The following is a 113,629-nucleotide window of genomic DNA, read 5'->3' as shown; positions in this document are numbered from 1 at the left end:
ATCGCCAGCACCAGCCCCATCACGAAACTGGGCACGGTAAAGCCCACCACCGACACGGTCATGATCGCGCGGTCGATCCATGTGTTACGGTTCAGCGCGGCGAACACCCCGGCCCCCAGCCCCAGGATCAGGTTGAACACCAGCGCGGGCAGGGTAAGTGCCAGTGTCATCGGCACGCGGTCCATCACCACATCCAACGCGGGGCGGCCATCGCGCATCGACCGGCCCAGATCACCCTCGGCAATGGCACCGAAATACTTGAAATACTGCACGATCAGTGGCTGATCAAGGCCCCAGTTGCGGCGGAACGCCTCGTAGGCCTGCTCGGGCGCGTCGGGTCCAAGGATGATGATCGACGGATCGCCGGTCATCCGCAGAATGATGAAGGCCAGCGTGACGATCAGCACCACGGTAACTAAAGCACGGGCCAGACGGGACAGGGTATAGAGCAGCATCAGGCGACCTTTGCTTTGAGCGCACGCGGGGCAGGAGACAGATCACCTCCGGCGGATTGGGCGAGATGGCAGGCGACGGCGCGGCCTGCGTCGCGAACCAGGCTGGGCACTTCGGACCGGCAGCGGGCAACAGCGGCGGGGCAGCGCGGGTGAAACGGACAGCCGGACGGCACATCGACAGGATTGGGCGGATCGCCAGGCAAAACGATGCGGTTGCGCGCGCGGCGGTGCGGGGTGGGCGCGGCCGATACCAGCGCCTGCGTATAGGGGTGCAGTGGCGCGTGAAACACCTGATCGGGCAGCCCCTCCTCGACGATGCGGCCCAGGTACATCACCACCACCCGGTCGGCCATCTGGCGCACCACTTTCAAGTCATGACTGATGAACAGCGCAGCAAAGCCGGTGCGGTCGCGCAGATCCGACATCAGGTTCAGCACCTGCGCCTGAATAGACACGTCCAGCGCAGACACAGGCTCGTCACAAACCAGCAATTCGGGGTCTAGCGCCAGTGCCCGAGCGATCACCACGCGCTGCCGCTGCCCGCCAGACAACTCGTGCGGATAGCTGCCCGCCTGATCGGGGCGCAGCCCCACTGAGGCCATCAGTGCCGCTGCGCGCTCGCGCCGCTCGGGGCGGGGCATGTCAGGGCAGTGGATGTCGAAGGGCTCGCCGATCTGTGCAACGATGGGCAAGCGGCGGTCCAGCGCGCCCAGCGGATCCTGATAGATCATCTGCATGCGCCGCCGCAGCCGCCGCCAGTCGGCGCGCCTGTCGGTGGGCACTGGCGCTCCGTCAAACCGCACCTCACCCGAACTCGGGGGCACATGGCCCAGCACCAGTTTAGCGGTGGTGGATTTGCCGCAGCCGGATTCACCAACCAGCCCCAGAACCTCGCCCCGCGCCAGATCGAAATCGACGCCGTCCACGGCCTTGAGCGTGGCCGGACGGCCCAGCAAACCACCGGGCAGGCGCACCGGGTAATGCCGCGCCAACGCGCGGGCCGAGAGCAGAACATCGCTCATGCGTTTGCCCTTTCGCGTGTCTGTGGGGCGGCTGCGACACTATTTTGGCCACACCACAGCGCATCCATGCGCGCACAGGCAACGTGCCGGGCGGGTGCGTCCGGTAAGACGCGCAGGGTCGGCGGGGCTGTCTCGCACACCCCGTCAACATGGGCGCAGCGCCGGGCAAAGGCGCAACCGGGCGGCAGCCCGTTGGGGGCAGGAACTGAACCTGGGATGGCGGCCAATCGCGCACGCGGGCCGTCCAGATCAGGCAGGGCAGCGAGCAAACCGCGCGTGTATGGATGGCCGGGCGTAGCGAACAGATCGGCAGCGGGGGCCTCTTCGATCACCCGTCCCGCGTACATCACCGCCACCCGGTCGGCCATGTCGGCGATCACCCCCAGATCATGGGAGATCAGCGCCAGCGCCATGCCGGTTTCACGTTGCAGATTGCCCAGCAGGTCCAGGATCTGCGCCTGAATCGTGGCATCCAACGCGGTTGTGGGCTCATCCGCGATCAGCAGGTCAGGCTCGCCCGCCAGCGCCATGGCGATCATTACCCGCTGGTTCATGCCCCCCGACAGCTCGTGCGGGTATTCATTCAGCCGCTGGGCTGCGTTGGACATGCCCACACGGTCCAGCAGGCGGCGCGCCTCGGTTCGGGCGGCATCCCCGCGCAGGCCGCGATGGAGCGCCAGTGCTTCACCGATCTGGCGGCCCACGCGCTGCACCGGGTTCAACGCGCTGGCAGGGTCTTGAAAAATCAGCGCCACGCGCCCGCCGCGCACCTTTGACAGGGCGCGCGGACCCATCCCCAGCAGGTCATCGCCGTCAAACAACACCTGCCCTGAAACGCGTGCGCCGCCCAGAAGGCCAAGGGCTGCCAGCCATGTGATCGACTTGCCGCACCCGGATTCCCCCACCACGCCCAGTGTCTCGCCACGGCGGATCTCCATGTCGATCCCGTGCAACGCGCGCACGAAGCGCGGGCCGGTGTCGAAATCCACGGTCAAGCCGCGCAACTGCATCAGGGGGGTGGTCATGGGTGGCTCCGTTTGGGGGGAAATCAAAAGCAAATGGCCCGGACCGCATGATGGCGGCCCGGACCGGCTGGGGGCGGTTACTGCATACCCTTGATGCGGAAATTCTCGGTGCGGAAGTCCATCGACTGCAGGCCCGACCATTCCCATTCGATATCCTGGCGTTTGCCGTAGAAGATCGCGTTCTGGTGCAGCACGGTATAACCGGGATCTTCGCGCTCGATGATCTCCAGCATCCGGGCAAAGGCAGCCTTGCGCGCGTCCTGATCCATCGAGCGTTCCAGGATCAGGCAGTTCTCGTTGAACTCCTCATTGGTCCATTCGCCGGTCTGCTGCTGACCGCCGTTCTGGCAATGCTGGTTCACGATCGAGGCCACCGGATCGGGGAAGGGGGCCGAGTTCGACCAGTCGCGGATCGCGCGCTTGCCATCGCTGGGGTCGGTGATCTGCTGCCAGTTTTCCTTCATCTGGAAGTCGATGTTCAGACCGATCTGGCGCAGGCTTTCGGCACTGATCTGCGCCGTCGAGACCTGGTTGGTGTAGTAGTTGTTCAGCACGCGCATCTGGATCGGCTCGCCATCATACCCGGCCTCGGCCAGCAGGTCCTTGGCCAGTTCGGGGTTGTACTCGGGCACTTCCCAGCCGTCGATGAACATATCGCCATAGTATTCCCACTGCAGACCGGCAGGCACGCGGGTGCGGCCGCCCCAAAGGGCATCGACGATCGCCTCGCGCGGGATGGCATGGGTGATGGCGCGGCGCACCAGCGGATCCTGCATGGCACCGTTGTTCTTGTCGAACACCATCAGGCGGTGGTTGGTGATCGGGCCGCCAACGACATGAAACCCGGCTTCGCGTTCGATCAGGTCAATCTGATCCGGGGGCACATCGGTAATGAAGTCATATTCACCCGACAGCAGACCGTTCACGCGGCTGGCCACCTCGGGCACCACCAGGAATGTCAGCTTCTTGATCGGGGGCGTGCCGCCCCAGTACTCGTCATGGGCCTCAAGCTCCAGAATGGTGTCATCTTCGAAACGCACCACCTTGTAGGGGCCAGTGCCGATGGGCTTTTGCGCGTGCGCAAGCCAGCTTTCGGCGGCGGCATAGCCCTGCTGCGAATAGATTTCCGAGCCATAACGCGAGATGCGACCGATCAGCGTGGGGTCTGGCTGCGTGGTGACGAAGCGCACGGTCATGTCATCGACCTTTTCCACGCGCTCCAGCAGCGGCCATGAACGCTTGTAGATCGCGGCGACCTCGGGCGGAGGCACTTTGCCCTGCACGCCGGACACGTTCGAGGTGAACAGCTGCTTGCCGTCTTCCTGGGCGGCCATCTGCTCGGGCAGCATCCCGAAACGCTCGGGCGAGAAGGTAAACACTACGTCATCAGCATCCAGCGTGTCGCCGTTGTGGAACACGACGCCCTCGCGCAGAGTCAGTTCCACCGTCAGGTCGTCAACCTGCCGCCACTCTGTCGCCAGCATGGGTTTTTGCGGCAGGTCCAGTTCCTGGCGTTCGAAATCGATCAGCGATTCAAAGATTGAGAAGAACACGCGCGCGCCCACGTTCGAGCGTTCGCGCATCACATCCAGCGCGCCGGAGGTGACGATATCCTGCACCGCCACGGTAATCTCGGGGCGATCGTCCGCAAGGGCGGGCAACGGCAGAGACAGGGCGGCGATGAAGATCGCGGCACCCGGAGCCTTTGTCAGGGTCTTGAGCAAGGTCATGAAGTCCTCATTGGGATGAACGAAAGATATCGCCATCGTAGGGTAGAGCGCATGACGGCGCGGCAACGCGAGCGTGACATTTTTTCTAATACTTGATGTCGCTTGGGTATCACCTGGATGACAGCGCCCGCAGCCCCTTCTTACGCCCGCCATGAAAGCGTCACCCACCCGTTATATGCCTGTTACCGCACGGACCTAAAGTTGGGGCATTGTCAATCTGAAAGGATAAATGACATGACCTCAGATCTTCCTGTGATCGGGGCCTGCCTGCCAGTCGACGCGCTGGCCGACTACCGAGATTGGCTGCTCGAGGCCGACCGCGACATCGAGGTGCAAAGCTTCTTCTTCGCCGAAACGCTGGACAATGACTGGCAGCCGCTGGCCGAAGAGACCCGCCGCCAGTTGGACGGTCACAAGGGCCGCATCGGCATCCACGGCCCGTTCTGGGGATTCACCATTCATTCGATGGACCCGGCGATCCGCCGCGTGGTCGAGATGCGGATGATGCAGGGGCTGGATGTCTGCAAGGCCATCGGCGCAGATCAGATGGTGATCCATTCGCCCTACACGACCTGGGATCACAACAACCTTGATAACATCCCCGGATCACGCGCCAAAGTGATCGAGTTCACCCATGACACGCTGGATGCGGTGGTCAAACGCGCCGAGGATCAGGGCGTAACCCTGGTGATCGAGAACATCATGGACATCAACCCCGCCGAACGTCGCGCGCTGGCCGACAGCTTCAATTCCGACCGGGTGAAACTGTCGGTGGACACTGGGCACGCGCATTACGCTCATGGCTCGACCGGTGCGCCGCCGGTGGATTACTTTATTCAGGATGCTGGTGCGCAGCTTGAGCATGTGCACCTGCAGGATGCCGACGGCTATGCCGACCGGCACTGGAGCCTCGGCGAAGGCACGATTCTGTGGGACGCGGTGTTCCGCGCCATTGCAGAGCTGGACCACGGCCCGCGGCTGGTTCTAGAACTGCGCGACAAGACTCGCATCCCGCGCTCGATGGCCTATCTGACCGAGCGCGGTTTGGCACGCTGATACGGCAGAAAACAGTTCTCTGATCGCGGTATTGTCAAGGGTATTCGGTTCGTTGTCCGCTGGGGTCTTGGTTCTTTCCGAAGTCAGGCGATGCTGCTTCATGATGGCGTCCGGGACTGATCGTCTGGAATGTCATTCACGAGGTTGATGCTGGTTGCGCCATCTCGACCGCCTTACGCGAGATCGATCTGCCTCCGTCCCGGAGGACACCGGACCGGGAGTGGGCAAATCGTGGTGGTCAAGTGGCCACCATTGTGATGGTCAGCCTGTCGGTTGCAGTCGGGGCAGATCCTGCTCGTTTCCGATATTTCCTCGATCTGATCCCGAAGGACAGCTTCCTGCATTTCCCGAAGCAAGCTTCGGACGTCCCTCATCATGAGCTCTAAGTTCTCCGATCCGGCTTGCCGAAGTGGGCGGCAGATGCTGTCTAGGCGATGAGATTGTTTGGTCCCATTTTCAAAAGTCGCTTCGACAATAGTCCCGTACATCCATGGTGATCCGCCTGTTTGAACAACCACTACATCATAGCAAGCCATCCACAGATTTTGCCCACTCCCGTCCCCGGTACACAGACCTTCAGACCCCGGTCATACGTTCCAGCACGTCCCGAAACCTGTACCAACCAGTAACCGCAGGCAGGAACCACGGCGTCTCGCGATAGAATGGCATGGTCGGGAAATCAAGATTCCAGAAGGCGGATCGTTCCTTTCCCGCCATTGCACGGCCTGCCATGTGCCCAAGATAGCTTTGCATCGCGACACCCGATCCGTTGCACCCAAGGGCATACACGATCCCACCATGTTCCCCAAAATGTGGAAGCAGATCAAAGGTAAAGGCTATCCGACCGGACCACGCATTTCGAATCGCGATCCCTTTGGTCTGCGGGAAAACCTCGTGCAGGCGACCGGCAAGCTCTTGCGCCACGCGACCCGCGTCCTGCATCCGCAAGCTGGCCCGCCCCCCAAACAGAATCCGGCGCCGGTCCGGCGTCGGGCGGAAATAGCTGAGCAACCGCCTGCTGTCGACCGCGGTGCGCCCGTTCGGCAACAGCTCCTCGATCATGCCTTCGGGCAGGACATCGGTGACGACGATATAGCTGGCTGCCGGTATGATCCGTCGCCGGACCCAAGGATAAAGACCGTCAGAGTAGCCATTTGTCGCGATCAGGACCTGATCGCAATCAACGCTTGCCTGCCGAGTCTTTACCCTGAACCCCCCGTGACGTCGTTCGATAGCGGTAACGCTACAGTTGCTACAAAGCTGCGCACCTTCGTCCATCGCCAGATCCACCAGCGCCTGAACGTATTTTCCAGGGTGAAGCTGCCCTGCCCGGTCGATGGTCATCACGCCATGATAGATGTCTGACCCGATTACGCGTCGTTGCTCCGCCCTCTCGAACAGGTGAACTCCGTCGCGAGTCATCTTGGCCGACTTGGCCCGCAGCGCGTCGAAATGCGAAGGCAGCGACGCACAGACGACGCGCCCTGACCGTCGGTATTCGACATTTCGCCCCAGTTCGCCAACACGGGCCTCAAGAAAATCGAACGAGGCAGCCGCTTCATTCTTCAATTGCTCTAATAACGCCGCCAGCAGTCGGCGCTCCATAGGCGAGCGAACCTTGGATGACGCAGCCGATTTACCCAAATTCACGCCGCTAGAAACGTGACCGGCGTTGCGACTGCTGGCCCCGAAGCCGAAATCTTCCGCCTCGACAACTGTGACTGCAATGCCCGATTGGCGTAGCGCAATGGCGGCATTCAATCCGGTATAGCCCCCCCCGACCACAACCACGTCCGTCCGCGCCGGGGGCGCATTCGGAACACTGCGCGGCGGCGCTTCTTCCCACCAATAGGGTGTCTGGATCAGATCGGCCATCAATCGCGCTCAACAAAGAACTGGATTCCGATTACCCGATCCAGAACGAATACCATCGCGGACGTGAACAATACCAAGGTTGCAGATACCGCCGCAATCACGGGACTGGCGCTTTCCAGGACCTCGGAGAAAACCTGCACCGGCAGTGTCATCACGAATGGGCCGACAAGGAACATCGTCACCGTCACCTCGTCAAACGAGATGATGAAGCTGAACAGAAGAGAGGTGACAAGGCCCGGTCGGACGGCGGGCAAGGACACCTGCCAAAAGGTGCGCCATGGACGTGACCCAAGGCTGGCCGCCGCCTCTTCCAGCGCCGGGTCCGCCTTGCGAAGAGCCGCAGCGACAGGGCGATAGGCATAGGGAATGGTCAGAATGCAATGCACCAACACCAGCCCGGTGAATGTGCCCAACCACCCCAAGCTGGAAAGCGTGACAATCATGATCACGCCAATTGCCGCATGAGGAAAGATCAGCGGCGTCAGAAGGATGGTTTCATAAACCGTGCCGAAACGGATGCGATGCCGAACCACCGCCCATGCTGCGCCAAGGGATGCCGCAGTGCTGACGGTCGCCCCGATCAACGCCAAAAGAGCCGACGTTCCCATCACGCGAAGCCAGTCTGCAGACCCAAGGAATTCCGCATACCAGCGCAAGGACACTCCCTTTATCGGAAAAGAAAGATAGCCTGCCGAGGTGAAGGACGACAGAACGACGATGACGATCGGCAGCGGAAGAAACAACAGGACCGCCACGGCTATGATGCGAGAGGTCATTGGCCGGCCCCATCTGAAAGTCGCCGAACCAGCCAGCGTTCGAATATCTGTATAGGAAGCACAACGCCAAGCGCTGTGATCAACAGAACCGTCGCCAATGCTGCTGCCTTCGGATAGTCGAAGAAGTGCATCACTTCCTGAAATATCTCGGTGCCAAGCATCGTGTCCCCCAGCCCCCCAAGCAACAGGGGCGTCACGATTGCGCCTGTTGCCATGAGGTAGACCAAGGTGATTCCGGTCAAGATGCCGGGCAACGCCAGCGGCAGAACCACTGTCCGAAAGCTGTGGGCGGGTCGACCGCCCAAGCTCATCGAGGCTTCCTCCATCGAGCGTGGAATCTGCAACATGACCGACAGGATTGCGATAATCATGAACGGCAGCAGGACGTGCACCAGCCCAAGGATCACCCCGAAATCATTGTACATCAGCTTCATAGGCCGATCGGCCAGCCCGACCCAGCTGGCAAATCCGTTGATCAGACCCCTCGGCCCCAGGATCACAACCCAGCCATAGCTGCGCACCACGATGGACACCAACCATGGAAAGATGATCAGCAGCAGCAGAAAGTTTCGGTTGCCGCGATAGCGCGCCACATAATAAGCGGTCGGAAATCCGAGCAGGACAGAGAAGAACGTGGTCAACGCCGCAATCCTGAGAGTCCGTCCAAGCATCTCGACATAGTCCGGTCGATTCAGGATCGCTGTGTAGTGCCCAAGATCAAGCTGACCATCTATCGACAAGGATGACGTGATCAGCCCGATCAAACCGATCAGGAAAACGCCCATGAGCAGGGCGGATGGCGCAAGGAGAAGGACGGAACGGGAGAACTTGGGCACAGCAGCAGCCTCCGGCTTGTGCGGCATCGGCCCGGCGCGTACCGGGCCGACACTTTCAGAGATTGGCGAGCATCTGGTCGATGGTTGCGACCGTGTCTTTCTGATGCTCGGCGATATGGCCCCAGTCGGGCTGATAGAGTTTTGCCCGCAAATCGGAATAGCTCATGCCAAGTTTCGCCGTAATCTCGTCAGTCGCCTCGGCCTTGGAATTCGCCGGGATGTATCCCGAGATCGCCATGCCACGCTCTTGCGGAGCAGCGCCCGCGATATAATTGAGCCAGTTTGCCACCATCTCGCGATCCGCGACACCTTTGGGGGCAACCACCACATAGGGCAGAAGAAGGGCGCCCTCCTCGGGGATGACTATTCGCACATAATCCACCCCGGCCTCGTTCAACGACCAGACCCGGACAGAATAGAATGGCATCGCTGCAACCTCTCCGCGTTCAAGCATGGTGTTCTGCTGCGCCAGCGAGTTGGACACATTGAGTACGTTCCGGGCCATCCCTTCAAGAAGGTCCAGCCCTCCTTCGGTATTGAACTCGTCACCGCCCGCGGCCTTGGAGAGGATGGTCAGATCGTAGGTCGACAGATAGATCGGACGTGTCATGCCAAGGCGCCCTGCCCATTTTTCATCGGCAAGATTCTTCCACGACTTGAACTCGCCGACTGACGCCTCGTTGGTGTTCACAGCGATGCCATAATAGGCAAAATAGGGTGTGATCCCGGCAAGGCGTCCGTCCTTGGTCTTGAGCCAATATTTCTCGTCGATTTCCTTCATCGCGGGCAATTCGTCGATGCTGAAGGTTTCCAGCATATCGTCCCGCATCATGTTCACACCCTGGACAAAAGTGCCGATGCCGGTGTGGTACTGCGGGTTGCCGGCTTGCGCACGAAACTGGGCTTCAGGGTTGGGGACCTCGACGATGCGGACCGCGGTTCCGGTTTCCTCGGCATAAGGCTTCGCAAACGCCTCGGTCCAGGTATCGCCAACACCGCCGCCCCACGAGGCATGCAGGAGTTGGCCGGATTGGGCCATCAATCGTGACGGCTGCGAAAGCGCCGTGGCGGTTCCCATGGCACCGAGAATGGATTGGCGTCGTGTCAGTTTCATATCAAGTCCTCCTTGTCGAATTGAATGCCCCGGTTAGGCCGGGATCAGTGTGATTGCGTCGTTTGGCCAGCCGGCCGATACGGTTTCGCCAGGCAAAAGCGGATGCCCCCGCCCCGGCTGAAACGGAACCTGTGCCAAGAGTGGGCCGGCGGCACTGTCCAGCGCATAGGTAATCGTCGCACCTGAAAAGCTGTGCGATACCACCCGGGCCGGAACGGAATACTCGCCCCTTGCCCCCAGCAGGACATGCTCGGGTCGGATGGAAACCGACATGCGCTCGCCCTGTCGCCTGGCGGCCGAAGTGGTCGCGACACTGAGCCGGATATCCGTGCCATCCAGATCGAGTTCGGTTTGCTCTGACGTAACCGAGCAAACCGATCCGCTGAGAAAATTCGTTTCGCCAACGAACCGGGCCACGAACTCCGTCTGCGGCTTGTGATATATGTCCACCGCCGAGCCGTACTGGTCGACCTTCCCTGCGGTCATCACCGCTATCCGATCGGACATCGACAATGCCTCTTCCTGATCATGGGTCACGAAAATGAATGTGATGCCAGTTTCGCGTTGTATCCGCTTCAGCTCGACCTGCAGTTGCCGCCGCAACTTCAGGTCCAGCGCCGAGAGAGGTTCGTCGAGAAGCAGGACATCGGGCGCGGTGACAAGTGATCGCGCCAAGGCGACGCGTTGCCGCTGGCCACCCGAGATCTGGCCGGTCCTGCGGCTTTCAAACCCTTCGAGCCCGACCATTGAAATCATCTCGCGGACACGACGGTCCAGATCGTCCGTGCGTTTGCGGGCCCGCAATCCGAACGCCACGTTATCGTAGACATTCATGTGGGGAAACAGCGCCAGATTCTGGAAAACCATTCCGATTTCGCGCTGATACGCCGGGTCTCGCGACATATCCTTTCCCCGCATCAGGATGCGCCCGGACGAAGGGACTTCGAACCCGGCGATCATCCGTAACAGCGTGGACTTGCCGCAACCGGACGGCCCCAGCAACGTGACGAATTCGCCTTCGTTCACGTCGAGATCAACCCGATCAACCGCACGCGCTCCGTCAAACACCTTCGAAACGTCGTCGATCTTGAGAATGACAGCTTCAGAATCCGTGTCTTGCAAATTCAGGCTCCGTTCGTCGCGGTTGTTCGGGCGCACCCGTTGTGATGTGCCGCTAGTCTGCCGACGAATGACCCCCTTTAGTCAAATATCAAGTCAAACGAATTTCATTCCGTTTTGGAATGACCCTGAAAACGAGAGGAGCCAATCCCAACTGTATGATTTGATGTATTTATTCCTCACCCCCTAGTCATACCTTCAGGTTATGTTTTTGGCTCAATTCGAAATTTGATAACGCTTTGCCCAGCAGTCTAACTGGTTGCAACAAGATCAATTGCGGTGTCCGCGACGACAAGCACAGGAACTGAAAAGCACGATGACGGCTGTCCCCCTTACCTTTCCAGACCAGACCCCGACCCAGCGCCGGGCGGCCATCGAAGCGGCGGATTTTGCCGCGTCGATCACTGATCTCCTTGATGGCGCGGCCACCGAATGCCCGGATGCCACGCTATGGGAATTCTTCGATGAAGGGATCAGCGCCACCTACGCGGAGGTTCGACAGGAAAGCCTGAAATACGGTGCCCTTCTGGCCGCGCTGGATGTCCGGAAAGGCGATCGCGTGGCCGTCATGCTGCCGAACGTGCCGGAGATGCCGCTGACATGGTTTGGGCTGGGCTGGATCGGGGCTGTCATGGTGCCGGTCAACATTCGGTATTCGGCACGGGAGCTGGCCTACCTGGTCAAGAACTCGGGCGCACGGTTGCTCATGATCCACGTGGATCTGATCGGTGTGCTCGACGAGCTGGAGCTCGATGTCGAGGTCGCTATCGTTGGCGGGCAGGACTGGCAGGAAAATCTGGGCAACGCCGACGCCGCGGATTGTCCATGCGCGCATGTCGACCGCGACGATCTGATGAATATCCAGTATACATCGGGCACGACCGGCCTCCCCAAGGGGTGTCTTCTGACCCATAGGTATTGGCTGACGACGGGCATGGTGAACGCCTGGCGCGATGGCCGACGTTTTCGCCGCATCCTTGCGACCACGCCATTCAGCTACATGGACCCTCAATGGCTGTTGTTGATGGCGATCTACCAGCGGGGAACCATTGTCGTTGGTAAACGGCAAAGCGCCTCGAAATTTTCGGGCTGGCTGTGCGAGCACCGGATCGAGTTCTGTCTTTTTCCCGAGGCTGCCAGCAAACAACCCCCAGCACCGCATGACGCGGACAATCCCGTCATCCGCGCCAATATCTACGGTGTCAGGGCATCGGCCCATGCCGAAATCGAGACACGGTATGGCCTGACCGCACGCGAAGCATTTGGCATGACCGAAATCGGTTCGGGCCTCTACATGCCGATGGAAGCGACGGACATGGTTGGATCGGGAAGCTGCGGCATCCCATCACCCTTCCGCGAAACCCGGATTGTGGACGAGTCGGGCACCGAGGTTCCCGTGGGCGAAATCGGAGAGCTTATCATCAGGGGGCCCGGAATGTTCCTCGGCTACCATGAAAACCCCGAAGCGACCGACCAGGCGCTGAAGGATGGCTGGTTCTATACCGGCGACCTGTTTCGCCGTGACGCGCGGGGCTTCCACTTCATCGTTGGGCGCAAAAAGGACATGATCCGACGCTCTGGCGAGAACATCGCCTGCCGCGAAGTCGAAGGCGTTCTGCGGGATATGGATGAGATCGAGGAAGTCGCGCTGATACCCGTTCCCGACGACATCCGGGGAGAGGAAGTCAAAGCATATCTTACGCTTCAGAACGGATACGCCCCCGACACCGATCTGATCGACCAGATTGTCGCCTATGCCGGTGGGCGTCTCGCCCCGTTCAAGGTGCCGAGGTACTTCGAATTCATCGACACCATGCCACGCACAACCTCGTTCAAGGTGGCAAAGGCAGAACTGATAAAGGCCCGCGACGATCACCGGGTCGGGGCTTTCGACCGTGTGAACAACATCTGGCGCTAGGGGCAAGACATGATCATCGACTACGGCGCGACACCACCCATCCCCGGCCTGTCCCTTGGCGACGGCAGCCATCTTGCGAACTACCGGCGTGTCTATGCCACGTCGGAGAAGGCCGCCGCCCGCGGCCAGGTCGAACTGGGCCAGTGGTTTCAGAACCGCGACGACGCCGGCATCGGCCTTACGGTCATCAAGGCGCGCGACGTGGAAACCACTTTCGGCGGGCGCGTCACCAACGAGGCCGTCGCAAAAACCGTTGCGGCCTATCCCGACCAGTTCATCGGATTTGCGGGGGTCGATCCCAACAAGGGGATGATTGCGGTTCGGGAATTGGAACATGCGATCAGGGATCTGGGCCTGAAAGGGCTGAACCTGCAATGCTTCGAAAACAGGCTCGCCGTCGACGACAGGCGCATGTATCCATTATACGCAAAGTGCATCGAGCTCGACATCCCGGTGAACATCCATGTCGGCATCAACTTCTCCTTGCAGTCATCGCCCGATTTCGGCCGCCCGGAAATGCTGGACCGGGTTATGTGCGACTTTCCCGAACTACGGGTCTGTGCCGCCCCGCCGGGATGGCCTTGGGTGCAGGAACTTCTGGCTGTTGCATGGCGTCATCCGAATCTGTGGATCGGGCTGGTCGCGATGCGTCCCAAGCTCCTGAATGTCGAAAACTCAGGCTACGGGCCGCTGCTTCAATACGGGCGGACAATTCTGAAGGATCGCATGATGGTCGGCACGGCATGGCCGATGCAGCCGATGAAACGGGTGATCGAAGAGGTGCGCGCGCTTCCGGTCGAAACGGACATTGCGGACGCCTGGCTTGGTGGAAACGCAAGAAGATTCCTTGGGCTGCGATCCCCTGACATCGAAACATCTCGCGGCTAAGGTCAACGCTACCTGGGAGGATTATCAAAGATGAACGATGACGACCTTTGTCGCATGACGGCCACCGCGTTACTTCCGAAACTGAAATCCGGCGCGATCAAGTCCGCAACGCTGATGCGCGCGGTGCTGGACCGTATCGAGAAGCTTGACGTTCAAACCAACGGAATCGCGCATCTCGATCCCGACGCGGCAATGGCCCAGGCCGAGGCACTGGACTCTGCGCTGGCCAAAGGCGAAGCTCCGGGCGTGCTTCATGGTATCCCGGTGACGGCAAAGGACCTGCTCAAGGTAAAGGGGCTTCCCGTCGAGATGGGCTCCCATGCTTTCAAGGGCATGGTGGCGGATGACGATGCCGAAGCCATCGCACGCCTGCGCCGCAAGGGCGCCATCCCGTTCGCCAAGACCTCCACGCCGGAATTCGGTCACAAGGTGCTGACGGATTGCCCGACAAATGGCATCAGCCGGAACCCCTGGAACCTCGAACGAAGCTGCGGGGGATCGTCGGGCGGTGCGGGCATTGCCACCGCGATGGGCTTTGGTCCCCTGCATGTCTCGTCTGATGGTGCGGGGTCCGGGCGGATACCGGCCTCGGCTTGCGGTGTGACCGGCATCAAGCCGACCTGGGGCGCGATCCCGCACGAAACCACCACCGATGTCTTCGGCTCGTTCACCTGCATCGGTGTCATGGCGCGCTCGGTCGCCGATCTCGTCCTCGGTCTTAACGAAATGAAGGGGCCTGACCGGCGCGACCCCTGGTCATTCGGCGGCCACAGTGATCCCGTCACCATGGCGGGTGACCCAATAGCGGCGCTCAAGGGATTGAAACTGCGGGTGATCATGCGAACGGTAAACGAATGGGTCGATCCGGAAGTCGAGAGTGCCGTTCACAATGCGGTTGCCGCCCTTGGCGATGCCGGCGCAACGGATGTCGGGGTGATCGAAGATCCGGTTTACGACAACGCAAACGCGCTTGTTTACATGCGCGCGTACCAATACGCCCGCTTCGGACATCTTCTCGAGGAATTCGGCGACCGCATGGATCGGACGGCACGAATGTCCCTGACCCCGGGTCCACAGCACACATACGATATTCTGGCCAAGGCGATGAAGGCCCGAACCGATATCTTTCACGAAGTCGAACGCCAGTTTGACGGGGCAGATGTCTACATTACACCGACCATCGCAACACCATCTCTGCCGATTGGCCAGCAACAGGACGATCCGCTTGTCGTCGATGGCGTCGAACACGGCCCGCTGCGCGAGGCATGGTATCCCTACACGGTTCCGCAGAACGCAAGCGGCCATCCGGCCATGTCCGTACCTGTCGGGATGTCGTCCGGCGGGATTCCGATCGGGATGCAGATCGTGGGGCCCTGGCACAGCGAAGCACGGCTTCTGGCCATCGCCGCCGCCGTCGAAGCTCTTATGCCCTGGGCCGACCGCTGGCCACCAACAGCGGCGTGAACCGTACCGGCACGGGATCGCGCAGCACGGTTCGCCAGCAAGAGAATATTTTTGTAACTCCGCGCTCTGCCGTTACAGTCCGGGTAACGGAGAGCTTTTACCATGCGCATTACCCACAGACAGCTTGAGGCCTTTATCCAGTTCATGGAAACCGGGACGGTGACAGCGGCCGCCGACCGGATGTATGTCACGCAGCCCGCGATGAGCAAGATGCTGGCCGGTCTTGAGATCGACCTGAACCTGACACTGTTTCTGAGGGAAAAGCGACGCCTGATCCCGACCGACGAAGCACGCCTGCTGTATAACGAGGTGCGACGCCTGTTCGCATCGCTCGCCGATGTAGAGCGGTTTGCAGAGGACCTCAGAACCTTTCGGACAGGCGAGCTTCGCATCGTCACCGCTTCGACGATCGGGTTGACGCTTGTCGCCGATGCCCTTGCGGAATTTGCGAAAGAGAACCCCGATGTCGATGTGCTTATGGACATGTCATCCAATGTCGGGCCGGATGTGCTGGCCGCCAATGTCGATATCGGGTTCTCGGTCACCCAGTTTCAACATCCGGCACTGAAGATCGAACCGCTGATTCATGCCAGTTCGGTGTGCATCGTGCCAAAGAACCATCATCTGGCAGGACGTGATCGGGTTGGCCCCAAGGATCTTGAGGGGGAAGAGTTCATTTCATTTTCACGCGACAGCCGGATGCGCCACATCACCGATGGCGTGTTCGAACAGTACCGGGTGATGCGAAAAATGCGGATCGAGGTTTTTGCCTCGGCCGAAGCCAACGCTCTCGTGTCCCGCGGGGTGGGCGTTGCAATCGTCGAGCCGCTGGGGGTGCGCCAGGAATTCTGGCCCGATGTCGTCGCCATCCCCTTCGATCCGGCCATCGAGTTCACCTTCTCGGCGTTTCGCCCACGCGACCGGATCGCGTCGCCGCTCGCGAACAGGTTCATGGATATGCTGCGGCGCCATATTCGCGAAATGCATGACGGCGAAGCCTATCTCCCCGACTGGATGGAGGTCAGGTTGCCGGGTCGATCAAGAACCCCGACGCCCCCGGTTGAGGATATGATCGACTAGGGCCGCGCACGGGATCTTGCGACGTCAAGAAATGCATCGACGTCCCGAGACTGCGTATCGAATGCCGTGACGAGGCGCGCCCGAACGGATCCATCGCGCTCCGACCTTCGGGCGTATCGCGCCCCGGCAGAAATCAACGCGGCGTCCATGTCGGCATCAAGACGGGCAAAGACCATGTTGCCATCGACACGATTTGTGACCGTCGCACCCGGCACCTTCGCCAGCCCCGCCGCCAACCGGGATGCGGCGTCATTCGCCTGACCGGCCAGCCGCAACCAGAGGTCGCTGCCGAACATGGTCACGATCTGCGTCGACATCACCCGCATTTTCGACAGCAAGTGACCCGCCCGCTTGCGCCGAAACCCCATGTCCCGCGCAAGATCGGGATCGAAAATGACGACGGCTTCGGCACCGAGAGCGCCGTTCTTCGTTGCGCCAAGCGACAGGACATCAATACCGGCCCGCCAGGTCATATCCGCCGGGGCGCATCCGGCATGTGCCACGGCATTTGCGAAACGCGCCCCGTCCATGTGACAGAAGAGGCCCGCATCATGGGCCATATCCGTCAGTGCGTGTACGTGCCGTGGCGTATACGCCGCGCCCAGTTCGCTGATCTGGGCGATGGAGATTGCGGCAGGCTGGACGGCATGGACATCCCCAACCCGACCCCGCCTCAAGGCAGTGGCAAGCACGGCAGGATCAATCAGGCCATCGGCATGGTCGAGCAACCTGAGAGTGGCCCCGCCCGTGAAAAAGGTTGGAGCCCCGCACTCGTCAACATCCAGATGCGCAGATCCCGCGGCATATATCGCACCCCATGGCGGACAAACCGACGCCAGGGCCAAGGCATTTGCCGCTGTTCCCGTGGGCACAAGAAACACGTCGGCGGCGGGCGCATCAAACAGATCGCGCAAGGTGGCCCGGGCGGCCAGGGTCACGTCATCAGAGCCGTAACTGCGTGCCCGCCCATCCAGCACGGACATCACGGCGGCGGCAATTTCGGGTGCCGCACCGGCGCAATTGTCGGACATGAAATCGAGCCTCGGCGCGCAAGGGCTCATCTGTCGTTGACCCGCTCCAGTTTACCCTGCCCCGCCACCTGGGGCATCAGGGAAAGCAAATGGGACGTGTAGGGATGTTGGGGCGCCTTGAACAAGTGTTCAGCCGGGGCGATTTCAACCAGCTCCCCGGTTTTCATCACGCCGATCCGGTCGCACATCTGGCGGATAACCGGCAGATCGTGACTGATGAACAGCAATGTCAGCCCCAGTTCCGCCTGAAGGCTTTTCAGAAGGTTGAGAATTTGTGCCTGTATCGACACGTCAAGCGCCGAGGTCGGCTCGTCGCAGATCAGGAACTGCGGCCGCGTGGCCAGCGCCCTGGCGATTGAAATGCGTTGTCGTTGCCCCCCTGAGAACTCGTGCGGGTAACATCGCGCCGCCTGGGCGCCAAGCCCGACATGTTCCAGCAAATCGGCGACGATGGCATCGGCTTCGGCCTTGTCCTGCGCCAGCCTGTGATGGCGGATCGGTTCGCTTACGATCTCACTGACCCTTTTGCGACGGTTCAGCGACGAAAACGGGTCCTGAAAGATCATCTGTATCTGCTGGCGCATCGATGCCGACATCACCTGTGCCTCGGGCCCGGCGATTTCAGTGCCATCATAGCGAATGCGTCCGAAACTCGGCTGATAGAGCCCTGCGATCATGCGCGCCACGGTGGATTTTCCAGATCCGCTCTCGCCGACCAGCCCAAAGGTTTCGCCGCTGTGTATTTCGAAACTCACGTCGCGCACGGCAGTGAAACTGCGCCGCCACGACGGGATGACCGAGTGATGAAGCGCAAAACGCATGGTCAGGTTGTCGACCTGAACCAGCGGCGTGTCATTCGCGGCGGGTTCCGCTGCCCGGCGCCCCAGCCAATGTGTCGCGAGATCGATGACCTTGCGTTCGGCCCGGGTGTCACCGGCTTCACGGTAATCAAGCTGGGGAAAGTGATCCAGCCTGACATCGGAGCGCGGCACCGCGGCCAACAGGCTTTTGCTATAGGAATGGGTGGGATGGGTCAGCACATCCGAAGTCTTGCCCGTCTCCACCACCCTGCCCCGATACATGACCGCCACCCGGTCGGTCACCTCCGAAATCACCCCCATGTCATGCGTGATGAAGATTGCGCCGACATTGCGGTCGCGGCACAGGCGGCGCAACAGGGTCAGGATTTGCGCCTGCACCGAAACGTCCAGGGCCGTGGTAGGTTCGTCACAGATAACCAGATCCGGGTCGGCACACAGGGCCAAAGTGATCACCACGCGCTGCCGCATCCCGCCTGAAAACTGATGCGGGTAATCATTCACGCGAGAGGAAGGATCGGGAATACCCACCTCTCCCAATAGCTCGATGGCGCGCTCCATCGCCGGACCTTTGGCAAGATCGGAATGTCGGCAGATGGTTTCGGCAATCTGGTCGCCAATGGTCAGCAGCGGATTGAGGCTGGTCATCGGGTCCTGAAAGATCATGCCGATACGACGGCCCCGGATCGCGCGCATGCCTTGTTCCGACAGGGTATCTATGCGCCGGTCATCAAACCAGATTTCACCGCCGGCAATCCGGCCCGGCGGATCGAGAAGACCGATGATGGCATTGCCGATGGTGGATTTTCCGGCACCGGATTCTCCGACGACACCAAGGATTTCACCTCTTTCAAGGCTCAGGTGGATACCGCGGACAGCCTCGATCGTGCCACGGCGCGTGTCGAAATGGATCTTCAGGTCTTTGAGGTCAAGAAGGCTCATGTCGTCATTCCAATGTCGGGTTGAGCACGTCGCGCATCCAGTCGCCAACAAGGTTGACCGTCAGCACCAACAGGGCAAGCGCGGCACCCGGAAAGATCGTGATCCACCAGGCACCAGAGAAAAGGAAATTGGTGCCGTCATTGATCAGGGTTCCAAGCGATGGACGGGTCGGCGGAACACCGACCCCCAGGAAACTGAGCGTCGCCTCGGTCAGGATGGCTCCTGAAAGGTTCAACGTCGCGATGACGAGGATGGGCCCAAGCACATTGGGCAGGATGTGCCGGAACATGATCGCCAGCTGGCCGATTCCGATCAGCCGCGCCGCCAGAACATACTCCTGCCCCCGTTCAACCATGGTCGATGCACGCACGGCGCGGGCGAACTGTACCCAGTTTGACAGGCCGATCGACAGTATGAGCACCAGGATCGCGACATTGTCCAACGTCGAGGGCGGCGCAACGGCACGCAGGATACCGTTGATCAGCAGGGCTACAAGGATCGTCGGAAGAGCAAGCTGAACCTCGGCCGTCCGCATGATGATCGCGTCGATCAATCCGCCCCGATACCCCGCGATCAGGCCAAACGACACGCCGATCAGCAAAGATAGAGCAACACTTACCAGGCCGATAAAGATCGACATCCGGCTGCCATAGAGGATCGTGGACAGGATTCCGCGGCCAATGGCGTCGGTACCAAGAAGGAACCGGGCGTCGCCGCCCTCTTCCCATGCCGGGGGCAACATCGCGTCAAAGATATCGATGGCCCCCATGTCATAAGGATTCTGGGGCGCGATGAAGGCCGCACCCACGGACGCGATAATCATGAGCAAGGCAACCACAGCCGCCGCCACAGTCACCGGCGAGGCAAGGAAACTGATGGCAATGTCGCTCTGGCGGATACGCTGCCAGCGGGACAGTGTTGCAGGTGCAGAGGTCTCAGGCATTCGCGGTCCCCTTCAGCGTATTCGACCGCAGGCGCGGATCGATCGCGTAATAGGCAAGGTCGGTAATCAGGTTGATGATGACGAAGAAGAAGGCGATCATGATGAGGTAAGCCGACATCACCGGGATATCGACCTGCTGGATCGCCTGCAGGAACAACCGCCCCATACCCGGCCACTGAAAGACGCTTTCGGTGATGATGGCAAAGGCGATCACGTTGCCAAGCTGTAGACCGATGACCGTCACCACGGGCATCAACGTGTTTTTCAGCGCATGACGGAAATTGATCGCCCGCTTGCCCAGGCCGCGGGCGCGGGCGAACTTGATATAGTCGGTGCGCATGACGTCCAGCATCTCGGCGCGGACAAGCCGCATCACCATCGTTGTCTGGAACAGCGCGAGGGTGATGGATGGCAGGATCAACGATTTCAGGCCCGAGATGGTCAGAAAGCCCGTGCTCCAGCTCCCGCCAAGGATCGACACCGTGTCGCCGCGCCCGAACGAGGGCAACCAGCCAAGTATGACCGAGAACAGGTAGATCAACATGATGCCGATCAGGAATGTCGGGATCGAAATACCGATCAGCGAAACTGCCATCAGGCCGCGTGCCACCCGGCCAAACCGATTGAGGCCGGTATAGACGCCCAGCGGGATACCGATCAGCACCGACAGAAGTACCGACAGTCCCGCCAGTTCGACAGTCGCGGGCATACGCTCGGCAATCAGCGTCCCCACGGGACGCTTGTGAAAGTACGAAACGCCGAAATCGCCCTGGACTGCGCCACTGATGTAGCGCCAGAACTGAATGGATATCGGGTCATTCAGGCCCATGACATCTCGCAATCGCTCGATCTCGGCCTGTGAAGCATCCTCGGTGATCATCTGGCGTATGGGATCGCCAACGAAACCGAAAAGAGAGAACGCAACCGCAGCAACAAGGAACATCACCAGTATCGACTGTGCCAGTCGGCCCGAAACATAACGGATCATTCTTGCCTCGCGATGTTTGAGAAAGTCGGGAGCCCGTCACGGACACCCGACAGTTGGACGGCCCAGGAGAGGCGCCGTCAGGGAGAAGTCACCGTGCGATCCTGGCCGACTTGTATTGGAAATAGTCGTCCGGGCGCTGCATCACTTCGATCCCGTTGCGCACGCCCCAGACGACAGCCTGCTGGTGCAGCGGGAGGTAATAGACCTCGTCGTGGACGATCTGGTAGGCTTCCTGAATAAGCGCGTCACGCTTGGCCTGATCGGTTTCGCTTTCCACGGCGGCAACGATCTCGTCGATACGCTCGTTGGCAAAATCGCCATTGTTTATGCGCCCGCGCCCCGAGTCCTCATCCCAGCTTCCCATGAGGTTGAACAGGACGGAATAGCTGTCGAGGCCACCGGGGGTCCAACCCATCATGTAGATGGCGAATTCCTGAACCGGGCGGCCCACGACCTTCCAGTATTGACTGACGTTCATGGTCCGCAATTCGATCTCGATGCCGACCCTGGCCAGCATCGAGGTGACCGCCTGACAGATACGCTCATCGTTGACATAGCGATTGTTCGGACAGACCAGCGCGGTCTTGAACCCGTCCGGGAATCCGGCCTCGGCCAGCAGTTTGCGCGATGCCTCCGGGTCGAAGGGATAACGCTGCATGTCTCCCGCAGGGGCGAACAACAAGGGAGAGATCAAGGTAGCGGCGGGTTCGGAAAGACCGTTCATGATCTTTTCCTGAATGCCATTGATATCGATCGCCTGGTATATCGCCTGCCGAACCCGCTTGTCCTTGAACGGGTTGCCCTCCGGCTCGGTCTGGAGCGCATCTTCCCGGCGTTGGTCCATGCCCAGCATGATGGTGCGCAACTCCGGCTGGATCAGAACATCGGTATCAGCGTTGGATTTGAGCCGCTCGATATCCTGAAGCGGAACGGGAAACATCATGTCGATCTCCCCCGATAGCAACGCCGCGACCCGTGTGCCATCCTGCGTGATCGGAAGATAGACGACCTTGTCGAGATTGTGCCCGACCGTGTCCCAATAATCCTTGAAAGGTTCGAACACGGTGCGGGTTTCCGCGACCCTCTCGACCACGGTAAAGGGGCCGGTGCCGTTCGACACCTGACCGGCAAAGCTTTCGATGTTCTCGACGGAATTGGACGGAACGGTCGCATCGTTCTTTTCGGCCCATTCCTTGTCCATCATGTAAATCGACGTCCAGGTTTGGGGCAGGATCGGGTAAGGTTTGTTCGTGACGAACTCGATTGTCAGATCATCAATCTTGTTCATTTCCTTGATCATCGACACCCGGTCGCGGAGGAAAGAGTACTTGTTGCCCACCCGCTCGAGAGAAAAGATCACGTCATCTGCCGTAAAGGGATTGCCGTTGTGAAACGTCACCCCTTCCCTTAGCTTGAAACGCCATGTGGTGGGGGTCACGACCTCCCAGCTTTCGGCAAGAACGGGGACAAGCTGCATATCCTTGTCACGTCCGACCAACGGCTCATAGACGTTTCCAAGGATCGACAATGGCAGCGCACCTGTCGTGCCATGCGGATCGAGATTGGCAATCGCGGCCTGCGACGACCACCGCAGCACGTTTTCCTCGGCGGCGGTCGGCGCGGCACAAGACAGCGCCGCGATCGTCGCTAGCGCCGATGCCGTCAGAATTCGGATCTGTTGCATTGAGTACTCCCTTTGGCTAGGCGCTCAGTTGTCCTGGCGCAATTGATCCTCGACCAGAGCGGCAAAGTAGGATGCTCCGATTGGCAGGATATCGTCGTTGAAATCGTAGGACGGATGATGAAGCCCGGGGTCGTCGCTCCCTTCCCCGCTCCCGACATGGATATAGGCGCCGGGCAGAACCGCCAGCATGTCGGCAAAATCCTCGCCGCCGGCCGTCGGCGGATTGTTACGGATGATCGCCTCCTCCCCCAGGATCGATGCAAGAACGCGATCCGCCGAGGCCGCTTCGGCCGCCGTGTTGACGGTCGGCGCACAGCCCATCCGGTATTCAAGCGCGATCTTGACGCCATAAACCGCTTCCATGCCGGCACAGATTTCGTGGATTCGACGTCGGATGGTCTGACGCACCTCTTCGCGAAACGTCCGGATCGTGGCATGAAGCTCTGCGGTTGGCGGCACGACATTGACCGCTGTGCCGGAATGGAACTGTGTGACGTTGACCAGGGCAGTATCAATCGGGTCGATGTTCTTGGTCACCACATGCTGAAACGCCGTGTGAAGCTGAACCCCGACCGAAATAGGGTCGTTCCCTGCGTGTGGCCGGGCGCCATGAGTGCCTTTTCCGGTGATGACAATCTTCATCCCATCCACCGCGGCCATGACCGGACCCGGCCGGACCGCCGCACGCCCTTTCGGAAGGGTGGGCGCGTTGTGCAGCGCCCAGATCGTGTCGCAAGGAAATCTCGCGAACAGCCCCTCGCTGATCATACGCTTGGCGCCCGACCCTTTTTCCTCGGCGGGCTGGAAGATGAACACGACCGTCCCCGAGAAATTCCGGGTCTCTGCCAGGTAACGCGCCGCGCCCAGAAGCATGGTTGTATGGCCATCGTGCCCACAGGCATGCATGACCCCGTCATGGGTCGACCTGTGCGGCACATCCGACAATTCCTGCATCGGAAGCGCATCCATGTCCGCACGCAAACCGATTGCACCCGGCCCGTTGCCCTGCCGCAGAACACCGACGACACCCGTGCCGCCAAGGCCGCGATGGACCTCGATTCCCCACCTTTCCAGCCGCTCCGCAACAAGGTCGGACGTGCGCTGTTCTTGATAGTTCAATTCCGGATGAGCATGGAAATCCCGACGCCATTCCGTCATCTCGGCATGTAGGTCAGAAATCTGGGGCATAATCGGCATGATGGAGTCAGCGCTCCCTTTCAGGCTTGTTCTCTGTTGTTACATGCGACGTTAGCGGTCGGAAGTTCCGAGTAAAAATAGCGATTGGATGCCAATTCATAACTATTGCTCATGTAGCGATGCGGTATGGCACATGCCGCCACTCGATAACCTGAGGTTCTGATTTGCCTGCAGGGTTTCATTTGTCGGCGGATGGTGAACGGCTTCATCATCTCGTCGGCAAACAGGACGGAACGACATGCCACACGACAAGACATCCCTGCCCGACATCCCACCCCCACCGGGAACGACATTCGTTCCCGATATCCCCTATGCCCGACACGACAGGCAGAAGATCGACCTCTACCTTCCCGATACGCGAGCGCGCGGTGTCGTCGCCTATATCCATGGCGGAAGCTGGTTGAAGCTCGACCGGAAAATCGTGCGGGCCCGGTACCTGCTTGAGCGGGGCTATGCCATTGCAAGCCTGGGCTACCGCCTGTCGCAACATGCGCCGTTCCCGGCCCAGATTCAGGATGTGAACGCGGCGCTCGCCCTCCTGGCCCGCATCGCGCCGGACTACGGGCTCGACATGGAGCGCCTTGCGCTTCTTGGGCTGTCGGCGGGCGGTCACCTTGCGGCCCTTGCCGCGCTGGCACGCACGAATAACGACTTCATGTCGTCCGACAATCCAAGAATTCGGGCCGTGGTGGATTACTATGGGCCGTCGAACCTGATCACGCTTTGCGCAGGGGCGGACAGTATGCTGGACCGGCCGGTCACCCGGTTGCTTGGTGCGTCTGTCTTCGATGCGCCGGTCAAGGCATTCCGAGCAAGCCCGGTCGCCTACTGCACGTCTGACAGCCCTCCTTTCCTGCTGATTCACGGCGATTCAGATACCGTCGTGCCGATCACCGAAAGCTACAACCTTCAGGCCCAGCTTGTTGCCGCCGGCGGCACCGCCCAGATGATCCACGTGCCTGGTGGCGGCCACGCCTCACCGAACATGCACACGCCCGAGATTCATCGGCAGATCGCGGATTTCATCGACCTGCATCTGGCGGACTGACACCGGTTCAGACCACAGCCCCAGCCTGTTGCGGTTAACCCGCAGCGTCGCCTTCTGTCAGCCAGCGTTGTTCTCGTCGATCCCATGACCCAACGCGAGGGTCAGCTCCCTTCGGCAGGATGTCAGACTTGCGGATCTTGTTCGATACGGTACGTGGGAAGGCGTCGAGATACGCGATGAAGCGCGGGGTCTTGAACTTGGATAACCGCGAGGCGCAATGAGCAATGACAGCTTCGGGCGGCACATCTCCCGGTCCCTTGCCGTCAGCAAGCAGAAGGTAGACCTTCACCTCTTGGCCCCTTGTCGGATCGGGCACGCCTACCGCCGCGCTCTCAATGACCCCGGGCATGGAATTCAGGGCGGCCTCTACCTCTTGTGCGGCGATGTTTTCGCCTGATCGGCGGATCATGTCCTTTATCCGACCGACAATCTGATAGAAGCCATCTTCGTCCTGGCGGAACAGATCTCCAGTGCGGAACCACCGTCCGGCGAACCCTTCAGCATTGGCAGTCGGACGTTTGTAGTATCCCCAAAGAATACCCCGTCCCGCGACCCAAAGTTCACCGATGTCTCCCTGTGCGACGTCTTTCCCGTTCTCTCCCACGATCCGGGTTTCCCGAAACGCAGCGGGCAGACCGCAGGTACGCTGATACGCCTTTTCGCCTGCATCGTCGGGAACCATCAGGCCACCGCCGATCTCCGTCATGCCAAAACTCTCGCGTGCGATGCATCCGAACCGGCGCTCAACCTCTCTACGGGATTCTTCCCGCCAGCCGAAAATGGACACGAAACGCAGGCACAGCGCCGAATCTTTCGGTCCTTCGGGCCACATTTTCAGGGCAGGCTCGGGGAAAATGCAGTAATGGATCTCTTCCTCGACAAGGTAGTCATAGGCCCGACTCATACTGATACGGGGGGCGATCTTTGCGGTTCCTCCAAGGCGCATCGCCATGAGAAACTGCCATTGCGGGTCCATGTAATAAAACGGTGCCCAGATCAGAATATTCGACACTTCGCCCTCTGCACCGCGCCAATGAGCGGCCAGGGAACCGAGCAGCACCCAATAATCATGGCTGAGCATACACCCTTTGGGGAACCCTGTTGTTCCAGAGGTATACTGAAGATTCAGCATGTCCGTGCGCGAAACTGCAGAGGGGGCTTCGAACTCCAGATCGCCAGCTTCCATCAGCGCCTCCCAGCTTTGGCTGTCCTCGCGAAGGTCGCCATGGATGATGATCCGCGCCGGGTCGAGCAGTGGTGGCAGGTCTGCCATAGCGTCAAGCGATGGCAGCGCCACGGCGTCGATCACAAGGAACTGCGCATCGGCGTCGGTCAGCACAAAGGTCAGTTCCTGCTGCGTGTATCCGACATTGACCGGGATCATGATCGCGCCGATCCGCCCCAGAGCCGCCCAGGTCAGTGGGAAAGCGGGAACATTCGGTAGCATAACTCCGACATGGGTCCCCTTGCGAATACCCTGCGCCAAAAGCGCGGACGCCAGTTTCTTGCTCGCATCGGCAAACTCTGAATAGGTCATCGTCTGACCCGTTTCCAACCATTTGGCCAGGATCGCGTCGCCATGTTCGTTGGCGGCGCAGTCGATGAACTCTCCCAGGGTGTCGGGGTAGGGTCCAGTTTCGGCGACGGCGCGCCGACACTGCATGGCTGCGATTCCGTAGTCGTTGCTCATGATATCCCTCTCTGGTTCAGGCGTCGGCAAGGGGCAGCGACTGGTGTTCCCCGCGCACCATGAGTGCTGCACGCTGCAACCGGTAGAGATGTGACGTTAGGTTCAGCGCCTCGGAGCGCGACAGGTCCATCGCCCGTTTCGTCACCTCCATCTCCACCCGGATGGAAATCGGCGGAAGTGAGGCGATCCTGGCGGCCAATTCGCGCGCCCGGTCTAACAATTCGTCCGGCGATACCAGTTCGTTGTAAAGATCGTGCCTGAGCGCATCTTCAGCAGGCATCCGTTCGCCCAGAAGGACCATCCACATCGCGACTGCCGGCGGCACCTGCTTGGCAAGCTGCGTCGAGCCCCCTGCCCCAGCCATGCCATAGGCGATTTCGGGCAGGCCAATGAACGCGCCCGGAGTCGCGATCCTGATATCGGTAAGGTTGAGCATATAGATCACGCCCATCCCGATGGCGGGCCCGTTGATGGCACCGACGATCGGTTTGTACCGCTCGATTGTGCGTAGTTCCCGCTCCCAACCGGGCCTCAAATGCGCCTCTTCCTCAGTCGATGGGAAGAAATGCGCAGACATGGCCTTGTCCTGCCCCTGGTGACCATTGGGGTTCTTGATATCGTCGCCGGCGCAAAAGGCCTTGTCTCCTGCTCCCGTGAGTATGCCGCATTTCACGGAACGATCCGCACAGAAATCCTTGACCGCGTCGTGCAGTTCCTTGTGCATTTCCGGCGTGAAGGCATTGACCTTGCCGTTCTCGATGGTGAAAGTCGCGACCGGACCTTCCTTTTCGTATCTGATACCCATTGTGTCCTCTTTTGGTTGTTTGAGTTCAGGGTGCAAGCGTGCTTATGGCGCGTCGGCGCAGGATTTCGGCGCACGCCAGCGCGACGGTTGTGACCACGATCAAAAGGCCAGAAACTGCCGCGACGACAGGGCTGATATCCAGCCGCAGGTCAGCCCAGATGCGCATCGGCAGCGTTTCGCTGCCCTTCATGAGAAACTGCGCGATGATCAGCTCGTCGAAGCTGACAAAAAAGGCGAAGATCGCGGCAGCAACCATCGCAGGCAGAAGCGGCGGCAGGGTAGCGACCCGAAAGGCCCGAAAGGGGCCAGCCCCCAGCACGCGCGCGGCACGTTCGATCGTCGGGTCGATCTGTCGGATCGCTGCGCTGGTGATCAAGACCACGAACGGCATGGCCACGGCGGCATGGGCAAAGGCAAGCGCCACTTCGTTATCGGTTAGGTCCAATCGCAGTGCCAGGATGAAGACACCAAGAGCGATGAAGATATGCGGGATCACGATCGGTATCGTGGTCGCATAGGTCAGCGGCGCTTGTGCGTGGGTCGGCGACCGGATGATCGCCAGTCCGGTCATCGTACCGACTGTGGTGGCAATCACGGTCGACAATACCGCCACGCGGAACGATGTCACCGTGGCGGCGATCCAGACCGGATCGGTAAAGTAGACCCCGTACCAGCGCAGGCCGAAATCCTCAGGTGGAAAGCGCAGGAACTCGCTGCTGGAAAATGAAACGGGGATCACGATCAGGGCCGGAAAGATCATATAGGCTACGATCAACCAGAAGTAACCTGTCAGCAGCAACGACGGTTTCATGATATGCATGTCAAAGCCCCCCTTTCAGAACACGCCGCGCGAGCAGTTTTCCCGCTCCGCGTAGGGCGACGATCATGCCAACGGTCAAGACAAGCAGGACGACCCCAAGCGCCGCAGCAAAGCTCCAGTTCAGCCTCTGAACCTGAAACTCGATAAGGTTTGCGATCATCGTGTCCTGTCGTCCGCCCAGTAGGGCGGGCGTGATGAAGAACCCCATGGACAGCATGAACACGATCACAAGGCCTGTCAGCGTCCCGTCAAGGCTGAGGGGCAGGAACACCCGCGCCAGCGCCTGCCGGGGCCTGGCCCCAAGAACCCGCGCCGCGCGGATCAGGTCAAAGTCGATTTCCGTCATGGCCGCGTAGCAGGTGAGAATTTGGATCGGCAGAAGGATCTGAACCATCGCCGCCAGCACCGCACCAGATGTGTACAGCATCTGCATCGGTTCCGTCGCAAGTCCGAGCATCGCCAACATCTGGTTGACCAGACCGTCCCGGCCCAAAATCACGATCCACGCGTATGTACGGATAAGGATCGACATCCACATGGGGATAAGGATCAGGAACAGCAGCAAAGTCTGGCGGCGGCGTGGTTGAAGGTTGATGAAAAACGCTACCGGATATCCGATCAGCGTGCAAAGGACTGCAACCGTCAGCGAAACACGGATGGTCCGCCACATTACGTCCAGATAAACGCTGCGGTTTATCAGGCGTTCAAAATGCTCTGTCGTAAAGTCAGGGTCGAAAACGCTTGCCCGGAACAGGTCAAACGACGGGGCGGCGATAAACGCGACAAGCAGCAGCGTGGCCGGAAGAAACAACCACAGTATCTGACGAAATTTCATTGCGGAACTTTCAGCTCAAGAACCAACCGCGGTGCCAGCGGCCAACAAAGCGGCGATGGGTGCCGCTGGCGGGGCAGTCAAAACCAATCCTGCCAGCGGCAGCACTCACTCAAGGAGCCATTCGTCGAACCGTTCACGGATGTGGTCGATGTTCGCTGCCCAGAATTCATCATTTGCCACGAACTGGACCTCGGCGTTTTCCGGATAGGTCGGCATGTTCCTCGCCATATCCTCCGACATCTGATCAAACAGGCCAGGCGCAAAGTTCGGATACGGAAGCTGCTTAACATACTCGATTTCTAGATCTGGACGCATGGTGCGAATCCGTATCCAGTCATGAGCGGCTTCGTAGTTCGGAGCGGTCTTCGGGATGCCGACATAGCTTGTGTGCAGGGCTCCGCCGTTCCAGACGATCTCCGCCGGAATACCGCTTTCCTGAAGCTTGGTGACGCGTCCGTTATAGGTCGAGGAATAGAAGACCTCGCCGTCTGACAACAATTGCACTGACTGCGCACCTGAGGTCCACCAGACCGGGATATGGTCCTTGATTTCGTCGAGCTTGGCGAATGCCCGGTCAAGCCCCTCTTCGGTGCCAAGAACATCGTACAGGTCATCCGTAGCCACGCCATCGGCAAGCAGCGCGAATTCCAGCGTATACTGGGGTTGTCGGTTCAGAGACCGCGGCCCGGGAAAGGTTTCGACGTCCCAGAAGTCGGCCCAGCTTTCGATTTTCCTTCCCTCCGGGTTTTTGTCCAATCGTTGAACCAGAACCGTGGAATAGGCAGCGGCAACAACACCGAATTCTTTCTTGGCCTTCTCAGGCAGTTCACCGTTCGGGTCCAGGAGATCGTAGTCGATCTTCGCAAGCAGCCCGTCCTTCACACCGATAGGATAGTTGGATGCCGATACCTCCATCGCGTCATAAAGCATTTTGCCACTGGCAAGCATCGTTCGGACCTCAAGCATGATGTTGCTTTCAGCAGCGACAAAGTTTGTTTTCCAGCCGGTCGCTTCTTCGTAGGCGGGCAGGAAGACCTTTTCAGTGATTTCCTTCACGACCCCGCCGGACCCGGCGATGGTAAGCGTCTTATCCTGCGCCTTGGCAGGTATTGCGAGTGCAAGCACAGTGGCTGCCCCCAAAGCCATTCTGTAGTACGTCATGATAAAATCTCCTCCTAATTGGTGATCACGCAACGTCGCGCGCGACCGGAACGGCGTCACCGGGATCAAATCCAAGCCTGATCTGTTCGCCGCGTTTCATGAGATGGGTTCCAGGGCCCCTGTAGTCCTGGAAATAGAGAGGCGAGCCGCCCGAGGAGACCGCTTCGTACTGAACGTGATCGCCCTGAAAGATCACCTGGGTAAGACGCGCATCAAAAGACACCTGACCGGCTTCATCCGAGTCGACGGGCCTGATCTTTTCCGGTCGCACAGACAAAAGGGTGTTCGTCGCATTCGCCCCCCGAACGGGCGGCATCGTCACGCCCAGCCCGTCAATGGTCCAAGTGCCCCCTTGCCCTGCATTCAACCGAAAAAGGTTTGTCCGGCCGATGAACTCGGCAACATACTGAGAGTTTGGCCGGTCATAGATTTCTTGTGGACTGCCAACCTGCGCAATTTGGCCGTCACGCATGACCGCAACGCGGTCCGACAGCGTCAATGCTTCGCCCTGGTCGTGGGTCACGAAAATGATCGTGCAGCCGATCTGGGCATGAAAACGCTTGATTTCCAACTGCATCTGCTCGCGCAGTTTCAGATCCAGCGCACTCAATGGTTCGTCCATCAGCAGGACTGGCGGATCAAAGATCACCGCGCGGGCAAAGGCCACACGCTGCCGCTGCCCCCCCGACAATTCGCTGGGCATTCGTGCGGCATAGTCGCCCAGATGCACCATCTCCAGCGCGGCTATCACCCTGGCCGTCAGGGCAGCGCCACGCGTGCCACGCAAGCGAAGGGGAAACGCAACATTCTCGAAGACGGTCAAGTGAGGGAACAGGGAATAGCTTTGAAACACCATCCCGACGTTCCGCTTTTCGGGCGGCAGGTTGACGACAGACCGATCGCCGATGCGCACATCACCCTCCGTTGCCGCAGCGAAACCTGCCAGGATATTGAGCGCCGTGGTCTTGCCCGATCCGGACGGCCCCAGAAAAGTCACGAATTCCCCCGGAGCGACATCTAGGTCGAACTTGTCCAAGGCGACGACCTTTCCGAACCGCTTTGTGACCTGATTGAAGCTGAGGTCGGCAACCGACATCCAAGTATCTCCCCTCTCGACTAAAAGTGACGTTTATGTCATTTATGACGGTAGCGTCAATTTAGATTCTGTCAATGGGGTCCTTTACCATTCTTGAAACGCCACCAACGTTGTCAGATAAGGTTTCGATGGAATCAAATGACGCGCCCAAGCTCATCGACATACTCGACGCCCGCGCCGACCAGGCCCGGCACCGGCCGAAACGGCAGCGGACCCGGCTGAACCTGCTTGCCGCCACCGCCCATGAGCTTGAAGAAAACGGATACGAGGCCCTGACGATAGATGGCATCGTGCGCCGGGCCGGGCTCGCCCGCGGAACGTTCTACCTGTATTTTGCCAACCGGGCCGAAGCAGCCATTGCCGTTCGCCGCAGTTTCACGGCCACACTGCGCAAGTTCCGGCCACGGGGGGGCGGGCGGTACTCCCCAAGGGTTGCTATTCATCGAATGAACCGGTTTTACGTGGCCTTTTATGCCCGGAATGCCCGGCTTCTAGCCGGCAAGGAGTCATTGTTCCACGACCGTCCTGACTTGGCCAGATCAAGGGATGCGATCAACCATCGATGGGCACTCATCCTGCTCCGTGACATCAGGCGGCGCGACCATGAAAGCTGGCTTCTGGAAGTGGACGAAGCAAAGGCGACACTTGCCCTTCGCTTCATCATCCTGATGGCAGACGAGGCACTTCGGATGGTTTACATTGATCCGCCGCCAGGCATAGCCGGACTGGCTCAGACCGAAGAGGATGTCACTGACGTGCTGACCACCCTCTGGTACCAATGCCTGTACGTTAAGGAAGGCCACAACAAGGACAAATGACTGCAGGGTCTCTCAAGGCGGGGCTGTTCCATTAATCTGCGTCTCTTGCGATCTTTTGTGAAAACGAGATTCCCGATGTCGCCACGCCAGCCTTTCAAGCATCACCGATTCCCGGCGAGCATCATCCGTTGCGCGGCCCGGACGTACCTCCGTTATGCGCTTTCATACCAGGACACAACGGGACGGTTTCGCCTTGGGCTTCAGGCTGCCATGCGGTCATCGAGCACAGACACCGCCCCGGTCAGGGCGCAGGGCCCCGATCCGAAGTCGCGTTCGATCATACGGACCTCGCCGTTGATATCACCGGTCAGGTTGAAGCTGCGGGACTGTATCTTTCGCAAGGCCCGCATGACCTCAAAACTCTTGATAGTGGCGTATGACTTCACAGTTAGATCCGGTTCAGGCCGCACCAGCGTGCGATGAAGAGCGCAAATATCTCGGTGCAGCGTTTGATCGAATCGAGCTCGACCCGTTCGTCGAAGCCGTGGATGTTCTCTGCCTTTGGGCCAAAGCAGAAGGCTGGAATGCCGTAGTAAAGGCCGTAAAAGCGAGTATCGGTCAGTGCCGTCATCTTGCGTTCCGCAGGGCGTTCTCCGGCCCCGAAGACGTCGGCATAGGCGGCTGCAAAGGCGCTTTCCTGTTCGCCCGCGTTTTCCAGTACGTAGCCTTCGGCCTGGAAACCATTCCAGACCACCTCCGGCGGATTGTTGGAGAGGAAGGGATGCTCGCGCGCCGCCTCCGCGACGCAGGCCTCCACCTCGGCCCGCGCCTCTGCAAGACCCTGCCCCGGCAACACGCCGATCCTGCAGTCCACGTCGCACCAAGCCGGGACGCTGGAGGCCCAGTCGCCACCGGTGATTTTACCTGCGTTGAAGTTCAGCGGATGGTCTATATCTTTGTAAACTGGGTCGTTGGCGGCGCGCTCGTTCCAATTCACCTCCAACTTCTTCAGGGCGTTGATCATGTCATAGGCGGCGAGGATCGCATTGGAACCCGTTCCCGCCGTCGCAACATGAACCGGGCGCCCGCGCACCCGGAGCTTGAACCACATCGCACCGACCTGAGCACGGTTGATGGTGAAGTCTGAAGGTTCAGGCAACAGCGCGAAATCGGCACGATATCCGCGTTGGAGCGTCGAAAGCGCTCCGAGACCGGTAGACTCCTCCTCAATCACTGACTGGAAATGCACTGTCGCGGCGGGTTCGAACCCCGCTTGGCGGAGCGCGTCAAGCGCGAAAAGCGCGGCAACCGTGCCGGCCTTCATGTCGCCGGCGCCGCGGCCATACATCCAACCGTCGCGGATCGCGGGCTCGAAGGGCGGGGCGGTCCACATTTCTGCCGGCCCCGCAGGCACAACATCGAGATGACCCTGCAAGATCAAGGATCGGCCCCGAACCTCAGAGGGGCGGTGCGAGCCTACCACGGTGCGAGCGCGCGAGAAATCGCCCTCGATCGGACCGAAGCCGGGCAGATGCTCCAGGTCGTTGAGATCAATGCGCCAGTCGTCGACCGAGTAGCCGCGCTTTCGCAGCGCTGCCGCCATGAAATCCTGTGCCGGCCCCTCCTCGAAACGGGTGCTCGGAATGCGCACGAAATCCGCGAGGAATCGAATCTGTTCGTCGAAGCCGGCTTCCACCGCGTCTACGATTGCGGCGCGAACGGGGTGTTCGATGGGCGACTGATCCATGTTTGCCTTTCTACTTGAACGCGCGGAGAAAATGCGCAGTTTGCGGGTGCGGTGGGGTCAGACGGCATTGCCAAGTTGTTCGCCGGGTGTGGCTTGGTTAGAGATTGAGGCATGAAAATACCAACGTCAATGCCGCGCCTGAAGGGTTCTTTCTACGCCTGAGAGATTATCGCCTGTACGATTTGGGTGGACACTCGGTTCGCTCTTTCGGCCCGGTCTTCAAGTCCTCGACCGTCTGGCGTTTACGCCACTTCGCCGCTGTTTTGGGATTGATGCCCAGCTCCTTGCTCAGTTGCGCGAGCGAAGCTTGCCCCTCCCGGGATCATGCTGCGCATAACCCTGCCGGGCAGTGAATCGCTGGATTGCAGCTCTGACGGCGTGCGTGGTCGTGGCGCTCCCATGACGAACTTGTCCCACAATGCTTCCTTCCATTCCTGCGAAAGGATCGCACCATCAAACCGTGGGATCAAACATCTAGCGGGAAGTTCTTGATGGAACGTGTTCGCAAAGCAAACTTTCATCCAAAGTGCAGCATTGATGTAAACTGGGCTCTTGAGGACGGTCGCTGCGCCGAATTCGAATGCCTGCTTTGCTTCAGCCTTGATTTCGACTCGTGGACGATCTTGCCAGTTCTACTGGCGCGATAACGCTACATTCAAACCAAGAGCGACGAGAATACTTCCACTGATTTTGCGGACCACTCTGGCGGCTGCGGTCGAACGTTTGAGGGCGGCTGCAACCTTGTCTGCCAACAGAACCACAATCACGTCAACGCTCGAAAAAATGACGTTCACCGTTGTGCCAAGGATGAACAACTGCAGCCATAGTGGAAAGCCTGCAGCGGGATCAGTGAACTGCGGCAGAAAGGCGACGAAAAAGATTGCGGTCTTGGGATTGAGAACCTCGACGGTGACGCTTTCCCAGAACGCCCGGTTTGAAGATTTCGCGTTTACTTCCAAGACTGATGTCGCGACGCGTTCCTGCGAAACGAACATCCTTGCACCGAGAAAGATCAAGTAGATCGCACCGGTGAGTTTCAGGACGGTGTAAAGAATGGGAACCGCTTGGAAAAGGATTGCGAGGCCGAACGAGGCGGCTGCAACATGCACATACCCACCGGTATGAATGCCGACGGCCGCCAACCAGCCAGCCCTGCGGCCACGCGCGATCGTTTGCGCAGCGGTGTAAAGCATCGCTGGCCCGGGCATGTATGCAAAAACTGCCGACGCGGCTAAAAAGGCGAGCAATAGTTCGATAGATGGCATCAGACTTCTTTCAGTGTTTTGTTTCGCGAAAGCACGATGCTGACATTCGCTCACCGTGCAGCATCGGTCAAGTTGGGCTCATCCCTGCCGCTCGCCTTGCCCTGCGCAAAGGGCCGCCTCGGGCGAGGCGGCAGGGAGCGGACCGCCTGATCCGAAACAGGGCGGAAGGACCATCAGCCAGAACCAAAGGCCCTTCCGTCGCGTGTCAATTCACCTCAGATGCAACGCCCGCCATCCACTTCCATGCAGATGCCGGTGATCATGCCCGCCTCTTCGCTGCACAGGAATGCCGCCGCGTTGCCCATGTCCTCGGGCGTCGAGAACCGGCCAAGCGGGATCGTCGAGAGGAACTTGGCGCGCATCTCGGGCGTGTCCTCGCCCATGAACGATGCCAGAAGCGGCGTTTCCCCCGCCACCGGGTTGATCGCGTTGACCCGGATGCCGCGCGGGGCAAGCTCGACCGCCATCGCCTTGGTCGCGGTGTTCACCCAGCCCTTGGAAGAATTGTACCAGTTGAGATTGGGCCGCGGGCTGAGCCCCGCCGTGGACGAGACATTGAGGATCGCGCCGGTCCCGCGCTCCTTCATATGCGGCACCAGCGCCCGGGCGAAAAGATAGATCGACTTGCAATTGACGTCAAAGACCCGGTCGAAATCGGCTTCGCTCACCTCCTCCATCGGGGCGGGCATATGCGTGACACCGGCGTTGTTCACAAGGATATCGACCCCGCCGAACACCTCGCGCGCCTCATTCACCACGCGCGAAACGTCGTCCCAGTCCGCCACGTTCGCCGCCGATCCGAACGACCCCGCGCCGAGGTCCTCGGCCATCTCCATCGCGCCCTTTTCGTTGATGTCGACCACCATCACCTGCGCGCCTTCTTCCGCGAACTTGCGCGCGATTCCCGCGCCAAAGCCGCTGGCGGCCCCCGTCACGATCGCGGTTTTTCCTGTCAGTCTCATGTTCTTTCTCCCGTTTGCCTCATCGCGTCATCTGACGCCCTTGCCTTGTCCGCGTTCAGCCCACGTGCCCGCCACAACGGCATCAGGCGCTGCATCACGCGCTCGCGGTTCTCGATCCATTCCGGATCAGCCCTGTCATGGCCCTCGTGATAGCGCGGATCATCCACCCCGGTCACGATCACCGGCGCATCGCCGAACTGGTCGGCGGTGATGTCGACGATCCGCGCCGGATCGCGCACCACCGCCCAGGCATGCCCGCGCGTGCCCTCTGGCGCGCAGAACCCGCAATCGCATCCAATCGGACATCCGAATGCCATCCGCGCTTTGAGCCCCGCCTCACGCAACACCTCGACCATGAACCGCGAAGACCGCCCGCATGTGCCCTCGGACAGGCTGTGCTGCCCCTCGGGCGACCCGGCCTTGCGGTGCCATTCGGCCCAATGCGGCACCAGGAAGGCCCGCACCTCGCCCGCGATCCGTTCCAGTCGGGCGGAATCCTCAGCCATGAAAGGCCGCGACCGTTTTCAGCACGGTAAACCCGTAAAGCGCCTCGAACCCTTTCTCGCGCCCGTGCCCCGACTTGCCCATCCCGCCAAAGGGCAGTTCGACCCCGCCGCCCGCGCCGTAATTGTTGATGAAAACCTGCCCGGCGCGGATCGCGCGGGCCAGCCGCATCTGCCGCGCGCCGCTCTCGCTCCAGACCGATGCCACCAGCCCGTAATCGGTGCCATTGGCAATCGCCACGGCCTCGTCCTCGTCATCAAAGGGAATGGCCACCTGCACCGGCCCGAAAATCTCGTCCCGGGCCAGTGCATGCCCGGCGGACACCCCGGAAAACAGCGTCGGCACCACGTAATTGCCGCCCTCGGGCGCATCGACCAGTTTCGCCTGCCCGGCGGTCTCAAGATCCGCCCCCTGATCGAGGAACCCGCTCACGATCCCCTTCTGCTTGGCAGAGATCAGCGGCCCCACGTCCAGATCGCTCATCGCCTGGCCGACCCGCAACTGGCCATAGCGCTCGGCCATCCGGCCCACGACCTCGTCATAAACCCCGCGCTGGACAAGGATGCGCGAGCTGGCCGAACAGGTCTGGCCCGCGTTCTGCACCCCTGCATTGACAAGGAACGGCAGCGCCGCGTCGATATCGGCATCGTTGAACACGACCTGCGGGCTTTTCCCGCCGAGTTCCAGTGTCACCGGCACCACGTTTTTCGCCGCCGTCGCCTGGATCATCGCACCCGTCGCGACCGACCCGGTAAAGCTCACATGGTCGATGCCATCATGACCCGAAAGCGCGGCCCCGGCCTCGCCCCCCAGCCCCGGCACCACGTTCAACACCCCATCGGGCAGCCCCGCCGCCTTGGCCAGGTCGGCAAAGGCCAGCGCGGTAAGGCACGCATCCTCGGCCGGTTTCAGCACACAGGCGTTCCCGGCGGCCAGCGCCGCACCGACGCTGCGCCCGATGATCTGCATCGGGTAATTCCACGGCACGATATGCGCCGTCACCCCGTGCGGTTCGCGCATCGTGTAAACCGTGTAGCCATCCAGATAGGGGATGGTCTGCCCGTGCAGCTTGTCCGCCGCCCCACCATAGAATTCCATATACCGCGCCAACGCCACCGCATCGGCCCGCGCCTGCTTCAAGGGCTTGCCCACGTCGAGCGCCTCCAGCCGGGCAAGCTGATCGACCTTTTCCTCGACCAGCCTTTGCAGCCGCATCAAGATGCGCCCGCGCTCCACCGCCGGGGTGCGTGACCAGACGCCGTCATACGCCTTGCGCGCGGCATTCACCGCCGCGTCCACATCCGCCTCTTGCCCGCGCGCGATCTCGCCGATCTGCTCCCCGGTCGAGGGGTTCATCAGTGGCAGGGTCTGGCCAGACGACGGCGCCACCCACTCCCCCGCGATCAGGCATTTCGACGAATCGAACCACAGGTCTTCAAGGCTCATGTCACTTCCTTTCCTTCAGGCCGCACCGCGCTCCGGCAGAACCGGCGCCGCCGCGATCAGCGTTTTCGTATAGTCATGTTGCGGCGCGTCAAAGACAAGGGCGGTCGGCCCCTCCTCGACGATCTCGCCCGCCTGCATCACCATCACCCGGTCGGTGATGGTGCGCACCACGCTCAGGTCATGGCTGATGAACAGGTAAGTCAGCCCGAACCGCGCCGAAAGATCGGCCAGCAGATCGAGGATCTGCGCGCGGATGCTCACGTCAAGCGCGCTCACCGCCTCGTCAAGGATGATCAGCTCGGGCTTGATGATCAGCGCACGGGCAATCGCGATCCGCTGCCGCTGTCCGCCGCTGAACTCGTGGATGTACTTGTGCCGGTCCTCCGCCGCCAACCCCACGCTTTCCAGCGCCTCGGCAATGGCGGCATCCCGCGCGGCCCCCGTGGGCGGATCGCGCAGAAGGTGGAACGGTTCGGCCACGAGCGGCCCAACCTTCCAGCGCGGGTTGAAACTTCCGAACGGGTCCTGGAACACCACCTGCATCCGGCGGCGCACATCGCGGTTGGGCCTGTGCCCGGTAAAGACCGGCTCGCCATCCAGAAGGATCTCGCCGGCCTGCACCTCTTCCAGCCCCAGAATGGCCCGTGTCAGGGTCGATTTTCCACACCCCGATTCCCCCACGAGGCCAAGGCTCTCGCCCTTCGCGATCTCGAAACTCACGCCATTCACCGCCCGGAAATGCTCCTGCGGGGCGAAAAGCCGCGTGCGCGGCAGGGCATAGTCGCGCACCACGTCGCGCACCTGCAAGAGCGGCACATCACGCGGCGACTCCTCGCGCTCGGGCTGATGCCCCGACGCCTCGAAGAGCGCGCGGGTATAGGGGTGGCGCATCTCGTCGAACACCCGCCCCGTCGGCCCGGCCTCGACCACCTCGCCATGCCGCATGATCACGATCTCATGGGCCATGTCCGCCACCACCGCCAGGTCATGCGTGATCAGCATGAGTCCCATGCCGTCCTCGTCGACCAGCCGCCGCAGCAGCCGCAGGATCTGCGCCTGCGTCGTCACATCAAGCGCCGTGGTCGGCTCATCCGCGATCAGCAGCTTCGGGCGCAGCGCAATCGCCATGGCGATCACCACGCGCTGCCGCTGCCCGCCGCTGAGTTCATGCGGATAGCGCGAAAGCGGGAATTTCGCCTCCGGCAACTCGCACCGTTCCAGCGCCTCGCGCGCCCGCGCCATGGCCTCGGCGCGGCTCACATCCTCGTGGATCAGGATCGTCTCCGCCACCTGCGCGCCGATGGTCTGGATCGGGTTCAATGCGGTCATCGGCTCCTGGAACACCATGCCGACCTCGTTGCCGCGCAACCGGCACAGGCTCGGTTCCGGCAGGCTCAGCATTTCATGCCCGCCCAGCGTGACCCGCCCCCGGCACATCGCGCCGTCGGGCAAAAGCTGCATCACCGAGAACGCCGTCATCGACTTGCCCGACCCGCTCTCGCCGATCACCCCCACGATCTGCCCCGGCTGAACGGCCAGCGAAACCCCCTTGAGGATCGCCTCGCCATGGATGTCCAGATCCAGCCCCTCGATCTCCAGAAGGCTCATCGCGCGCGCCCCCTTCTGTCGGCTCGAAAAACCAGCTCCTTCATCTTGCTTGAAATACTCCGGGGGTGCGGGGGCTGGCCCCCGCTCCTGCATCCCTCTGCAAGGAACAGCCGCATCTTCATCGTCCCACCCTCCTGATCTTGGGATCGAAAAGATCGCGCAACCCGTCCCCCATCAGGTTGAGTCCCAGCACGGTCAGCAGGATCGCCAGCCCCGGGAAAATCGCCATATGCGGCGCGATGGAAATCATCGTCTGGCTGTCGGCCAGCATCCGCCCCCAGCTCGGCAGCGGCGGCTGCGCCCCCAGCCCGACGTAAGACAGCGCCGCCTCGGCCAGGATACCAAGCGAAAACTGGATCGTCCCCTGCACGATCAGGAGGTTGGTCACGTTGGGCAGGATATGCTCGAAACTGATCCGCGTGGCCCCCTTGCCCGCCACCCGCGCCGCCATCACGTAATCGCGCGTCCAGAGCGACAGCGCCGCCCCCCGCGTCAGCCGCGCAAAGACCGGGATGTTGAAAATCCCGATCGCGATGATCGCGTTGAGCGCCGAAGCGCCGAACACGGCGGTGATCATGATCGCGATCAACAGCGAGGGGAAGGCAAAGACAAGGTCATTGCCCCGCATGATCACCTCATCCAGCAGACTGCCCTTCCTGGCCGCCGCCGCCAACCCCAGCGGCACGCCCAGCACCATGCCGATCCCCACCGCCACGACCGCCACCGCGATCGAGGTGCGCGCGCCCACCATGATCATCGACAGGATATCGCGCCCGAAATGATCCGTGCCCAGCGGATGCGCCCCTTCCGGGCCCTTCATCCGGTTCGGGATGTCCATCGCCGTGACATCATGCGGCACCCACAGAAAGCTCACCACCGCCGCCAGCACGAAAACCGCCGTCAGGACCGCCCCGAGGACAAGGCTGCGCGAGCGCAGCGCGGCACCAAGAAACCCGGTCTCCGTCATCCCCGCACCCTCAGCCGTGGATCGACCGCCGCATAGGCGATATCGACCGCGAAATTCACCACGATCACCGCGAACACCAACAGCATCACCACCGATTCCACCACGATCAGGTCACGCGCGCTGATCGCCTGGAACACCAGCCGCCCCAGCCCGGGCAGGAAAAACACGTTCTCGATGATGATCGCCCCGGCCAGGAGGAACGAGAATTGCAGCCCGATGATCGTCAGCACCGGGATCAGCGCATTCCTGAGCGCATGACGCCACAGCGCCTGCCGCTTGGTCAGCCCCTTGGCCCGCGCCGTGCGGATGAAATCCTCCGACAGCGTGTCGAGCAGCGACGAACGCATCACCCGCGCCAGAATGCTCGCCTGCGGCAGGGCAAGTGCAATCGCGGGCAGGGTCAGCGATTTCATCGCCGGGTAAACCCCCGCCTCCCAACCCGCAAAGCCCCCCGCGCTGAACCAGCGCAAGTTGATCGCGAACACCAAGACCATCAGCATCGCGAACCAGAAATTCGGGATCGCCACGCCAAGCTGCGTGAGCCCCATCACGCTCACATCCGCGGCACTGCCACGCTTGCTGGCCGCCCAGATCCCCGCCGGAAAGGCAATCAGCGTGGACAGCGTCAGCGCATAGATCGCCAGCGGCAGGGAAATCCACATCCGGTCCGCGATCATCTCGGAAACCGGCGTGCGATAGGTATAGGAGGTGCCGAAATCACCGCGCAGCATCCCGCCCACCCACGAAAGATACCGCTCCGCAAGCGTCCCGCTCAGCCCCAGCTGCTCGCGCAGCGCCGCCAGCGTCTCCTCGGTGGCGTTGAGCCCCAGCATATAGGCCGCCGGATCGCCCGGCACGACCTCTACAAAGAGGAAAATCACCACGCTCGCGACAACGAGCGAAAGGCCAAGCGATACCAGTCGTTTGAAAGCGAACCGAAGCATGGCGCGAACCTAGAGCCGCCCGTCGGCACCGTCCAGAGCGAAAAAGGGGCCGAACGGCATCTGCCACCCGACCCCCCGCGTTACGCCCCGGCAGGGCTTACTCGGCGGCCATGATCGACGCCGGGCGCGCACCGTCATTCATCCATGTCTCAAGCGCGGTCATCGGGTCGATGCTGGCCTGGCTGATGCCGCCCGCACCCGGCACGATACCGCAATGATCCATGCCCGGGATCATGAAAAGCGCCACGTTCTCGGCCAGCGCCTCTTCGCCGCCCGCGACCTCGGCGGCCTGCTCGTGCCATTCGACGGTCTTCATCGGTGGGACAATCGCATCCGACCAGCCATGCCAGACGATCATCTTGCCCCCCGCCGCGCGGAAACCCGAGATATCGGGATTGTCGCCGTTATACATCGCGCTCGACGCACCCATCCGCCCCGGGTCGCGGTCGAAATCGAAATCCGTCGGTGTCCAGTTCACGCCGGGATCTTCGTCAAACGCCATGTAGCGCCCGAAATCGGTGGCAAAGCCCGGGGTCAGGCCACCCTGGCCCTTTTCATTGCCGATCACCCACAGCCACCAGAACGGTTCGGACCCGGGCATCAACGCCCCGGGATAGAGGCTCTCCCCGGCGGAATTGACCGGCCCTTGCCGCCATTTTTCCACGACTTCGATCTCTTCCGCGGTCAGGCAATCCTCGCCCGCTTCGCCGCTGCATTGCGCCTGCGCAAGATCCACCTCGCATTGCCTCGGGTCCGCGATGAGCCCGTCCTCGGCCCCGTCAACCGCATCGCATTGCGCCATCACCACGTCACCCACCAGCTTGTCACGCCCGGGCTTGAGGATCATCTCGCCATTCTCGTCGGTATTGGCCTGGATGACCCATGATGCGTTGGTCGCCACCAGCCCGGTGTAATCCATCGCCGGTGCACCCGAGATGATGCCGTCGAACATCTCGGGGTATCGCAGCGCGGCAACATGTGCCATCCGCCCGCCGGTGGAACAGCCCTGGAACACCGCCTGCTCCGAGACATCGCCATAGAACCGGGTGATCATCGACTGCGCAACGCGATGGGTTTCCCCGATCGAGCGATACCCCCAGTCACGCTCGGCATGGGGGTTGTTGTAGGCCCACCCGCCATCGAGCACCGAAAGCCCGTGATGCCCACTATCGGACGTGGCCGTGGCATAGCCGCGCTGCAACCCCGGGCGCATCGCGTTGACCCAGCCGCCGCTGGCATCCGCCCGGCCCAGGATTCCGCAGAACCCGCCGCACCCGGCCTGGTAATACCTGCCGTTCCAGCCCTCCATCGGCAGGCGCACCTCGATATTGATCGCCGGCAGCGCCACCGCGCGCACCTCGCAATAGGCGGGCAGATCCTCGGTCGCGTCCACCACCCGCGACGAGGTGACGAATCCCGATGCAATGGGCGCATTGTGCAGCGCCTCGCAGGCGGCCCCGTCCTGCGCCGCCGCCGCGCCCCCGGCCAGCAGCGCAAGCGCCGCAATGGTTGGTATTGTCCGTTTCATGTCGTTCCTCCCTGTCAGCACGATACTGAACCGGGCCTGTTCACCCGGTGCATCAAGTCTGCCATCCAGAGGGCGACATGGATACAGGTATTAATCCCGATCTGCGATCCCACCGCTTTCCCCGATGACGGGCGAAAACCTTTGGGTGCTATCGCAGAAGACCGTTTCGCACCCTTATTGACCACCCTCTGCGAGGGTTTTCTGCATCTGGAAGCGCCTCAAGACAACACCGTGGCGGTCTATCTCTTCCTCTTCCAGCACGGTCCATCCATTCTTTTCAAAGAATGATCGGGCAACCAGACTCGCCGCGCTCGTCAAGCGGGTCGCGCCATTCGCCACGGCCCAATGCTCGACAGCGTTCAAAAGGCTACCACCGACGCCTTTTCCCGCCGCCGAGGGCAGCACGAAAGCAAGGTCGACATACCCTGTTCGGTCTATGGTCATGAACCCGACCGGATCGCCGTCTTCTTCTGCAATGAAACCGGCAAGCGTTGTCAGACGGTCCTTCCAACGGGATAGATCTATCGTGTCGCCAGCCCACGCTCGCCTTTGTTCAAGGGTATAGGCGTGTTGCGTCCCTTCGTGAACGGCACAAAAGAAAATACGGCCAACGTCACGAAAATCTTCGGCGCATAACGGCCTAATCTCTATCGTCATGCGCTTTCTCGTTCTGCGTCCGGGGCGGTGAGATAGCCTTGGACATTGGCAGACGTCAACGGCCGCTCCCCGCACAGCCGCCCTTCGCCTCTCTCACGGCAAAGGGCGGCTGGCATGGCGCTTCGGGGCCGTTACTCTTCCCAGTAAACCCCGGTCAGGTCCACGGCCTGGGTCGGCGCGTCCTTCCACATGCCGCGCACGCCCGCCTTGGCCACGGTCGGCGTGGCAAGCTGGAAGAGATACCCGTTCACGTAATCCTCGCTGATGATGGTCTGCGCCTTTTTCAGCAACGCGCTGCGCGCTTCGGGATCGGTGGTGCGGGTCAACTCGTCCATCAGCGCCTGGAAATCCGGGTTGTCATACTGGAAATAGTAATCCGGCCGCGCATAGATGTTGATATCCATCGGCTCGGTATGGCTCACGATGGTCAGCCCGTAATCCTTGCCGGTGAACACCTGTTCAAGCCATTGCGCCCATTCGAGGTTGGAAATCTCGGTCTCGATCCCCACGGCGCGCAGTTGCGACGCCACGATCTCGCCGCCGCGCCGCGCGTAGGACGGCGGCGGCAGTTTGAGCGTGGTCGTGAACCCGTCGGCAAACCCCGCCTCGGCCAGAAGCTCTTTCGCCAGCTCCGGGTCATATTGCGAATTGCCGGTCAGATCGACGTAATCGGGATGATGCGGCGCAAAATGCGTGCCGATCGGCGTGCCGAGGCCGAACATCGCCCCGTCGATGATCTCCTGCCGGTTGATCGCATGGGCAATCGCCTTGCGCACCGTCACGTTGTCAAGCGGCGGCATCTTGTTGTTGGTCGACAGGATGGTTTCGCCCTCGGTGTTGCCCACGATCACCTCGAACCGCGGATCGGCCTCGAATTGCGGCAGGTTCTCGGGCGCGGGAAAGGCGGTGAACACGTCCACATCCTCGGCCATCACCGCGGCAAAGGCCGCCGTCGGGTCGGAAATGAACTTGAACGTCACGTTATCGAGCTGCGCAGGCGTGCCCCAGTAATCGGGGTTCCGCTCAAGCGTGATGTTGTCGCCCTGCACCCAGTTGGCGAACTTGAACGCGCCCGTGCCGACCGGCTGCTGCTTGATGTTCTCGATGCTCTCGGGCGCCACGATCACCGCGTCGCCCCAGGCCATGTTGAACAGGAAATTGCCATCGGGCTCCGAAAGCGTCACCCGCACGGTCGTCGGGTCCACCACCTCGACCTCTTCGATCCCCGCGAACAGCGCCTTTTGCGCGTTGGCGCTGTCCTCGGCGCGGGCGCGATCGAGGCTGAATTTCACGTCCTCGGCATCCATCGCGGTGCCATCGTGAAACATCACCCCCTCGGCCAGGTTGAACGTATAGGTCAGCCCGTCCTCGGAAATCTCCCACTCACGCGCCAGCCCCGGGATGATCGAGCCATCCGCGGCAAACCGCGTCAGCCCCTCGAACACGTTCGAGTAAAGCACGCTGTCGATCGCGCCCGCGGCACCCCCCGTCGGGTCGAGATGCGGCGGCTCAAGCTGCATCGCCACCACGATATCGCTTTTCGCCAGCGCCCCGCCCGTGGCCATCATCATCGCAAGCGCGCTCACCGCGCCCAGTTTCATGAAAGACATCAGATTTCTCCCCGTTTTGTCCGGCCGCTGTTGCGGCGCTTGAATGTCACCTGCGCCACTCTCGCCGCAATTCCGCGCGGGATCAAGCACCTGCACCCCGCGCGATCAGATCACCGCCTTCTCCAGGAACGGCCGCCCGCTCACCACCCGCTCGAACCCGAGCGGCGCAAGGTCGAGCGTGCGAAACCCGCCATGCGCGATCAACTCGCTCACCCCGCGCCCCGTGGCGGGCGCCTGTTGCAGCCCATGCCCCGAGAACCCGTTGGCAAAGATGAAATTCTCCACCTCCGGGTGCGGCCCGATCACCATGTTATGGTCAAGCGTGTTGAACGCGTAATGCCCGGCCCAGAGGTTGACCACCTTCACCGCCTCGAACGCCTCCGAGCGTTCGGCCAGCGCGGGCCAGATCACCTCTTCGAACAACGCGTGATGCGGCTCGAAATCGTCCCAGTCGACGGCCACGTCCTCGACCGGCGGACAGCCGGTCAGGAAATACCGCCCCTCGGGTCGACAATAGACCCCCGTGGGGTCGATCATCAACGGCAAGTGCCCGCCCTTCACCCGCGCGCTGCCCTGTGGCGAGCGGGCACAATCGAACACGAACTGCGTGCGCTTGCGCGGCTCGACCGGAATGTGCAGCCCGGCCATCCCCGCCACCTTCGCCGCCCGCGGCCCGGCGGCGTTGACGACCCAGCCCGCGCCGATCTCCTCGCCGGTGGCGAGATGCACACCCGTCACCCGCCCACCGTCGCGCACAATGCCCGTGACCTCGCCGGTGACATAGTCCGCCCCCTCGTCCCGCGCCTTGCCGCGAAACCCCCGGATCAGCCCGGTATTGTCGAACCACCCCTCGCCCGAGCGCCCGTAAGAGGCCAGCCTGATGTCATCCACCCGCAGATGCGGAAACGCCTCGGCCAGCGCATCACGATCCCACAGCACCACATCGGCGCCGCAGGAGGTCTGCACCGCGTGGTTCTCGCGCAGGATCGCCTCCTGCTCCGCGCTTTGCGCAAGGAACAGATACCCGCCCTCGTGGAAATTGAGGTCGATCCGCGTATCGCCCACCTGTGTCAGGTCGGCGAAATCGCGGATCACCTCGCCGCCGTACTTGCTGATCTCGACATTGATCGCATTGGAAAACTGCGTCCTGATCCCCGCCGCCGAAAGCGCGGTGGAACATTGCGCATAGCTGGGGTCGCGCTCGATCACGAGAACCGACCCGTCGAAATCGGGATCACGCATCAGGTAATAGGCCACCGCCGAGCCGATCACCGCGCCGCCCACGATCACCACGTCATAGCGATCTTGCATTGCCCTACCCCGCCTTTTGCGCCTCAAGCGCCGCCTCGCGCATCTGGCTCAGCGTCACCCGCGGCGTCAGCGCCTCTTCCGAAATCGCGAGATCCAGCACCGCACCCCCCTTGGCCGCACGCGCCCGCTCATAGGCGGCGGCGAAATCCCCGGTCGTCTCGACCCGCTCGCCGTGAAACCCATAGGCCCGGGCAAGTGCCGCGAAATCCGGGCTCACCATCGTCGTGCCCGACACCCGGGCCGGGTAATGCTGCTCCTGGTGGGCGCGGATCGTGCCGTAAATGCCGTTGTTGAGGATCAGGATGATCGGCTGCGCCCCGGCCTGTGCCGCGCTGGCCAGTTCCTGACAATTCATCTGGAAATCGCCATCGCCCGTGAAACACACCACCTCGCGCCCGGGATGGGCGATCTTGGCGGCAATCGCCGCCGGCACGCCATACCCCATGGCCCCCGATTGCGGGGCGATGTGGCGCATTGCGGGGCCATACTTGATGAACTTGCCGGGCCAGATCGCGAAATTCCCCGCGCCATTGGTCACGATCGCATCCTCGGGCAGAACCGCCCGCAGATGCGCCATGACCTTGCCCATATCCACCGGCGAGGGCTGGTCCTGCAGATCGAACGCCGCCTCATAGGCCGCGCGCCCTTCCTGCCGCCACGCGCCCCAATCGCCCTTGACCGGCACCTCGGCCAGCGCCTTGGCAAAGGCATCATGCCCGGCCTGAATACCGAGCGCAGGCTGATACACCTTGCCCAGCTCGCTTTCGGCGCCATGCACATGGATGAGCCGCTGTTTCGGGATCGGCACATCAAGAAGCGTATACCCGTCGGTCGAATTCTCGCCAAACCGGTTGTTGATCGCAAGGATCACATCCGCCTCGCCAATGAGCCGCTTGACCGATGGCACCATGCCGACCCCGGCCTCGCCACAGAACACCGGCGAATGGTTGTCGAACCGGTCGGCAAAACGAAACGCCGTCACCACCGGAATATCGCTCGCCTCGGCGAATTCTTGCAACGCCGCGCGCCCCGCATCGCTCCAGTTGCTGCCGCCATAAAGGATCACCGGACGCTTCGCCGCGCCAAGGATCGCGCGCGCCTCTTGCACGGCATCCGGGTCGGGCTGCGGCTCGGCGATCTTCGCCAGCGGCCCCAGCGGCGCGGCATCGCTCCGGCTGGTCAGCATGTCCTCGGGCAGGGCAACAACCACCGGCCCGGGCCGCCCGGTCGTGGCGGTTTTCCACGCCCGCGCCAATATCTCGGGGATGCGCTCCACGTCGTCGATCTCGACCGCCCATTTCGCAACCCGGCCATACATCGCCGGATAGTCGATCTCCTGGAACGCCTCGCGCCCTTTCATGTCGGTGCCGACCTGCCCGACGAAAAGGATCATCGGCACGCTGTCCTGCATCGCCGTGTGCACCCCGATCGCGGCATTGGTGGCGCCGGGGCCGCGCGTGACCATGCAGATGCCCGGGCTTCCGGTCAGCTTGCCCCATGCGGCGGCCATGAACCCCGCGCCGCCCTCGTTCCGGCACAGCACGAAATCGAGTTGTCCGCTCGTGTCGTGCAGCGCATCGAGCACCGCGAGATAGCTTTCTCCCGGCACGCCAAACGCCTTGGTCGCGCCCAGCCCGACAAGGCTTTGCACCAGAAGCTCACCACCGTTTTGCATCATGTCCCACTCTCCGTTTTTTCGCGGCGACTTGATCACGTCCCGCGCGCCCCTTCAACGCCGGATCGACGACGGCGCGCGCCGCGTTAACCCGTTTTCGCGCCGCCACCCCGTCATTACCCGGCAGCCGGGCGACAGCCGGACAGCAGCCGGATGTCACCCCCCGATTTTCCGCCGAAAAATCGTGTTAACCCCACCGACCGCCGCGTTAACCCAAAAGGTCGAGCAAAGACCGCCCCATGACCTGTGCGCTCTCGACCATGTCGTCGATTCCGACATACTCATCGGGCTTGTGGGCAAGGTTCAGGATGCCCGGCCCATAGGCGATGCAATTCTTCAATCGCCCGATCCGGTCGATATGCTTCTGGTCGTAAGTGCCCGGACTTACGACATAATCCGCTTCCTTGCCCATCACGTCCGCAATCGCGCGGGCGACCGATTGCACCACCGGCGCGCTTTTCTCGGTCATCGAGGGCAGCACGCGCTGCAACTCGCGCACGTCGAACCGGAAATTCTCGCGCCGCCCCTGCACCGTGGTCAGCACGTTAAGGATTTCGGCCTGCACCTCGTCGATATCTTCCTCGATCAGGAACCGCCGGTCGATCACCATCCGACACGAGTCCGGCACGCAAGGGCTTGGCAAACCTGTATAATCTTCGTCCTGCTCGCTCTCGCCACCATGGATGGAATTGATGTTGAGCGTCGATTGCTTCGCCCCCTCCGGCACCACCGGCATATCCGTCCGCTTGGTCGCCAACAGCGGAAACAGGCTCGCCTCCATCTCCGTCATCACCGCCCCCATATGCCGCACCGCGCAATCGCCCAGGAACGGCATCGAGCCATGCGCGATCTCGCCATGGGTCTCGATTTCGGCCCACCAGACGCCCCTGTGGCCAAGGCAGATCCGGTCCTTGTTGAGCGGCTCGGGAATGATCACATGCTGCACACGTTCCGGGGAAAAGTATCCCTTTTCAGCAAGATAGGCCACGCCGCCAAAACCACCCGATTCCTCGTCCGCCGTTCCGCTGATCTCGATTGCGCCCTTGAAATCGGGGCAGACGGCGATAAAGGCTTCGGCTGCCACGATGCTCGCCGCAAGCCCGCCCTTCATGTCACAGGCCCCCCGGCCATAGACCTTGCCGTCCTTCACCTCGCCGCCGAACGGGTCGGTGGTCCAGCCGCGCCCGACCTCGACCACGTCGATGTGCGAGTTGAAATGCACGCAATCGCCGGGCTGTGCGCCCTCTTTACGCGCGATTAAGTTCCAGCGTGGATACTTGTCGCTGTCACCGATTGCGCCCTCGGCGCGCACGAGTTCCGTCTGAAACCCGTGTCGCACCAGCCGCCGGTCGAGAAAATCGCAGATTTCCCGGTAATTCTCACCGGGCGGGTTGAGTGTGGGAATCCGAATCAATTCCTGCGTCAGCTCGACCAGATCGGCGCGCCGCGCCTCGATTTCCAACATCAGTTTCTCGGCAAGATCCATTACATCGCTCCTGTTCATTCGGCGCGATGATGCGCGCGACTTTCGACAAAGTGCAACCCCCGCCAGCCGGGGATTCTCTCCCCGACCGCATCATCGGGAACACCTCAACGGCGGGCACGAAACATGTCAGCGTTGCAGTATATCGCGCCCGTAACGCCACAAGAGCAACAGGCCGAAAACCATCGGAATGAGCCCGAAAAAGATCACGTAGGTCCGGGAGATATAGGCGGGATCGTAAGTGGAATAGACCCCGGACCGGACGATCCCCGTTACATGGATCAACGGGTTGAACCACAAAAGATCCTGGGCAATAAGCGGAAGGTCTTCGTAGATGTAGAAAACCCCCGAAATGATGATAAGCGGCCGGGTCGCGATGCCCCAGACAGATTTCCACACGGCAAAGCGCAGGAACATGAAACAGTTGAAGGTGCCCAGCCCCACACCCAACGAAACAGCGAGCAGGAACCCTTCCAGCATCGGCGCCATATCGATATTTTCGCGAATGTCCTGAGTGATGAAAATACCGCCGAAGATGATCAGCACCACCATGGTCTGTGTCAGGACCGCCAGGATCGCCCGCGCCGCGATGGTGTCGACATAGGTCACCCGCGGATAGGCCATCAGCGGACGGTTGAACTGGATCGCCGCCCCCACCGCCTGCGACAGGTTCTGAAAAACCCGAAGCGGTAACAGGGCACTGGCATAGAACAGCAGGAAATTCGTTCCCAGTGACGGCGACCGGAACAATAGGGAAAACGCGAGCGTCATCATGAAAATGGCCGCCGCCGGTTCCAGCACCGCCCAGACATACCCCCCCGGGGATCTGCCATAAGTGGTGGACATCTCGCGCAGGATCAGCGCACCGACCACCCGACCCGTGCCGCCCTTGGCGCGTGCAGGCCCCAGCGGGCGTTGGGGCGGCGGAACTCCGGTATCCGGCGAAGTGTTCATTGCGACATGGTTCCATCTGTCCTATAGACAAGCAGTATTTGCCCATGCCTTTGGACCACAGCCGTGATGAATGATCAATCGCCCCAAGACCAGACGGCAAAAACGACCGCATCCGACTCCGCCAAGACAGATGAGGCCCCCGCGAAAAAACCAGCGGCCAAGACAAAGCCCGCTGCCCAAAAATCCAAACCGCGCCCACCTGCACAGTCGGCGCGCCCCAAGCGGCGGCACATGGGCATCCTCCTGTCCTTCTTGATCCTCGTGCTCGCACCGATCGGTGCGGCCGCCTATTACCTGTGGACAAACGCGCATGACCAATTCGCCTCCTCCGTGGCCTTCACCGTACGCCGCGAAGAGGCCCCCACTGCCGTGGACATTCTCGGCGGGCTGACCAATTTTTCCTCGGCAAGCTCATCGGACAGCGACGTACTCTTCGCATTCATCCAGTCGCATGAACTGGTGAGCAAGATCGACGCCAAGCTTGGCCTGCGTGAACTTTATTCCGCGCCCTACGAGACAGACCCGATCTTTGCCTTGCCCCCCGGCGCCTCGATCGAGGATCTGCTGAATTTCTGGCAGCGCATGGTGCGAATCTCCTATGCGCCGGGCACCGGCCTGATCGACGTCGAGGTGCTCAGCTTCGACGCCGCGACGTCAAAACGCATTGCCGAAGAGATATTTTCCGAAAGCTCCAGCATGATCAATGAGCTCTCGGCGATCGCCCGCGAAGACGCCATGCGCTATGCGCGCGAAGATCTCGCGACCGCGCTAGAACAACTCAGCACCGCGCGGCAGGCCCTCACCGCTTTCCGTTCGCGCAACCAGATCGTGAACCCCGACGCCGACATCCAGGTGCAGATGGGGCTGTTGGGATCGTTGCAACAAATGCTGGGGCAGGAGTTGATCGACTATGACCTGCTGCGCGAATCCGCCCGCAAGGAAGACCCCCGCGTGATTCAGGCCGAACGCCGGATCGCCGCGATTCGCGCGCGAATTCAGGAGGAAAGGCAGAAATTCGGCAGCGGCGGCTCCGAAGAGGAAGCAGGCGATTACGCCGACGTGGTGGCGGAATTCGAAAAGCTCACCGTCGAGCGCGAATTCGCCGAGAACAAGTACACCTCGGCCCTGTCGAATTTCGATGCCGCCCAGGCCAATGCACAGCGTCAAAGCCGATACCTCGCCGCTTATGTGCAGCCAACGCTCGCAGAAAGCCCCGAGTATCCCCGCCGCGAGCTGATCCTGGGACTCGTCGCACTTATCCTGTTTGGCAGCTGGTGCATTCTGGTGCTTGTCTATTACAGCCTGCGGGACCGCCGCTGAGTGCGATGATTGAACTGCGAAACCTGACCAAGAGCTTTCCCTCACGGCAAGGCCCGAAATACGTCGCCCGGGGCATCAACGCGGTTTTTCCGACGGGCAAGGCGGTTGGATTGCTGGGGCGCAACGGGGCCGGCAAATCCACCCTGCTGCAGATGATCGCGGGCAATTTCCCCCCAGACAGCGGCGAGATTCTGACCGATGGCGAAATCTCCTTTCCGGTCGGCTTCGCAGGGACGTTTCACCGTGACCTGACCGGCGCCCAGAACGTGCGGTTCATCGCCCGGGTCTACGGGGTCGATACCGAGGAATTACTGGATTTCGTAAGCGACTTCGCCGAGCTGGGCGGACATTACCACATGCCTGTGCGCTCTTACTCCTCGGGGATGCGCTCGCGGTTGGCCTTTGGTATTTCAATGGGCATCAAGTTTGACACCTACCTGGTGGACGAGGTGACATCGGTGGGTGACGCATCCTTCCGAGCCAAGAGCGCGACGGTCTTCAAGGATCGCATGGCTTCGTCCGGCGCGATCGTCGTGACCCATTCCATCTCCGAGATACGCAATCTCTGTGACTACGGCGCCGTGCTGGAAAACGGTGAATTGTTCTTCTACGAGGATCTCGAAGACGCCATCGCTCAACACAATGCCAACATGAAGCTTGCCCGCAAGTAACGCCGTGGGACACGCTGGTCGACATACTGCGCACCCGCGAGCGGCGGGTCAGAATAAGAAGGGCGGGTCTGAATGCGGGGGCACGGGCATCACATTGACCTCGCCTTGCCATTGCCGCTATCTGCCTCGCATGATCGAACAGCGGACGGATGACCAGTGACAACAAAGGACAAAGCGCCCACCGGCCGACCGATCAACCTGTCGATCACGGTAGCGATTTCAACGATTGGGGAACGGCTGGGCGGTCTCGATCTGCCTGCCCCTTGCCCCGGCCTCGACTATGTGGTGCTGGTCCAGAAACCGGGAACGACGCCCTGCCCCGAAGCCATCGCGGCGCGCCCCGATGTCAGCGTGCATATCCTTGACACGATAGGGCTGTCGCGCAGCCGCAATACCGCTTTCGACGTCGCTACCGGCAGCCTGCTGGTTTTTGCCGATGACGACATGACGCTCGACCCCGCAGGCTTCCATCGCCTCGCCCGCGCCTTTGCCGAAGATCCCAAGCTGGGCTTCGCCGCGGGTTGGCGCAGCGACCGGCTGCCCGGCACCGGACGGCGCGGGCGGGTGCATCGATTGCATCATTTCAATGCCGGTCGGGTCTGCGCTCCGGAACTCATGGTGCGCCGCGACACGATCGACGCCGCCGGACTGCGGTTCGATCCGGATTTCGGCCTGGGCGCGCGGTTCGGTCTGGGCGAGGAATACGTCTTCGTCACCGATGCGCTCAAGGCCGGTCTGAAGGGGCTTTCATTACCGGTGGCAGTGGGCCGGCACCCGTCCGAAAGCACTGGCGACAATTGGCAACGCCCTGACCTTATGCGCGCGCGCATGGCCATGCTGAAGCGTGTCTTTGGCGCGTGGGCACCGCTCGTGCGGGGGCTTTACGCGCTGCGTTACCGCAGGCGAATCGGCGATCCCCGGCGCGTGCTGGCCTTTGCGCGAGGCCATGTGCCGGACCACCCCCGAGACGGAGAAAAGACATGACCAAACCGGACATGGGCAACCGGTCAAAGCGGTGGCGGCCACGGAAATGGGCCCGGGGGCTCTATCGCAGGATCAATCCCGGGTTTGAACGGCACGTGATGTGGCTACCCGAGGCGCAGATCGGCTATTTCAGGGTCGCAAAGGCGGCCAATTCCTCGATCCGAACGGCTCTGGCCCTGGCCTTCGATCTGACCTCAACCGCCGGGCGTAGACCGTCCAAGGATGCCTTCTGGGCCGAACAGGACCGCGACCGGGTCTGGCGCATGCGCCCGGCGGCCTATGCGCTGCATCCCGCCACCCGTGCCGGCTGGAGTTTTACCTTCGTGCGTCATCCTGTGTCGCGGCTCTATTCATGTTGGAACAACAAGGTGGTGGAAAATCCCGTGCTATTGCCCCGCATGGCCGAAATGGGCATCACCCGGGGCATGGATTTCGACGCCTTCGTCGAGGTGGTGGCGCGAACCCCCGATGCCAAAAGCGAAATCCACCTGAGATCCCAGACCTCGATCGTCAGTTGGCGTGGCCGGGTGCTGCCGGATTTCGTCGGCCGGGTCGAAAACGTCGAGGCCGACTGGAACCATGTGCGGTACGAGATCCAAATGCGATGCGGCATTGATCCCGGACCAATGCGACGACACAACATGCGCGGTCAGACCGGGCCAGAGATCGCCGAAACCCTGTCGCCCGAGACCCGCGCCCGGATCGCCACCCGCTATGCCGAGGATTTCCGCCTCTTCTATCCCGACGACGCCGAGGCAGAGCGCGACTGAAGCGTCTCGACCATGTCGAGGACGCGCTGTCCCAGGTCGTGAGGACAGAACATCTGCTTTACCCAGTCCGGATCGGGCGTGCCATGGCGCAGATGCAACAGGTCATCAAGCGACGTGATGACATTGCTGCCCTCGAAGATTCGCCTCATCGCCGCCGACATCGGGTCCATATAGGCATCCACGTAATCAAGATAGACCATGGTCGGCACACCTTCGCGGATCAGGTCGATGGCCGCGGTTGACGTGCAGGTGATCCCCAACGCCGCCTGCTCCAGCGCCTCATGCATCGGACAGGCGGTGAGCCTGAGGTTCGGCGGCACGGATTTGAACGCAGCCTCGATCAGGCCCTGGTAATCGTGTTTCTCCCGGTGCAGGTGGCTGGTGTTCTCATCGGGCAGATGGCGCAGCTTGATCCAGATCGTGCGATCGGGATTGGCCTCGGCCAGCGCGACCATGGCTTCAAGCACATGCAACCGTCCACGCCGGGTCAAAGGCGAGATCGCCTGGGCGAAGAAATAGATGTCGCGCCGCGTTTCCAGGTCGGCAGGCGGGGTCGGAGACGGTTCGAGAAACGTCGGATGACCGAAATCCACCAGCGGTGCGGTCAGGTTGCTGTCGTTCTCTACCTGCTTCGTCGCCCAGGCCGAGAATTTCTCAACCTCCCCGCGGGGAAACATGAACACGCCGTCACAGGGAATGCGGTTGGCATAGCTGCGATCGGGAAAGAAATCGAGCCCGCCGAGGAAGCCAATCACCCGGGCTCGTCCGCGCAAATGCTTGAGCACCGGCGTGCGCAAAAAATCGGTCAGCGACCGGAACACCCGGCTGGTGAGCACCGCGTCGTAATATCCCTGCTGAACCGACTCGATCAGCATCTCATCGGATAAAATCAGGTAATCGGCCTCGGGAAGCTGCATTTGCAGTTGGCGCAACGACAACGCCTGTTCGGACATGTAGCACCCCAATGTGACGTCCGCCTCGGGCGCGGCCACGCGCAACAGGTTGCGCAGGCGCACAGCAAAAATCAGCGTGGAATCGTCACAGAAGGGAAGCAACAGGCGGCGCGGGGAACTCATGACCGGGGCTGCCCGGTATCGCGCGCCCGAAAGGCCGCAAGCGTGGCCGCTTGCCGGGCGTTATGGCGGCGGTTGGCCGCGCGCCAATGGGCCAGGTCAAGTCGTTCATGTATCCCTTGCGCCATAACCCAGCGCAACGGCACCCCCAGCCGCGGGTGACGCGACTGACGATAAAGCCATTTCCCGAGTCGGGTGGCTTTGAGACGTGCAAGAAGCATGGCAGATCCGCTCTGATCCTGGGTCGAGACAGCGTTTACACCGCACTGGATTTTTTGTAAACGCTTCGACGGTCGGGGTTTTTGCTCCCTCGAAATCAATAAGAGGAAGGCACTATTACCGTGTCCCAGCCGTCCGTGCCCAATGCCTCCACAACCCATTGCGTGATTCTGGCCCGTGGCGGCTCCAAGGGTGTGCCGGGCAAGAACCTGCGCCTGGTCGGCGGGCTTTCGCTGGTGGCGCGGTCGGTGCGCGCTGCACGCACCGCCCCTTCCGTCGCACAGGTGCATGTCTCCACCGACGATGCCGCCATCGCCGCCGAGGCCCGGCGGTTCGGCGCCGAGGTGGTCGACCGCCCAGCGATGCTATCGGGTGATACGGCCAGTTCGGAATCCGGCTGGCTGCACGCGCTGGAAATGATCGAGGAACAGGGCAAGACGGTGGAGCGGCTGGTCTTCCTGCAATGCACCTCGCCCTTTACCACCGGCGCCGATATCGAGGCTTGTCTCGCGGTGATGGAAGAAAAAGGCGCAGCCTGTGCACTGTCGGTGATCGAGGATCATTCCTTTCTCTGGACGCTGGACGAGGCCGGATTCGGCCGTGGCACCAACCATGACGAAAGCCAGCCCCGCAAGCGGCGGCAGGATCTGCCCCCCGCCTTCCGCGAGAGTGGCGCCATCTACTGCGTGCGCGCGGCCGATTTTGTCCGCACCGGGCAGCGGTTCTGCGGACCCGTGGCCCTTTGCCCGGTCGATCATCCGCCGGTCGAGATCGACACGCCCGACGATCTGGCGCTTTGTTCGCAGATCGCGGTGTCGCACGGCGGGCGCCCCGACATCGGCAACCGGCTTGACCGCGTCGCGGCGGTGGTGATGGATTTCGACGGGGTGCATACCGACAACCTCGTGCTGACCGATGACACCGGGCGCGAGGCGGTGATGACCTCGCGCGGCGACGGAATGGGACTCGAGCTTCTGCGCAAGGCCGGGCATTGGCGCCTGATGATCCTGTCCAAGGAACGCAACCCCGTGGTCGAACGGCGGGCGGCGAAACTCAATATTGAGGTCTATCAATCAATCGACGACAAGGTGGCCGCGTTGGAAGGCTGGCTGACCGGACAGGGGCTCGACTGGGCACAGACGCTCTATGTCGGCAATGACGTCAACGATGCGGCGGTCATGGCACGGGCGGGGCTATCGGCCTGCCCTGCAGATGCCCACCCCGAGATCCTGGCCCGGGCAGACTGGGTGCTACCGCAACCCGGGGGGCGTGGTGCATTGCGTGCCATGTGCGATGCCCTGCTGGCACGGGTGTCGTGAGCGTGCTGGAAGGTCGCACCTGCGTGGTGGCTGGCAATGGCCACTCCCTGACAAGCATCGCGCCGGGCCGGGTGCTAACCGGGGACGCGGTGATGCGGACCAACAATTTCTTCTTCGAACGCGCCTTCTATCTGGGTCGGCGCGTCGATCTGGCCTATATCGCCGGCGATCCGCGGGTGGTGCCTTTCATGTTCGAAACCCTTCATCGGTGCCGCGACCAATATGAAATCGGCGCATGGACAAGCCATAATCCCAAGGTGATCAAGGCCGGGATGCGCCGGTTCCGCGATCTCTATCGCCCGATGCGCTTTCGCGATGCCGCGATCGAGCGCGGCGTGGCCGATCTGGTGGCGCGCTATCAGCGCAAGCCGATGTCGGGCACCTACGCGGTGCTGGCCGCACACGGGTTGGGGGCTCGTCATATCCTGCTGGCGGGAATGGATCTCTATACCGGTGGACCGCGCTACCCTTTTACCCCCGGACGACATTTCCAGACGCTGATGGCGCCGGGCATGGCAGCGATGGGGCCGGACAAGCATCTGCACAATGCCGATCTCGACCGGTCGATCTTCGAGATGCTGCTCGCGCGAGGCGATGTGCGGCTCGAGCGAACCACCGAGCAATCCGCCCTCGACGACGTGCTCCCCCTTGCACCGATCCGCGACGGGCAGGCCATCGAGGCCCTGCCACGCCCCAACCCGGTCAACGACTGGGTGGATTGGGCCGGGCCCTATCCGATTGCCCTGCTCAAGACACTGCGTCGCGCCTCGGCGCTGCGCCGTCGCTTGCTGGGTCGGCCGCCAACCCCATGAACCGCCCAACGACGCCCCCCGCGGCCCTGCTGCCCTGGCTGCTTGAGCAGGCCATACCGCTCTGGACCGGGGCAGGCTGGGACGATGCCACCGGCACGGTGTGGGAGGCGCTCGACCATGACGGCCGCCCCTGCGGTGATCTGAACCGACGGTTGCGGGTGCAGGCGCGCCAGGCCTACGCCTTTGCGACACTGGCCCATCAACCCGGTACGGCACCCGCACTGGCCGCCGATCTCAAGGCCCGGGCCGAAACGCTCTTCGGCTTTGTCATGTCCCGTGGCTTCGACCCCGATACCGGGAATCTCGCAAGCTGGCTGGCACCCGACCTGAGCATCCTGAAGGCGCCGCATGATCTTTACGATCTCAGCTTCGTGTTGCTGGCCGCCGCCGGTCTGACCGCCGCCGGGACCGATCTGCACGACGAGATCGCCCGGCTGGAAACCGCGCTCGACCGGCTTGCGGCCCCGCAGGGCTGGCATGAATGCGCCGCCCATCGCCTGCCCCGGCGGCAGAACCCGCATATGCATCTTTTCGAGGCGATGTGCGCGCTCTACCGGGTGACCGGCGCACCGCGGTTCGCGGCACGAGCCAGCGCCTGCCGGGCATTGCTGACACAGGTTTTCCTGCAATCCGATCTTCGGCTGCTGGAATTCTTCGATGCCGATCTGGTGCCGCTCACCGGTGCGGATCAACAGGAAGAACCCGGGCATCTGGTCGAATGGATCGCGCTCGAAACGGGTTGGCAAGGGCTGGACCTGCCCGAAACAGAGGGGCCCGCCCTGCCGCCCGCCTTCATGCTTTTTGCCGCCGCCACGGCGCATCTGGCGCCGGCGGGATTCTTGCCGGACATCGCAGGACAGGACAGCTATCGGCTCTGGCCACAAACGGAATTGCTCCGGGCCAGCCGACTTTTACAGTCAAAGGGCGGGGCGCTGCCAACTCACCTGGCCCCGCGCGCGGTGCTGGAACGGCTCTGGTCGGGATATTTCGACACGCCTGTGCCCGGCGGATGGTACGATCGGCGGGACGGAACCGGGCGGCTCTTGTCCACCACCATGCCGGCCTCGACCTTCTATCACGTTGTCGAAACCTTCCTGTGTTACGATACCGGTCGGCTGGCCGGTGAACTGACCACCGGGACATCGGCATAAGGCGCGATCCCGCGCCGCCCCGAATTCAGAACGGCCCCAATCCCGTCCGAAGGGCCTTACGCCCGCTTGCCTGCAATCTGCGCCACCCCCAGCACGTCAAGCACCTTGGCCTCGATGTGCTCGGCGCTCAGCCCGGCGCGGGCATACATCTCGTCCGGCGCTCCCTGATCGAGAAAGGCATCGGGCAACACCATCGAGCGGAATTTCAACCCGTCGTCGAACACCCCCTCATCGGCCAGGAACTGTGCCACGTGGCTGCCGAACCCGCCCACGGCGCCCTCTTCGATGGTGATCAGCGCGTCATGCCGCGCCACCAGGTCGAGAATCATCTCGCGATCCAGCGGCTTGGCAAACCGCGCATCGGCCACCGTCGGCGAAATCCCCTTGGCCTCAAGGGCTTCACAGGCTTTCAGCACCTGCCCAAGCCGCGTGCCGAACGACAGGATCGCCACCCGCGCCCCTTCACGGACGATCCGCCCCTTGCCGATCTCCAGCACCTGCGGCACTTCGGGCATGTCCACGCCAACGCCTTCGCCGCGCGGATAGCGGAACGCGATAGGCCCGGAATCATGTGCTGCCGCCGTCGCCACCATGTGCCGCAACTCCGCCTCGTCGGCGGCGGCCATCACCACCATGTTGGGCAGGGTCGCCATATAGGTGATGTCGAAACTGCCCGCATGGGTCGCCCCGTCGGCCCCGACCAGCCCGGCCCGGTCAATCGCGAAACGCACCGGCAGATTCTGGATCGCCACGTCATGCACGACCTGATCGTAACCGCGTTGCAGGAACGTGGAATAGATCGCGCAGAACGGCTTCATCCCGCCCGCCGCCAGCCCGGCACAGAAGGTCACGCCATGCTGCTCGGCGATGCTCACGTCGAAACACCGGCTGGGATAACGTTCGGCCATCAGGTTGAGCCCGGTGCCATCCGGCATCGCCGCCGTCACCGCACAGATCTTGTCGTCCTTCGCGGCTAGCTCCACCAGCGTGTCGCCGAACACGCTTGTATAGCTCGGCGCGTTGCTGGGCGTCTTTTTCTGCTCGCCCGTCACCACGTCGAACCGCGCCGTGGCATGGCCCTTGTCGCCCGCCCGCTCGGCCGGGGCATAGCCCTTGCCCTTGCGGGTCAGCGCATGGATCAGGATCGGCCCCGTCGCCCGCGCCTTGACCGTGCGCAGCACCGGCAAAAGCTGCTCAAGGTCATGCCCGTCGATCGGCCCGACATAGGAAAACCCCAGTTCCTCGAACAACGTGCCGCCCACCGCCATGCCCTTGAGCATGTCCTTGGCCCGCTTGGCCCCCTCCTGGAAGAACGGCGGCATCAGGCTCACCGCGCCCTTGGCGGCGGCCTTCAGCTCCTGGAACGGCGCCTCGGCATAAAGCCGTGTGAGGTAGGACGAAAACGCCCCCACCGGCGGCGCGATGCTCATGTCATTGTCGTTCAGGATCACGATCAGCCGCTTCTTGAGGTGCCCGGCATTGTTCATCGCCTCGAACGCCATCCCGGCACTCATCGCACCGTCCCCGATCACCGCCACCGCATCGCCCAGCCCCTCGGGGCAGGCCCCGCCCAGATCCCGCGCCACGGCAAAGCCCAGCGCCGCGCTGATCGAGGTCGAGCTATGCGCCGCCCCGAACGGATCATAGGGGCTCTCGGTGCGCTTGGTGAACCCGCTCAACCCGTCCTTCTGGCGTATCGTGCGGATGCGGTCGCGTCGCCCGGTCAAGATCTTGTGCGGATAGGACTGGTGCGACACGTCCCAGATGATCTTGTCCTTGGGCGCATCGAACACCGAATGCAGCGCCACGGTAAGTTCGATCACGCCCAGCCCGGCCCCCAGATGCCCGCCGGTCTCGCTCACCGCGGCAATCGTCTCGGCCCGCAGTTCGGTGACAAGCTGCTTCAACTGCGCATCGCTCAGCCGTTTGAGATCGGCCGGCACATGCACGGTATCGAGAAGCGGGGTGTGGGGTCGTTCGGCCATGGTGCCGCCTGAAGCCTGTTTACATCTTGCGCGCAATAACGAAGCGGGCGGCCTCCCGCAAGCATTCCGCCTCCGCGCCATACCCAGATAAGGCCCCGCAGGCCGTATCGACAAGCTCTTGCGCGCGTGTTTTCGCCGCACCCAGCCCCAGAAGCGAAACAAAGGTGGCCTTGCCGGCCTCCTCGTCCTTGCCCACCGCCTTGCCCAGCGCCTCGGCGTCACCCTCCACGTCGAGCACGTCATCGGCAATCTGAAACGCGAGGCCCAGCGCATCGCCATAGGCCCGAAGCGCCGTCATGTCCGCCCCGGCAAGCCGCGCACCGCACGTCGCCGACCACGTGATGAGCGCCCCGGTCTTGCCCGCCTGCAACCGCGTGATCTCGTCCAGGGTGAGGGGCCGCGCCGCATTCTCGGCGGCAATATCCAGCGCCTGCCCCAGAACCATCCCCTGTGCCCCCGCAGCGCGCGCCATGCTCAGCACGAGATCGGCCCGCACCTGCGGATCGGGGCTGCATTCCTCGCGCGCCAGCAATTCGAAACACAGGCTCTGCAACGCATCCCCCACCAGGACCGCGGTCGCCTCGTCCCATTTCTTGTGCACCGTGGGTTGCCCCCGCCGCAGATCGTCATCGTCCATGCAGGGCAGATCGTCATGCACCAGCGAATAGGCATGCAGGCATTCCACCGCGCTGGCCGCCCAGATCGCCTGATCGTCGGAAACCCCGTGCAACCGCGCACCCTCCATCACCAGGAAGGCGCGCAACCGCTTGCCCCCGGCACTGGCATAACGCATCCCCTCGATCACGGGTTCGGACCCGAAGGGCACCATCACCTCGCGCAGATGCATTGCAACGCGCGCCGCAACCCCGGCCAGACGTTCCTGAAACATGGGCCTATTGCCCTTCGACAGGCTTCAACCCCGCCGGGTTGCCCTCATCGTCAAGCGTGATCGCCGCGACCTTCTCCTCGGCTTCCTTGAGCTTGGTCTCACAGCGTTTCTTCAACTCCGCCCCCCGCTCATAGAGCGTGATGGAATCCTCCAGCGCAACGTCACCACGCTCAAGCTTGCCCACCACCTGTTCCAGTTCGGCCATGGCCTCTTCGAATGTCATCTCTGAAACGGGTCGTTCGGTCATCTCGTGCTCCTTGGCGGCCTGACTGCTGCGCCACCTTATCCGCCCGCGCGGACGGGTTCAATTCGCCCTGTCTCATTTAAGTTGACGCGCCGCCACGCCCGCCGGATGCTGCGCGCATGAACATCCTCGACAAGGACAATATCGCGCTTTACCCGGATCAGGTGCAGGCCGTGCTGACCCGGCTCGAAACCCTGCTGGCCGGATGCACACCGGGTGCCATGGTCGATCAGGCCCTTCGCCTCGTGCCCGGCAAACGCGCCGTGTTCCGGGGCCGGATGGCGGGGCGCGACGTGGTGTTCCGCCTGCCGCTCGACGACGCCAACCGCAAAAGCGCGGCCGAGGAATGGACCGAACTCACCCGCGCATGGGGCCACATGGCGCGAGGCGCGAACCGCGTCGCCGAGCCGCTCCATTTCGACCCTGACTCAGGGCTGACCGTCATCGCGCATGCCCCCGGCACACCACTCCTCACCCATATCTGGTCACTCGACGCCAGCCATCGCCCGCCACTCATCGCCCGCGCCGCCGACTGGCTGCAGGCCTATATGGCGCCCACGATCACCAGCCGCGGCATCAACCGGCGCCCGTGGCGCAAATGGGCCATGGCCGCTGCCGCGAAACAGCCCCACCCCGAACTGGCCGAGATCGAATCCCGCCTCCTGCAAAAGATGCACAAGCTTTCGCGCCAACTGGGCGATCCCGACTGGCGCGTCGCCATTCCGCATGGCGATTTCCACCTCAACAACCTGATCCTCGACGGCGACACCCTCACCGGTATCGACACCGGCGGCTCGAACCACGCACCGATCTACAAGGACATGGCCCGCGCCCTTACCCATATGGCAAGGCGCGGCATGCTCCCCTCGGGCCAGCGGCGTTTCGGCGTGGATGCGGGCGCGCTCGACGCCTTCACCGCCGCCTTCGCCCTCTCGGATCGCGAGGCCAACGCCTTCCTGCCCTACATGCTCGTCTATGAGACCCTGATCCGCGTCGAACATCCGCAAATGTCATCCGACCGCATCGCCCACGCGCTTGCCATGTCCGAGGCCCTGTTCGACGATCTGCGCCGGATCACGTGAAACTCGCACGCATTCGGGCAGGTTGCACCTGATCGAACATGCCCCAGCCCGGAACAGCGGCAAAGCCGCCCGGGCAGCACCGGACAAATCCGATTCGCCGCCTCACGCCACGCTCAGCGCCTGCACATGCGCCGCCACGCTCCGGCCCAGCGCATCGAGGTCATAACCCCCCTCCAGCACCGACACCACGCGCCCGCCGCAATGCAGATCGGCCATCGCGCAGAGCTTCTCGGTCAGCCAGACGAAATCCTCCTCGACCCAGTTGAGATTGGCCAGCGGATCGTCGGCATGGGCATCGAACCCCGCCGAGATGAGAATCAGCTCGGGGCGGAACGCATCGAGCCGCGGGAAAACCTTCTCTTCGTATTCCGCCCGCATCACCGCCCCGTCACTCCCCGGCGCCAGCGGCACGTTGAGCACGTTGTCATGCGCGCCGGTCTCGCTCGGATCGCCCGTGCCGGGCCAAAGCGGCATCTGCTGCGACGTGGCCAGCAAGGCGCGCGGCTCGTCCCACAGCAGATCCTGCGTGCCGTTGCCGTGATGCACGTCGAAATCAACCACCGCCACCCGGGCCAAATCGTGAAAATCCAGCGCGTGTTTGGCTGCAATAGAGACGTTTCCAAACAGGCAGAACCCCATCGGCCGCGCGGTCTCGGCGTGGTGCCCCGGCGGGCGAGTGCCGACAAAGGCATTCTTCGCCTCGCCCGACAGGACCGCATCCACCGCTGCCACCGCGCCGCCCACGCCGCGCCGGGCGGCCTGCATGCTGCCTTCGGACATATGCGTATCGGCATCGAGCGGCCCCGGCCCATGCGCCGCGATCCTGTCGAGATATTTGCGCGGATGACAGCGCAGGATGTCCTCGTCGCGCCCCAGCGGCGCATCGCGCCGGTCGAGGCCGTCGAAATGCGCTAGCGCCGCCTCGACCGAGCGCATCCGCGCCGCCTGTTCCGGGTGCCCCGGCGGCGTGACGTGGTTCAGACAATCGGAATGGGTGAACAGCGTCGTCGTCATGTCTTCAATGCCTCTTTGAGTTCATAGAGTGCCTGCAACGCCTCGCGCGGCGTCATTTCATCGGGATGAATCGTCTCTAACATGGCCTCTATGGCACTTTCCTTCACCACCGGCGCGGGCGCCTGAACCGGCGTCGCCGCGAATAGCGGAAGATCGTCGATCAGCGCCTTCTTGGCGTTGCCGCCCTCGCGCTCGCCCTTCTCCAGCGCCTCAAGCACCACCTTGGCCCGCGCCACAACCGCCGCGGGCAAGCCCGCCAACTTGGCCACCTGCACCCCATAGGATCGGTCCGCCGCGCCCTTCCTGACCTCGTGCAGGAAGATCACGTCACCCTCCCATTCCTTCACGGCCACCGTGGCGTTCTCGACCCTCTCCAGCTTGGCGGAAAGTCCCGTCATCTCGTGGTAATGCGTCGCGAACAACGCCCGGCAGCCGTTTACGTCGTGCAGATGTTCCAGCGTCGCCCAGGCGATGGACAACCCGTCATAGGTCGCCGTGCCGCGCCCGATCTCGTCGAGGATCACCAGCGCATGATCGTCTGCCTGGTTGAGGATCGCCGCCGTCTCGACCATCTCGACCATGAAGGTCGAGCGCCCCCGGGCAAGGTCGTCGCTGGCCCCAACCCGGCTGAACAACTGGCTCACCATCCCCACATACGCCGCCCGGGCCGGCACGAACGATCCCATCTGCGCCAGCACCGCGATCAGCGCGTTCTGCCGCAGAAAGGTCGATTTACCCGCCATGTTCGGCCCGGTCAAAAGCCAGATATCTTCCGCCGTCCCGAGGCTGCAATCATTGGCGATGAACGGCTCGCCCTCGGATTTCAGCGCCTGTTCCACCACCGGATGCCGCCCGCCCTCGATCACCAGCGCCCGGCTGTCATCAACCTTGGGCCGGCACCAGTTCTCGCCCCGCGCCAGATCGGCCAGCGCCACCGCGAGATCCAGTTCGGCCAAGGCCCGCGCGGTGGCGAAAAGCCGGTCAGAGACATCAAGAATCGCCGCACTCAGGCTTGAATAGAGCCGCTTTTCGATCTCGATCGCCCGGCCCCCGGCATTCAGGATCTTGGTTTCCATCTCGGAAAGCGGCACGGTCGTGAACCGCACCTGGTTGGCCGTGGTCTGGCGATGCTTGAACGCGTCGTTCCCGTGCATCTTCTCGGCATGGGTCGCCGTCACCTCGACGAAATAGCCCAGCACGTTGTTATGCTTGATCTTCAGGCTCTGAATACCGGTTTCGCGCTGATATTCCTCCTGCATCCCGGCAATCACGCCGCGCCCCTCGTCGCGCAACCGGCGGCATTCGTCCAACTCGTCATCAAACCCTTCGGCGATGAACCCACCATCGCGCGCCAAAAGCGGCGGTTCGGCCACCAGCGCCCGGTCAAGCAGGTCGAGCAATTCACCATGCCCCTGCAAATCGCCCACCGCCCCGGCCAGCAACGCGGGCAGCTCCACATCGGAGAGCGACCCGGCAATCGCCTCGGCCTGGGTCAGCGCATTGCGCACCGCCGTCAGGTCACGCGGCCCGCCGCGCTCCAGCCCCAGCCGCGACAGCGCCCGGTCAAGATCGGGCACCCGCCGCAGCGCCTCGCGCAGGTCGCCCGCGATTCGACCCTGTTCCAGCGCAAATTGCACCGCATCATGCCGCTCGCGCGCCACCTCCAGCACCCGCGACGGCGACGACAACCGCCGCTCCAGCAATCGCGCACCCCCCGCCGTCACCGTCCGATCGATCGCCGCCAGCAATGACCCCTGCCGCCTGCCCGAAAGCGACCGCGTGAGTTCCAGGTTGGCCCGCGTCGCCGCGTCGATCTGCATCACCCGCGCGGCCCCTTCACGCACCGGCGCGCGCAGGATCGGCAGTTTGCCCTTCTGCGTGATCTCAAGCCATTCGACAATCGCCCCCATGGCCGACAGTTCCGCCCGCCCGAACGCTCCGAACGCATCGAGCGCCCCCACGTCGAACAGCGCCTTGAGCCGCTTTTCCGCCGAGCCCGAGTCAAAGGCCGAGCGCGCCAACGCCGTCAAAGACGCCCCCGATTCAGTCACTGTTTCGGCCAGATCGGCCTCTTTCGCCTCGGACACCACCACTTCCGACGGCATCAACCGCGCCAGTTCCGGCCCCAGCCGCACCGGCGCAATCGGCATCACGTGAAACGCACCCGTGGAAATATCCACCCAGGCCAGCGCCGCCTCGTCCCGCACCTCGGCATAGGCGGCCAGGTAATTGTGCCGCCGCGCCTCCAGCAGGCTCTCCTCGGTCAACGTCCCCGGCGTGACCAGCCGCACAACCTCGCGCCGCACCACCGATTTCGAGCCGCGCTTCTTCGCCTCGGCCGGGTCTTCCATCTGCTCGCAGACCGCCACGCGAAACCCCTTGCGGATGAGCGTGAGCAAATACCCCTCGGCCGAATGCACCGGCACGCCGCACATCGCGATATCCTGATCGAGATGCTTGCCCCGCTTGGTCAGCGCGATATCCAGCGCCTCGCTCGCCGCCACCGCGTCGTCAAAAAACAGCTCGTAGAAATCGCCCATCCGATAGAACAAGAGCGCCCCCGGATACTGCCCCTTGATCTCGAGATACTGCGCCATCATCGGCGTGACTGCGGATTTTGCGGATGTCACGAAAGCCCCCGGTTTTCCCTTTCGCCGACCTTACAAACCCCGCCCGCCACGCGAAAGGGCTTGTTTCTGTTGAGAGACGCATCCACCCCGTGTAAGAGGCTCTGACCCCACGCAAGGCGATACCCGATGTCCAACACCAAATACACCCGCGAAGATGCGCTGCAATTCCATCTCGAACCGACCCCGGGGAAATGGGAGGTGCAGGCCACCGTTCCCATGACGACACAGCGCGACCTTTCGCTCGCCTATTCCCCCGGCGTCGCCGTGCCGTGCGAGGATATCGCCGCCAACCCCGAACTGGCCTATGACTACACCAACAAGGGCAACCTCGTCGCGGTGATCTCGAACGGCACCGCCGTGCTGGGCCTCGGCAATCTCGGCGCGTTGGGCTCCAAGCCGGTGATGGAGGGCAAGGCCGTGCTCTTCAAGCGCTTCGCCGATGTCAACTCGATCGACATCGAGCTCGACACCGAAGATCCGCAGAAATTCATCGACGCGGTCAAGCTCATGGGCCCCACCTTCGGCGGCATCAACCTCGAGGACATCAAGGCCCCCGAATGCTTCATCATCGAGCAGACGCTCAAGGAAGCGATGGACATCCCGGTCTTTCACGACGATCAGCACGGCACCGCGGTGATCTGTGCCGCGGGCCTGATCAACGCGCTGCATCTCTCGGACAAGAAGATCGAGGATTGCCGCATCGTCCTCAACGGCGCGGGGGCCGCCGGCATCGCCTGTATCGAGCTCTTGAAACGCATGGGCGCGCGGCATGAAAACTGCATCGTCTGCGACACCAAGGGCGTGATCTGGCAGGGCCGGACCGACGGCATGAACCAATGGAAATCCGCCCATGCCATCAACACCGACCTGCGCACCCTCGAAGAGGCGATGAACGGCGCCGATGTTTTCCTCGGCGTCTCGGCCAAGGGCGCGGTGACGCCCGCAATGATCGCCTCGATGAACGACAACCCGGTCATCTTCGCCATGGCCAACCCCGACCCCGAGATCACCCCCGAAGAGGCCCACGAGGTCCGCGAAGACGCCATCGTCGCCACCGGGCGCAGCGACTATCCCAACCAGGTCAACAACGTCTTGGGCTTTCCCTATCTCTTTCGCGGCGCGCTCGACATCCACGCCCGCGCCATCAATGACGAGATGAAGATCGCCTGCGCCGAGGCCCTGGCCAAGCTCGCCCGCGAGGACGTGCCCGACGAGGTCGGCATGGCCTATGGCCGCAAGCTGAGCTTCGGGCGGGATTACATCATCCCCACGCCCTTCGATCCCCGCCTCATCCACACCATCCCCCCCGCCGTGGCCCGCGCGGGCATGCAGACCGGTGCCGCGCGCCGCCCGATCATCGACATGGAGGCTTACGAGCTCGCCCTCAAGAGCCGGATGGACCCAACCGCGTCGATCCTGCGCAGCCTCAATGCCCGCGCCCGCGCCGCACAGGCCACGATGATCTTTGCCGAAGGCGACGACCCCCGCGTGCTGCGCGCCGCCGTGCAATACCAACGCTCCGGGCTGGGCCATGCGCTGGTTGTCGGGCGCGAATCCGATGTCAGGGCCAAGCTCACCGAAGAAGGGCTGGCCGACGCGGTGGGCGAGCTTGAGATCGTCAACGCCGCCAACACCCCGCATCTGGCCGAGTACAAGGAATTCCTCTACCAGCGGCTCCAGCGCAAGGGCTTCGACCGGCACGACATCCACCGCCTTGCCGCGCGCGACCGGCACGTGTTCTCGGCCCTGATGCTGGCTCATGGCCATGGCGATGCGCTGGTGACCGGCGCGACCCGCAAATCCGCCCATGTCCTCGATCTCGTCAACCATGTCTTTGACACCGACGCCGCCCATGGCGCCGTGGGCGTGACGGCGGTGCTGCACAAGGGCCGGATCGTGCTCATCGCCGACACGCTGGTGCATGAATGGCCCGACGAAGAGGATCTCGCCACCATCGCCATGCGCGCGGCCGATGTCGCCCGCCATCTCGGGCTTGAACCTCGCGTCGCCTTCGCCAGCTTCTCGACCTTCGGTTATCCCCGCTCGGAACGGGCCGAGAAGATGCACCACGCCCCCGAGGTTCTCGACCGGCGCGGCGTCGATTTCGAATACGAGGGCGAAATGACCGTCGATGTCGCGCTCAATGCGCAGGCGCAACAGAACTACCCGTTCTCGCGCCTCACCGGCCCGGCCAACATCCTCGTCGTGCCCGCGCGCCATTCGGCCTCGATCTCGGTCAAGCTGATGCAGGAAATGGCCGGCGCCACCGTGATCGGCCCGATTCTTTCGGGCGTGGACAAGTCGATCCAGATATGTTCATCAAACTCGACCGTGAACGACATTCTCAACATGGCGGTTCTGGCAGCCTGCAAGGTCGGCTGAGCCGCCCGCCCGGAGGGCGGTCATGACAATATACAATCTCGGCTCCATCAACATCGACCATTTCTATTCCGTCCCGCGCCTGCCTGCGCCGGGCGAAACCCTGGCCGCCACCGCCTACAGCACCGGGCTCGGCGGCAAGGGCGCAAATCAATCCGTGGCGGCCGCGCTGGCCGGGTCGGATGTCATCCATATCGGCGCGGTCGGGCGCGACGGTGCGCCCATGGTTGCCCGCCTGCGCGATTTCGGCGTCGATTGCGCCCATGTCATCGCCACCGACACCCCGACCGCCCATGCCATCATCAATATCGACCCCAAGGGCGAGAACGCCATCGTCATCTTTCCGGGGGCCAACCGGAAACAGTCTCTATCCCAGCTTGAATCGGCGTTTTCCGCCGCCAGCCGGGGCGACATCCTGCTCTTGCAGAACGAAACCGATCTTCAGGTCGAAGCCGCACAGATCGCCCGCGCCCACGGGCTCCGGGTGATCTATTCCGCCGCGCCGTTCGACGCAGAGGCCGTGCGCACCGTGATGCCCCATGTCGATCTTCTGGTGATGAACGCGGTAGAGGCCGATCAACTCGCCCGCGCGCTGAAAACCCCGCTTGCCGATCTTCCGGTTTCGCACCTGCTCATCACACGCGGCTCACGGGGCGCCACGTGGCGCGATCAATCCACCGGCACGGAAACCGACACCCCCGCCTTTGCCGTCACGCCCGCAGACACCACCGGCGCAGGCGACTGTTTCATCGGCTATGCCGCCGCCGCAATGGATCAGGGGTTGGAACCGGACGCGGCCATGCGCCTTGCCGCCGCCGCCTCGGCCCTCCAGGTCACCCGCCGCGGCACCGCCGACGCGATCCCCGACCGCGCCGAAGTGGATGCCTTCCTCGCCGCACAGGGCTGAATGGTCACTTACCCGGTAAAGGGCGCCGCACTGCCCCACAGCTCACGAACCCTTTGGTCACGGCGACAGGCCTTGCGATAGAAATCATAGGCGGACGCCTTGCTCTTGGGTCCGGCCCGGGTCAGGACCAGTTCCTTGCTCTTGTAATAATCCTGGTGGTAATCCTCGGCGGTCCAGAATGTCTTGGCCCCAAGGATCGGCGTCACGATCTTCTGGCCCAGCGCCGCCTGCGCCTCGGCTTTCACCTTCTCGGCCAGTGCCTTTTCCGCCGAGTCAGAGACGAAAACCGCCGTGCGATAACTCTCGCCCCGGTCACAGAACTGCCCACCCGCATCGGTCGGATCAATCGAGCGGAAGAACATTTCCAGAAGCTGCTTGCGGCTCACCTGGCCGGCATCGAAGGTGATTTCCGCGGCCTCGTAATGCCCGGTTCCGCCGCGCGTGACCTGCTTGTAGGTGGGGTTCTTCACATTGCCACCGGTATAGCCCGACTCGACCTCGATCACGCCGCGCACCTTTTCGAAATCCGCCTCGACGCACCAGAAACAGCCGCCCGCGACCACCAGCGTTTCGCGCGGCCCCGCTTCGGCCCGTCCGCATTGCAGCAAAACGGCCACCCCGATCAGCAGGCTCAGCGCAAGGGGCTTCATGTCCTTCATCGACAACATCACAGATACCTCCTGCCGCCAGCATGCCGCGCACGCACGGCCCCGCCAATCCCCCGAAACCTGATATCACGCACAGGTGAAACCCCGTTACCCCCTTGGCATCGGCACGAAAAACGCTAGCGTCCCAACCAAAGGAGACCGCGATGCAAGACCACGTCACCACCCACCAGGCCCAAGAGGACGCCCGCAACGAAGAGATCCTCATCTGGCTCAACGGCCGCCTCGTCCCCAAGGCGCAGGCCATGGTCAGTGTCTATGATTCCGGCTTCATGCTCGGTGACGGCGTGTGGGAGGGGCTGCGCCTCTACAACGGCACATGGGCCTTTCTCGATGAACATATGGACCGCCTGTTCGAGGCCGCCAAGGCCATCGACCTCGACATCGACATGACGAGGGACGAGGTGATTTCCGCCTTGTTAGAGACGCAAACTGCCAATGACATGCACACCGACGCCCATGCCCGCCTGATGGTCACGCGCGGTGTGAAAACCCGCCCGTTCCAGCACCCCTCGCTCTCGCGCCAGGGGCCGACCGTCGCCATCATCATGGAACATTCGCGCCCGTCCATCCCGCGCCCCATCCGCCTTGCCACCGTGCCCCATATCCGCGGGTTGCCAATGACGCAGGACCCCAAGCTCAACTCCCATTCCAAGCTCAACTGCATCCTCGCCTGCATCGCCGCCGAAAAGGCCGGTGCCGACGAGGCGCTGATGCTCGATGTGCATGGCTTCGTGAACACCACCAACGCCTGCAATTTCTTCATCGTCCGCAAGGGCGCGGTCTGGACCAGCACGGGCGATTACTGCATGAACGGCATCACCCGGCAAAAGGTCATCGACCTCTGCCGCGCAAACGGCATCCCGGTTTACGAGCGTAATTTCTCCCTCGTCGACACCTATGGCGCGAACGAGGCGTTCCTTACCGGCACCTTCGGCGCACAGACGCCAGTGGGCGAAATCGACGGTCGCCAGATCGGCACCGGCGAAATGGGTCCCGTCACCCACCGCCTGCGCGCGCTCTACAAGGCGCTCATCGACAAGGAGGCCGCCTGATGCGCATCGCCATGTGGTCCGGCCCCCGCAACCTCTCGACCGCGATGATGTATGCATTCGGCGCGCGACCCGATTGCGCGGTGGTCGATGAACCCTTCTATGCCGCCTACCTCGCGCAAACCGGTCTCGCCCACCCGATGCGCGACGAAATCCTTGCCGCGCAACCGCGAGACCCCGCCCGGGTCGTTGACGAATTGTTAGGCCCTGTTCCGGGCGGAAAGCCGCATTTCTATCAAAAACACATGACCCAGCACATGCTGCCCGCGATCCCGCGCGACTGGATGTCGGAAACGGTCAATGTCTTCCTCATCCGCCACCCCGCCCGCGTGGTCGCCAGCTTCGGCGCGAAATACGACAACCCCACGCTCGACGATATCGGCTTTGCCCAGCAGGCCGAGCTTTTCGATCATGTCCGCGCCATCGGCCAGACCCCCATCGTGATCGACAGCGCCGACATCCGCCGCGCCCCCGAGACGATGCTGCGCAAACTTTGCGACGCCATCGGCCTGCCCTTCGATCCGGCGATGCTCTCCTGGCCGGCGGGCGGGCACAAGGATGATGGCGTCTGGGCGCCGCATTGGTATGGCGCGGTTCATGGCTCGACCGGCTTTGCCCCGGCCGAAGGTCCGCTCCCCGAGCTGCCCCCGGATCGTGCCGAAATGGCCCGGGCCGCGCTGCCGTTTTACGAAAAATTAGCGGACGTTAAGATTTGATTGCCAAAATCGACCGTTCGCCCGGTTAACCCCGGGAATCCAGATTTTCGGCAGCCGGAAAACAGCCGGGGGGTGCGCGCATGTCACCCCCCTTGCCCCGCGATCCGGGGCCTCGTTAACCATAGGCGGTTATTCGCCGTCGACCCGGTTTTTCCGCATCGCCAACAGCCGCAACCGCAGCGCGTTGAGCTTGATGAACCCGGCCGCATCCTTCTGGTCATAGGCGCCCGCGTCATCCTCGAATGTCACATGCTCTTCGCTGTAAAGCGAATAGTCCGACCAGCGCCCGACCGTCCGGGCCAAGCCCTTGTAAAGCTTCAACCTTACGGTCCCGGTCACGTAATCCTGGCTCTTGTCGATCAGCGCCTGAAGCATCTCGCGTTCGGGGCTGAACCAGAACCCGTTATAGATCAGCTCGGCATATTGCGGCATGATCTGATCCTTGAGATGCATCGCGCCGCGATCCATCGTGATGCTCTCGATCCCGCGATGCGCCTCAAGCAATATCGTGCCGCCCGGCGTCTCATAGATGCCGCGCGATTTCATCCCGACGAATCGCCCCTCGACAAGATCAAGCCGCCCAATCCCGTGCTTGCGACCATATTCATTCAATGTTGTCAGTATGTTGGCAGGGCTCATCGCCGCGCCGTTGATGCTCACCGCATCGCCTTTTTCAAAGCCGATCTCGATGAATTCCGGCTGATCCGGCGCATCCTCGGGATGCACGGTGCGCTGGTAAACGTAATCCGGCGCATCCACCGCCGGATCTTCCAGAACCTTGCCCTCGGACGAAGTGTGCAACAGGTTCGCATCGACCGAGAACGGCGCCTCTCCACGCTTGTCCTTGGCGATCGGGATCTGGTTTTTCTCCGCGAAATCAAGCAGTTTCGTCCGGCTTGTCAGATCCCATTCCCGCCACGGCGCGATCACCCTGATATCGGGGTTGAGCGCATAGGCCGCCAGTTCGAACCGCACCTGATCATTGCCCTTGCCCGTCGCCCCATGCGCCACCGCATCCGCGCCGGTTTCCGCCGCGATCTCGATCAGGCGCTTGGAAATAAGCGGCCGCGCAATCGAGGTGCCCAAGAGGTAAAGCCCCTCGTAAACCGCGTTCGCCCGGAACATCGGAAACACGAAATCGCGCACGAATTCCTCGCGCACATCCTCGATATAGATGTTTTCCGGCTTGATCCCCAACATCTCGGCCTTTTCGCGCGCGGGCTCCAGCTCCTCGCCCTGGCCCAGATCGGCGGTAAAGGTCACGACCTCGCAACCATATTCCGTCTGAAGCCATTTCAGGATGATCGACGTATCAAGGCCACCGGAATAGGCCAGCACAACTTTCTTCGGCGCGGACATCGCTGTTCCCCTCGTTTGTTTGCCCGCGCGATAAAGGGTTTTCTGCGGCAGGGCAAGGTGCGGGGCTTGCCTGCAATCGCGCTCTGCGCCACACAGGAGAAATGAGCTCGCAACAGGATTTCCATACCCGCGCCCGTGCGGCCGAACGCGCCATGCGACAGGTGTTCCCCGAAACCCCGTTGCAACGCAATGTTCACCTTTCCGAAAGATTCGGCTGCGATCTTTACCTCAAGCGCGAAGATCTTTCGCCGGTGCGGTCCTACAAGTTGCGCGGTGCATTCAACGCGATGCGCAAAGTTCTGGATGTGGCACCCGCGTCGCGCCTCTTCGTCTGTGCCTCTGCGGGCAACCACGCGCAGGGGGTGGCCTTCATGTGCCAGCATTTCGGCGTGCAGGGCGTGATCTTCATGCCGGTGACAACACCGCAGCAGAAGATCCAGAAAACCCGCATTTTCGGCGGGGGCGCGGTCGAAATTCGCCTGACTGGCGACTATTTCGACGACACACTGGCCGAAGCGCAACGCTTCTGCGCGACCGAGGGCGGGCATTTCCTCGCCCCGTTCGACGATGAAGACGTGATCGAGGGCCAGGCCTCTGTCGCCGTGGAAATCGCCGACCAGTTCGGCGGCGCACCCGATCACATCATCCTGCCCGTCGGCGGCGGCGGGCTTTCGGCTGGCGTATGCCAGTATTTCGGTGATGCGGTGCACTATAGCTTTGTCGAACCAGAGGGCGGCACAAGCCTCGCCGCCGCGATCCGCGCAGGCGCGCCGGTGACGCTCGACCGGGTTGACAGTTTCGTCGATGGAGCCGCCGTCGCAAGGATCGGAAAGGCCCCCTTCAGGACGTTGAAAAAATTCGATATTTCAAACGTCTACGCGGCCCCCGAAGATCGCATCTGCACCACGATCCTTGAAATGCTGAATGTCGAGGGCATCGTTCTCGAACCCGCCGGCGCGCTGGCCATTGACGTGCTCGCCGACATGGCCGACCAGATCGCGGGCAAGCGGGTCGTCTGCATCACCTCGGGCGGCAACTTCGATTTCGAACGCCTCCCCGAGGTCAAGGAACGCGCCCAGCGGTTTTCAGGGGTCAAGAAATACTTCATCCTCCGCCTCCCCCAGCGCCCCGGCGCGCTCAAGGAGTTTCTCAGTATCCTCGGCCCCGAAGATGACATCGCGCGCTTTGAATACCTCAAGAAATCGGCGCGGAATTTCGGCTCGGTGCTGATCGGAATCGAGACCTCGAAACGCGAAAATTTCGATACGCTTCTGACCCGGCTGGACGAGGCCGGGTTCACCTACAGGGACATCACCAACGACAATATCCTGGCCGAGTTCCTGATCTGACAGGACCGCCGCAAACGGACCCGGAATGTCACGCTACGCCGCGATCCGCCAACGTCTTCAGGAAAGCAGCCTTGGACGCATCGTAGGTCTGGATAACCTCGCAAAGGTCGATCGCCCCGTGATCCCCGATAGCCGCCGCTGCCTCACCTTTGGCACAAAGCTCTGAAAAGTTTGAGAATCCAAGGTTCAGCGCACTCCCCTTGAGGAAGTGCAGACAGCATTCAAGCTTGTCCACCGGCAACCCCGCCCGCAGCTTTTCCATGGCGTCTTCCACTTCCTCAAGAAACAGATCAACGACTTCGTCGAAATCCTCTTCACCGATGTCGTTACGAAGTTCATCCACCTTGGTCCAGTCAATCATTGGTCCATCTCACGCGTGTTTTGCATGAGCAAACCATGCAACGACAACATTAAGCGATCCTTTCCATCCGGCCGACTCTTCGATGATGTAGATGGTGTTTTAACATTCATGCAGCGTTAAATTACTTGCTGTTATGCCGGTCCGAATGATCCCTCGGGACTTGTCGCAACAGGCTGGCACATGACACGAAATCCACGAATGGATGCCCCGCTCCAAGGCGGAACGGCCCCGGTGCAGGACCGCGCGTCACGCGTTCTCGTGGTCGACGACAGCCGCCTGCAACGCCATATCCTCAAGGTATCGCTCAAACGCTGGGGATACGAAATCCTCGAAGCGGAATCCGGCTGCGAAGCTCTTGAAATCTGTCACGAAACCGAACCCGACATGGTGATCAGCGACTGGATGATGCCCGGTATGAACGGGCTTGAATTCTGCAAGGCATTTCGGGAGATGGAGCGCGAAAGCTATGGCTATTTCATCCTGCTCACGTCGAAAAGCGAAAAGCAGGAAGTGGCGCTCGGCCTCGACAATGGTGCCGATGATTTCCTGACCAAACCGGTGAGTGCGGCGGAACTGCGCGCGCGCCTCAATGCCGGTGAGCGTATCCTGCGCATGGAACGCGAGCTCACGGAAAAGAACCGTCTCATCAACAGCGCATTTCAGGAAATTCAATCGCTCTACTACTCGATCGACAGCGATCTGATCGAAGCCAAGAAGCTCCAGCAGTCGCTCGTCCGTGAACGGTTTCGCGATTTCGGTGCCGCGCAGGTCTCGCTCATGCTGCACCCAAGCGGCCATGTCGGGGGCGATCTGGTCGGGTTCTTCCCGGTGAACGCAACAAGGATCGGCCTCTTCTCGATCGACGTCTCGGGGCATGGAATCAGCTCGGCCCTGATGACCGCCCGGCTGGCGGGTTATCTTTCCTCCACCGCGCCCGAACAGAACATAGCGATCGAGGCCGTTTCCGGTGGCGGGCAAAGACCGATCAGCCCGGCCAAGGTGATTGAAAACCTAAATCAACTTGTCCTGAATGAAATGGACACCGAACACTATTTCACCCTGCTTCTCGCCGATGTCGATCTGGCAAGCGGGCGTGTGCGCATGGCGCAGGCCGGGCATCCGCATCCGCTGGTCCAGCGTGCCGATGGCACGATTGAACAGAACGGACCCGGGGGCTTGCCGGTCGGATTGCTCCCCGGTGCTTCCTACGATGAGTTCACCGTTACCCTGCAACCAGGTGATCGGCTCATGATTTTCTCGGACGGCATCACCGAATGCCCGGACCCTGATGGCAACCAGCTCAACGAAGACGGTCTTGAGAGCGTCCTGCACAGACTTTCCGACACGCGCGGCATCGCCCTTCTCGAATCCATGATCTGGAAATTGTCGGATTTCGCCGGTGGCGACGGTGATTTTCCCGACGATGTTTCGGCTGTTCTTCTGGAGTATCAGGGTTTTGCGAAATAACGCGCAACAAACATCCTGTCCCCCGCATTGCCAAGCTCCCGGGCAGCAAGGTCCGCGCCCATCCATACCGGCACATGATGTTCCTCGGGTGCATTGGCGAGACACCGCACCGGCCGTGCCAAGAAAATCTCACACAACTTTTCGGCCCAGATATCGTATTCCGGCATATAGGTGAAACGGCGAAATGCCCCAAGCCGCCGCGGCGATGCGATCTTCCAACCGGTTTCCTCAAACACTTCACGATGCAATGCGTGGAGCGGCGACTCCCCGGCTTCGACACCGCCGCCGGGCAATTGCAATTCTTCGAAAGGCGCCATCTGGAACGTCAGGAGCAGATCTCCACCACGAGGCAAGACCGCATAGACTCCACGCCGTAAGACATACCGCCGTGACCCTGTGGGCGGCGCACCGATCCTGCGAATCATCGGCTTTCTCTTGGACCTTCCGTTGCCGCTCCTATATTCACGCGATATGCCAAGGATCGGCCGGTAAGGAAACCCCATGACTTTCGGAACTCAAATCACTTGGGACGACTCGGTTTTGCCGTTCCAACTCGACAATTCAGACATTCGCGGACGCGTCGCACGGCTTGACCGAACCCTTGAGGGTATCCTCGCCCAGCATGATTACCCCCCGGTTGTCGAGGCCCTAGTCGCGGAAATGGCAATTTTGACCGCTCTGATCGGTCAGACGATCAAGCTGCGCTGGAAGTTGTCGCTTCAGGTTCAGTCGAAGGGCCCCGTGCGCATGATCGCCACCGACTATTTTAGCCCTTCCAAAGAAGGCGAGCCCGCACGGCTTCGGGCCTATGCCAGCTTTGACCGCGAGAAACTGGGCAAGGGCAGACCCTTTGACCAGGTCGGGGAAGGCTATTTCGCGATCCTGATCGACCAAGGCAAAGGCATGACACCCTATCAAGGCATCACGCCGCTTGCAGGTGAGTCTCTCGCCGCCTGCGCCGAAGCCTATTTTGCCCAGTCCGAGCAGTTACCGACCCGGTTCTCGCTGAGTTTTGGGAAGTCGACCGAAGCCGGTGGCACCGAACACTGGCGCGCAGGCGGCGTCATGCTTCAGCACATGCCCAAGGCTTCGCCCTTGGCCAAGGGGCAAGAGGGCTCAGGCGAGAGTGGGCTTCTGCTGGCAGGTGATCTGATTGACGGCGAAGACGGTGAAAACTGGAACCGCGCCAATCTTCTTCTCGATACAGTGGACGATCTTGAACTCATTGGCCCGTCCATCACACCCACCGATTTGCTGGTGCGCCTGTTCCACGAGGACGTTCCCCGCGCCTTTGACGCACAACCCGTGCGTTTCGGCTGCACCTGCTCGGAGGACCGTGTGAGGCAGAGTCTTTCGATCTATTCGGCCAAGGATATCGAGAAAATGACCACCCAAGATGGGCGGGTCACCGCGGATTGCCAGTTTTGCGGGCGCCATTACGATCTCGACCCCAAATCACTCGGCTTCGAGGCGCAGGAGCAATCGGATGGCAAGGCATGACCCGTTCGGTTCGGTGCGTGCAGCCCTGAACCGGCAGGGAGGCCCATCGTCCGACTTCGATCTGAACCCCGACAGTCTTCTGCCCGCGGGGCGCCAACTGCGGTCCGCGGGCGTTCTGGTCCCACTTGCCGAAGAGCGCGGAAACCTGCATGTGATCCTGACCAAACGGTCCTCCGCGCTCAAGCATCACCCGGGGCAGATCGCTTTTCCGGGGGGCAAGGTCGACCCGGGCGATACCGACGAAGCGGCCGCTGCCTTGCGCGAGGCACATGAAGAAATCGGCCTCCACGCATCGAATGTCGAGGTTCTGGGCACGCTGCCAACACATGAAACCGTCACCGGCTTCATCATGACTCCGATCGTCGGTCGGGTCATCAAGCCGTTTGACACCCGGCCCGAACCCGGAGAAGTCGACGAGGTATTCTCGGTTCCATTGCCCCATCTTGCCGACGTTTCCCGGTTCTCGGTTCAGTCGCGGCGGTGGCTCGGACAGAGACGATACTATTACACCGTGCCCTACGGCCCTTATTATGTCTGGGGCGCCACGGCGCGCATCCTGCGCGGATTGGCCGAACGGATGGCAGGCTGATGCAGATCACCGGAGACTGGTTCAGAAATGCGCATACGCAGGCGGTTTGTCGCGCTCTGACCGATTCCGGTTACCAAGCGCTCTTTGTCGGTGGCTGTGTTCGCAATGCCCTTCTGGGCAGGCCAGTGAACGATATCGACATCGCGACCGATGCGACCCCCGAAACGGTCATGGCGCTTGAGGAACAGGCCGGTTTCAAGGTGGTTCCAACGGGAATCGACCATGGCACCGTCACCGTGGTCTCCGGCAGCATTCCACACGAGATCACGACCTTTCGCCACGATGTTGAAACCGACGGTCGCCGTGCTGTGATCGCCTTTGCCAGCAATGTAACAGACGACGCGCGGCGGCGTGATTTCACCATGAACGCGCTCTACGCCGACCCCGATGGCACGATCATAGACCCGCTTGGCGGTCTGGCCGATCTTGAGGCCCGGCGCGTTCGTTTCATCGAAAATCCGGTCGATCGTATCCGTGAGGACTACCTGCGCGTGTTGCGCTTTTTCCGGTTTCACGCCTGGTATGGCGACGCTCTGGCCGGGATCGACCCCGAGGGCCTTGCTGCGGTTGCCGACCACCTGGAGGGTCTTGGCGCATTATCACGCGAACGGGTCGGCGCCGAGATGAAAAAGCTCCTGAATGCGCCCGACCCGGCGCCATCCGTCGCCGCGATGCGTGCGACCGGTGTTCTGGGCATCATCCTGCCCGGTGCCGACGACCGCGCGCTTGCCCCGCTTGTCCACGCCGAGGCCTCGCTGGACATCGAACCTGATGCGATTCGTCGGCTCGCTTGCCTTGGCGGGGAAGACGTGCCCGAACGTCTGCGCCTTTCACAAAAGGAGACCAAGCATCTGGCCGCCTTGCAATCCGCGTCCGGGACAACGGAATCGCCCGCTGTTGTGGGCTATCGGCAGTCTTTCGCAATTGCCCGGGACATCATCCTTTTGCGCGCAGCTGTGTTTGGGCAGGCGCCCAATCCCGTTGACCTTGATGCCGCCCGAAAGGGCGCAGAAGCACAATTCCCGGTTCGGGCGCGAGATTTGATGCCAGAGTATCAGGGTCCAGCCCTCGGGAGACGCATGAAGGCGCTTGAAGAGGCGTGGATCGCCTCGGGGTTTCAGCTTTCGAGCAAAGCGCTCCTCGCCCTGCCCGATGAAGGCTGAGAGATGCAACGTTTCACGATTGAACGACTTGGCCAGCAGGGTGACGGAATCGCCCCGGGACCAGTCTTTGCCCCACTTGCGCTACCCGGCGAAGAGGTGAGCGGATCACTTGACGGTGACCGCCTTGTCAATATGCGCATTCTGACCCCCTCGCCCGGGCGTGTTTCACCACCTTGTCGGCATTTCAAATCCTGTGGCGGATGCCAGTTGCAGCACGCATCTGACCCATTGGTCGCCACATGGAAAGTTGAGATGGTGAAACAGGCGCTGCGCGCTCATGGTCTGTCTGCCACATTCCGCCCGATCGTCACATCGCCCCCACAATCGCGTCGGCGTGCCGTGTTTTCTGCCCGGCGCACCAAGAAATCTGCACTCGCCGGGTTCCATGCCCGGGCATCGGATCAGATCATCGCCACACCAGACTGCAAACTGATCGATCCTGCCCTGCTTGCCGGTCTACCCGTGGCTGAACGGCTTGCAATGATCGGTGCCAGCCGAAGAAGCGAGTTGAATGTCACGGTCACCGTGTCGAACAATGGGCTCGATGTTGCAGCTTTGGGCGGCCTCAAGGCCGATGGTCCCATGCTGGTTGATCTGGCGCACGCGGCCGAAGAATCAGATCTTGCCCGGTTGACTTGGAATGACGAGGTCATCGTCTCGCGCCGCCCGCCAACTCAATCATTTGAAACGATTGAGGTCATACCACCCCCCGGCGCATTCTTGCAGGCAACGAGAGAAGGTGAATCTGCCTTGCGCGACGTGGTCCACGAGATCGTTTCCGGCGCGAAAGCCATCGTCGATCTATTCGCAGGATGTGGCACATTCGCACTCCCCTTGGCGACACAGGCCCGGGTTCATGCGGTCGAGGGCAGCCGCGACATGGTTCAGGCGCTCGACGCGGGATGGCGAAAAGCAAATAATTTGAAGCAGGTCACAAGCGAAACGCGCGATCTGTTTCACAATCCGCTCCGCGCCGAAGACCTCTCGGACTTCGACGCCTGCGTCATAGATCCACCCCGCGCCGGTGCCGAAGCCCAGACCCGGGAGCTTGCCCGCGCAAGGCTCTCACAAGTCGCCTATGTCTCCTGCAACCCTCGCAGTTTTGCCCGAGACGCCGCGCTGCTGGTTGCCGAAGGATATACGCTTGACTGGGTCCAGGTGGTTGACCAGTTTCGTTGGTCCACGCATATCGAGCTTGCCGCTTCGTTCTCTCTCACATCGGCGTGAACCACAAGAAAATGATAACGGCGCAACCGATAACATAGTAAACAGTACCAAAACATTTTGGGGCAGTATGATGCGGATCATCCAGTTTCTTGCACTTGCACTGGTTCTGGCTGGCTTGGCGGGATGTTCGTCCAAATTCCGGACCTATAACGGCCCCGAGGTCACGCATGTTGTCGTCAACAAGGGAGATCGGGCAATGTATCTCCTGCATCACGAGAAGGTATTGAAATCCTATCGTGTCGGCCTGGGTTTCGCACCTGCGGGTCACAAACGCTTTGAAGGCGACGGGAGAACGCCGGAAGGCACATATATTATCGACCGGCGCAATCCAAACAGCGAATTCCATCTATCCATCGGTGTGTCCTACCCAAACGAGGCCGACCGCGCCTATGCCAGTTCAAAAGGGCGCGATCCCGGTGGTGACATCTTTATCCACGGCCGCCCTTGGAAGAACCGAAAGGGCGGCCAAGACTGGACCGCTGGATGCATCGCTGTCACCAACAAGGAGGTAGAAGAGATTTACGCTATGGTTCGAGACGGTACGCCGATCACGATCAACCCCTGAGGACTCATGATCCCATGATCATGGTCCACCAGATTTTGCCGTTTCGTTCTTGAAACCACGAGAATCCAAGATTCCTGGCGCGGCTGTCGAGGATGATCCGGCGCGTATCCTCTTGCTCCATCCACGCGCCCAGCGTTTCCAACTCGGTCTCGTAGGTCTCGGAAATCAATTCACCCAGCATCTCGCCCCTGTATCCGGCGCGCTGCACACGATCGACCGGCGACGAACCATCCGACCCGAAATGCCAAGGCCGATTCTGGACTGACATGTCCCGCGAATGCGTTGCCGCCGCCGCATTCAATTGCGCATCAAGCTCGACAGCCGGAGCACCGGCCGCCTGCCGCAGGGCATTGACCGAATCAAGAACACGGAACTGGATCTTCGCCGTTGATCCTGCCGATATTCGGTACAGCCTTGGAAGAGGCTTTCCATCCGGACCAAGCTGTGGCGCCGTGGTCGTCGTGCACGCTTGCAGCAGGAAAAGGGACGCAAGCAGAAAACCGAAGAGTCGAGTCATGATACCATCCAAATCTTGTTTTCTATGCCATAGCTTGACCGTTACACCTTTCAAACCCACATCGGCGTGTGTTGGCACGATGACGCTTGTTTGAATTGCGACTGCGTCTTTCACGCAATATGGTGGAACACTATCTACCGGTGACATGACGAGGACGCAATGAACCGTAACCCGATGAATAACATGAATCGCCGCGGCTTTGTTGCCGGCGGCGCAGCGATACTGGCAACACCAGCAATCGCTCAGAACATTGATGGGGCGGAGACCGTAGAGGTCGAACGTGATCTCAGTGAGGTGGTGCGCCGCAATATCTCGAGCTTCCGTTCCCTCGACTGGCAACCCTATTTCTCCAACCTGAGAAATGGTGCTATTCTGGTCGATATTTCATCGCGCGCGTTGCATTTCTGGTCTGAGGATCAGTCCATCTACAAGCTCTACCCTACCAGTGTTCCCATCACCGAAGACCTGACACGCCTCGGTCGAACCAAGGTTGTGCGCAAGGTCGTTGGCCCAAGCTGGCGACCGACACCCGCTATGAAAGAGCGTAATCCCGAATGGCCCGATTTTGTGGGCCCTGGGCCGGATAACCCTCTGGGAACGCACGCGCTCTATCTCAGCTGGACCTATTACCGCATCCATGGCACACACGATACACGCAAGATTGGCCGCCGATCCTCCAACGGATGCATCGGTCTTTTCAACGAGCATATCGCAGAGCTCTTCAAGCTGACCAAAGTAGGCACACAAGTGTTGCTTATTTGACGACATCTTGACCGCCACAGAATGCTCGGGGCCAAGATAGGTTTGCAATCGCTCGGGTTTGCTGGTTAGAGGGTGGTACGAGGTAAGTCTTGAGTGCTTGCCATCTGTCATAACTGCCTGATGGTAGGCGAATATCTGGAGGATAACATGAAGAAACTCGTTCTGGCTGCTGCCCTGACCGCTGCTGCTTCGACCGCTTATGCTGGCTCGATGGCCGATCCCGTGATCGAAGCACCGGTGATCGTGGAAGAAGCTGCAGGCTCGTCGGCTGGCGGCATCATCATCCCGCTGCTCGTTCTGGCCGCGATCGTTGCCGTTGCTGCGGACTGATCGCAACATCGTCTCGAAATAGAAAAGGCGGCGGGTACATCCCGCCGCCTTTTTCTTTTGGGACGACCGTGAGTCTCAACCAATCCAGCCCTTCAGATTGTCCGCGATGATGTCCGATAGAACCCCTATATGTGCTGGCTCGGCATTTAGGCACGGAACGTAAAGAAAACGCTCCCCTCCGGCCTCGACAAAACTCTCCTGAATTTCTTCATTGATCTCTTCCAGCGTCTCGATGCAGTCGGCGGAAAAGGCTGGCGCGATGATCGCAATGTTCTTCTTGCCCTCTTCACTGGCAAGTCTTGCAACTTCTTCCACCGTATAGGGGCGCAGCCATTCTTCGGGTCCAAAGACCGACTGGAACGTGGTCGTAATCTTCTCGTCAGACCATCCCAGCCGCTCTTTCAAGAGTCGTGTCGTCTTTTGACACTGGCAATGATAGGGATCCCCCTCAATCAGATACCGCTTCGGCATCCCGTGGTAGGACACAACAAGAAGGTCAGGCGCTGTTTCCGCCTTGGAATACGCGGTTTCAACCGATTGCGCGAGTGCATCGATATATTTCGGGTTATCAAAATAGGCTGGAACGGTGCGCGCGGCGGGCTGCCATTTTTCCTTCATGAGCGCACGAAAGAACTGATCATTCGCCGTGGCGCTCGTGGCACCGGCATATTGCGGGTAAAGCGGAAAGAAGAGCAGCTTTGTGCAGCCTTTTGCAACCATCTCGCGCACCTTGGATTCGGTCGATGGATTGCCGTAGCGCATGCAAAAATCAACCTCGACCTCATCACCGAAACGCTTGTCGATCTCTGTGGCAATCGCCGCAGTCTGATCCTTGGTGATACTCATCAAAGGGCTTTCGCCCCTTTCTTCGTTCCAGATCGACTTGTAGGCCGCACCACTGGAAAACGGCCGCTTGGTCAGAATGATAAGCTGCAGGAGCGGCTGCCATTTCCATGCCGGGTAATCGATCACGCGTCTGTCTGACAAGAACTCGTTGAGATAGCGCCGCATCGACCAGTAATCATAACCATCCGGCGTTCCGAGGTTGGCAATGAGAACACCGATCTTCTGGCGTGGTATCCTTGGATGATCGGCTGCCGCATGCGCGGGAACCTTTAGGTCCGGATTGTCATTTTTCATTGCCTGCCCCTAAGAAAATCGTTCCTTGGACAGATATAGCTTTGGCAAAACAGGTCAATCTTTCAGCGGGTTTTCTTTTACGTTCAACGCCTCGGCCAGACGTGTCTGCGCGGAACCTGGGCGCAAAGGCTGAGGTTGCTCGGGATCGGGCGCCCATCCTAGCAAGAAGATCAGTTCGAATGTCGCGGCAAGACGTCCGCCTTCTTCGGCATAGGCATCGGCATAGATTTCAGCGGCACGTTCAAAAACCCTGCGTCGTGTCGGGCGTTTGAGACGGCCATTCAGAGCATTCGTCTCGCCCATGCCGCGCAAGTCACGGATCAGGTCGCTCAACGTTTCATAGCTTGCCCGAATGGCCACGCTATCGGCAACCGGCAGAGCAAAACCTGCCCTTTGCAGCAAACCGCCAAGATCCCGTATCTCGGCCATGGGAGCAACGCGCGGAGAGAGACCGCCCACCACATCAGCCTCGGCCTGAGCAATCGACGCACGCAGTTCCGCAAGGGTCTGCCCACCAAACAGAACACCCAGGAAAAGACCGTCGGGGCGCAGTGCATGGCGGCTCTGGATCAATTGGCCGACAGGATCATTCGCCCAGTGGAGCGCCATCGCGTGTATGACCAGATCATGGGCGCCCGCTTCAAGCATAAGGGTATCATCATCCGCGATCACCGGCGCGTTCGGAATCACATTGTGCCAAAAGTCACCTTGCCCCGACACGATCACCGGCTTGTTAAACCCTTTGTTAACCATCCCAAGGCGATCCTTGAGTTCGTCGGCTGCGATCTCGTGAAGAAAACTCACCGGTGCGTGTGCAGCACGGCGGCGATTGCGTAGCAGCGCTGCGCGGTCGGTCAGGGGGGCCGGACGGTTCATCGCATGAAGAATAGGGGCGTCAGGGTGAAGATTCAAACTATGTTACAGATCCTTTATCCCCCCCGATGCATCAATTGCGGTGACATGGTCGAGAGCGACTTCGGCCTTTGCGGCAAGTGCTGGCGCAACACTCCGTTCATCGAGGGGCTGTGTTGCGATCTTTGCGGCACGCCTCTTCCCGGTCAGTCGAGCGAAACCGAGTTCTGTGACGACTGCCTGACCAGACCGCGCCCGTGGATCAGGGGACGAGCCGCTTTCTGCTACAACGATATCGGGCGCAAACTTGTCCTTGCCCTCAAACACGGGGATCATCAGGAAATCGCCCGACCTGCCGGTTTATGGTTGACGCGTGCGGCACGACCTATCCTGCATCACCAGATGATTATCGCGCCGATACCACTTCACTGGACGCGGATGATCAAGCGCCGGTTCAATCAATCTGCTCTGCTTGCACAGGAACTTGCCAAGAATACCGGGCACCCTTGTTGCCCTGATCTTCTCGTACGGCACATCCGAACCAAGAGCCTTGAGGGACAAGGGCATGAAGCCCGATTTGAAACGGTCACCGGCGCCATAAGCCCCCACCCGAAGCGCCGCCACCACATGATCGACCGTTCGGTTCTTTTGGTTGACGACGTGATGACATCGGGCGCGACGATGGCCGCGGCCGCCGAAGCCTGCCTTGCGGCCGGGGCAAGCGATGTTTTCTCGCTGGTACTGGCACGAGTTGCAAAGCATGACTAAATCCACGACAAACATGGAAATGTGTCGAGGACGTCATCATGAAACCCGTGGAAATCTATACATCACCAATGTGCGGCTTCTGCCATGCCGCGAAAAGGCTGTTGAACCAGAAAGGCGTTCAGTTTTCAGAAGTCGACATATGGGCGGAACCGGGCCGGAAAGCCGAAATGATGCAACGCGCTGGCGGGCGCCATACGGTGCCGCAGATCTTTGTCGGAGAGACCCATGTCGGCGGGTGCGACGAACTTTACGGGCTGGAGCGGGCCGGGAAACTCGACCCGTTGCTGGAAGCGTAACAAGTGATGCGCGCGGCCCTGATCCAGATCACGTCAGGAGAAGACCCAAGCGCCAATCTTGACGTTGTTCGCGCCAGCCTGCGTGAGGCCAAGGCGGGCGGAGCGGAGTTCGCCTTGACCCCCGAAGTGACCAATTGCATCTCGGGCAGCCGCGAGCATCAGGCCAGGATATTGCGGTTTCAAGAGGATGACGCGACCCTCGCGGCGATCCGCGAAGACGCACAGGCTCTGCGGCTTTGGGTCTTGATCGGATCACTTGGGATCAAGACGCATGACGCCGACGGGCGCTTTGCCAACCGGTCCTTTCTCATTTCTCCGCAAGGGGAAATTGTTGGTCAGTACGACAAGATCCATATGTTCGATGTGGATGTTTCAGAAGCCGAAACCTACCGCGAGTCGGCCCATTACCGCCCTGGGAACAGGGCTGTCTTGGCCGATACTGCCTTTGGCAAGGTGGGGATGAGCATCTGTTACGATGTGCGTTTTGCATATCTTTACAGGGTCTTGGCACAAGCCGGCGCAACGATCCTGACCGTTCCCGCGGCATTTTCCCCCGTCACCGGCGCGGCGCATTGGGAGCCCTTGTTGCGCGCACGCGCTATCGAGACAGGGTCATTCGTTCTGGCTCCAGCGCAAACCGGGTTGCACTATGTCAAGGATGGCAAGGAACGCCGCACCTACGGGCATTCCATGGCGATCTCGCCTTGGGGCGAGGTTTTGGCAGATGGTGAAACCGACTGCGGCATCAGTTTCGTTGACCTCGATATGGCGCAGGTGACACAGGCACGGCAACGGATTGCCGCGCTGACCCACGACCGGAGCTTCGACGGGCCGTCGCCATGAGTGACCCGAGCAACGCCCTTGCCGTCGCCCTTTTCAGCGAGATCCTGACCGCGGATCAACTGATCCGGAACCGGTTGTCGCGAGTCTTGCCCAAGGGCATGGAAATCTCGCATTTTTCTGTGCTCAACCACCTTGCCCATAGCGGTGACGAACGCACACCGGCGCAATTGGCCAAGAGTTTCCATGTGACCAGGGGGGCGATGACCAACACGCTGGGAAAACTGGAATGGGCTGGCTATGTCCATATCCGCCCCGATTGGGACGATGCGCGGCGCAAATGGGTTGCAATTAGCCCGGCCGGACGGCGCGCACGCGATGCGGCGATTGCGGCAATCGGCCCCATGATCGCGGAGATGATCGGCGAGTTGGGCGATGGCAAGGTCCGGGCCGTTTTGCCGATCCTGCGCGAATTGCGGCTAAAGCTGGAAGACGATGGTTAGATCGGTTTCACGCTGGCGGTGACATAATTTACGCTCAGATCTCGATCCGAGATCGACCATTGCCAGCTTATCGGATTGAAAACAAAACCCTTTTTGTCGACAGGGCGCAGACCGGCCTTTTCGATCAGGTCGAAAAGCTCATCGGGTGTGATAAACTTGTTCCATTCGTGGGTGCCCTTGGGAAGCCAACGCATCACGTATTCTGCCCCGACGATCGCCATGGCAAAGCTCTTGGGGTTCCGGCTGATGGTTGAACAAATATGCAGCCCACCCGGCTTCAGAAGTTGGCGACAGGCGGTGAGATAGGCGAGCGGGTCGGCGACATGCTCGACCACCTCCATGTTCAGGACAACGTCGAACTGCTCGCCCGCCTCGGCCATGGCTTCGGCTGTGGTGTGTCGATAGTCGATTTCAAGGCCCGATTGTTCCGCATGAATTTGCGCGACGGGGATATTCCGTTCCGCGGCATCCGCGCCGACCACTGTGGCGCCGAGCCGCGCCATCGGCTCGGACAAGAGACCGCCACCACAGCCGATATCGAGAAGACGCAGGTCGGCGAAGGGCTTGGATGCATCGAGATCGCGGTCGAACTCGCCCGCGATCTGGCGCGTGATATAGTCGAGCCGGCAGGGATTCATCAGGTGCAATGGCTTGAACTTACCGGTCGGATCCCACCATTCGGCAGCCATCGCCTCGAACTTGGCGACTTCGCCCGGATCGACAGTATTCGGAGCGGCTTGCATTCTGCTCTCCATATGCTCAACTTGACACGCCCTATCATATAGGACGGTCATGGACAAATTCGGAGCCCATAAACCCGCGACAGATTATCTCTATCCTCAAATCGCACCATTCGATCAGCGAATGCTCGAGGTTGGCGATGGTCACAAGGTATATGTCGAACAATCGGGCAACCCTGAAGGGCAGCCCGTCGTCGTGTTCCACGGCGGGCCGGGCGGCGGGTGCAGCCCGGCAATGCGGAGATATTTTGACCCCGCACATTACCGCGTGATTCTGTTCGATCAGCGCGGTTGCGGTCGTTCGACACCATTTGCGAGTGTCGAGGCGAATACGACGTGGCATCTGATCCGCGATATCGAACTTATCCGCGAAAGTTTAACGATAGATCAATGGATCGTGTTCGGCGGCTCCTGGGGGGCGACGCTGGCTCTGATCTATGCGCAAACCCATCCCGAACGCGTGCAATACATGGCGTTGCGCGGGGTTTTCATGGCAACTCGGAAGGAACTCGACTGGTTTTACGGCGGGGGCGCCGGGCAGTTCTGGCCCGATGTGTGGGACCGGTTTCGCGGGATCATCCCGAAGAGTGAACATCACGACCTGATCTCGGCCTATCACAAGCGCCTTTTTTCCGGTGACAAACCCGAGGAACTGCGCTTTGCGCGGGCTTGGTCGGCTTGGGAAAATGCTTTGGCATCAGTGCGTTCCACGGGCGCGGTGGGTGAGGGTGGGGGGGAGTATGCGCATGCGTTTGCGCGGTTGGAGAACCACTATTTCATGAACGCGGCGTTTCTGGACTATGACGGCCAACTGCTGGATCAGGTTGACAGGATGGCCGACATTCCCGGCGTGATCGTGCAGGGGCGGCTCGACATGATCTGCCCACCGGCCACGGCCTATGCCCTTGCAAAGAAATGGAAAAAGTCGGATTTGCGCTTGATTCCGGAGGCCGGTCACGCCCTGTCGGAACCCGGGATCAGTGCCGAACTGGTGCGGGTCATGGATGCGCTGCGACGCTGAGCGCGGTCGGTTAACCTTTGGCCGAAATCGTCGAAATCAGGGGGGGTGATATGCGTATGACTCCCGGCTGTTCCCCGGCTGCCGCCCGATTTGCCGGGTCGCGTTAACCAAATCCGGGCCAATCACGCAACGCACGCCCATGTCGGGGGTTGCAGACTCACCCGGCGAAGCGTATATCCGCATCAACAGCGGCGCGTGAGGGTCCAAACCTGACGCCCACCGGGAAATATCGACGGGCCGCGCGCCCGTTTTTTTGTATCTGGACACATCATGAGCGACCTTATCGCAAAATCCGCGATCGACCGACGCCTTGCCGGGATCATCACCCCCGTCATCGAGGACATGGGGTTCGAGCTGGTGCGCGTGCGGCTGATGGGCGGTCAGACCAAGACGCTTCAGATCATGGCCGAACGCCCCGATGGCGGGATCGAGGTGGATGAATGCGCCGATATTTCCGGTGCAGTCAGTGCGACCCTCGATGTCGAGGACCCGATCAGCGACACCTATACGCTTGAAGTGTCGTCACCCGGAATCGACCGACCGCTGACGCGGCTCAAGGATTTCGAGAGTTTCGAGGGGTTCGAGGCCAAGCTGGAAACAGCAGAGTTGATCGACGGGCGCAAACGGTTTCGCGGCGTTCTGGCCGGGATCGAGGGCGATGAGGTTCTGATCAACATCGAACAGGACGGCGAAACCATGACGGTGGGCCTGCAATTCGACTGGCTGGCCGATGCCAAGCTGGTTCTGACCGACGACCTGATCAAGACGATGCTGAAGGCGCGCAAGGCGGCCGGGCATCTGGACGAGAGCAAATACGACGAGATTCATACCGATACCGGTTCCGAGGAGTGACGAGACATGGCAATCACATCTGCAAACCAGCTTGAATTGCTGCAAACCGCCGAGGCGGTGGCCCGCGAAAAGATGATCGACCCCGGTTTGGTGGTCGATGCGATGGAGGAGAGCCTCGCCCGCGCCGCCAAGAGCCGCTATGGCGCCGAGATGGACATTCGCGTGTCGATCGACCGCAAGACCGGCAGGGCGACCTTTACCCGGGTCCGCACCGTGGTCGAGGACGACGCGCTTGAGAATTACCAGGCCGAGTTCACCGTGGAGCAGGCCAGGCAATACCTGGAAGATCCCAAGGTCGGCGACCAGTATGTCGAGGAAATTCCGCCCGTCGAAATGGGCCGGATCGCAGCGCAGGGCGCCAAGCAGGTGATCCTGCAAAAGGTGCGCGAAGCCGAGCGCGACCGCCAATACGAGGAATTCAAGGACCGCGCGGGCACCATCATCAACGGTGTCGTCAAGCGCGAGGAATATGGCAACGTCATCGTGGATGTGGGCCGGGGCGAGGCGATCCTGCGCCGCAACGAGAAGATCGGGCGCGAAGCCTATCGCCCGAATGACCGCATCCGCTGCTACATCAAGGATGTGCGCCGCGAACAGCGGGGGCCGCAGATCTTCCTGTCGCGCACGGCACCGGAATTCATGGCCGAGCTTTTCAAGATGGAAGTGCCCGAGATCTATGACGGCATCATCGAGATCAAGGCCGTGGCCCGTGATCCGGGCAGCCGCGCCAAGATCGCCGTGATCAGCTATGATGGTGGCATCGACCCGGTCGGCGCCTGTGTCGGGATGCGCGGCAGCCGTGTGCAGGCCGTGGTGAACGAGCTTCAGGGCGAAAAGATCGACATCATCCCGTGGAACGAGGATGTGCCCACCTTCCTTGTGAACGCATTGCAGCCCGCCGAGGTCAGCAAGGTCGTCCTCGACGAAGACGCCGAGCGGATCGAGGTTGTCGTGCCCGACGAGCAGCTTTCGCTTGCCATTGGCCGGCGCGGACAGAACGTGCGGCTGGCGTCGCAACTGACCGGGCTTGATATCGACATCATGACCGAGGAAGAGGAATCGGCGCGCCGCCAGAAGGAATTCGAGGAACGCACCAAGCTGTTCATGGATACGCTCGACCTTGACGAGTTCTTTGCCCAGCTTCTGGTGGCCGAAGGCTTTACCAACCTCGAAGAGGTGGGTTATGTCGAGATTGACGAGCTTCTGGTAATCGACGGCGTCGATGACGACACCGCGAAAGAGCTTCAGGCCCGGGCGCGCGATTTCATTGAAGCGCAGTCCAAGGCGGCGCTGGAACATGCGCGCGAATTGGGTGTCGAGGACAGCCTGGTTGAATTCGAGGGGCTGACACCCCAGATGATTGAGGCATTGGCCGAAGACGGCATCAAGACGCTGGAAGATTTCGCCACCTGCGCCGACTGGGAGTTGGCTGGCGGCTGGACCACGGTGGATGGTGAACGGGTCAAGGATGACGGTCTGCTTGAGAAGTTCGACGTCGGCCTCGAAGAGGCGCAAAATCTGGTCATGACCGCGCGGGTTCTGTTGGGTTGGGTTGATCCGACCGAGCTTGAATCCGGGGACGAAGAAGGCGAGAACGAGGAGGTCGAGGCCTGATCGCAGGTCTCGGGATCTTGGGAATGGGGCGCGGAAAGCGAACCGACGGCCACGACGAAGGCCAGACGCGCAAGTGTATCGCCACGGGCGAGCTTTGCGCCAAGGCGCGGTTGATCCGTTTCGTCGTGGGGCCGGATGGCGCTATCGTGCCGGACGTGATGGGCAAGCTGCCCGGGCGCGGGATCTGGGTCAGCGCCGAGCGCGCGGCGCTTGAGAAAGCGATCGCCAAGGGGCTTTTCAAGCGCGCCGCGAAACAGGCGGTCACGGTTCCGCCGGGTCTCGTCGATCAGATCGAGGCATCGCTTGTGCGCCGGGTCGTCGATCTGATCGCGATGGCGCGTAAATCGGGCGCGGCGGTCGCCGGGTTCGAGAAGGTCAAGGACTGGCTGTCCAAGGACGTGGCCGAGATCCTGTTGCAGGCAAGCGACGGATCCGGGCGCGGCAAATCGAAACTGAGCACGCCGATGGACGGTCATTTCATCGGTTGGCTGACGACAGAAGAACTGGGCCGGGCATTCGGGCGACAAACTGTTGTCCATGCGGCCATAGGCGCTGGAGGTTTGGCGCCACGTGTTGTAGAGGAAGCGGCAAGGTTGAAGGGCCTGCGCGTTTCCAGTGGCGGAACGACCCGCCCGAGAGGATGAAGAGAACCACATGAGCGATAGTGACGGCAAAAAGACATTGGGCCTCACGGGCGGGCGCCCCGGTAGCGTAAAGCAAAGCTTTAGCCACGGGCGCACCAAGAATGTCGTGGTCGAAACCAAACGCAAGCGCGTCGTCGTGGCCAAGCCCGGCGCGGGCAAGCCCGTGTCGCCGACAACCAAGTCGACGTCGGGCAACCCGGCCAAGCGCCCGGCGGGCATTTCCGATGCGGAACTCGAACGCCGGATGAAGGCGCTTGCCGCGGCCAAGGCACGCGAGGTCGAAGAGACCGCCGAACGCGAAGCCGAGGAAAAGGCCCGCGAGGAAGAGCGCCAGCGCCGCCGTGAAGAGGCCGAGCGCAAGGAACGCGAGGAGCGCGAGCGCGAAGAGGCGCTGAAGGCCAAGGCCGACGAGGAAGAGCGCCAGAAACGCGAGGCCGAAGAGGCCGCGAAACGCGCCGCAGCCGCTGCGGCCGCGCCCCCCGAGGATTCGGCAGCCGCCCCGAGATCGGCGAAAGCGGCCCCCAAGCCCGCGCCCGAACGCAAGACCGAGCGCGAAGACCGCAACCGCGGCGCCAAGGCGCGCGACGATGGCGGACGCCGGTCCGGCAAGCTGACCCTCAACCAGGCGCTTTCAGGCGGCGAGGGCGGGCGCCAGCGGTCGATGGCCGCGATGAAACGCAAGCAGGAGCGCGCCCGGCAGAAAGCGATGGGCGGACAGGTCGAGCGTGAAAAGATCGTTCGCGATGTCCAGATCCCCGACATGATCGTGGTCAGCGAACTGGCCAACCGGATGGCCGAGCGGGTCGCCGATGTCGTGAAATCGCTCATGCAGATGGGCATGATGGTCACGCAGAACCAACCGATCGACGCCGAGACCGCCGAACTGATCGTCGAGGAATTCGGCCACAAGGCCGTTCGCGTGTCCGATGCCGATGTCGAAGACGTGATCAAGGCCGAAGACGATGCGCCCGAGGATCTCAGTCCGCGCCCGCCGGTGATCACCGTGATGGGCCATGTCGACCACGGCAAGACCTCGATTCTCGATGCGATTCGCAACGCCAAGGTGGTGTCGGGCGAGGCCGGGGGCATCACCCAGCATATCGGCGCCTACCAGGTGACAACCGATCAGGGTGCCGTGCTGACCTTCCTCGATACGCCGGGCCACGCCGCCTTTACCTCGATGCGCTCACGCGGGGCGCAGGTGACGGATATCGTGGTACTTGTCGTCGCGGCGGATGACGCGGTGATGCCACAGACCGTGGAAGCCATCGCCCATGCGAAGGCCGCAGAGGTGCCGATGATCGTGGCGATCAACAAATGTGACCTCCCGGCCGCGAATCCCGACAAGGTGCGCACCGACCTGCTTCAGCATGAGGTGGTTGTCGAAGCGATGTCGGGCGAGGTGCAGGATGTCGAGGTTTCGGCCCAGACCGGTCAGGGCCTTGACGAATTGCTTGAGGCCATCGCGCTTCAGTCGGAAATCCTTGAACTCAAGGCCAACCCGGATCGCGCCGCCGAAGGCGCCGTGATTGAGGCGCAGCTCGACATCGGCCGCGGCCCTGTCGCCACGGTTCTGGTGCAGCGCGGGACGCTGCGTCAGGGCGACGTGTTCGTCGTGGGCGAGCAGTACGGCAAGGTTCGCGCACTGATCAACGACAAGGGCGAGCGGGTTCAGGAAGCCGGACCCTCGGTTCCGGTCGAGGTTCTGGGTCTAAACGGCACGCCCGAGGCGGGTGACGTTCTCAACGTGGTGAAAACCGAGGCGCAGGCGCGCGAGATCGCGGAATACCGCGAAGCCGCCGCCAAGGAAAAACGCGCCGCAGCCGGGGCCGCGACGACGCTGGAACAGCTCATGGCACAAGCCAAGGAAGACGAGAGCGTCTCGGAGCTTCCCATCGTGGTCAAGGCCGATGTTCAGGGCAGCGCCGAAGCCATCGTTCAGGCGATGGAGAAGATCGGCAACGACGAGGTGCGTGTGCGGGTCTTGCATTCCGGCGTGGGGGCGATCACCGAAAGCGATATCGGCCTTGCCGAGGCATCCGGCGCACCGGTGATCGGGTTCAACGTGCGGGCCAATGCACCGGCGCGCAATTCGGCCAACCAGAAAGGCGTCGAAATTCGCTATTACAGCGTGATTTACGACCTGGTTGACGACGTGAAGGCAGCGGCGAGCGGTCTATTGTCGGCCGAGATCCGCGAGACCTTTATCGGCTATGCCGAGATCCGGGAAGTGTTCAAGGTGTCCGGCGTCGGCAAGGTGGCGGGTTGTCTTGTCACCGAAGGTATCGCCCGGCGCAGCGCCGGTGTGCGTCTCTTGCGCGACGACGTGGTGATCCACGAAGGCACGCTCAAGACGCTCAAACGCTTCAAGGACGAGGTGGCCGAGGTCCAGTCGGGTCAGGAATGTGGCATGGCCTTCGAGAAATACGAGGACATCCGCCCCGGCGACGTGATCGAGATTTTCGAGCGCCAGGAAGTCGAGCGCAAGCTCGACTGATACAACTGCAAGGTTACGGGAAAAGGGGCGGCCTTTGCGGGGGCGCCCCTTTTTTCATGTTCGGGCCCTGCGGCTTTCGCGGTAAATCAGGCGGTTTAACTAACCGGTTTTCCACAAAAAACCTGGGTCCCGACACGCACTTGAATACGACCATCAGGCAGTTTTCCGACCAGGAACCCCTGCACGGAAACGCAAGATCCCAAGGTGATGGTGTGCAGCATGCCAAATTCCCTCACTGGTTTGACACTATAATACAATCATAGATTGATTGGCGATGCATCAATAATTTTATGCGAATCACGGGAGGACATCGAAGGTCAATCGGCGCATGCCGCCCGGGGCGCGTCACGTTTCATCGCACGCTCACCCCGACTTCCGGTCAAGGATCGGTGGCTGCCAGTCGGGCGCAACACGCCCTAAAGCCAGTCGCGCAGAATCGGAATGAGCGGAATATCGGCAGGCGGCATGGGATAGCTGCGCAGATCGTTGGCGCGCACCCATTTCAACGTCTGGCCTTCGCGCGCATGGGGGATGCCCTCCCATTTGCGGCAAACGAAAAGCGGCATCAGCAGGTGAAAATCGTCATAGCTGTGCGACGCGAAGGTGAGCGGCGCGAGGCAGGAATCCCACGTGTCGATGCCCAGCTCCTCTTGCAATTCGCGGATCAGGGCGTGTTCCGGGGTCTCGCCCGGTTCGACCTTGCCGCCCGGAAATTCCCAAAGGCCGGCCATGGATTTGCCCTCGGGGCGCTGTGCAAGCAGCACACGCCCGTCGATATCGACAAGCGCGACGGCGGCGACAAGCACGATGTTCACCGGCGTCGTCACGAGCGGTAATCGGCGTTGATGTCGATATAGCCGTGGGTGAGATCGCAGGTCCAGACCGTGGCCGCGCCCGCGCCAAGGCCGACATCGACGGAAATCACGATCTCGTCGCGCTTCATCAGGTCGGCGGCGTCTTCTTCGCGATAGCCCGGCGCGACCCAGCCCTTTTCAGCCACGAGAACATCGCCGAAACGGATGCTGAGCCGGTCACGGTCGGCGGCAGCGCCGGATTTGCCGACCGCCATGACGATGCGACCCCAGTTCGGATCTTCGCCGGCGATGGCGGTCTTGACCAGTGGCGAGTTGGCGATGGAAAGCGCATGGGTTTTCGCGTCGGCATCCGAAGCGGCGCCGGTGACGGTGATTTCAACGAACTTGGTGGCGCCTTCGCCGTCGCGCACGACCTGATGGGCAAGGTCGAGCATGACCGAATGGAGCGCGCTGCGAAACTCGGCATCGTTGTCGCCGATTGCAACGCCGCTGGCCCCGGTGGCGGCCAGCAGGAGGGTGTCGGAGGTCGAGGTGTCGCTGTCGACGGTGATCGAGTTGAAGGTCGGGCCGGTGAGGTCGGACAGCATCGCCTGAAGCGCGGGTTGCGCAATCGCCGCGTCGGTGAAGATATAGACCAGCATCGTCGCCATGTCGGGCGCGATCATGCCCGATCCCTTGGCTATACCGGCGATGTTCACCGTTTTGCCGTCGCGCTTGAAACTGGCTGACGCGCCCTTGGGAAAGGTGTCGGTGGTCGTGATGGCCTGTGCCGCCGCCTCGATTCCGGTTTCGTCGAGGGACGCGGCCAGATCGGAGAGTTTCGAGGTGATCCGTTCATCGGGAAGCACCTCGCCGATGACGCCGGTCGAGGCGGAAAAGACGCGCGCCTCGGGCAGGTTCAGCGCGTCGGCCACGCCTTGGGTCACGCGGCGGGCCGCCGCGGTGCCATTCGTACCGGTAAAGGCGTTGGCGTTTCCGGCATTGACGATGATCGCCGCGCCCTCGGTCGCATCGCTGCCGATCTTGGCCTGGCAATCGAGCACTGCCGCGGACCGGGTGGCGGATTGGGTGAACACCCCGGCAACCGCAGTTCCGGGGGCCAGCCGCGCCAGCATGACATCGCTGCGCCCGGCATAGCGCACCCCGGCGGCGACGGTGGCAAACGCGACCCCGCCGATCACCGGCAGGGCGGGAAAGCCCGCAGGCGCGAGCGGGGAGCGTTTCAGCGTCTTGGCCAAGGGATCAGTTCTCCAGCAGAGAGGTGTCTTTCAGGATGGCCGGATCAATACCGGTTTCGCCGGACCGGTCAATGGTGGCTTTCTCGGTCAACTCGCCGATGCGGGCCTCGATCACCTCGGACTGGAGACCGCTTTCGATCTCGCCGCGGACATCCTCGAATGCGGGCGCATCCTTGACCCGGGTTTCGTTGAGCTTGATCACGTGCCAGCCGAACTGGGTCTCGATCGGGGCCGAGAGGTCGCCGACATCAAGCGCCATCACCGCCTCTTCGAAGGACGGGACCATCATGCCTTCGCCGAACCAGCCCAAGTTACCGCCATCGGGGCCGGACGGGCCGGTCGATTTCTCACGTGCGAGGGTGGCGAAATCGGCGCCGCCTTCAAGCTCGGACAGGATGGCGCGGGCCTCGTCCTCGGTTTCGACGAGGATATGGGCGGCATTGTATTCCGTGCCCGGCGTGGCGTCGGCATACTGCTCTTCATAGGCGGCGCGCAGCACGTCGTCGGACAGCGCGGAATCAAGGGTCGCCTGGATCGCCTCGGCGGCCATGAGCGAGCGTTCTTCGTTCTCGAGCGCGGTCTTGACCCGGTCGGGCATCGCGTCGTCATAGGATTGCATCAGGATGGTCTGATGCACGAGTTGATCGAGCACGCCCTGAAACAGCACGTCATCGGGAAGCTGCGCATATTGCTGCGGCAAATTGTTGCGCATCAGGATCATGTGCCCGAGCGTGATCTCGGTGCCGTTGACGGTGGCGATCACCGTGTCGGCCGTGGGTGCGTCATCGGCCATGAGCGGAGCGGCGCCGGTAACGGCCAGTGCGAAAAGCGGCGCGGCGAGGAAAGAGAGACGTTTCGACATCGGGTTGTCCTTTGCTGTTGTCGCGCGGGAACGCGACGTTGACACTGCCAGAGCCGCCCCTTACATCGCCTTAAGACACAGGCAAAAGCCGCTCTTTGGTGCCCGTTGTAGGGGCTGCGAAATGGAGGGGCAAGCAGTTGCCGACCACGATAATGTCAATAGCCGGATCGGATGGAACATGCTGGGATTTGGAACGCTTACGAAAAAGGTCTTCGGTACGCCGAACGACCGAAAAATCAAGGCGACCCGTCCGATCATCGACAAGATCAATGCCCTTGAGCCCGAGTTCGAGGCCCTGTCGGACGAGGGGTTGAAGGACAAGACGACAGAGCTCTCCGACCGCGCGAAGGGCGGCGAGAGCCTTGACGACCTGTTGCCCGAAGCCTTTGCCAACTGTCGCGAGGCGGCCAAGCGTGCACTGGGCCTTCGGGCCTTTGACGTGCAGTTGATGGGCGGCATTTTCCTGCACCAGGGCAATATCAGCGAGATGAAGACCGGCGAGGGCAAGACACTCGTTGCGACGCTGCCCGCCTATCTCAATGCGCTGACCGGCAAGGGCGTGCATATCGTCACGGTCAACGACTACCTCGCCAAGCGTGATGCGGAATGGATGGGCAAGGTCTATGGCGCGCTGGGCCTGACCACCGGCGTGATCTATCCGCAGCAGCCCGAGGCCGAAAAGCGTGACGCCTATCGCTGTGACGTGACCTATGCCACCAATAACGAGCTGGGCTTCGATTACCTGCGCGACAACATGAAATCCTCGCTCGATGAAATGGCGCAGCGCGGGCATGGATTTGCCATCGTGGACGAGGTCGACAGCATCCTGATCGACGAGGCGCGCACGCCGCTGATCATCTCGGGGCCGTCGCAGGATCGTTCGGAGCTTTACGTTTCCGTTGACCGGCTGATCCCCGACCTGGTGGATGATCATTTCACGATCGACGAGAAAACCCGCAACGTGACCTTTACCGACGAAGGCAACGAATGGCTCGAAGAGCAATTGAAGTCGCGCGGGCTTTTGCCCGAGGAGCAGAACCTCTACGACCCCGAGAGCACAACCATCGTGCACCACGTCAACCAGGGCCTGCGCGCGCACAAGCTTTTTACCCGGGACAAGGATTACATCGTTCGTGACGGCGACGTGGTGCTGATCGACGAATTCACCGGGCGGATGATGCCGGGGCGGCGGTTGTCGGACGGGCTTCACCAGGCAATCGAGGCCAAGGAAGGCTGTAACATCCAGCCCGAGAACATCACCCTCGCCTCGGTCACGTTCCAGAACTATTTCCGGCTTTACGAGAAACTGTCGGGCATGACCGGCACGGCGGTCACGGAAGCCGCGGAATTCGCCGAAATCTACGGTCTGGGCGTGGTCGAAGTGCCGACCAACCAGCCGATCGCCCGAGTCGATGAGGATGACGCGGTCTATCGCACCACCGCCGAGAAATACGACGCCGTTGTCGAAACCATTCGGGAGGCCAACACCAAGGGCCAGCCGCTTCTGGTCGGCACGACCAGCATCGAGAAATCCGAGCTGCTGTCGGAGATGCTCACCGAGGCCGGGATCGTGCACAACGTCCTGAACGCCCGCCAGCACGAGAAAGAGGCCCAGATCATCGCCGATGCCGGCAAGTTCGGCGCCGTCACCATAGCCACGAACATGGCGGGGCGGGGCACCGACATCAAGCTGGGCGGCAATGTCGATTTCAAGATCATGGAAGCGATCGAAGCCGACCCGGAGGCCGACCCCGAAGAGATCCGCAGCCGGATCGAGGCGGAACACGCCGAGGACGAGAAGAAGGTCAAGGAGGCCGGGGGTCTCTTTGTTCTGGCCACCGAACGGCATGAAAGCCGCCGCATCGACAACCAGTTGCGCGGCCGCTCGGGCCGTCAGGGCGACCCGGGGCGCAGCGCGTTCTTCCTCAGCCTCGAAGATGACCTGATGCGCATCTTCGGCTCGGAGCGGCTCGACAAGGTGCTCTCGAAGCTTGGGATGAAAGAGGGCGAGGCCATCGTCCACCCGTGGGTGAACAAGAGCCTGGAACGCGCACAGGCCAAGGTCGAGGCGCGCAATTTCGACATCCGCAAACAGCTTTTGAAATACGACGACGTGATGAACGAGCAGCGCAAGGTCGTGTTCAAGCAGCGGCTCGATATCATGAAGGCCGAAGACCTGTCGGCGATCGTGCGTGACATGCGAAACGAGGTCATCGACGACCTGGTCGAGACCTATATCCCGCCCAAGAGCTATGCCGACCAATGGGACGGCGAGGGACTTCATGCCGCGGCGCAGGAACATCTGGGCATTGACGTGCCGGTGACGGACTGGGTCGCCGAGGAAGGCGTCGACGACGAGGAAATCACCGAACGGCTTGAGAAAGCGTCGGACGAGTTCATGGCCAAGAAGGCCGCCGCATTCGGCCCCGAGAACATGCGCTCGATCGAAAAGCAGGTTCTGCTTCAGACCATCGACACGAAGTGGCGCGAGCATCTGTTGACGCTCGAACATCTGCGCAGCGTCGTCGGCTTCCGCGGCTATGCCCAGCGCGATCCCCTGAACGAGTACAAGACCGAGGGCTTTCAGCTTTTCGAGGGGATGCTCGATAGCCTGCGCACCGATGTGACCAAGACGCTGGCGCAGGTGCGGCCGCTGAGCGAGGAAGAACAGGCGCAGATGATGGCCCAGATGCAGCAACAGCGGCAGATGCTGGACCAGCAAACCGAGGCCGCGACGGCGGGTGCTGCGCCGAACCCCGAAGCCGCCGCCGAAGGGTTTGACGAGAACGACCCGTCGACATGGGGCAACCCGGGGCGCAACGCACCCTGCCCCTGCGGGTCGGGCAAGAAGTTCAAGCATTGCCACGGCCGGTTGCAGTAAGCACGTATATGCCTTGAAGGGGTCAAGATGACTCCTTCAACGGGCCACAACGGCGCCGCTTTTCCTGCCGATACTCCTGTTGAATAAGGGGTATTGGAGGCAGTCATGCCGGACCGGAAACGTATAATCACCATTGGTGGCACGCTTTTTGCGATCGCCGGAATCGGCTTTTTCATGCAGACTGGCCAGTCGGGGCCAAGCCAGGCCGCGCTGAACCAGGTTGTGACCAAGTCGGCGGACGAAAAGGTCGAGTTGCCCAGTGCCGAATTGACCGCGTCAAGCACGCCCGGCACGACCGAAATTGCCCTTTCGCCGCCAGCCACGGTGTCAGCCGAAGCGCCAGCGACAGAAGATACGGCACCGATGGAGATTGCCGCGCTTGAAGATACGTCCGAGATGGGCGCCTCGAAAGCGGTCGGGGACGACCCCGTGGTTCGGGAACCGAAGCAAATGCAATCGGAGGAGAATGCAGGCCAAACCGGTTTCCAGACTGCCGCGCTGGATGAGTTGACGATTGCGGTCGAGCCTGAAACCGGACGGCCGGCAGAGAAACGCGCGGCCAACGAGCCTGACGATTTGCAAGGCTGCGATCCGGAAATGACAGTCGAAACCATGGCCGCCGCGCTGATCAACGTGGTTATCAACGCGGACTGCCTGCCCAACGAACGTGTGACGCTGGATCATGCCGACATGGTCTTCTCCGAGGCGACGGATGCCCGGGGACTGCTTGAAGTCACGATCCCCGCCCTCGATGAAGAGGCGCAGATCACCGCGACCTTCCTTGACGGTCACGCGGTTTCCGCCAGCGCCACGGTCAGTTCGCTTTCCTTCTATGACCGGGTCGTCATCCAGTCGGACAGTGACAGCGCGATCACCCTTCATGCGCTGGAATATGGCGCGGGCTATTCGGATCGCGGCCATGTCTGGTCCGGTGCGGCAGGCGGCATCGAGAACGCCGCGACCGGCAAGGGCGGCTTCCTGATCACGCTCGGCGATCCGACGATGGATAACGCCCGAATGGCCGAAATATACACCTTTCCCACCGGAATCGCGCAGGATGACGGACAGGTGCAACTGAGCGTCGAGATCGAGGTGACCAACCACAATTGCGGGCGCCCGGTCGACGCAAAGGCGTTGCAGACAGGTGCGGCTGGCGATCTCGATGTGCGGTCGCTGAGCCTGACGATGCCGGATTGCGATGCGATTGGTGATTTTCTTGTGTTGAAAAACTTCGTCAATGACCTGAAAGTGGCGCGTAACTGAATTCGCCACTTCGCCCTGATCGAGGTCATCGTGAAAACCATGGTCTGTGCGGCGGTCTTCGCCGCACTTTTCCTTTTGGCCGCTGTCCCGCCCGTGACCGCAAATGACGTGACCCTCAGGTCACGCGACGGCGCGATCGAGTTGAGCGGCACGATGCTCGGGTTTGACGGCGAGTTCTATCGCGTCGATACGATTTATGGCGAATTGACCGTCGATGGATCAGGCGTCACATGCGAAGGGCCGGGCTGTCCCAACCTGATTGATTTCGTTGCCGAATTGACCATCTCGGGCGCGGCAACGATGGGCGATCTGCTGTTGCCCGCCCTGATCGAGGCCTTTGCCCTTCGGCACGGGTTTGAGGCGCGGCGCGAGGACGAGGGCGGCAACGCCTTTGTCTATATTCTGTCTGACAGGAACGGTGGGGCGGAAAAGGGGCGGTTTCGATTCAGGCTGACCAACACCGATGAGGGTTTTGCCGATCTTCTGGCCGATGAGGCCGATATTGCCTTGGCGTTGCGCGAGATCCGACCGGAAGAGGCGCAGTTTGCCCGCGATGCGGGGCTGGGCGATCTGACAGGCCGGTCGCGAAGCCGGGTGCTGGCGCTTGATGCACTGGTGGCCGTGGCGGCGCCGGGGAACCCGGTCGAGAGCATCAGTATTGTCGAGCTTTCACAAGCATTTGCAGGGAATATTTCCAATTGGCAGGAACTTGGCGGACCGGATGCGCCGATCAGCCTGCACCTGCGCGATGCCGCTTCGGGGACGGGGCAGGCGGTCGAGGATCGCATTCTGGGTCCGGCCGGGCTGGACCTCGCGCGTGATGCCACGCGGCACAGGAGTGACAAGGCGCTGGCCAAGGCCGTGGCGACAGATCCCTTTGCCCTGGGTATCGCGAGAAAATCCGCGACGGGGAACGCGCAAACCCTTGTTCTGAAAGGAGGTTGCGGTTTTCCCCTGGCGGCGACACGGCGCACGATCAAGACCGAAGACTATCCCCTGACCGCGCCGATGTTCCTCTACCTGCCGGCGCGACGCCTGCCCAAACTGGCGCGCGAGTTCCTGTCTTACACGCGCAGTCCCCAGGCCCAGATGGTGATCCGGCGGGCGGGGTTCATTGACCAGGCGCCCGAAGAGATTGCTATCGCTGCGCAGGGGGATCGGCTGGCCAATGCGATTGCCGGGGCGGGGCCGGAGATCGGGCTTGACGAGCTTCAGGCGATGCTGAAAAAGCTTGGGAATATGAAGCGGTTATCGACGTCCTTTCGGTTCGAGGCCGGGTCGGTCAAGCTCGATGCGCAGTCACGGTCGAACGTTGAATTGCTGGCCCGGGCGTTGGAATCCGGGCGTTATGACGGGCGCGAGATCCTGTTCGCCGGCTTCAGCGACGGCATGGGACCGGCCGCACCCAACCTGGCGATTTCCGAGCGCCGGGCCGAGGCAGTGGAAAAGGCCGTGCGCGCCGCAGCGAAGACCGCGGATTTCGACCGTTTGACAATGGGTTACACGGGATTTGGCGAGGCGATGCCGATGGCCTGTGACGACAGTAGCTGGGGCCGTCAGGTCAACCGTCGGGTTGAAGTCTGGTTGCGCTAGGGCGCTAGAGCAGACCCTCGGCGCTGAAGCTGAGTTCGGCGGATTTCCCGATGATGAGATGGTCATGCAGGGCCAACCCAAGGGCCCGCGCGGCGGCTTCGACCTGCCCTGTCATGGCGATGTCCTCGGCGCTGGGCGTGGGGTCGCCGGATGGGTGATTATGCACCAGAATCAAGGCACTAGCGTTCAGTTCGAGGGCGCGTTTGACGACCTCGCGCGGATAGACGGGGACGTGATCGACGGTGCCGCGCGCCTGTTCCTCGTCGGCGATGAGCACGTTCTTGCGGTCGAGGTAGAGGACGCGAAATTGCTCGGTGTCGCGATGGGCCATCGTGGTGTGGCAATAGTCAAGGAGCGCATCCCACGAGGAGACGACATGGCGCTGCATGACGCGCGAGCGGGCGAGGCGCTGCGCCGCCGCCTCGACGATCTTCAACTCGCAAATCACCGCCTCGCCCACGCCCTTGACCTGCGCCAGTCGCGCGGGCGGGGCAGCGAGAACACGATTGAAATCACCGAATGTTTCCAGCAGCTTATGCGCCAGCGGCTTGACATCCTGACGCGGGATCGCGCGGAACAGAACCAGTTCGAGCACCTCGTAATCCGGGAGCGCCTGCGCGCCGCCCGAGAGAAAGCGGGCGCGCAGACGTCTGCGATGATCGGCGATGTAGGAGGGGCGCTTTCCGGATGGCAAGGCGGGAACGATCTGAACCTCGTCATCGTCGAACAAGGGCAATGGGCCTTCGGAAAACTGGGGTGTGCCGGTCATGGTCCGAGTGTGGGCCGGGTGTGGTGAAGGATTGGTTAATTTTCGCGAGGGTTAACGATTCTTTTTGCCCGAAAAGAGGGGGTGAAAAGCGTATGACTCCCGGCTGCTGCCCGGCTGCCGGGGGAACGGGTCGCGCGGTTCCGGGCAATCGTGAACAGGGCGCGCGGTGTTTGTTAGGCAAAATGAAAGGGTGCGTGAGAACACGCACCCTGAAGATGATTCGGCGGCGAGGGTCGATCAAGTCATCCCCGCCCGGAACAGCGGCGAAGCCGCCCGGCGGTTGTTCCGGGCTCAACCCTTCATCGCGTCCCAGAAGCTCTTGACCGAGGAAAAGAAGGACGAGCTTTGCGGGTTGTTCTCTTCGCTGAGATCCTCGAATTCACGGAGCAGATCTTTCTGCCGCGCGGTGAGGTTCACCGGGGTTTCGACCGCAAGCTCGATGAACATGTCGCCCGCGGGGCCACCGCGCAGGGCGGGCATGCCCTTGCCGCGCAGGCGCATCTGGCGGCCGGATTGCGAGCCGGCGGGAATCTTTACGCGCGAACGGCCGCCGTCGATCGTGGGCACCTCGATATCGCCACCCAGCGCGGCGGCGGCCATCGAGACCGGCACGCGGCAGAAAAGATCGTTGCCTTCGCGCTCGAAGAGACCGTGCTTTTCCACCTCGATGAAGATGAAAAGATCGCCCGTGGGCCCACCGCGCATCCCGGCCTCGCCCTCTCCGGCGAGGCGGATTCGGGTGCCGGTTTCGACGCCCGCGGGAATGTTCACCGACAGCGAACGATCCCGGTGAACCCGGCCCTGGCCATGGCAGGCCTTGCACGGGTTCTGGATGATCTGGCCCAGCCCGCCACAGGTCGGGCAGGTGCGTTCGACGGTGAAAAAGCCCTGCTGCGCGCGGACCTTGCCCATGCCCGAGCAGGTCGGACAGGTGCTGGGTTCCGAGCCGCTTTCGGCGCCGCTACCGTCACAGACATCGCATTGCACCGAGGAGGGCACGTTGATGGTTTTCTGCAGACCCGTGAACGCCTCTTCCAGCGTGATGCGCATGTTATAGCGCAGGTCGGCACCGCGGGTGGCACGCTGCCGCCCGCCGGGGCCACCGCGCCCGCCCATGAAATCGCCGAAGAGATCGTCGAACACATCCGAGAAGGCCGAGGCGAAATCGCCCTGTCCGGGATGCCCGCCATGGCGCGCACCGCCGCCGCCCATGCCGCCCTCGAAGGCGGCGTGGCCGAACCGGTCATAGGCGGCCTTTTTCTCGGCGTCCTTCAACACCTCGTAGGCCTCGTTCGCTTCCTTGAACTGGGCTTCGGCCTGCGGATTGTCGGAGTTGCGGTCTGGGTGAAGCTCTTTGGCCTTCTTGCGGTAGGCCTTCTTGATCTCGTCGGTCGACGCGCCCCTGGACACTCCGAGCACATCGTAGAAGTCGCGTTTTGCCATCGGGTTATCCCCTTTCAAAAGACCGGTCGGGGCCGGACCGGATCAGCGATCCGGCCCCTGAGGTCCCTGAACGCTTACGCGCGCTTGTCGTCGTCAAGGTCTTCGAAATCGGCGTCGACGATGTCGTCGTCGCCCGGCCCCGCATCGGCCGCGGAGGGTTCGTCATCGCCCTCTTCCTGGCTGGCCTTGTAGATCGCCTCGCCCAGTTTCATGGCCGCTTCGGTCACGTTCTGGATGCCGGCCTTGATCTTCTCGGCCTTGACGTCCTCTTTCTCAAGATCTTCCTTGAGCGCGGCAATGGCCAGTTCGATCGCCTCGACCGTGGTCGGATCGACCTTGTCGGCATGTTCCTCGACGGATTTCTCGGTCGAGTGGATGAGGCTTTCCGCCTGGTTGCGGGCCTCGACGAGTTCGCGACGGGCCTTGTCGGCCTCGGCGTTTTCCTCGGCGTCCTTGACCATCTTGTCGATGTCGTCGTCCGAGAGACCGCCCGACGCCTGGATCGTGATCTTGTGTTCCTTGCCGGTGCCCTTGTCCTTGGCCGAAACCGAGACGATGCCGTTGGCGTCGATGTCGAAGGTCACCTCGATCTGGGGCATGCCGCGCGGTGCGGGCGGGATGTCTTCGAGGTTGAACTGACCCAGCATCTTGTTGTCGGTCGCCATTTCACGCTCGCCCTGGAAGACGCGGATCGTCACGGCCGACTGGTTGTCTTCGGCGGTCGAGAAGATCTGGGACTTCTTGGTGGGGATCGTGGTGTTGCGGTCAATGAGGCGGGTGAACACGCCGCCCAGCGTTTCGATGCCGAGCGAAAGCGGCGTCACGTCGAGCAGGACCACGTCCTTGACATCGCCCTGAAGCACGCCGGCCTGAATGGCGGCGCCCATGGCGACGACCTCGTCGGGGTTCACGCCCTTGTGGGGTTCCTTGCCGAAGAACTTGGTCACTTCTTCAAACACCTTGGGCATCCGGGTCTGACCGCCGACAAGCACGACCTCGTCGATGTCATCCTTGGAGAGACCGGCATCCTTGAGCGCGGCCTGGCAGGGTTTGAGCGATGCCTTGATCAGGTCGGAGACGAGGCTTTCGAGCTTGGCCCGGGTCAGCTTCATCACCATGTGCAGCGGCTGTCCGGTGTCCTTGTCCATCGAGATGAACGGCTGGTTGATCTCGGTCTGGCTGGAGCTCGACAGCTCGATCTTGGCCTTTTCGGCGGCTTCCTTGAGCCGTTGCAGGGCCATCTTGTCCTTGGTCAGGTCGACGCCATGCTCTTTCTTGAACTCGTCAGCGAGGTAGTTGACGATCCGCATGTCGAAATCTTCGCCACCGAGGAAGGTGTCGCCGTTGGTGGATTTCACTTCGAACAGGCCATCGTCGATTTCGAGGATGGTCACGTCGAAGGTGCCGCCGCCAAGGTCATAGACCGCGATGGTGTGCGTGTCCTTCTTGTCGAGCCCATAGGCCAGCGCGGCCGCGGTGGGTTCGTTGATGATGCGCAGCACTTCGAGGCCCGCGATCTTGCCCGCGTCCTTGGTCGCCTGACGCTGGGCGTCGTTGAAATAGGCGGGCACGGTGATGACGGCCTGCGTCACCTCTTCGCCGAGATAGCTTTCGGCGGTTTCCTTCATCTTGCCGAGGATGAAGGCGGAAATCTGGGACGGCGAATATTTCTCGTCCTTGGCTTCGACCCAGGCGTCGCCGTTGCCGCCGTCGATGACGTTGAACGGCATGTTCTTCTTGTCCTTGGCCAGATCGCTGTCGTCGAAACGGCGACCGATCAGGCGCTTGACGCCGAAGATGGTGTTTTCTGGGTTGGTGACGGCCTGACGTTTGGCCGACTGGCCGACGAGGCGTTCATCGTCGGTGAATGCGACGATCGAGGGGGTCGTTCGCGCCCCTTCCGCGTTTTCGATCACGCGCGGTTGCGCACCATCCATGATGGCGATGCAGGAGTTGGTGGTTCCGAGGTCAATACCGATGACTTTGGCCATGTTTTTCGATCCCTTCTACTTCAAGGCGATTTTCGAGGGCCGGACCCATTATGGCATCCACCCCCGGTTTGGGGTGCCGTGTCCGGTTTCGCCGGTTCACGGCGCTTCCGGGCGTATATAGGCAGGCGGTTTTGGCGCTGCAAGCACCGGTATGGCCGAGAGATTGCAAATAACCCGTGTTTTTTGCACCAATCGCTAGAAAGCGACGTATTAAGGGGTCGGGATGAGCGAATGTGACCGGATCGATCTGCGCGGCGTGGCCGTTTTCAGGGGGGCGCTGGATGCGGATGCGCAGGCTGGGCTGGTCGAGCAGGTGTGCGAAATTGCCCGGGCGGCGCCGATGTTTCACCCCGAAACGCGATGGGGCAAGCAGATGAGCGTGAAGATGACCAGCGCCGGTGATTTCGGCTGGGTCAGCGACCGGCGCGGCTATCGTTACGAGCGGCGGCACCCGTCGGGCGCAAGCTGGCCGCCGATCCCGGGCGCGGTGTTGGATATCTGGGAACGGTTCGGGGTGGGCGCAACGCCCAGCCTGCGGGCGCCGGAATGCTGCCTCGTCAATTACTATGGCGAGGGCGCGCGGATGGGGCTGCACCAGGATCGCGACGAGGCGGATTTCGCGCAGCCGGTGGTGTCGGTCTCGCTGGGCGATGCGGGGCTGTTCCGGGTCGGCAATATCGAGCGCGGCGGCAAGACCGAATCGATCTGGCTTGAGAGCGGTGACGTGGTGGTGATCGGGGGCGCGGCGCGGCTTGTCCATCACGGGGTGGATCGGATCAGGTTCGCATCGAGCACCCTTTTGAAGGATGGCGGGCGAATCAACCTCACGCTGCGGGTGGTGACGTGAGGCGCGTCAGCGCCGCGCACAGTTCGGGCGGATCGCAATAAATCGGATTCGACCGATGCCGGACGGAAGGGCAGCACAGGGCCGCGGTCGGGTGCTCATCACGGCAGCGTAGGGCAGTTTATCCCGCAGCGTCATCCCTCGCCCGAAGCGGCGCGCACGTTATCAAAAGCACCCGGCCGGGGGGCGGCCGTGTGCTGCCCGGGCGGCTTCGCCGCCGTTCCGGGCAGGTCGAATCCAGTTTATCGTGACCGGCCCTAACGCCGTGCGCCCCAGCTCAGCGAGGCGTGGCGGCGTGTATAAAACTCGCCGATCAGCCCGAGCATCAGGAGGGTGATGCCGACAATCACCGGGTATTCGAGATTCGAATAGCGCGGGAAATAATTCACGAAGACAAAGCCGCGGGCCTGGTCGATGGCGTGAAACAGCGGGTTCCAGTCGAACATCGCCAGCATGTACCCCGGCAGCGTGTTGGCGACGAACATCTTGCCCGAGGCGATCATGTTGGCGCGGGTGTAGAAGGTGGTGAAGATCGACACGAATGTCGGGAACCACGGCTTGATCGCCAGCAGCACGATGCCCAGCGCAAAGCCGGTGAACCACGCGATCAGAAAGGCCCCGAAGGCGGCAACGGGTTGTTCGATCACGAAGCGATTGACGATGACATAATAGCCGAACAGGATCACGAAAAGCGACAGCACCTGGATATAGAGCGCGCCCAGCGCCGCCGAGAGAATCGACACGATCGTGTTCATCGGCGCGTGCTGCATCATCGGCGAGGACGGCCCTTCGGAGCCGACCACCGCGCCCAGCGTCTTGACATGGGTCATGTAGAGAAAGATGCCCGACATGATGTAGAGCAGGAAATCGCCGCGAATGGCCGAGCGGCGCAGGCCCAGCAGCGTGAACATCACGTAGAACACCGCCACCATGATCGCGACCTGCATCATGTTGACCAGAAGCGCCATGACCGCGTTGCCATGGCTTTTGCGGACCGAGCGCACGATCGAGTGATAGACCAGTTCGAAAATGATGAAGGCGGATGTCAGACTCGATCGTCTTTGGGGCCGTCGTTCGAACATGACAACACTACTCCGCCGGGCGCCTGTATCCTGGAACGGATTCCTTGCCGTTCCGTTAGCCGCGGATCATAAGGGGGACAGGTGAATTTGACAATAAAAGCTGCCCAGTGCCGCAGGAATAAGGAGTCCCGGATTTGGATCATGACAAACTGAGCACGGTGATGCGCGAATTGGCCCTCAGGGCGGGCGAGACGATCATGGATATTTACCGGGCCGACGATTTCGAGGTGAAGGTGAAGTCGGACGAAAGCCCGGTGACCGAGGCCGACGAAGCCGCCGATGCGGTGATCAGCGCGGGGCTGCGCGCCGCCTTTCCCGATGTTCTGCTGGTGACCGAGGAACAGGCCGCGTCGCATGACAAGACCGGCGAGACATTCCTGATCGTCGATCCGCTGGACGGGACCAAGGAGTTCATCAACCGGCGCGGCGATTTCACCGTCAACATCGCCTATGTCGAGAGTGGCGTGCCGGTGCGCGGGATCGTCTATGCCCCGGCGAAAGAGCGGATGTTCTATACATTGCCCGATGGCAGCGCGATCGAGGAAGAGGGGCCGTTCGATCCGGTCAGGCCGGGTGCCACCCGCCCGATCCGGGTGACCGAGGCGAACAACGACGCGCTGATGGTGGTGGCGTCGAAATCGCATCTCACGGACGAGACCCGCGACTATATCGCCAAGTATGCCGTGAAGGAGTTCAAGAGCGCGGGATCGTCGCTCAAGCTGTGCCTCGTGGCCACGGGCGAGGCCGATCTTTACCCGCGTGTCGGGCCGACCATGGAATGGGACACGGCTGCGGGCCATGCGGTTCTCCTCGGGGCCGGTGGGCAGGTGGTGCGGTTCGATGACCATAGGCCGCTGCGCTATGGCAAGCCGGGTTATCTCAACCCCTATTTCATCGCCCATGCGCCAAGCGTGGCGTTGAAACCGGCATGAGCGTCCTGATCGTCATCCCGGCGCGCCATGCCTCGACCCGTTATCCGGGCAAGCCGCTGGTCGCGTTGCGCGGTGCCGGGGGCGAGGCCAAGAGCCTGATCCAACGCTCGTGGGAGGCGGCGCGTGGCGTGAGCGGTGTGGACCGGGTGGTGGTGGCCACCGATGACGACCGCATCCGCGACGCGGCCGAAGGGTTCGGGGCCGAGGTGGTGATGACCTCGCCCACCTGCCGCAACGGCACCGAACGCTGTGCCGAGGCGCTGGCGGCGCTGGGCGGGGGGTATGACATCGTGGTCAACCTTCAGGGCGATGCGCCGCTGACCCCGGCGTGGTTCGTCGAAGGGTTGATTGCAGGATTGCGCGGCGATCCGGCGGCCGAGGTGGCGACGCCGGTGCTGCGCTGTGACGGGCGGGCCTTGAACGGATTCCTGGCGGACCGGCAGGCGGGGCGCGTGGGTGGCACGACGGCAGTGTTCGACCGCCGGGGCCATGCGCTCTATTTCTCGAAAGAGGTGGTCCCGTTCACCGGGCAGACCTATGACGATGCGGACGAGACGCCGGTGTTTCACCATGTCGGCGTCTATGCCTATCGCCCGGCGGCACTGAATGATTATGCGGGCTGGGAGATGGGGCCGCTGGAAGCCCTGGAAGGGTTGGAGCAGTTGCGCTTCATGGAGCAGGGGCGGCCGGTTCTGTGCGTCGAGGTCGAGGCGCGGGGGCGGCAGTTCTGGGAGTTGAACAACCCCGAGGACGTGCCCCGGATCGAGGCGATGATGCGCGAGATGGGGATGGAATGACCCCGCCGCCGGTCAGTGTCGTCATTGTGAGCCGCGACCGGCCCGAAAGCCTGATCTGGTGCCTGACCGGGGTGGCGGGGTTGCGATACCCGGCCTTCGAGGTCGTGGTGGTGGCCGATCCGCAAGGAGTGGATGCGGTGCGGGCGAGCCGGTTTGACGGGCGGGCCAAGCTGATCCCGTTCGACCGGGCTAACATATCGGCGGCGCGCAATCTCGGGATCGCGCAGGCGGCGGGCGAGATTGTCGCCTTTATCGACGATGACGCGGTGCCGGAGCCGACCTGGCTCAGTTTCCTGACCGCGCCTTTTGCCAATCCCGATGTCGCGGCGGCTGGCGGATTCGTGCGCGGGCGCAACGGGATCTCGTTCCAGTGGAAGGCGCGGATGGTCGATGCCTGTGGCCGGGCCGAACCGCAGCGCGTGGACGAGGCGCAGCCCACGGTGCTGCACCCGGGGCCGGGGCAGGCGGTCAAGACCGAGGGCACCAACATGGCGCTGCGACGGCAGGGTCTGGCCCGGATTGGCGGGTTCGATCCGAATTTCCGGTTCTATCTCGACGAGACCGATCTCAACATGCGGCTGGCGCGGGCGGGCATGGCGACGGCGATTGCGCCGATGGCGCAGGTGCATCACGCCTATGCCGCGAGCCTGCGGCGCAGCGCGGATCGCGCGGTGCGCGACCTGCACGAGATCGGGGCGAGTTGGGCGGTGTTCCTGCGCAAGCATTGCCCCGAAGAGCAGCGTGCCCGGCGCTGGCAGGAAGTGCAGAACGATGAGCGTGCGCGGCTGGAGGATCAGCAAGCGCGCGGGTTGATCGACGAGGCCGATGTGCCGCGCATCTTTGCCAGCCTGTCCGGCGGGTTTGCCGAGGGCCAGCAGCGCGCGATTGCCCCGCTGCCCGGGATCGGGGCACCGCAGGCCGAGTTCCTGACCGCCCCGGGGGCAAAGGGGCCTTCGGTGGTCCTGTCGGGGCGTTCATGGCAGGCAGGGCGATTGCGGCGTGAAGCGCGCGAGCGGGTGGCGCGGGGCGAGACGGTGAGCCTTTTCCTGTTCTCGCCCAGCACGCGATTTCACCGGGTGCGGCTCAGTCCCGAGGGGGTATGGGAGCAGGTCGGCGGTCTTTTCGGGCGCAGCGAGCGCAGTGAGCCGCTGTTCCGGCTGGCCGGTTTCAGGGCGCGGGTCAACCGGGAAGCCCGGCGCGTGGCCGCGTTGCGCGCAATAGGCGAGTCGTGACAGGCAAAACCGCCACATTCCATGAATTTGCCCTCATTCTTCCCCAATGCTGCTGGTTGAGAATGTTTCGTTACGGAAACTGTGTCATAGTGGCGTCCAACCGTCATGCAGCAGCGACATGATGGATAAGTGAGGTTCAGGAGAATGAAGAGAAAAGTAACCAAGGCGATCTTTCCGGTTGCAGGTCTGGGCACCCGGTTTCTGCCTGCCACGAAATCGATTCCCAAGGAAATCATGACGCTGGTTGACCGGCCGCTCATTCAATACGCGATCG

At 61.9% G+C, this 113,629-nt stretch carries 103 protein-coding genes and 2 pseudogenes (1 of these 105 cut by a window edge); 45 read left to right on the top strand and 60 right to left on the bottom strand.

The features are described 5' to 3' along the window. The 4 genes from FLO80_RS16290 to FLO80_RS16275 form a co-directional block, all read right to left on the bottom strand. Positions 1 to 455: the 5' end (the start) of an ABC transporter permease gene (locus FLO80_RS16290; protein WP_111364150.1), read on the bottom strand. Its footprint begins 481 nt before the window's first position; 455 of the gene's 936 nt are visible here — the first part of the coding sequence; it begins with the start codon at positions 453 to 455; its stop codon lies off the left edge, out of view. Beyond that, positions 455 to 1,477, bottom strand: a complete 1,023-nt coding sequence (locus FLO80_RS16285; RefSeq protein WP_111364152.1) for an ABC transporter ATP-binding protein — start codon at positions 1,475 to 1,477, stop codon at positions 455 to 457. The genes FLO80_RS16290 and FLO80_RS16285 overlap by 1 nt, the downstream gene beginning before the upstream one ends. After that, positions 1,474 to 2,502 carry an ABC transporter ATP-binding protein gene (locus tag FLO80_RS16280; RefSeq protein WP_111364154.1) on the bottom strand — a complete coding sequence of 343 codons (1,029 nt, stop codon included), beginning with the start codon at positions 2,500 to 2,502 and terminating at the stop codon, positions 1,474 to 1,476. Before FLO80_RS16280 ends, FLO80_RS16285 begins: the two co-directional genes overlap by 4 nt. Before the next feature lie 77 nt (positions 2,503 to 2,579). Beyond that, entirely contained in the window at positions 2,580 to 4,232 is a 1,653-nt protein-coding gene (locus tag FLO80_RS16275; protein ID WP_111364156.1) for an ABC transporter substrate-binding protein, read from the bottom strand. Between the two features lie 234 nt (positions 4,233 to 4,466). Here FLO80_RS16275 and FLO80_RS16270 point away from each other — a divergent pair, with 234 nt between their 5' ends. Next, positions 4,467 to 5,288: a sugar phosphate isomerase/epimerase family protein gene (locus FLO80_RS16270; RefSeq protein WP_111364158.1), complete on the top strand. Its 822-nt coding sequence runs from the start codon at positions 4,467 to 4,469 to the stop codon at positions 5,286 to 5,288. Positions 5,289 to 5,864: 576 nt separating this feature from the next. Here FLO80_RS16270 and FLO80_RS16265 read toward each other — a convergent pair. From FLO80_RS16265 to FLO80_RS16245, 5 genes are read right to left on the bottom strand one after another with little or no spacing between them, the layout of a single operon-like run. Further along, the gene (locus FLO80_RS16265; RefSeq protein ID WP_111364162.1) at positions 5,865 to 7,163 is read right to left on the bottom strand and encodes an NAD(P)/FAD-dependent oxidoreductase; all 1,299 of its coding nucleotides are present in this window, start codon (positions 7,161 to 7,163) and stop codon (positions 5,865 to 5,867) included. After that, the gene (locus tag FLO80_RS16260; RefSeq protein WP_111364164.1) at positions 7,163 to 7,939 is read right to left on the bottom strand and encodes an ABC transporter permease; all 777 of its coding nucleotides are present in this window, start codon (positions 7,937 to 7,939) and stop codon (positions 7,163 to 7,165) included. The genes FLO80_RS16265 and FLO80_RS16260 overlap by 1 nt, the downstream gene beginning before the upstream one ends. Next, positions 7,936 to 8,802, bottom strand: a complete 867-nt coding sequence (locus FLO80_RS16255; protein WP_111364166.1) for an ABC transporter permease — start codon at positions 8,800 to 8,802, stop codon at positions 7,936 to 7,938. Before FLO80_RS16255 ends, FLO80_RS16260 begins: the two co-directional genes overlap by 4 nt. 28 nt (positions 8,803 to 8,830) lie before the next feature. Beyond that, entirely contained in the window at positions 8,831 to 9,889 is a 1,059-nt protein-coding gene (locus FLO80_RS16250) for an extracellular solute-binding protein (protein ID WP_111364168.1), read from the bottom strand. Between the two features lie 33 nt (positions 9,890 to 9,922). After that, a complete protein-coding gene (locus FLO80_RS16245; RefSeq protein WP_223145495.1) occupies positions 9,923 to 11,011 on the bottom strand; it encodes an ABC transporter ATP-binding protein in 1,089 nt (362 codons plus the stop codon). A gap of 313 nt (positions 11,012 to 11,324) precedes the next feature. On the opposite strand from FLO80_RS16245, the gene FLO80_RS16240 reads away from it, so the two are divergent. The 4 genes from FLO80_RS16240 to FLO80_RS16225 all read left to right on the top strand — a co-directional run bounded on the left by FLO80_RS16240 (position 11,325) and on the right by FLO80_RS16225 (position 16,358). After that, the gene (locus FLO80_RS16240) at positions 11,325 to 12,926 is read left to right on the top strand and encodes a class I adenylate-forming enzyme family protein (protein WP_111364170.1); all 1,602 of its coding nucleotides are present in this window, start codon (positions 11,325 to 11,327) and stop codon (positions 12,924 to 12,926) included. Positions 12,927 to 12,935: 9 nt separating this feature from the next. Further along, on the top strand, positions 12,936 to 13,814 hold the full coding sequence (locus FLO80_RS16235; protein WP_111364172.1) for an amidohydrolase family protein: 879 nt from the start codon (positions 12,936 to 12,938) through the stop codon (positions 13,812 to 13,814). Positions 13,815 to 13,844: 30 nt separating this feature from the next. Next, positions 13,845 to 15,278: an amidase gene (locus FLO80_RS16230; protein WP_111364174.1), complete on the top strand. Its 1,434-nt coding sequence runs from the start codon at positions 13,845 to 13,847 to the stop codon at positions 15,276 to 15,278. Between the two features lie 102 nt (positions 15,279 to 15,380). Continuing rightward, the gene (locus FLO80_RS16225; protein WP_111364176.1) at positions 15,381 to 16,358 is read left to right on the top strand and encodes a LysR family transcriptional regulator; all 978 of its coding nucleotides are present in this window, start codon (positions 15,381 to 15,383) and stop codon (positions 16,356 to 16,358) included. On the opposite strand, the gene FLO80_RS16220 is transcribed toward FLO80_RS16225, so the two are convergent. The 6 genes from FLO80_RS16220 to FLO80_RS16195 all read right to left on the bottom strand — a co-directional run bounded on the left by FLO80_RS16220 (position 16,355) and on the right by FLO80_RS16195 (position 23,952). Continuing rightward, a complete protein-coding gene (locus FLO80_RS16220; protein ID WP_223145494.1) occupies positions 16,355 to 17,389 on the bottom strand; it encodes a threonine aldolase family protein in 1,035 nt (344 codons plus the stop codon). The genes FLO80_RS16225 and FLO80_RS16220 overlap by 4 nt on opposite strands. Before the next feature lie 26 nt (positions 17,390 to 17,415). Further along, entirely contained in the window at positions 17,416 to 19,149 is a 1,734-nt protein-coding gene (locus FLO80_RS16215) for a dipeptide ABC transporter ATP-binding protein (RefSeq protein WP_111364179.1), read from the bottom strand. 4 nt (positions 19,150 to 19,153) lie between these two features. After that, positions 19,154 to 20,092 (bottom strand): ABC transporter permease, encoded by a 939-nt coding sequence (locus FLO80_RS16210; protein ID WP_111364181.1) that lies wholly within the window; start codon positions 20,090 to 20,092, stop codon positions 19,154 to 19,156. Next, entirely contained in the window at positions 20,085 to 21,080 is a 996-nt protein-coding gene (locus FLO80_RS16205) for an ABC transporter permease (protein WP_111364183.1), read from the bottom strand. Before FLO80_RS16205 ends, FLO80_RS16210 begins: the two co-directional genes overlap by 8 nt. An 88-nt stretch (positions 21,081 to 21,168) precedes the next feature. Next, on the bottom strand, positions 21,169 to 22,764 hold the full coding sequence (locus FLO80_RS16200) for an ABC transporter substrate-binding protein (protein WP_111364185.1): 1,596 nt from the start codon (positions 22,762 to 22,764) through the stop codon (positions 21,169 to 21,171). Positions 22,765 to 22,788: 24 nt separating this feature from the next. After that, on the bottom strand, positions 22,789 to 23,952 hold the full coding sequence (locus FLO80_RS16195) for a M20 aminoacylase family protein (protein ID WP_246156707.1): 1,164 nt from the start codon (positions 23,950 to 23,952) through the stop codon (positions 22,789 to 22,791). A gap of 247 nt (positions 23,953 to 24,199) precedes the next feature. Here FLO80_RS16195 and FLO80_RS16190 point away from each other — a divergent pair, with 247 nt between their 5' ends. Then, a complete protein-coding gene (locus tag FLO80_RS16190; protein WP_111364189.1) occupies positions 24,200 to 25,009 on the top strand; it encodes an alpha/beta hydrolase in 810 nt (269 codons plus the stop codon). A 34-nt stretch (positions 25,010 to 25,043) separates the two neighbouring features. Here the strand turns inward: FLO80_RS16190 and FLO80_RS16185 are convergent, their stop codons facing one another. From FLO80_RS16185 to FLO80_RS16160, 6 genes are all read right to left on the bottom strand, one after another. Next, positions 25,044 to 26,699 (bottom strand): class I adenylate-forming enzyme family protein, encoded by a 1,656-nt coding sequence (locus tag FLO80_RS16185; protein ID WP_111364192.1) that lies wholly within the window; start codon positions 26,697 to 26,699, stop codon positions 25,044 to 25,046. Between the two features lie 16 nt (positions 26,700 to 26,715). Further along, positions 26,716 to 27,504 (bottom strand): enoyl-CoA hydratase/isomerase family protein, encoded by a 789-nt coding sequence (locus tag FLO80_RS16180; protein WP_111364194.1) that lies wholly within the window; start codon positions 27,502 to 27,504, stop codon positions 26,716 to 26,718. 25 nt (positions 27,505 to 27,529) lie between these two features. Then, positions 27,530 to 28,324 (bottom strand): ABC transporter permease, encoded by a 795-nt coding sequence (locus FLO80_RS16175; protein WP_223145493.1) that lies wholly within the window; start codon positions 28,322 to 28,324, stop codon positions 27,530 to 27,532. A 1-nt stretch (position 28,325) separates the two neighbouring features. Then, positions 28,326 to 29,159, bottom strand: a complete 834-nt coding sequence (locus FLO80_RS16170) for an ABC transporter permease (RefSeq protein WP_111364196.1) — start codon at positions 29,157 to 29,159, stop codon at positions 28,326 to 28,328. 105 nt (positions 29,160 to 29,264) lie between these two features. Next, positions 29,265 to 30,320, bottom strand: a complete 1,056-nt coding sequence (locus FLO80_RS16165) for an ABC transporter substrate-binding protein (protein WP_111364198.1) — start codon at positions 30,318 to 30,320, stop codon at positions 29,265 to 29,267. A gap of 25 nt (positions 30,321 to 30,345) precedes the next feature. Continuing rightward, complete coding sequence (locus FLO80_RS16160) at positions 30,346 to 31,416, bottom strand: ABC transporter ATP-binding protein (protein ID WP_111364200.1); 1,071 nt, start codon at positions 31,414 to 31,416, stop codon at positions 30,346 to 30,348. 128 nt (positions 31,417 to 31,544) lie between these two features. Here FLO80_RS16160 and FLO80_RS16155 point away from each other — a divergent pair, with 128 nt between their 5' ends. Then, positions 31,545 to 32,234: a TetR/AcrR family transcriptional regulator gene (locus tag FLO80_RS16155; protein WP_188078315.1), complete on the top strand. Its 690-nt coding sequence runs from the start codon at positions 31,545 to 31,547 to the stop codon at positions 32,232 to 32,234. A gap of 200 nt (positions 32,235 to 32,434) precedes the next feature. Here the strand turns inward: FLO80_RS16155 and FLO80_RS22905 are convergent, their stop codons facing one another. The 17 genes and pseudogenes from FLO80_RS22905 to FLO80_RS16065 form a co-directional block, all read right to left on the bottom strand. Then, entirely contained in the window at positions 32,435 to 32,575 is a 141-nt protein-coding gene (locus FLO80_RS22905; RefSeq protein WP_188078314.1) for a hypothetical protein, read from the bottom strand. Between the two features lie 47 nt (positions 32,576 to 32,622). Then, positions 32,623 to 33,921 carry an ArgE/DapE family deacylase gene (locus tag FLO80_RS16145; RefSeq protein WP_111364204.1) on the bottom strand — a complete coding sequence of 433 codons (1,299 nt, stop codon included), beginning with the start codon at positions 33,919 to 33,921 and terminating at the stop codon, positions 32,623 to 32,625. Between the two features lie 205 nt (positions 33,922 to 34,126). Further along, positions 34,127 to 34,338: pseudogene (locus tag FLO80_RS23240) on the bottom strand (hypothetical protein); the annotation flags it as partial. A gap of 215 nt (positions 34,339 to 34,553) precedes the next feature. Continuing rightward, positions 34,554 to 35,240, bottom strand: a complete 687-nt coding sequence (locus FLO80_RS16130) for a LysE family translocator (RefSeq protein ID WP_246156706.1) — start codon at positions 35,238 to 35,240, stop codon at positions 34,554 to 34,556. A 161-nt stretch (positions 35,241 to 35,401) separates the two neighbouring features. Further along, entirely contained in the window at positions 35,402 to 36,148 is a 747-nt protein-coding gene (locus FLO80_RS16125; RefSeq protein WP_111364208.1) for an SDR family oxidoreductase, read from the bottom strand. Further along, a complete protein-coding gene (locus tag FLO80_RS16120) occupies positions 36,145 to 36,654 on the bottom strand; it encodes a transglutaminase-like domain-containing protein (RefSeq protein WP_111364210.1) in 510 nt (169 codons plus the stop codon). The genes FLO80_RS16125 and FLO80_RS16120 overlap by 4 nt, the downstream gene beginning before the upstream one ends. Next, positions 36,647 to 38,098: an aldehyde dehydrogenase family protein gene (locus FLO80_RS16115; RefSeq protein WP_111364212.1), complete on the bottom strand. Its 1,452-nt coding sequence runs from the start codon at positions 38,096 to 38,098 to the stop codon at positions 36,647 to 36,649. The genes FLO80_RS16120 and FLO80_RS16115 overlap by 8 nt, the downstream gene beginning before the upstream one ends. 15 nt (positions 38,099 to 38,113) lie before the next feature. Beyond that, entirely contained in the window at positions 38,114 to 39,706 is a 1,593-nt protein-coding gene (locus FLO80_RS16110; protein ID WP_111364214.1) for an ABC transporter ATP-binding protein, read from the bottom strand. A gap of 118 nt (positions 39,707 to 39,824) precedes the next feature. Next, positions 39,825 to 40,673 carry an ABC transporter permease gene (locus FLO80_RS16105; protein ID WP_111364216.1) on the bottom strand — a complete coding sequence of 283 codons (849 nt, stop codon included), beginning with the start codon at positions 40,671 to 40,673 and terminating at the stop codon, positions 39,825 to 39,827. Continuing rightward, positions 40,670 to 41,617 (bottom strand): ABC transporter permease, encoded by a 948-nt coding sequence (locus tag FLO80_RS16100; RefSeq protein ID WP_111364218.1) that lies wholly within the window; start codon positions 41,615 to 41,617, stop codon positions 40,670 to 40,672. The genes FLO80_RS16105 and FLO80_RS16100 overlap by 4 nt, the downstream gene beginning before the upstream one ends. Before the next feature lie 97 nt (positions 41,618 to 41,714). Further along, the gene (locus FLO80_RS16095; protein ID WP_111364220.1) at positions 41,715 to 43,145 is read right to left on the bottom strand and encodes a tannase/feruloyl esterase family alpha/beta hydrolase; all 1,431 of its coding nucleotides are present in this window, start codon (positions 43,143 to 43,145) and stop codon (positions 41,715 to 41,717) included. 174 nt (positions 43,146 to 43,319) lie between these two features. Continuing rightward, positions 43,320 to 43,802 carry a GNAT family N-acetyltransferase gene (locus tag FLO80_RS16090; RefSeq protein ID WP_111364222.1) on the bottom strand — a complete coding sequence of 161 codons (483 nt, stop codon included), beginning with the start codon at positions 43,800 to 43,802 and terminating at the stop codon, positions 43,320 to 43,322. A 131-nt stretch (positions 43,803 to 43,933) separates the two neighbouring features. Then, positions 43,934 to 45,412, bottom strand: coding sequence for an ABC transporter substrate-binding protein (locus FLO80_RS16085; RefSeq protein ID WP_223145492.1), 1,479 nt, complete (start codon positions 45,410 to 45,412; stop codon positions 43,934 to 43,936). 105 nt (positions 45,413 to 45,517) lie between these two features. Then, a complete protein-coding gene (locus FLO80_RS16080) occupies positions 45,518 to 46,723 on the bottom strand; it encodes an NAD(P)/FAD-dependent oxidoreductase (RefSeq protein WP_111364224.1) in 1,206 nt (401 codons plus the stop codon). Between the two features lie 4 nt (positions 46,724 to 46,727). Next, on the bottom strand, positions 46,728 to 48,401 hold the full coding sequence (locus tag FLO80_RS16075; RefSeq protein WP_111364226.1) for a thiamine pyrophosphate-dependent enzyme: 1,674 nt from the start codon (positions 48,399 to 48,401) through the stop codon (positions 46,728 to 46,730). Positions 48,402 to 48,606: 205 nt separating this feature from the next. After that, on the bottom strand, positions 48,607 to 49,884 hold the full coding sequence (locus FLO80_RS16070; RefSeq protein WP_111364228.1) for an acetylornithine deacetylase/succinyl-diaminopimelate desuccinylase family protein: 1,278 nt from the start codon (positions 49,882 to 49,884) through the stop codon (positions 48,607 to 48,609). 126 nt (positions 49,885 to 50,010) lie between these two features. Continuing rightward, positions 50,011 to 50,835, bottom strand: a complete 825-nt coding sequence (locus FLO80_RS16065) for an ABC transporter permease (RefSeq protein ID WP_111364230.1) — start codon at positions 50,833 to 50,835, stop codon at positions 50,011 to 50,013. Positions 50,836 to 51,066: 231 nt separating this feature from the next. Here FLO80_RS16065 and FLO80_RS16060 point away from each other — a divergent pair, with 231 nt between their 5' ends. The 4 genes from FLO80_RS16060 (at position 51,067) to FLO80_RS16045 (ending at position 54,580) form a co-directional block, all read left to right on the top strand. Beyond that, on the top strand, positions 51,067 to 52,155 hold the full coding sequence (locus tag FLO80_RS16060) for a KpsE/RkpR family capsule polysaccharide export protein (RefSeq protein ID WP_246156705.1): 1,089 nt from the start codon (positions 51,067 to 51,069) through the stop codon (positions 52,153 to 52,155). Between the two features lie 5 nt (positions 52,156 to 52,160). After that, complete coding sequence (locus FLO80_RS16055) at positions 52,161 to 52,826, top strand: ABC transporter ATP-binding protein (protein WP_111364234.1); 666 nt, start codon at positions 52,161 to 52,163, stop codon at positions 52,824 to 52,826. A 156-nt stretch (positions 52,827 to 52,982) separates the two neighbouring features. Then, positions 52,983 to 53,810 carry a glycosyltransferase family 2 protein gene (locus FLO80_RS16050; protein ID WP_111364236.1) on the top strand — a complete coding sequence of 276 codons (828 nt, stop codon included), beginning with the start codon at positions 52,983 to 52,985 and terminating at the stop codon, positions 53,808 to 53,810. Beyond that, positions 53,807 to 54,580: a sulfotransferase family 2 domain-containing protein gene (locus FLO80_RS16045; RefSeq protein ID WP_111364238.1), complete on the top strand. Its 774-nt coding sequence runs from the start codon at positions 53,807 to 53,809 to the stop codon at positions 54,578 to 54,580. The genes FLO80_RS16050 and FLO80_RS16045 overlap by 4 nt, the downstream gene beginning before the upstream one ends. Here FLO80_RS16045 and FLO80_RS16040 read toward each other — a convergent pair. Further along, positions 54,547 to 55,656 carry a DUF6716 putative glycosyltransferase gene (locus tag FLO80_RS16040; RefSeq protein WP_111364240.1) on the bottom strand — a complete coding sequence of 370 codons (1,110 nt, stop codon included), beginning with the start codon at positions 55,654 to 55,656 and terminating at the stop codon, positions 54,547 to 54,549. The two genes, FLO80_RS16045 and FLO80_RS16040, sit on opposite strands and share 34 nt — an antisense overlap. Beyond that, on the bottom strand, positions 55,653 to 55,874 hold the full coding sequence (locus tag FLO80_RS16035; RefSeq protein WP_111364242.1) for a hypothetical protein: 222 nt from the start codon (positions 55,872 to 55,874) through the stop codon (positions 55,653 to 55,655). Before FLO80_RS16035 ends, FLO80_RS16040 begins: the two co-directional genes overlap by 4 nt. 120 nt (positions 55,875 to 55,994) lie before the next feature. Between FLO80_RS16035 and FLO80_RS16030 the strand changes: the two genes are divergently transcribed. From FLO80_RS16030 to FLO80_RS16020, 3 genes are read left to right on the top strand one after another with little or no spacing between them, the layout of a single operon-like run. Then, a complete protein-coding gene (locus FLO80_RS16030; protein WP_111364244.1) occupies positions 55,995 to 57,191 on the top strand; it encodes an acylneuraminate cytidylyltransferase in 1,197 nt (398 codons plus the stop codon). Then, complete coding sequence (locus FLO80_RS16025) at positions 57,188 to 58,003, top strand: hypothetical protein (protein ID WP_246156704.1); 816 nt, start codon at positions 57,188 to 57,190, stop codon at positions 58,001 to 58,003. Before FLO80_RS16030 ends, FLO80_RS16025 begins: the two co-directional genes overlap by 4 nt. Next, the gene (locus tag FLO80_RS16020) at positions 58,000 to 59,154 is read left to right on the top strand and encodes an AGE family epimerase/isomerase (RefSeq protein WP_111364247.1); all 1,155 of its coding nucleotides are present in this window, start codon (positions 58,000 to 58,002) and stop codon (positions 59,152 to 59,154) included. Before FLO80_RS16025 ends, FLO80_RS16020 begins: the two co-directional genes overlap by 4 nt. A 56-nt stretch (positions 59,155 to 59,210) precedes the next feature. On the opposite strand, the gene dxs is transcribed toward FLO80_RS16020, so the two are convergent. From dxs to FLO80_RS16005, 3 genes are read right to left on the bottom strand one after another with little or no spacing between them, the layout of a single operon-like run. After that, on the bottom strand, positions 59,211 to 61,139 hold the full coding sequence (gene dxs / locus FLO80_RS16015; protein ID WP_111364249.1) for a 1-deoxy-D-xylulose-5-phosphate synthase: 1,929 nt from the start codon (positions 61,137 to 61,139) through the stop codon (positions 59,211 to 59,213). A gap of 19 nt (positions 61,140 to 61,158) precedes the next feature. Then, the gene (locus FLO80_RS16010; protein ID WP_111364251.1) at positions 61,159 to 62,028 is read right to left on the bottom strand and encodes a polyprenyl synthetase family protein; all 870 of its coding nucleotides are present in this window, start codon (positions 62,026 to 62,028) and stop codon (positions 61,159 to 61,161) included. Positions 62,029 to 62,032: 4 nt separating this feature from the next. Beyond that, complete coding sequence (locus FLO80_RS16005; RefSeq protein WP_111364253.1) at positions 62,033 to 62,275, bottom strand: exodeoxyribonuclease VII small subunit; 243 nt, start codon at positions 62,273 to 62,275, stop codon at positions 62,033 to 62,035. Positions 62,276 to 62,391: 116 nt separating this feature from the next. Here FLO80_RS16005 and FLO80_RS16000 point away from each other — a divergent pair, with 116 nt between their 5' ends. Beyond that, positions 62,392 to 63,354: a phosphotransferase gene (locus FLO80_RS16000; RefSeq protein WP_111364255.1), complete on the top strand. Its 963-nt coding sequence runs from the start codon at positions 62,392 to 62,394 to the stop codon at positions 63,352 to 63,354. A gap of 102 nt (positions 63,355 to 63,456) precedes the next feature. Here FLO80_RS16000 and FLO80_RS15995 read toward each other — a convergent pair whose 3' ends face one another. Beyond that, on the bottom strand, positions 63,457 to 64,368 hold the full coding sequence (locus tag FLO80_RS15995; RefSeq protein ID WP_111364257.1) for a histone deacetylase family protein: 912 nt from the start codon (positions 64,366 to 64,368) through the stop codon (positions 63,457 to 63,459). Next, positions 64,365 to 66,968: a DNA mismatch repair protein MutS gene (mutS, locus tag FLO80_RS15990; RefSeq protein WP_111364259.1), complete on the bottom strand. Its 2,604-nt coding sequence runs from the start codon at positions 66,966 to 66,968 to the stop codon at positions 64,365 to 64,367. Before mutS ends, FLO80_RS15995 begins: the two co-directional genes overlap by 4 nt. A gap of 156 nt (positions 66,969 to 67,124) precedes the next feature. On the opposite strand from mutS, the gene FLO80_RS15985 reads away from it, so the two are divergent. Both FLO80_RS15985 and FLO80_RS15980 read left to right on the top strand, forming a co-directional pair. Beyond that, complete coding sequence (locus FLO80_RS15985; protein ID WP_111364261.1) at positions 67,125 to 69,380, top strand: NADP-dependent malic enzyme; 2,256 nt, start codon at positions 67,125 to 67,127, stop codon at positions 69,378 to 69,380. A 22-nt stretch (positions 69,381 to 69,402) separates the two neighbouring features. After that, complete coding sequence (locus FLO80_RS15980; protein WP_111364263.1) at positions 69,403 to 70,284, top strand: ribokinase; 882 nt, start codon at positions 69,403 to 69,405, stop codon at positions 70,282 to 70,284. Positions 70,285 to 70,292: 8 nt separating this feature from the next. On the opposite strand, the gene msrA is transcribed toward FLO80_RS15980, so the two are convergent. Beyond that, complete coding sequence (gene msrA / locus FLO80_RS15975) at positions 70,293 to 70,952, bottom strand: peptide-methionine (S)-S-oxide reductase MsrA (protein ID WP_111364265.1); 660 nt, start codon at positions 70,950 to 70,952, stop codon at positions 70,293 to 70,295. A gap of 143 nt (positions 70,953 to 71,095) precedes the next feature. Between msrA and FLO80_RS15970 the strand changes: the two genes are divergently transcribed. Both FLO80_RS15970 and FLO80_RS15965 read left to right on the top strand, forming a co-directional pair. Next, positions 71,096 to 72,004 carry a D-amino acid aminotransferase gene (locus FLO80_RS15970; RefSeq protein WP_111364267.1) on the top strand — a complete coding sequence of 303 codons (909 nt, stop codon included), beginning with the start codon at positions 71,096 to 71,098 and terminating at the stop codon, positions 72,002 to 72,004. After that, complete coding sequence (locus tag FLO80_RS15965) at positions 72,004 to 72,717, top strand: sulfotransferase-like domain-containing protein (RefSeq protein WP_111364269.1); 714 nt, start codon at positions 72,004 to 72,006, stop codon at positions 72,715 to 72,717. Before FLO80_RS15970 ends, FLO80_RS15965 begins: the two co-directional genes overlap by 1 nt. A 129-nt stretch (positions 72,718 to 72,846) precedes the next feature. Here FLO80_RS15965 and FLO80_RS15960 read toward each other — a convergent pair whose 3' ends face one another. After that, on the bottom strand, positions 72,847 to 74,076 hold the full coding sequence (locus FLO80_RS15960) for an argininosuccinate synthase (protein ID WP_111364271.1): 1,230 nt from the start codon (positions 74,074 to 74,076) through the stop codon (positions 72,847 to 72,849). Between the two features lie 101 nt (positions 74,077 to 74,177). Here FLO80_RS15960 and ilvA point away from each other — a divergent pair, with 101 nt between their 5' ends. Continuing rightward, positions 74,178 to 75,425: a threonine ammonia-lyase IlvA gene (gene ilvA, locus FLO80_RS15955; protein WP_111364273.1), complete on the top strand. Its 1,248-nt coding sequence runs from the start codon at positions 74,178 to 74,180 to the stop codon at positions 75,423 to 75,425. A 28-nt stretch (positions 75,426 to 75,453) separates the two neighbouring features. On the opposite strand, the gene FLO80_RS15950 is transcribed toward ilvA, so the two are convergent. Continuing rightward, the gene (locus FLO80_RS15950) at positions 75,454 to 75,786 is read right to left on the bottom strand and encodes an Hpt domain-containing protein (protein WP_111364275.1); all 333 of its coding nucleotides are present in this window, start codon (positions 75,784 to 75,786) and stop codon (positions 75,454 to 75,456) included. Positions 75,787 to 75,984: 198 nt separating this feature from the next. Between FLO80_RS15950 and FLO80_RS15945 the strand changes: the two genes are divergently transcribed. Further along, entirely contained in the window at positions 75,985 to 77,253 is a 1,269-nt protein-coding gene (locus tag FLO80_RS15945; protein ID WP_246156703.1) for a PP2C family protein-serine/threonine phosphatase, read from the top strand. On the opposite strand, the gene FLO80_RS15940 is transcribed toward FLO80_RS15945, so the two are convergent. Next, positions 77,235 to 77,678: an NUDIX domain-containing protein gene (locus tag FLO80_RS15940; RefSeq protein ID WP_111364279.1), complete on the bottom strand. Its 444-nt coding sequence runs from the start codon at positions 77,676 to 77,678 to the stop codon at positions 77,235 to 77,237. The two genes, FLO80_RS15945 and FLO80_RS15940, sit on opposite strands and share 19 nt — an antisense overlap. A gap of 76 nt (positions 77,679 to 77,754) precedes the next feature. Here FLO80_RS15940 and hslO point away from each other — a divergent pair, with 76 nt between their 5' ends. The 5 genes from hslO to FLO80_RS15915 all read left to right on the top strand — a co-directional run bounded on the left by hslO (position 77,755) and on the right by FLO80_RS15915 (position 82,297). Continuing rightward, positions 77,755 to 78,753 carry an Hsp33 family molecular chaperone HslO gene (hslO, locus tag FLO80_RS15935; RefSeq protein WP_111364280.1) on the top strand — a complete coding sequence of 333 codons (999 nt, stop codon included), beginning with the start codon at positions 77,755 to 77,757 and terminating at the stop codon, positions 78,751 to 78,753. After that, positions 78,740 to 79,342, top strand: coding sequence for a CoA pyrophosphatase (locus tag FLO80_RS15930; RefSeq protein WP_111364282.1), 603 nt, complete (start codon positions 78,740 to 78,742; stop codon positions 79,340 to 79,342). Before hslO ends, FLO80_RS15930 begins: the two co-directional genes overlap by 14 nt. Further along, positions 79,342 to 80,505: a CCA tRNA nucleotidyltransferase gene (locus FLO80_RS15925; RefSeq protein WP_111364284.1), complete on the top strand. Its 1,164-nt coding sequence runs from the start codon at positions 79,342 to 79,344 to the stop codon at positions 80,503 to 80,505. The genes FLO80_RS15930 and FLO80_RS15925 overlap by 1 nt, the downstream gene beginning before the upstream one ends. 252 nt (positions 80,506 to 80,757) lie before the next feature. Next, positions 80,758 to 81,732, top strand: coding sequence for a class I SAM-dependent RNA methyltransferase (locus tag FLO80_RS15920; RefSeq protein ID WP_342781743.1), 975 nt, complete (start codon positions 80,758 to 80,760; stop codon positions 81,730 to 81,732). A gap of 70 nt (positions 81,733 to 81,802) precedes the next feature. Beyond that, on the top strand, positions 81,803 to 82,297 hold the full coding sequence (locus FLO80_RS15915; RefSeq protein ID WP_111364938.1) for a L,D-transpeptidase family protein: 495 nt from the start codon (positions 81,803 to 81,805) through the stop codon (positions 82,295 to 82,297). A gap of 4 nt (positions 82,298 to 82,301) precedes the next feature. On the opposite strand, the gene dalA is transcribed toward FLO80_RS15915, so the two are convergent. Continuing rightward, positions 82,302 to 82,814: a divisome-associated lipoprotein DalA gene (dalA, locus tag FLO80_RS15910; RefSeq protein WP_111364295.1), complete on the bottom strand. Its 513-nt coding sequence runs from the start codon at positions 82,812 to 82,814 to the stop codon at positions 82,302 to 82,304. A 159-nt stretch (positions 82,815 to 82,973) separates the two neighbouring features. Here dalA and FLO80_RS15905 point away from each other — a divergent pair, with 159 nt between their 5' ends. Then, positions 82,974 to 83,576 (top strand): L,D-transpeptidase, encoded by a 603-nt coding sequence (locus FLO80_RS15905; protein WP_111364297.1) that lies wholly within the window; start codon positions 82,974 to 82,976, stop codon positions 83,574 to 83,576. Between the two features lie 147 nt (positions 83,577 to 83,723). Next, the gene (locus FLO80_RS15900; RefSeq protein WP_111364940.1) at positions 83,724 to 83,906 is read left to right on the top strand and encodes a hypothetical protein; all 183 of its coding nucleotides are present in this window, start codon (positions 83,724 to 83,726) and stop codon (positions 83,904 to 83,906) included. 75 nt (positions 83,907 to 83,981) lie between these two features. On the opposite strand, the gene hemH is transcribed toward FLO80_RS15900, so the two are convergent. Together hemH and FLO80_RS15890 are read right to left on the bottom strand one after the other, a co-directional pair. Next, positions 83,982 to 85,046, bottom strand: a complete 1,065-nt coding sequence (hemH, locus tag FLO80_RS15895) for a ferrochelatase (protein ID WP_111364299.1) — start codon at positions 85,044 to 85,046, stop codon at positions 83,982 to 83,984. 54 nt (positions 85,047 to 85,100) lie between these two features. Beyond that, positions 85,101 to 85,922, bottom strand: a complete 822-nt coding sequence (locus FLO80_RS15890) for a methyltransferase domain-containing protein (RefSeq protein WP_111364301.1) — start codon at positions 85,920 to 85,922, stop codon at positions 85,101 to 85,103. A 3-nt stretch (positions 85,923 to 85,925) separates the two neighbouring features. Between FLO80_RS15890 and FLO80_RS15885 the strand changes: the two genes are divergently transcribed. Genes FLO80_RS15885 through FLO80_RS15870 form a run of 4 tightly spaced genes read left to right on the top strand, consistent with a single transcriptional unit; the run spans position 85,926 to position 88,245 of the window. Beyond that, positions 85,926 to 86,666, top strand: coding sequence for a double zinc ribbon domain-containing protein (locus tag FLO80_RS15885; protein ID WP_111364303.1), 741 nt, complete (start codon positions 85,926 to 85,928; stop codon positions 86,664 to 86,666). 38 nt (positions 86,667 to 86,704) lie between these two features. Beyond that, positions 86,705 to 86,962 carry a glutaredoxin 3 gene (grxC, locus tag FLO80_RS15880; protein WP_111364305.1) on the top strand — a complete coding sequence of 86 codons (258 nt, stop codon included), beginning with the start codon at positions 86,705 to 86,707 and terminating at the stop codon, positions 86,960 to 86,962. Between the two features lie 6 nt (positions 86,963 to 86,968). Beyond that, positions 86,969 to 87,805: a carbon-nitrogen hydrolase family protein gene (locus FLO80_RS15875; RefSeq protein ID WP_111364307.1), complete on the top strand. Its 837-nt coding sequence runs from the start codon at positions 86,969 to 86,971 to the stop codon at positions 87,803 to 87,805. Continuing rightward, entirely contained in the window at positions 87,802 to 88,245 is a 444-nt protein-coding gene (locus FLO80_RS15870; protein WP_111364309.1) for a MarR family winged helix-turn-helix transcriptional regulator, read from the top strand. Before FLO80_RS15875 ends, FLO80_RS15870 begins: the two co-directional genes overlap by 4 nt. On the opposite strand, the gene ubiG is transcribed toward FLO80_RS15870, so the two are convergent. Beyond that, positions 88,242 to 88,988: a bifunctional 2-polyprenyl-6-hydroxyphenol methylase/3-demethylubiquinol 3-O-methyltransferase UbiG gene (gene ubiG, locus FLO80_RS15865; RefSeq protein ID WP_111364311.1), complete on the bottom strand. Its 747-nt coding sequence runs from the start codon at positions 88,986 to 88,988 to the stop codon at positions 88,242 to 88,244. The genes FLO80_RS15870 and ubiG overlap by 4 nt on opposite strands. A gap of 49 nt (positions 88,989 to 89,037) precedes the next feature. Between ubiG and pip the strand changes: the two genes are divergently transcribed. The 5 genes from pip to infB all read left to right on the top strand — a co-directional run bounded on the left by pip (position 89,038) and on the right by infB (position 95,613). Further along, on the top strand, positions 89,038 to 90,006 hold the full coding sequence (gene pip, locus FLO80_RS15860) for a prolyl aminopeptidase (protein WP_111364313.1): 969 nt from the start codon (positions 89,038 to 89,040) through the stop codon (positions 90,004 to 90,006). Between the two features lie 267 nt (positions 90,007 to 90,273). Further along, positions 90,274 to 90,858: a ribosome maturation factor RimP gene (gene rimP, locus FLO80_RS15855; RefSeq protein ID WP_111364315.1), complete on the top strand. Its 585-nt coding sequence runs from the start codon at positions 90,274 to 90,276 to the stop codon at positions 90,856 to 90,858. Positions 90,859 to 90,864: 6 nt separating this feature from the next. Beyond that, the gene (gene nusA / locus FLO80_RS15850) at positions 90,865 to 92,472 is read left to right on the top strand and encodes a transcription termination factor NusA (protein ID WP_111364317.1); all 1,608 of its coding nucleotides are present in this window, start codon (positions 90,865 to 90,867) and stop codon (positions 92,470 to 92,472) included. A 23-nt stretch (positions 92,473 to 92,495) separates the two neighbouring features. After that, a complete protein-coding gene (locus tag FLO80_RS15845; RefSeq protein ID WP_111364319.1) occupies positions 92,496 to 93,116 on the top strand; it encodes an RNA-binding protein in 621 nt (206 codons plus the stop codon). Positions 93,117 to 93,126: 10 nt separating this feature from the next. Further along, positions 93,127 to 95,613, top strand: coding sequence for a translation initiation factor IF-2 (gene infB, locus FLO80_RS15840; protein ID WP_111364321.1), 2,487 nt, complete (start codon positions 93,127 to 93,129; stop codon positions 95,611 to 95,613). 416 nt (positions 95,614 to 96,029) lie between these two features. Here infB and mutT read toward each other — a convergent pair whose 3' ends face one another. Genes mutT through FLO80_RS15825 form a run of 3 tightly spaced genes read right to left on the bottom strand, consistent with a single transcriptional unit; the run spans position 96,030 to position 98,528 of the window. Beyond that, entirely contained in the window at positions 96,030 to 96,428 is a 399-nt protein-coding gene (gene mutT, locus FLO80_RS15835; RefSeq protein ID WP_111364943.1) for an 8-oxo-dGTP diphosphatase MutT, read from the bottom strand. Positions 96,429 to 96,436: 8 nt separating this feature from the next. Then, positions 96,437 to 97,666 carry a bifunctional glutamate N-acetyltransferase/amino-acid acetyltransferase ArgJ gene (gene argJ / locus FLO80_RS15830; protein WP_111364322.1) on the bottom strand — a complete coding sequence of 410 codons (1,230 nt, stop codon included), beginning with the start codon at positions 97,664 to 97,666 and terminating at the stop codon, positions 96,437 to 96,439. 4 nt (positions 97,667 to 97,670) lie between these two features. Further along, entirely contained in the window at positions 97,671 to 98,528 is an 858-nt protein-coding gene (locus FLO80_RS15825; RefSeq protein WP_111364324.1) for a foldase protein PrsA, read from the bottom strand. Positions 98,529 to 98,706: 178 nt separating this feature from the next. Here FLO80_RS15825 and secA point away from each other — a divergent pair, with 178 nt between their 5' ends. The 3 genes from secA to FLO80_RS15810 all read left to right on the top strand — a co-directional run bounded on the left by secA (position 98,707) and on the right by FLO80_RS15810 (position 104,265). Beyond that, entirely contained in the window at positions 98,707 to 101,409 is a 2,703-nt protein-coding gene (gene secA / locus FLO80_RS15820; protein WP_111364945.1) for a preprotein translocase subunit SecA, read from the top strand. Between the two features lie 105 nt (positions 101,410 to 101,514). After that, complete coding sequence (locus FLO80_RS15815) at positions 101,515 to 102,672, top strand: translocase (protein ID WP_111364326.1); 1,158 nt, start codon at positions 101,515 to 101,517, stop codon at positions 102,670 to 102,672. 39 nt (positions 102,673 to 102,711) lie between these two features. Further along, positions 102,712 to 104,265, top strand: a complete 1,554-nt coding sequence (locus tag FLO80_RS15810) for a substrate-binding domain-containing protein (RefSeq protein WP_111364328.1) — start codon at positions 102,712 to 102,714, stop codon at positions 104,263 to 104,265. Positions 104,266 to 104,269: 4 nt separating this feature from the next. Here FLO80_RS15810 and radC read toward each other — a convergent pair whose 3' ends face one another. From radC to dnaK, 3 genes are all read right to left on the bottom strand, one after another. After that, on the bottom strand, positions 104,270 to 105,034 hold the full coding sequence (gene radC / locus FLO80_RS15805; RefSeq protein ID WP_111364330.1) for a RadC family protein: 765 nt from the start codon (positions 105,032 to 105,034) through the stop codon (positions 104,270 to 104,272). A gap of 291 nt (positions 105,035 to 105,325) precedes the next feature. Further along, on the bottom strand, positions 105,326 to 106,477 hold the full coding sequence (dnaJ, locus tag FLO80_RS15800; RefSeq protein ID WP_111364332.1) for a molecular chaperone DnaJ: 1,152 nt from the start codon (positions 106,475 to 106,477) through the stop codon (positions 105,326 to 105,328). Between the two features lie 74 nt (positions 106,478 to 106,551). After that, positions 106,552 to 108,468: a molecular chaperone DnaK gene (gene dnaK / locus FLO80_RS15795; protein WP_111364334.1), complete on the bottom strand. Its 1,917-nt coding sequence runs from the start codon at positions 108,466 to 108,468 to the stop codon at positions 106,552 to 106,554. A gap of 223 nt (positions 108,469 to 108,691) precedes the next feature. Here dnaK and FLO80_RS15790 point away from each other — a divergent pair, with 223 nt between their 5' ends. Next, positions 108,692 to 109,315: an alpha-ketoglutarate-dependent dioxygenase AlkB family protein gene (locus tag FLO80_RS15790; RefSeq protein ID WP_111364337.1), complete on the top strand. Its 624-nt coding sequence runs from the start codon at positions 108,692 to 108,694 to the stop codon at positions 109,313 to 109,315. A gap of 254 nt (positions 109,316 to 109,569) precedes the next feature. Here FLO80_RS15790 and FLO80_RS15785 read toward each other — a convergent pair whose 3' ends face one another. Further along, positions 109,570 to 110,394 (bottom strand): ABC transporter permease, encoded by an 825-nt coding sequence (locus FLO80_RS15785; protein ID WP_111364339.1) that lies wholly within the window; start codon positions 110,392 to 110,394, stop codon positions 109,570 to 109,572. Between the two features lie 134 nt (positions 110,395 to 110,528). Here FLO80_RS15785 and cysQ point away from each other — a divergent pair, with 134 nt between their 5' ends. The 4 genes and pseudogenes from cysQ to FLO80_RS23235 all read left to right on the top strand — a co-directional run. Next, positions 110,529 to 111,326 carry a 3'(2'),5'-bisphosphate nucleotidase CysQ gene (gene cysQ, locus FLO80_RS15780; RefSeq protein ID WP_111364341.1) on the top strand — a complete coding sequence of 266 codons (798 nt, stop codon included), beginning with the start codon at positions 110,529 to 110,531 and terminating at the stop codon, positions 111,324 to 111,326. Beyond that, positions 111,323 to 112,123, top strand: coding sequence for a 3-deoxy-manno-octulosonate cytidylyltransferase (locus FLO80_RS15775; RefSeq protein ID WP_111364343.1), 801 nt, complete (start codon positions 111,323 to 111,325; stop codon positions 112,121 to 112,123). The genes cysQ and FLO80_RS15775 overlap by 4 nt, the downstream gene beginning before the upstream one ends. After that, positions 112,120 to 113,355: a glycosyltransferase family 2 protein gene (locus FLO80_RS15770; protein WP_111364345.1), complete on the top strand. Its 1,236-nt coding sequence runs from the start codon at positions 112,120 to 112,122 to the stop codon at positions 113,353 to 113,355. The genes FLO80_RS15775 and FLO80_RS15770 overlap by 4 nt, the downstream gene beginning before the upstream one ends. A 144-nt stretch (positions 113,356 to 113,499) precedes the next feature. Next, positions 113,500 to 113,629 (top strand): annotated as a pseudogene (locus FLO80_RS23235) (UTP--glucose-1-phosphate uridylyltransferase); the annotation flags it as partial.

It is taken from the genome of Aquicoccus porphyridii (assembly GCF_008369105.1).
In the GTDB taxonomy this organism is placed as follows: domain Bacteria; phylum Pseudomonadota; class Alphaproteobacteria; order Rhodobacterales; family Rhodobacteraceae; genus Aquicoccus; species Aquicoccus porphyridii.
This window is presented reverse-complemented; position numbering and strand designations above follow the sequence as displayed.

What these genes read in the sequence shown, in the direction of transcription:
- FLO80_RS16285 (WP_111364152.1), bottom strand. Translation starts at nt 1,477, where the DNA reads ATGAGCGATGTTCTGCTCTCGGCCCGCGCGTTGGCGCGGCATTACCCG.
- FLO80_RS16280 (WP_111364154.1), bottom strand. Translation starts at nt 2,502, where the DNA reads ATGACCACCCCCCTGATGCAGTTGCGCGGCTTGACCGTGGATTTCGAC.
- FLO80_RS16275 (WP_111364156.1), bottom strand. Translation starts at nt 4,232, where the DNA reads ATGACCTTGCTCAAGACCCTGACAAAGGCTCCGGGTGCCGCGATCTTC.
- FLO80_RS16270 (WP_111364158.1), top strand. Translation starts at nt 4,467, where the DNA reads ATGACCTCAGATCTTCCTGTGATCGGGGCCTGCCTGCCAGTCGACGCG.
- FLO80_RS16265 (WP_111364162.1), bottom strand. Translation starts at nt 7,163, where the DNA reads ATGGCCGATCTGATCCAGACACCCTATTGGTGGGAAGAAGCGCCGCCG.
- FLO80_RS16260 (WP_111364164.1), bottom strand. Translation starts at nt 7,939, where the DNA reads ATGACCTCTCGCATCATAGCCGTGGCGGTCCTGTTGTTTCTTCCGCTG.
- FLO80_RS16255 (WP_111364166.1), bottom strand. Translation starts at nt 8,802, where the DNA reads ATGCCGCACAAGCCGGAGGCTGCTGCTGTGCCCAAGTTCTCCCGTTCC.
- FLO80_RS16250 (WP_111364168.1), bottom strand. Translation starts at nt 9,889, where the DNA reads ATGAAACTGACACGACGCCAATCCATTCTCGGTGCCATGGGAACCGCC.
- FLO80_RS16240 (WP_111364170.1), top strand. Translation starts at nt 11,325, where the DNA reads ATGACGGCTGTCCCCCTTACCTTTCCAGACCAGACCCCGACCCAGCGC.
- FLO80_RS16235 (WP_111364172.1), top strand. Translation starts at nt 12,936, where the DNA reads ATGATCATCGACTACGGCGCGACACCACCCATCCCCGGCCTGTCCCTT.
- FLO80_RS16230 (WP_111364174.1), top strand. Translation starts at nt 13,845, where the DNA reads ATGAACGATGACGACCTTTGTCGCATGACGGCCACCGCGTTACTTCCG.
- FLO80_RS16225 (WP_111364176.1), top strand. Translation starts at nt 15,381, where the DNA reads ATGCGCATTACCCACAGACAGCTTGAGGCCTTTATCCAGTTCATGGAA.
- FLO80_RS16220 (WP_223145494.1), bottom strand. Translation starts at nt 17,389, where the DNA reads ATGTCCGACAATTGCGCCGGTGCGGCACCCGAAATTGCCGCCGCCGTG.
- FLO80_RS16215 (WP_111364179.1), bottom strand. Translation starts at nt 19,149, where the DNA reads ATGAGCCTTCTTGACCTCAAAGACCTGAAGATCCATTTCGACACGCGC.
- FLO80_RS16210 (WP_111364181.1), bottom strand. Translation starts at nt 20,092, where the DNA reads ATGCCTGAGACCTCTGCACCTGCAACACTGTCCCGCTGGCAGCGTATC.
- FLO80_RS16205 (WP_111364183.1), bottom strand. Translation starts at nt 21,080, where the DNA reads ATGATCCGTTATGTTTCGGGCCGACTGGCACAGTCGATACTGGTGATG.
- FLO80_RS16200 (WP_111364185.1), bottom strand. Translation starts at nt 22,764, where the DNA reads ATGCAACAGATCCGAATTCTGACGGCATCGGCGCTAGCGACGATCGCG.
- FLO80_RS16195 (WP_246156707.1), bottom strand. Translation starts at nt 23,952, where the DNA reads ATGCCCCAGATTTCTGACCTACATGCCGAGATGACGGAATGGCGTCGG.
- FLO80_RS16190 (WP_111364189.1), top strand. Translation starts at nt 24,200, where the DNA reads ATGCCACACGACAAGACATCCCTGCCCGACATCCCACCCCCACCGGGA.
- FLO80_RS16185 (WP_111364192.1), bottom strand. Translation starts at nt 26,699, where the DNA reads ATGAGCAACGACTACGGAATCGCAGCCATGCAGTGTCGGCGCGCCGTC.
- FLO80_RS16180 (WP_111364194.1), bottom strand. Translation starts at nt 27,504, where the DNA reads ATGGGTATCAGATACGAAAAGGAAGGTCCGGTCGCGACTTTCACCATC.
- FLO80_RS16175 (WP_223145493.1), bottom strand. Translation starts at nt 28,324, where the DNA reads ATGCATATCATGAAACCGTCGTTGCTGCTGACAGGTTACTTCTGGTTG.
- FLO80_RS16170 (WP_111364196.1), bottom strand. Translation starts at nt 29,159, where the DNA reads ATGAAATTTCGTCAGATACTGTGGTTGTTTCTTCCGGCCACGCTGCTG.
- FLO80_RS16165 (WP_111364198.1), bottom strand. Translation starts at nt 30,320, where the DNA reads ATGACGTACTACAGAATGGCTTTGGGGGCAGCCACTGTGCTTGCACTC.
- FLO80_RS16160 (WP_111364200.1), bottom strand. Translation starts at nt 31,416, where the DNA reads ATGTCGGTTGCCGACCTCAGCTTCAATCAGGTCACAAAGCGGTTCGGA.
- FLO80_RS16155 (WP_188078315.1), top strand. Translation starts at nt 31,545, where the DNA reads ATGGAATCAAATGACGCGCCCAAGCTCATCGACATACTCGACGCCCGC.
- FLO80_RS16145 (WP_111364204.1), bottom strand. Translation starts at nt 33,921, where the DNA reads ATGGATCAGTCGCCCATCGAACACCCCGTTCGCGCCGCAATCGTAGAC.
- FLO80_RS16125 (WP_111364208.1), bottom strand. Translation starts at nt 36,148, where the DNA reads ATGAGACTGACAGGAAAAACCGCGATCGTGACGGGGGCCGCCAGCGGC.
- FLO80_RS16120 (WP_111364210.1), bottom strand. Translation starts at nt 36,654, where the DNA reads ATGGCTGAGGATTCCGCCCGACTGGAACGGATCGCGGGCGAGGTGCGG.
- FLO80_RS16115 (WP_111364212.1), bottom strand. Translation starts at nt 38,098, where the DNA reads ATGAGCCTTGAAGACCTGTGGTTCGATTCGTCGAAATGCCTGATCGCG.
- FLO80_RS16110 (WP_111364214.1), bottom strand. Translation starts at nt 39,706, where the DNA reads ATGAGCCTTCTGGAGATCGAGGGGCTGGATCTGGACATCCATGGCGAG.
- FLO80_RS16105 (WP_111364216.1), bottom strand. Translation starts at nt 40,673, where the DNA reads ATGACGGAGACCGGGTTTCTTGGTGCCGCGCTGCGCTCGCGCAGCCTT.
- FLO80_RS16100 (WP_111364218.1), bottom strand. Translation starts at nt 41,617, where the DNA reads ATGCTTCGGTTCGCTTTCAAACGACTGGTATCGCTTGGCCTTTCGCTC.
- FLO80_RS16095 (WP_111364220.1), bottom strand. Translation starts at nt 43,145, where the DNA reads ATGAAACGGACAATACCAACCATTGCGGCGCTTGCGCTGCTGGCCGGG.
- FLO80_RS16090 (WP_111364222.1), bottom strand. Translation starts at nt 43,802, where the DNA reads ATGACGATAGAGATTAGGCCGTTATGCGCCGAAGATTTTCGTGACGTT.
- FLO80_RS16085 (WP_223145492.1), bottom strand. Translation starts at nt 45,412, where the DNA reads ATGTCTTTCATGAAACTGGGCGCGGTGAGCGCGCTTGCGATGATGATG.
- FLO80_RS16080 (WP_111364224.1), bottom strand. Translation starts at nt 46,723, where the DNA reads ATGCAAGATCGCTATGACGTGGTGATCGTGGGCGGCGCGGTGATCGGC.
- FLO80_RS16075 (WP_111364226.1), bottom strand. Translation starts at nt 48,401, where the DNA reads ATGATGCAAAACGGTGGTGAGCTTCTGGTGCAAAGCCTTGTCGGGCTG.
- FLO80_RS16070 (WP_111364228.1), bottom strand. Translation starts at nt 49,884, where the DNA reads ATGGATCTTGCCGAGAAACTGATGTTGGAAATCGAGGCGCGGCGCGCC.
- FLO80_RS16065 (WP_111364230.1), bottom strand. Translation starts at nt 50,835, where the DNA reads ATGAACACTTCGCCGGATACCGGAGTTCCGCCGCCCCAACGCCCGCTG.
- FLO80_RS16060 (WP_246156705.1), top strand. Translation starts at nt 51,067, where the DNA reads ATGGGCATCCTCCTGTCCTTCTTGATCCTCGTGCTCGCACCGATCGGT.
- FLO80_RS16055 (WP_111364234.1), top strand. Translation starts at nt 52,161, where the DNA reads ATGATTGAACTGCGAAACCTGACCAAGAGCTTTCCCTCACGGCAAGGC.
- FLO80_RS16045 (WP_111364238.1), top strand. Translation starts at nt 53,807, where the DNA reads ATGACCAAACCGGACATGGGCAACCGGTCAAAGCGGTGGCGGCCACGG.
- FLO80_RS16040 (WP_111364240.1), bottom strand. Translation starts at nt 55,656, where the DNA reads ATGAGTTCCCCGCGCCGCCTGTTGCTTCCCTTCTGTGACGATTCCACG.
- FLO80_RS16035 (WP_111364242.1), bottom strand. Translation starts at nt 55,874, where the DNA reads ATGCTTCTTGCACGTCTCAAAGCCACCCGACTCGGGAAATGGCTTTAT.
- FLO80_RS16020 (WP_111364247.1), top strand. Translation starts at nt 58,000, where the DNA reads ATGAACCGCCCAACGACGCCCCCCGCGGCCCTGCTGCCCTGGCTGCTT.
- dxs (WP_111364249.1), bottom strand. Translation starts at nt 61,139, where the DNA reads ATGGCCGAACGACCCCACACCCCGCTTCTCGATACCGTGCATGTGCCG.
- FLO80_RS16010 (WP_111364251.1), bottom strand. Translation starts at nt 62,028, where the DNA reads ATGTTTCAGGAACGTCTGGCCGGGGTTGCGGCGCGCGTTGCAATGCAT.
- FLO80_RS16005 (WP_111364253.1), bottom strand. Translation starts at nt 62,275, where the DNA reads ATGACCGAACGACCCGTTTCAGAGATGACATTCGAAGAGGCCATGGCC.
- FLO80_RS16000 (WP_111364255.1), top strand. Translation starts at nt 62,392, where the DNA reads ATGAACATCCTCGACAAGGACAATATCGCGCTTTACCCGGATCAGGTG.
- FLO80_RS15995 (WP_111364257.1), bottom strand. Translation starts at nt 64,368, where the DNA reads ATGACGACGACGCTGTTCACCCATTCCGATTGTCTGAACCACGTCACG.
- mutS (WP_111364259.1), bottom strand. Translation starts at nt 66,968, where the DNA reads ATGATGGCGCAGTATCTCGAGATCAAGGGGCAGTATCCGGGGGCGCTC.
- FLO80_RS15985 (WP_111364261.1), top strand. Translation starts at nt 67,125, where the DNA reads ATGTCCAACACCAAATACACCCGCGAAGATGCGCTGCAATTCCATCTC.
- FLO80_RS15980 (WP_111364263.1), top strand. Translation starts at nt 69,403, where the DNA reads ATGACAATATACAATCTCGGCTCCATCAACATCGACCATTTCTATTCC.
- msrA (WP_111364265.1), bottom strand. Translation starts at nt 70,952, where the DNA reads ATGTTGTCGATGAAGGACATGAAGCCCCTTGCGCTGAGCCTGCTGATC.
- FLO80_RS15970 (WP_111364267.1), top strand. Translation starts at nt 71,096, where the DNA reads ATGCAAGACCACGTCACCACCCACCAGGCCCAAGAGGACGCCCGCAAC.
- FLO80_RS15965 (WP_111364269.1), top strand. Translation starts at nt 72,004, where the DNA reads ATGCGCATCGCCATGTGGTCCGGCCCCCGCAACCTCTCGACCGCGATG.
- FLO80_RS15960 (WP_111364271.1), bottom strand. Translation starts at nt 74,076, where the DNA reads ATGTCCGCGCCGAAGAAAGTTGTGCTGGCCTATTCCGGTGGCCTTGAT.
- ilvA (WP_111364273.1), top strand. Translation starts at nt 74,178, where the DNA reads ATGAGCTCGCAACAGGATTTCCATACCCGCGCCCGTGCGGCCGAACGC.
- FLO80_RS15950 (WP_111364275.1), bottom strand. Translation starts at nt 75,786, where the DNA reads ATGATTGACTGGACCAAGGTGGATGAACTTCGTAACGACATCGGTGAA.
- FLO80_RS15945 (WP_246156703.1), top strand. Translation starts at nt 75,985, where the DNA reads ATGGATGCCCCGCTCCAAGGCGGAACGGCCCCGGTGCAGGACCGCGCG.
- FLO80_RS15940 (WP_111364279.1), bottom strand. Translation starts at nt 77,678, where the DNA reads ATGATTCGCAGGATCGGTGCGCCGCCCACAGGGTCACGGCGGTATGTC.
- hslO (WP_111364280.1), top strand. Translation starts at nt 77,755, where the DNA reads ATGACTTTCGGAACTCAAATCACTTGGGACGACTCGGTTTTGCCGTTC.
- FLO80_RS15930 (WP_111364282.1), top strand. Translation starts at nt 78,740, where the DNA reads ATGGCAAGGCATGACCCGTTCGGTTCGGTGCGTGCAGCCCTGAACCGG.
- FLO80_RS15925 (WP_111364284.1), top strand. Translation starts at nt 79,342, where the DNA reads ATGCAGATCACCGGAGACTGGTTCAGAAATGCGCATACGCAGGCGGTT.
- FLO80_RS15920 (WP_342781743.1), top strand. Translation starts at nt 80,758, where the DNA reads ATGGTGAAACAGGCGCTGCGCGCTCATGGTCTGTCTGCCACATTCCGC.
- FLO80_RS15915 (WP_111364938.1), top strand. Translation starts at nt 81,803, where the DNA reads ATGCGGATCATCCAGTTTCTTGCACTTGCACTGGTTCTGGCTGGCTTG.
- dalA (WP_111364295.1), bottom strand. Translation starts at nt 82,814, where the DNA reads ATGACTCGACTCTTCGGTTTTCTGCTTGCGTCCCTTTTCCTGCTGCAA.
- FLO80_RS15905 (WP_111364297.1), top strand. Translation starts at nt 82,974, where the DNA reads ATGAACCGTAACCCGATGAATAACATGAATCGCCGCGGCTTTGTTGCC.
- FLO80_RS15900 (WP_111364940.1), top strand. Translation starts at nt 83,724, where the DNA reads ATGAAGAAACTCGTTCTGGCTGCTGCCCTGACCGCTGCTGCTTCGACC.
- hemH (WP_111364299.1), bottom strand. Translation starts at nt 85,046, where the DNA reads ATGAAAAATGACAATCCGGACCTAAAGGTTCCCGCGCATGCGGCAGCC.
- FLO80_RS15890 (WP_111364301.1), bottom strand. Translation starts at nt 85,922, where the DNA reads ATGAACCGTCCGGCCCCCCTGACCGACCGCGCAGCGCTGCTACGCAAT.
- FLO80_RS15885 (WP_111364303.1), top strand. Translation starts at nt 85,926, where the DNA reads ATGAAGAATAGGGGCGTCAGGGTGAAGATTCAAACTATGTTACAGATC.
- grxC (WP_111364305.1), top strand. Translation starts at nt 86,705, where the DNA reads ATGAAACCCGTGGAAATCTATACATCACCAATGTGCGGCTTCTGCCAT.
- FLO80_RS15875 (WP_111364307.1), top strand. Translation starts at nt 86,969, where the DNA reads ATGCGCGCGGCCCTGATCCAGATCACGTCAGGAGAAGACCCAAGCGCC.
- FLO80_RS15870 (WP_111364309.1), top strand. Translation starts at nt 87,802, where the DNA reads ATGAGTGACCCGAGCAACGCCCTTGCCGTCGCCCTTTTCAGCGAGATC.
- ubiG (WP_111364311.1), bottom strand. Translation starts at nt 88,988, where the DNA reads ATGCAAGCCGCTCCGAATACTGTCGATCCGGGCGAAGTCGCCAAGTTC.
- pip (WP_111364313.1), top strand. Translation starts at nt 89,038, where the DNA reads ATGGACAAATTCGGAGCCCATAAACCCGCGACAGATTATCTCTATCCT.
- nusA (WP_111364317.1), top strand. Translation starts at nt 90,865, where the DNA reads ATGGCAATCACATCTGCAAACCAGCTTGAATTGCTGCAAACCGCCGAG.
- FLO80_RS15845 (WP_111364319.1), top strand. Translation starts at nt 92,496, where the DNA reads ATGGGGCGCGGAAAGCGAACCGACGGCCACGACGAAGGCCAGACGCGC.
- infB (WP_111364321.1), top strand. Translation starts at nt 93,127, where the DNA reads ATGAGCGATAGTGACGGCAAAAAGACATTGGGCCTCACGGGCGGGCGC.
- FLO80_RS15825 (WP_111364324.1), bottom strand. Translation starts at nt 98,528, where the DNA reads ATGTCGAAACGTCTCTCTTTCCTCGCCGCGCCGCTTTTCGCACTGGCC.
- secA (WP_111364945.1), top strand. Translation starts at nt 98,707, where the DNA reads ATGCTGGGATTTGGAACGCTTACGAAAAAGGTCTTCGGTACGCCGAAC.
- FLO80_RS15815 (WP_111364326.1), top strand. Translation starts at nt 101,515, where the DNA reads ATGCCGGACCGGAAACGTATAATCACCATTGGTGGCACGCTTTTTGCG.
- FLO80_RS15810 (WP_111364328.1), top strand. Translation starts at nt 102,712, where the DNA reads ATGGTCTGTGCGGCGGTCTTCGCCGCACTTTTCCTTTTGGCCGCTGTC.
- radC (WP_111364330.1), bottom strand. Translation starts at nt 105,034, where the DNA reads ATGACCGGCACACCCCAGTTTTCCGAAGGCCCATTGCCCTTGTTCGAC.
- dnaJ (WP_111364332.1), bottom strand. Translation starts at nt 106,477, where the DNA reads ATGGCAAAACGCGACTTCTACGATGTGCTCGGAGTGTCCAGGGGCGCG.
- dnaK (WP_111364334.1), bottom strand. Translation starts at nt 108,468, where the DNA reads ATGGCCAAAGTCATCGGTATTGACCTCGGAACCACCAACTCCTGCATC.
- FLO80_RS15790 (WP_111364337.1), top strand. Translation starts at nt 108,692, where the DNA reads ATGAGCGAATGTGACCGGATCGATCTGCGCGGCGTGGCCGTTTTCAGG.
- FLO80_RS15785 (WP_111364339.1), bottom strand. Translation starts at nt 110,394, where the DNA reads ATGTTCGAACGACGGCCCCAAAGACGATCGAGTCTGACATCCGCCTTC.
- FLO80_RS15775 (WP_111364343.1), top strand. Translation starts at nt 111,323, where the DNA reads ATGAGCGTCCTGATCGTCATCCCGGCGCGCCATGCCTCGACCCGTTAT.
- FLO80_RS15770 (WP_111364345.1), top strand. Translation starts at nt 112,120, where the DNA reads ATGACCCCGCCGCCGGTCAGTGTCGTCATTGTGAGCCGCGACCGGCCC.